The following is a 109,573-nucleotide window of genomic DNA, read 5'->3' on the forward strand; positions in this document are numbered from 1 at the left end:
TGTGGTCCCCCCCCCCCGGGCCGGCGCCCCGTCCACCTTGGGGGTGTTGGCCCCCCCCCCCCCCCCCCCCCCCCCCGCCGCATTCTCACCCGCGACCGATCCCTGATCGAAATCTGACCTCTGGAGACCCTAATGTACGAAGCGCTCAAGGCTCCCCCACCCGACAAGATCATCCAGCTCATCGCGCTGTTCGCCGAGGATCCGCGCACCGATAAGGTCGATCTCGGCGTTGGCGTCTACAAGGACCCGGACGGCAACACGCCGGTGATGCGCGCGGTGAAGATCGCCGAAAAGGCGCTCTGGGAGGAGCAATCCACCAAAAGCTATCTGAGCGTTCTCGGTGACAAGAGCTTCGTCAACGGCATGCGCGACCTGATTCTCGGTGACGCGGTCGATGCGGCTCGGATCGGTGGAGCGCAGACACCGGGCGGCACCGGGGCAATCCGTCAGCTCTGCGAGCTGATCCAGCGTGCTACGCCCGATGCAACTGTCTGGCATTCCGATCCGACCTGGCCGAACCATCCGCAGATCATCAATCATGTCGGTCTCACATCGAAGACCTTCCGCTACTATGACGCGGCCGCAGGCGCGGTGAGCTTCGAGGCGATGTGCGACGATCTGAAGGCCGCGGCCGCGGGCGATGTGGTGATCCTGCACGGTTGCTGCCACAATCCGACGGGTGCAAACCTGACTCTCGAACAGTGGGAGGCGATCACCGCGCAGTGCGAGGCGCAGGGGCTCATTCCGCTGATCGACATTGCCTATCAGGGCTTCGGCGACGGCCTCGAGGAAGATGCAGCCGGCGTGCGGCACATGGCGGCCAGCCTGCCCGAGGTGATGATCGGCGCAAGCTGCTCGAAGAACTTCGGCCTTTACCGCGACCGCGTCGGCGCTGCGCTGGTGATCGGCAAGGATGCCGAAGCCGGTAAGCTCGCGGAAGCCAACCTGGGCTCCCTCAACCGCCTGAACTTCTCCTTCCCGCCGGATCACGGGGCGAAGGTGGTTTCGATCATTCTCAATGACACCGAGTTGCGCACCGCGTGGAAAGCCGAGCTCGAGGAGATGCGCCTCAACATGCTGTCCCTGCGCAAGGGGCTGGCGGAAGCGCTGCGCCGGGAAGCCAATTCCGACCGCTTCGACTATATCGCGGTGCATCGTGGCATGTTCACCCAGCTTGGCGGCACGGTCGAGAAGGTTAAGGCACTGCGCGAGGATCACGGGATCTACATGGTCGGCACTGGCCGGATCAACATTGCGGGTCTGCCGGCGGATGGGCTCGACAAGCTTGCCAAGGCGATTGTCAGCGTCGGGATCTGAGTTTTCCCGGGAACGCTTCTGCTGGGTGCCCGGCGCCCGGCTCGTGGATGCCCGGGGAAACAGCTACGACGCGGGAGACAGCGCGGCAGGAGATCTTGCCGCGCTTTTCGCCGCCGCGGGGCGCGGTGACGAATTCTGTCTGACCCCGAATGGGCTCGAGATCCTCGCGCCCGCATCCTTGGGCACCCTGCCCTCCTTCCAGTGTGAAACATCCGGCACCAGCGGAACGCCCAAGCGGATCCGCCGGACGCAGGCCTCCTGGCTCGCGAGCATCGTAATTGATCGCGCGCGATTCGGGATCGGGCCGGGAAGTTCGGTCGGGGTTCTGGGTGGGCTCGAAAGCTCGCTGGCGCTCTACGGCGCCGTCGAGGCGCTCTGCCTTGGCGCTGATCTGCATGTCGTGGGCGGAATGCGCCCGGATCGCCAGCTTGCGCGGCTCGATGCGCAGCGCGTTTCGCTCCTCTGGGCCACTCCGACCCAAGTGCGTCAGCTTGCGGCATGCGGTCGGCCCTGCGCTTCCCTGCGCCATTTGCTCGTGGGGGGCGGGCGGTTCGACAGGGCGACGCGGGAGATGGCCTCGCAGCTTTTCCCCGGCGCGGAGATCACCGAGTTCTATGGCTCCGCGGAGACGAGCTTCATCACACTTACCAGTAAGGATACACCGGACGGATCGGTAGGACGCGCCTATGCCGGCGTGGTTCTGGAAATTCGCGGTGCGGACGGACAAGTGCAGGCAGCGGACAGTCCGGGGGAGATATGGGTGAGAAGTCCTTATCTCTTCACCGGCTACGCTCGGGGCGGCTCGGACCATACGAAACGTGACGGGCCGTGGCTCACAATTGGCGAGACTGGCGCGCTGGATGAGAGCGGACATCTCCGTATTGGCGCGCGGGCAGGACGAATGGTCACTGTGTCGGATCGCAACGTCTCGCTCGATGCAGTGGAAGAGGTACTGCTCGGGCTGGACGGCGTCGCGCAGGCCGGGGTTGTTGCCATGCCAGATCCGTTGCGCGGACAGATCCTCGCGGGCGTGCTTCAGTGCAGCGGGTGTGCGGACCCTGAAGTCATTCTGCGCCAGGCCCGTGCGGCATTGGGTGCAACAGTCGCGCCACGGCGCCTCGTAACAATCGACCACTGGCCTCAACTTGCGTCCGGAAAGACCGATTATGCTGCTCTGCGCGCCCGACTGGATGGCGACGGCAAGTGAGCAGCGCCTGGATCATCGCCGCCAGACGAACACCGGTGGCTCCGCGCGGTGGGGCGCTCTCGCGGCTGGCACTGCACGAGCTTGCCGCTGCCTCTGCCCGCGCCTGTCTCGAGGATGCGGGGATTGCAAGCGACAGTGTGGAGGAGTTGATCCTCGGCAACGGAATCGGGCCGGGTGGCAATCCGGCACGTGTGGCCGCGCTGGCCACGGGGCTGCCCGAGCGGGTGGGCGGACTGACACTCGACAGGCAGTGTTGCAGCGGTCTGGATGCGGTCGGGCTCGCGGCCATGCTGGTCGAAACCGGGCGGGCGGAAATCGTGCTCGCGGGCGGGGCGGAAAGCTATTCGCGACGTCCGCTGCGGCTCGCTACCGACCCTGACGGCGGCCCGCCGCGTCCCTACGATCAGGCGCCCTTTACCCCCTGGCCGGAGCGCGATCCGGACATGCACGAGGCTGCCGACGCGCTCGGACGCAAACTCGGGATCCCACGTGCCGAGCAGGACGCCTGGGCCGTGGAGAGCCACGCCAAAGCGCTGGACGCGCAAGCGCGTGCAGTGACTACAGGTCCTTATCGAGAGATTGCCCGCGTGTCCGGCACGGATCTGGAGCAGGATGCGTTTGCACGGCGGCTTACTCCCGCCCTCGCCCGGCGCGCCAAGCCGATTGCCGGGGAGATCACGTCAGCCAATGCGGCGGTGGCGGCAGATGGTGCGGCATTCTGCCTGGTCGTCTCGGAGCGGATCGCACGCAGCGCGCCCGGCCCTGCGATCCGGGTTGGGACATGGGCTTCTCTGGGTGGCGATCCGGACCTGCCCGGTCTGGCGCCTGTGTCGGCCATTCGCCATGTGCTCGAGAGAGAGGCCCTGCGACCGGAGACACTTTGCGCGGCGGAAATCATGGAGGCCTATGCTGTGCAGGCCATCGCATGCGTGAAGGGATCAGGAATCGACCCAGCCATTGTGAACCGCAGGGGAGGTGCGCTGGCTCGCGGTCACCCCGTGGGCGCGTCCGGGGCAATACTCGCGGTTCGGCTCTACCACGAGCTTTGCAAAAGGGGCGGCACAGGCATTGCCGCCATTGCTGCGGCGGGCGGGCTAGGCACCGCGCTCGCACTCATCAGGGATCGCTGAAGCCCGAGAAGGTCGCGAATTCATCGAGCGGCATCCGGCTCGTCCTGACGCTATTGGCGGGATGGTCCGGATCGGCATGGCCGAGCGCGATGCCGCAGACCACAATCTCTTCCTCCGGCAAATCCAAGTGATCGACCACCACGTCGGCATAATTCGCCAACGCGCCGATGCCGCAGGTCGACAGCCCCTCCTCTGCGGCCGCCGCCAGAAGCGCATGGATCGCCATGCCGAGATCCATGAAACAGCCCTTGCCCATCCCCTTCTCAATGGTGATGACGATGGCGACGGGCGCGTCGAAGAACTGGTAGTTGCGCTCGAATTGGCGCTTGCGGCTTGCGAGATCGCGCTTGTCGATCCCGAGCGCCGCATAGAGCGCATAGCCTGCCTCTCTCTGGCGGGCTTTCAGATGTGGCGGCATGGGCTTTGGAAAGTAGGAATACTCCGAAACCATGGGGCGGCCCGCATCGATGGCCCCCTGCAGCGCCGCCTTCAATCCGTCGAGCGGCGCCCCGGTGAGGACATGGAATTTGCCCGGTTGCAGGTTGGCGCCACTGGGCGCGGCACGCGCGGCGATCAGGATCCGCGCCACGGTTTCGCGCGGCACGGGCCGATCGAGATAGGCCCGGATCGAGCGACGCGCTGCAGCCATGGATCAGGCCCGCGAGAAGACAGCATCGGGGCGGGCGCGCAGGAGCGTGGCTGTGATGAACCCGGCAACGATTGCCTTGACAAGATCACCGGGAACAAAGGGCAGCGCGAGAAGAGAGGCTTCGCCGATGCTTTTCTGCAGGGTGACGGCCATGCCCACGATACCGCAGAGATGCATAACGCCGATCCCGCCGACAATGGCAGCGAGGCTCATTCCAAGAGTAAGGCCACGGGCGGGCAGCCGTTCGACGATAAGGCCGGTTGCAAGCGCCGCAAGCGGGAAGCCCACGAGGTAGCCCGCGGTGGGGCTCACGAAGACGCCGAGGCCACCGCGTCCGCCTGCCAGAAGCGGCAGGCCGAGGGCGACGAGGAACAGGAAGAGGCAAACCGCGAGAAAGCCGCGCCGCGCACCGAGTACCGTGCCGCAGAGCATCACACCCAGGCTTTGCGCAGTGATCGGCACACCGAAGGCGAGGTCGATCTTCGGAATGAGCCCAAGTGCGGCGATGAGTGCCGCGAAAAGTGCGATGAAGGAAAGATTGCGTTCCATGGCCCGGCCCCCGCGTTGCGTCTGATCCGCTTTTCATACGATTCCGCGCGCGGGCGCAACATGGGAGAAGTGCCTCGCGCCGGACATGCTTCGGCCAGCAACATACCGCGCGGCCCGGATTCTCAGCCAGACCCGCCCCGTGCCCGAAGCGCCTCGGAAACATGTTCGGCATCGTCGATGGCCAGAAGCGCGAAGGGTCCCACGATCCTCCAGCCGGGGCGCCGGGCGGATCGGGCGCGCCAGGCTTCCACGAGGCGCCCGCCCTTTTCGGCGAGGACCGGCGTGAACCGGATGACGAGGGCGACCGCCAGTCCCAGCCGGTGGGTCTCAAGTCCGAACCGCCGAAGCGGCCCGAGAAGCCGTTCCGTCACGGCGAGCATGTCGTCGAGCCGGGTGGTCATGGTCACGAGGTTCGCAAGGCCCACACAGGTCACCAGCCGGGCAGATATCTCGACACCCTGAGCGATTGCTCCGCTGACGATGTGCCATAGCATGACCACTGCAACGAAGATCCAGAGCGGACGCAGCATTCGCAAACCTTGGCGCAGGAATCGCGGGCCGGGAACGAGATAGAGAGCGAGCAGGCTGGCGCAGGCCGAGAGACTTGCAACGAGACTTCCGGCAAGTCCCAAGATCAGCGTGACCAAGCAAAGCACCAGCATCTTCGCGGACGCAGGCCAGCGCTGATAAATGGACGGAACGTCAGAGGTCAGTGAAATCATCGAGCCCTCCCAGCTGCGCCATCTCCCGGCGGTATTCGGGCAGCACGTCGCCCGGCATCCCGTCCGCGACCACGCGGCCCGCTTCGAGCCAGATGATACGGTCATACCCATCGAGCGCGGCAAGGTCGTGGGTCACGTGGAGAACGGATTGTTCGAGGCCGGCGAGATAGCGTGTCAGACGTTGGGTCGTCGGCGCATCGAGCCCGGCAAAGGGTTCGTCAAGAATGATGAGGCGCGGCTCCATGGCGGCGACCGAAAGCAGGCAGACGAGGTGACGTTGGCCCTGCGACAGCGTCTGGATCGGGCGCTCTGCCCATTCGGACCGCCCGAACCGCGCGAGAATTCGGGTCGCAGCAGCGCGCGCTTCCCGCCTGGACCGTCCCTGCTGCGCAAGCCCGAAGGCAATTTCCTCCTCGACGGTCGGGAAGATGATCTGATGATCCGGGTTCTGGAAAAGGATGCCCACCGTTCGAATTGCGGCGCGGCGATCCTGCGCCACGTCGACGCCTTCGACCCGGACCGCCCCGGAATCCGGTTGGATGAGACCGGCAGCGAGCCGCGAGAGCAGGGACTTCCCCGATCCGTTGCGCCCGATCAGCCCGACACGCGGCTCTGCAAGCTGTAGCGAAAAATCGGAGAAGATCTGTCGCTCGCCCTTCCTGAGCGAAACATTGTCGATGGAGAGCTGCGCCGCGCGGGTGGCGACGGGCTCCGAGGGCTGGTCCCGCATCTCAGAGTTGCCCCTCCACGGGCAGGAGTCGGGTGATCCCGGCAATTGCCTTCCGGCTTGCGCTGGCGCCGGGTTCGTCGCGGTAGGTTTCGGTCACGCCGTCATTGGCGTAAGTCCAGAGAATATCGCCTTCCGGATCAAGCGAGAGCTGGTAGGTATATTTCGGAAGATCCTCGTCGATCCCGCGCAAAAAGCCATTAGCGATGCTCCGGCTCGCTATGAAAAGGCCGAATTCGGTATTGAGCTTGACCGAGCGCGGGTCGAAATTGAACGACGTAACCACCGAGGGTGTATCGTCGATCACTGCCAGCTTGGTGTGCATCGTCAGACGCGCCTTGCTCTCGGGCGGGAGATCTCCCAGCGCCTGGGGTGCATCGGCACGGATTTCATAGAGTTCCACCCCTGCCGCCAGCAACCGCTTGCGATGGCGCATGTAGCCAGCATGAACATAAGGGTGGTTGGTCGCAGCCAGTGAATTGGTCACGATCCGTACCCGAACGCCATTGGCGGGCAGTCCGGACAGCAGGTCGGCACCCCAATCCTCCGGCACGAAATACGGCGTAAGTATAGTCACCTGGGTTTCGGCCCCGGCGATCTGGCCCATTAACGTTTCGGCCAGGGGCCGCGTCCCGTCCGCTACGGTCTCGCGCAATTTGACAGGCGTATCGGTCACGACCTGTGCGTAACCGGTTTGCAGCGGAACGCGCCCCGCTCTCACATCCGCCAGATAGGCCGAACCGACGGCACGTTCGTAGATCCCGGCGGCGGCCGTATCCGCCTGCGCCTGCAGACCGGCCTCGACGGCAACGACATCGATGGCAGGCTCCTCTCGGCGCAGCGCCTCGATCGGAACAGACCATTCGTCGGACCAGAACGTCTCGAAAGCGTCAGAAATCTCTTCGACCACCGGACCGACGACAAAGAGATCGAAATCCGCGAACTCGCTCTCCGTGTCGATCTGATAGTATTCGTCGGCAATGTTGCGCCCCCCGACGATGGCCAATCCATCGTCCACCACGAAGGCCTTGTTGTGCATCCTCCGGTTCACGCGCCCGAAATCGAGTGCGTAATTCACTACGGTCGGGCTGCGGCGGGACAGCGGATTGAAGAGCCGGACGTCGATCCCCGGATGGCTGGCGAGCAACGCAAGCTGCCGGTCATTCGCCTTGGTGAAGACGTCATCGAAAAGGAGCCGCACGGTGACGCCGCGGTCGGCGGCCTCCATCAGCGCGAGCGAGACGAGACTGCCGGCCTTGTCGGGCTTGATGAGAAAGGATTGCAGATCGATCCTGCCTTCCGCCCGTTCGATCATCGAGAGCCGCGCGCCCAGCGCGTCATTGCCATCCGTCAACGGTATGAACCCGGACTGGCCCTGCGGCAGGTCGATGGCCGCCTCGATCCGCGCAAGTGACCGCGAGGCAGCCATCGAGGATACTGGTTTCGCCTCGGGGCGCGGGGCATCGAAGGGCACGTAGGTGCAGGCGCACAGCGCAAGCGGCGGGAGGCAGATCCGAAGGAGACGCAGACAATCACTCATGGACGGGAGTGATACTGCCTTTTTACCTGACAGGCGAGTTGGAGTTTTGACCTGATCTCGGGGCCGGCCGATCAGACGCGTTCGCCCTGCTCGAGCTTTTGCATAAGTTGCGCCGCGCGGCCGCGGGTTGCCTCCCTGCTTTCGTCCTTCATCCGATCCCAGGTGCGATACATCTGGGCCATGCGTGGATTGCCCTCGAGTTTCTCACGGTTGCGGTCGAGAAAGTCCCAGTAGAGCGAATTAAACGGGCAGGCATTCTCCTCGGAGCGCTTCTTCACGTCATAGGCGCAGGTGCCGCAGTAATCCGACATGCGGTCGATATACTTGCCCGAGGAGGCATAGGGCTTCGAGCCGAGCAGGCCGCCATCGGCGAACTGGGTCATGCCGAGCGTGTTGGGCGCCTCGACCCATTCATAGGCATCAGCGTAGACCTCGAGATACCATTGATGGACCTGGACCGGCTCTGCGCCCATGATCAGCGCAAAATTGCCCGTGACCATCAGGCGCTGAATGTGATGGGCGTAGGCCTCCTCCATGGTCTGCGTCACGGCCTCTCGCAGGCAAGTCATGTCGGTTTCGGCATCCCAATAGAAGCCCGGCAGGTCGCGTGTGGCACCAAGGTGGTTGCGGGAGGTGTAGTCCGGACCTTCCATGTCGTAGATGCCACGCACGAATTCCCGCCAGCCGAGGATCTGTCGGATGTAACCCTCAACTGCATTGAGGGGAGCGTTTCCGTCGCGATATGCGTCTTCGGCCCGCTTGCAGAGATCGAGCGGATCTAGCAGTCCCGCGTTGAGATAGACCGAGAGCACCGAGTGATAAAGGAATCGCTCGCCCGTTAGCATCGCGTCCTGGTAGTCGCCGAAGGATGGCAGTGCTTCGCGCATGAATTTCGAGGCGGCGCGCTTGGCGGCGATGGCGTCAGTTGCGAACCAGAACGGGCGCAGATGACCAAGGTTGTCGGGAAATTCGCGTTCGACAAGGTCGAGCACCTCTTCGGTGATCGCGTCGGGTTCGTGCCGCATCGGGCTCGGCATGAAAAGATCCTGCTTGGCGGGCTTACGGTTCTCGGAATCGTAGTTCCACTTGCCGCCCTCGGGATCCTCCCCATCCATCAGGATACCCGTCTTGCGGCGCATCTCGCGATAGAAATACTCCATGCGGAGCGATTTGCGTCCCTCGGCCCACGCGTGGAACTCCTTGGTGCTGGCGATGAACCGGTCATCGGGCAGGATGTCAAATGCGAGGGGGCAAGCCTCCAAAGCCTGCCGCAGCCGCCATTCGCCGCATTCCGTTGCAAGGACACCATTCGCCTCGAACTCCGAATGGCGCCGCATCAGCTCGCCGCAGATCGATCTCGAAGTCTCCGGATCGTCATAGCGGGAATAGGCGACGCGCCAGCCGTCCGCTTCCAGATCCTGCGCAAAATGGCGCATGGCCGAGAATATGAAAGCAATCTTCTTCTTGTGGTGGCCCACGTAGCTTGCCTCGTCGCGCACCTCGGCCATGACGATGACGTCCCTGTCCTTGTCCGCAGCCCTCAATGCCGAGAGACCGGGCGAGAGCTGGTCGCCCAGCACGAGGACGAGCCTTGGCGCTACCACGAGACAACCTTTCCGTCCCAGGCAAAGAAGCCCCCGGTGTTTTCGGGTGTGAGGCCATCCATCACCGAGACAAGGTTGCCCGCGGCCTCCTCGGGCGTCACGGCCGGGTGGCGCCCCAGATAGGCCTGGGTCAGTTCGGATTTCACCGTTCCGGGGTGGAGCGCGACCACGATCGCCTCGGGCCATTTGCGGGCAATCTCGATGGAGGCAGTGCGAACGACCTGATTGAGTGCCGCCTTCGAGGCGCGGTAGCTGATCCAGCCACCCAGGCGATTGTCTCCGATCGACCCAACCCGCGCGGACAGGGTTGCGAAGACCGCCCGCCGATCGCGCGGCAAGAATGGATGAAGATGCTTGAGCAGGAGCGCCGGACCGATGGCATTCAGCGCGAATTGCGCCGCCATTGCCTGCGATTCGATCTGCGCAAGCGCCTTTTCGGGACCGTTTCCGTCGATCTCGAGCGCACCGGTCGCATCGAAGATTAGGTCGAACTCACCGCTCAACCTGCCGGCTGCCGCTGCAATGGAAGCCTCATCGGTAACATCCAGCCCGTCACCGGAACGCGAAAGCGACGTCACCTCCCAGCCGCCGGAGCGGAGGCATTCCGTGAGAGCCGAGCCGATGGCCCCCGTCGATCCGATAATGAGTGCGCGCATCTTGATCACTGTCCTCCGGGCTTCCCACCCTCAGATGGTGGTCCGAATTGCCACTTCGTCCAGTGTCTGCGCCGATCCGCGGATTGAGCGAGATTCATCCTGAATCGCAAAACAGACTCGCTTTTGTCCTCTGCCTTGCGGCATGTGGGGCCAAAGGCCAGGCGGTATTCTAGGAAGTCCCGCGTGGGCAAGCCGACCCGACACACTGTTTTTTGAGCAACGCATGCGGCAACAGACACGGATGGGCGATTTTCGCAGTTGCGAAAGACCTGTATACTAAGGTCAGGAGTAGTTCCCTGGTGGTGTTGGATTTCAAATTGTTTCGGCTTCTTCTCAGCACATGTATCATGGTGGGTGCAGCCGGCCTGGTGACGGTCGGACTGATGGCGGATACGCTGAACATCTGGCTGTTGAGCTTCATATACAGCTTCCGGATACACATCGGTGTGGTCGGCATCCTGTGCGGGATCGCCGCAATCATTGTCTATCGGCGCAATTACGTGGCCTATCTGATCGTCGCGGTTGGAATCGGCTCCACCGTGTTCGCCTGGTATGAAGCACGGGCCTTCTCGCCTTGGCCAAGCTTCGGGGCGAGTGCATCCACCACTCCGAACATGCGCGTCATGTCCTTCAACGTGCTCGGGGACAATCGGCAGGGGCCACGACTTGTCTCGATCATACGTGACATCGACCCTGATGTGGCGGTTATTCTGGAGGCCAACGCGCTGCTTCTGGAATTGCCTGAATTGTCACAGACATATCCCTACCGCGTGGGGTGCGGGGAGTTGGATCGGGGCTGCGATTCACTCATTCTGTCGAAATATCCCCTGGAGAACCGCAAGGCGCTTACGCTCAGCCGTTTGAGCCAGAAACGGCTCCTGATGGCGGATCTCGTCTACAAGGGCGTTCCGATCCGTATCACCAGCGCGCATCTGACAAAGCCTTATTACGATGACATCCAGCGCAGCGAGATCTGGGAGGTCATTCGCCACCTGAACCGATACGAGGGAAACCTCATTCTGACCGGCGACTTCAACGCTTCGCTCATGCAGCCTTCGATCCGCCGCATTCCCGAAATGCTCGACCTGCGCACTGGCCCCTTCGAACCGGCGAGCTGGCCGATCAAGGCAGGCCGCTGGGGGATCGCGATCGATCATATTCTTACCAGACCGGCGCTCGAAATCATCGCGACACATCGGATCGAGGAAAACGCGGGCTCCAACCACTACGGGCTCTATGCGGACATTCATGTGCCCGGCGTGGAGGCGGAAGCCGATGATGGTGTGGCGGCGGCAACGCAGTAAGCATCGCACGACGCTCATTTCTTGAAAGGTTCCACACCTTCGCGTAAATGATGCTGACCAATTGAACACGGTCAGGAGTGGTGGCAATGGCGGGATTGATGTCGGGCAAGCGCGGCCTGATCATGGGCGTGGCGAACGACAAGTCGATTGCCTGGGGCATTGCCAAGGCCTGTCACGAACAGGGCGCGGAACTCGCCTTCACCTATCAGGGCGAGGCACTTGGAAAGCGCGTTCAGCCGCTTGCTCAGTCGGTCGACTCCTCATTGGTGCTCCCGTGCGATGTGACAGATGACGCGTCGATGGATGCAGTCTTCGCCGAACTCTCCGAGAAATGGGGCAAGCTGGATTTCCTCGTCCATGCCATCGGCTTCTCGGACAAGTCGGAGCTGCGCGGCTCCTATACGGAAAACACAACGGCCGCGAATTTCGGCCGCACGATGCAGATCTCGGTCTATTCCTTCACCGCGGCCGTGCAGCGAGCGCTGCCGATGATGAACGACGGCGGTTCCTGCCTTACGCTTACCTATTACGGTGCGGAAAAGGTCATGCCGCATTACAACGTCATGGGCGTTGCCAAGGCCGCACTCGAGGTTTCGGTCAAATACATGGCGATGGATCTCGGGCCGCGGAACATCCGGGTGAACGCACTTTCCGCCGGGCCGATCAAGACCTTGGCTGCGTCCGGCATCGGCGATTTCCGCTACATCATGAAGTGGAACGAGCTGAACGCGCCCCTGCGGCGCAACGTGACGCAGGAGGACGTCGGCAAGTCCGCGCTCTATCTGCTCTCAGATCTTTCCTCGGGCGTGACGGGCGAAACGCATCACGTGGATGCCGGCTATCACGTCGTTGGCATGAAGGCTGAAGACGCACCCGATATCGATGTGGTTTCGGGACGCAAGGGCGCGTGAGCCCGGCGGCATGCCGAAATGCTGCCGAAACTCTCGGGAGAACGCGACCCCGAACCGGAGCCCAACACTCTCGTAAGGCTCGCGCGCGGATCTGATCCGGTCAAAAGCCGTGATCGCAACCGGAAGTCTGGTGGAGCGGAGGCGGAGCATCGCGATCGCGATGATCGCGCTCACGTTCCGCTCCTACGGATTTGGGCGGATCACATTCATCGCGCTCGACGGAATCCCCGGCTGAAGTATCGGCAGCTTTGCAACGCGGGAACTGGCCATCGGGCCTCCCGCATTCATTCAGCGGTCCGCCTGAGCTTCCGGGCATGTGGACGACTGCGGCTCATGACTGTATGGTCCGCCGCAGCCATATCAGAAGAAAAACTGCGCCATGAATGATCGTCTTCCCCATGAAAAGGGCTTCCACGTCTCTTGGGACCAGATTCACCGGGACAGCCGCGCGCTGGCCTGGCGGCTTGACAAGCGCGGACCGGATGACGGCGCTTGGCGCTCTATCGTCGCGATCACGCGTGGCGGCATGGCCCCCGCCATGATCGTTGCCCGCGAATTGGACATCCGCAAGGTCGATACGATCTCGGTGAAATCTTACGACTGGCAGGAACAGGCATCCGCTAAGGTTCTGAAATCACCCGACGCGGATGTCATGTCGGACGGGGGCAAGGGTGTCCTGATCATCGACGATCTCGTGGACACCGGAAAGACGCTCGAACTGGTTCGGCAACTCTATCCGAACGCCCATTTCGCGACAGTCTATGCCAAGCCGCAAGGCCGCGAGATGGTCGATACCTTCATCACGGAAGTCAGCCAGGACACGTGGATCTTCTTTCCGTGGGACATGGCGCTTCAATACGTGCGCCCGTATCGGGGCAACTGAACGCGCCGTTCCCGTCAAGGCCCGGCGTGAATGTTTCGGCTGCGGCTCGCCTGGCCTTGCCCCGCGCGTCCGCCATCCGTTGCAAGGCATCCTTGACCTCCGCGACGGACGCTTCGACCGGCAGAGCCCCGTTCACGGTGATCACCGGGCAATGCAGTTGATCAAGCCAGATGAGGTGGCGCTGCAGGCTTCGCAGCGACAGCCCACCGGTGTCATATTCCGCGGCCCAGCGAAGAAATGCCTCGGCACCGCGGGGGATTTTCCATGTGCCACGCTCTTCGCCAAGTCCATGGCGAAGCGCCTCGCGACGCCGCAGACGCCTCAACCGCAAGGTGGTCTCGGTGCGTACGAAGACGACGAGATCGAACCTGTCGGCAAGCCCGTTTCCCCAGCTTTCCAGAGCCCCGCTCAACACCCAGGTGGGTCGGGGCAGGAACATTTCTTCCATCAGCCTCAGCCTGTCCGGGATCGAACGTTTTTCCCGGAACGGCGGGTCAGTGGGTAGCCAGTAGTAATCGTCGGTGTCGTGGTGCGGGATGGAAAAGGTCTCGGCCAGAGCCTGGCCGAGGGTTGTGACTCCGGCACCTGCAGCACCCGTAAGATGAATCCGACATTGAGTCATAACGCAAATATACGGCGTATGATGCGGTTGCGAAAGACGGTTTGTGAAACTTTTGAGCCAGCGCTCACCTTTCCTTAACGTCTATCGGCATTGCCCGACAGGAAAGCCGGGCAAAAATCCCGCGCACCAGACCGCCAGGATGGCGGGAAGAACGCGACACCCGGCGTCGGGCTTGCCCTTGGTGTGGGAGGGAGCCAAATAGACCGTTGGGCCAAGCGAGGGAACGGACATGGGCGAGAACGCGGACAGAAGCGGCATCTTTGCGGGGGACGATCCCTTTGCGATTGCCAGGGCGTGGCTCGCCGAGGCGGAGAAGAGCGAGATCAATGATCCGAACGCCATGGCTCTGGCAACCGCCGACCCTGACGGCCTGCCGAATGTGCGCATGGTTCTGCTCAAGGAAATCGAGCCGTCGGCCTTTGTTTTCTATACGAATTACGAAAGCCGGAAGGCAGAGGAGATCGAGGCCAGCGGCAAGGCGGGCTTTGTGATCCATTGGAAAAGCCTGCGCCGCCAGATCCGCGCGCGCGGCCTCGTGGAACGGGAGGACGGCCCGAAAGCGGACGAATACTACCGCTCCCGCAGCCTCAAGAGCCGGCTCGGTGCCTGGGCCTCGCAACAGTCGCAGCCGCTTTCGTCGCGGGGCGCGTTGATGGCGGAAGTGGCGCGCATCACCGCTGCAAAGGGGCTGAATCCGGACCGCCCCCCCTTCTGGGGCGGGTATCGAATCACGCCGGTCGAAATCGAGTTCTGGGCGGACGGGGCACACAGGCTGCACGACCGGTTTCGGTGGACCCGCAGTGATGCTGCATCGCAATGGAATGTCGAACGTCTGAGCCCCTGAGGCCCCTCGGGCGCCTTGATCGGGACATGACGATCTGCCGCGAATCGGCCTCCCCGGACCGGCGCCGGGGGCGCGAATCCGGCATGTGACAATGATATGCATTCCATATGCATTTCATGCAGAAAAAAATCTGCCCCGCCCCGTTCTGTTGCCGCTTCGGCCTCTGGACCGCGCGCGTCAAAGCCCTAGCTGGTAACCCGACCGGCGGTTTGGATGGCAATGTCAGGCAGTTGTCGTCCCGCGTGCTTCGGCCTGGTTCCAGGCCGCGAGTGGGCGCCCCGGCGAAACGACAGTCCCCCATCACCGGCTTCGAGAGGCATCGTCAGATTTTTTTTGCTGCGATGCAGCAAAAACAGTTGAAATACGATCATGCGGGGTCAAGTTAGGGGCAGTCGACAACGATTAACCCAGTAAGGAGGAGCTACCCAATGGCTACCGAACAGAGCTTGAATACCTTCATCTCGAAGCTGCCTGAAAGCTTCCCGATCGACAAGGACGCAACCATGAACGCCTTCAAGTCCATGGCTGCCTTCAACGAGCGTTTTGCCGGTATCGCAATCGACACCGCAAGCCGCACCAACGAGATCACCGCGAACACCACGCAGGAAAGCCTTTCGCGCCTGCGCGAGCTGACCAAGGTGCATGATGACGCATCCGAATACGGCCAGGCATTCGTGAACTTCGTGCAGGGCCAGATGAACCTGACGCGCGACACTGCCGAAGCTTACGGCAAGGTTCTTGGCGATGTCCGCGAGCAGACCGCCGAGCTGCTTTCGCAGGCTGGCGAAACCGCGAAGGAAACCGCCGAAGCCGAAGTGAAGACCGCCGCGAAGAAGACAACGTCGCGTGCGAAATCCGCTGCCAAGGCGCCGGAAAAAGCCGTCGAGGCGGCTGAAGAGACCGCCGAGAAGGCTGAAGAGAAGGCCGAAGGCGAGAACGCCTGATTCAGGCAACAGAATGACGGCGCGATGCGTGTGTTTTGACGAGTTTGTGTGACGAGTAGCGTATTGGCGTAACGAGTAGCGTCGCAGCCCATGAGCGGCGGGTGTCGAAGGTGAAAAACCTTCCGCCCGCCGTTTTGCGTACAACGGTCGTCCAGATGCGCGGTCGCACAAAGATCAGAGTTTACATGGCGGCAACTTCCGCAACATACCCTTGAATGGATCAGAAGCCATTCCCGCCGGTGAGGTATCGCTTTGCAATGCAGATACGGACCTGCCACTCGCAAGGCATCAGTCGCGAGATCATGCGGAATAGCGGCCCTGTGCTTATCCGCGATGGCAGGTCAATCACTTGCCTCCCGATGCCTTGCTGACGATTTTGAAATAGCGCGAGCTTTCCATTCTTTCGATTTTCTTGCGTTGGAGAGCTTTGCGCTCGCCCTGCCCATCGGCATTCTAGAGAGCTACGAGTATGGGCGACAATTCAACGCGGTTCATGCTGCGGTTGGAAACAGCAAGAACCCGGATGCCATAGCCCTCGCATATCGATTCGGAGCTGGCCTGGATCACCGAGACGCGGACGGTCGCACCCCGTTGCATCACGCGATAGACGCGAACGCGGCTGACGCGACAGCGATCCTTTTGAATCTCGGAGCCAGCACGCTTGTCGAGAATGGGGCGAACCTTAACGCAGTCGAATTTTGCAAGATTGCTCTGAGCTACGTGCAGAAGCATGAAGCGTGTCACCTCGTCCTTGCACATGGGAGCAAATGAACGACCACCTCCAAGCGCGTCGTATGACTTGTTGCGAGAAGATTGCTCCTTTTGCCGTCACTGCCGCCCGTGGGAAAGGACATCCAATAGTGCGACTGTCTGGCCTTGGCACCCCAATCTCAGCGGCTCGCCCTCTAAGCCATTGGTGCTGGGAACCAATGGCACGGAACAAGCCGAAGGCGCCGTGCCTGCGACGGCCCGCCCGGACGGGCTGGCGCATCGTCGATGCAGGGGCAACAACCCGATCTAGGCAGTGTCGTCACCATAAACTGCGCCGAACAGGCGGTGTTGCGCCAACCCACGGCCCGCCGCTGGCACGGCCTCAAGAACGGCGACGTTCCGCGCCTCGTAGCCAACTGCCGCTATCGTCCCGTCTCGCCATTGGTGCTGATTGACCAGGGCACGGAACAAGCCGGAGGCGCCGTACCTGCGACGGCCCGACCGGACGGGCTGGGGCATCGTCGATGCGGGAGCAACGACCCGATCTAGGCAGTGTCGCCACCATAACCTGCGTCGAACAGGCGGTGTTGCGCCACCCCCCCGGTCCGCCGCTGGCACTGCCTCACGAGCAACAGACATGAAAAAGGGCGCGCCGCGGGGGCAGCGCGCCCGTCCCCAGGCTCGAAAGATCAGGCGGCGGAGGCCGTCTCTTCGAGGGTGGGATAATCGGTATAGCCCTTTTCGGTGCCACCATAGAAGGTGTCGCTGTCAGGCGTGTTCAGAGGTGTGTCCTGCCGGAGACGCTCGACGAGATCGGGGTTGGCGATGAAGGCTTTCCCGAAGGCCACGAGATCGGCCTTTCCGGTCTCGACCGCATCGATCGCCGCCTGCCGGTCGTAGCCGTTGTTGGCGATATAGCTGCCGTTGAAGCGCGCCCGCAGCGCCTCGAGGCCGCCTTCGGGCCATTCGCGCGGGCCGCCCGTCTGCCCCTCGACGAGATGGAGGAAGGCGAGACCGTAGGCATTGAGCTTGTCCACCGCGGCGGTGAAGGTTGCGACGGGATCGCTGTCGGTGATGCCGTTGGCGTTGGAGAACGGCGAAAGGCGCACGCCGACGCGGCCCGGCTCCCAGGTTTCGCTCACGGCCGCCACGACCTCATCGAGGAGACGGACGCGGTTTTCGACCGAACCGCCATAGGCGTCGGTGCGCTGGTTGGCCCCATCCTTGAGGAACTGGTCGATCAGGTAGCCATTGGCGGCGTGGATCTCGACGCCATCGAACCCGGCTGCGCGGGCATTGCGGGTCGCCTGACGATAGTCCTCGATCAGGCGCGGGATCTCGGAGGTTTCCAGAGCGCGCGGCTGGGAAACCGGCACGAAGCCGTTGCCGTCATAGGTGCGGCTCTCTGCGGTGATGGCAGTCGGGGCGACCGGCGCCTGGCCATTCGGCAGGAGCGATGTGTGCGAGATGCGGCCCACATGCCAGAGCTGGATGACGATCTTGCCGCCCCGTGCGTGGACCGCATCGGTGACGGCCTTCCATCCTTCGATCTGGGCCTCGCTGTGGATCCCCGGCGTCCAGGCATAGCCCTTGGCTTCCGGCGTGATCTGGCTGCCTTCGGTCACGATGAGGCCGGCGGAGGCGCGCTGGGCATAGTAGCGGGCGTGGATCTCGTAGGGCGCATCGTCTTCGGCGCGGGCCCGGTTGCGGGTGAGCGGCGCCATCACGATGCGGTTTGCCAGTTCGAGGCTGCCGAGGCTCGTGGGCGTGAAGAGGCGGGGAAGCGTCATGGAGGTCTCCTGTGTCGCATCTTGTTTCTGGATCGTTCAGTCCAGAAATAGGGGCGGTCAGGTGGACAGGGAAGAGGCCGGCCGGATTTTCTTTTGCATCCGGCCGTCTCGGAGCTCACTCCGCGAGGCTGGCGGCCTCGGTTTGGGCGGGCAGAAGCAGGGAGGTCGCCCGGTCGAGGCTCGCGCGGATCCGCTCCGGCGGGAGGCCCGACTTGCCGAGCGTCAGCGTGCCGATGGCGAGCGACACGAGCGCACGGGCGGTATCGGCCGAGGCGGCGGGATCGTCGGGCGAGAGTGCCCGGGCGAAGACCTCCTCCAGCGCTTCGAGGTGTTTGCGCCCCATCTCGGTCACGTCCGGATCGTGTGGGGCGAGTTCGGTGATGCAGTTCACCAGCATGCAGCCATTCGCGCTCTCCTTGGGGATCGCGATGGACTCGAGCATGACGGGCAGCGCCGCGCCGGGGGTTTCCTCCGAGAGTGCGCTGAGCCGTTCCTGTGCGGCGGTGGAATAGGCCTCGAGGGCGGCGAGAAGCACGCCGCGCTTCGATCCGAAGCAGGCGTAGAAGCTCGACCGGCTGATGCCCATGGCCTCGGTGAGATCGTCGAGCGAGGTCGCCTCGTAGCCCTGCCGCCAGAACACGTCGAGGGCGGCGGCGAGCGCCTCCTCCCGCACGAATCCCCGTGGGCGCCCCGGTCCGGGCTGCGATGTCTTCTCGGGCGGTGTGGCGATGCGTTTCATGGGTCTAAAATCGGAACATCCGGTCCGGAATTCAAGGTCTTCTACCACGAGTCCCGGAAGTGTGCCATTCCCCGGGCGTGGGGGCCGGAATTGAGCCGTGCCCCCCTTGCGCTGGTGCGGCGTTCCGTGTGGCCCCGCTGCCCTGAGCGGATTTCCGCCGACCGTGCTTGATACTCGGCATGGTCATGTTTCCGGCGGGAATTATCTACAAGTGTGCCGAAAATCTTCGGCGGCTAAACTTCTCAGAGAGGCGAAAATCGCTCGCAGTCGCAGCAATAGCCCTTACCGATTAATGTCTGTTGCGTTAATAGCAAGAATTGTTACGGTCAAAGAGGGTGGATGGCGCATTCGCCGCGCCGTGCGAGTGAGAAGTGTTTGGATTGCGCCAACCTATTTTTTCAGGTTGGCCCTGTGGAATGAAGTCCGGTGATGGTTGTCCGTGGCAAGGTAAAATGGTTCGATACGACGAAGGGTTACGGGTTTGTCGTCACGGGCGATGATGAGGGCGATATTCTGCTGCATGGCAACGTGCTCAGAGCCTATGGCTTCACATCCGTGGCGGAAGGCGCCGATATCGTTCTGCGGGTCCAGGTCACGGATCGGGGTCGGCAGGCGGTTGAAGTCGTCGAGGTCGTCCCGGACAAGGTTCGCACGGAAGCCCCCGAGGGCATCATTCCCGATCTGCCCGCCGGCGGGTCCGGGCCACTCGAACCCGCGCGGGTGAAGTGGTTCGACCGGGTGAAGGGCTTCGGGTTCGTCAACGTCTTCGCGAAGCCCGAGGACGTCTTTCTGCACATGGAGACGCTGCGGCAATACGGTTATGGCGAAGTCGTGGCCGGCGACGTTCTGGCCGTGCGGGTGACGCAGGGGCCGCGCGGGCCGATGGTCTACGAGGTGCGCAGCTGGGACTACGTCGCGCGGCTGAACGCGCCCGTTCATTCGGAATGAAACACCACATCTTCGCCGCGGGTGCGACGCTGCTCGCAGGCTGGCTGGCCGCCGGTGCGGGTCTAGCCGCAGAGTGCGCGCCGGGTCAGCTCGATCTGCGCGACGCCGATTCGGTGCTGCGGTTCCGGGTCGAGGTGGCCGATGATGCCGCAGAGCGCTCCCAGGGGTTGATGCACGTGGAGGAGATGCCGCGGATGGCGGGCATGCTCTTCGTCTATCCGGAGGCGCAGCCGGTTTCCTTCTGGATGCGTAACACGCTCATTTCGCTCGACATGCTGTTCTTCGACGAAACCGGCACGCTCGCGCATATCCACGAGAACGCGGTGCCGCTCGACGAAACGCCGATCCCCGGCGGCAGCGACATCCGCTACGTGCTGGAGATCAACGGCGGGCTGGCGGAGACCTTCGGGATCGAGGAGGGCGCGGAATTGCGCAGCCCCGCCATCGATCAGGAGCGCGCGGCCTGGCCTTGCGGATGAGAACCGCGAAAGATTGAGGCCGGAAGAACGCACGGGCTTCGCTTTCGCTCTTTTCATGGGCCGCACATCAGGATAATCGGAGGCCGTCGGGGCGTGGCGCAGCCTGGTAGCGCGACGGTTTTGGGTACCGTAGGTCGTGAGTTCGAATCTCGCCGCCCCGACCATCATCTGACATTGATACAGGTTTCATCGGGTATCGGGTCCGATTGACCGCAGGCGTCAGTCAGCGGAGGACGCATCGCGTATGGCCCGCATTGTCGGCGCGACTGCCACAAAGTGACGACGGATTACAGGGAATTCAGACAACATCTTCTGCAGCGCACAGGCCGTGCCGTTCGGCGAAGCAGATCGCCCGATAGACGAAGTGATTCATTCACGCTGTCTTTGCACCTCTAAGGGAGTTGCGAAGATCGCGCTCGTGAATCCCGAAACGTGTAAGGCTTTCTACGACAAACACAAAAATCAGCTAGATGCTCTGCAGTAAGGTTGAAGCCATCTTTACTCTTCCTGCGAGCCCCTTAATCTGCTGAGAGTTTATCATCTATTTTGCGTCCGGCACCCCAAACCGGATTACAACTGAGGGGTTCAAAATGTTTGGTTTTAAGCGAAAAGCCGTCACTCAACGGGTTATTGAAGCCGTGCGCCCAAACATCGCGGCTGCGCAGATGGTCGGCGGAATCGACCGCGCATTTTGGGATGACAGAGCCGTATTGGGCTACCTATTCGGCCAAATCCTCATCTTCATCAAAATTCAAGGCGGAAACCGGCTTTCAAACACGGAAACTGCTCAGATTCTCGCAGATACATTCACCGCTTTGTCGAATGCGAACGGCGAGAGAATTGCTACGGAAGTAGCAAGACTGAACCAAACTAACGAACCGGATTTCGAAGCCGCGAAAGAGCGTGGGATGGTCGTCGTCTCTTATACATTGGGCTTGCTCAAGAACGAACAGCACGAACCGCTCGTGCTTGAAGCAATGTACTCGATCGAAGACTCGGGGTCGGAACCCAGCCGGGAGAACGTCTCTGGCTATCTATTCCACATGTTCTGGACTGAGCGAACTGAACGGCTACGCGAAACTCAACTGTGACTGACAATGCCGAGCACCGTTTTGACGCTGGGAGATAACGGCACGGAACAAGCCGGAGGCGCCGTGCCTGCGCCGGCCCGACCGGACGGGCTGGCGCATCGTCGATGTAGGGCTTTCATGCGGATCCAGGCAGTATTGTCACCATAAACCGCGTCAAACAGGCGGCTTCGCGCCACCCCCCGGTCCGACGCCGGCCCGACCGCGCAAACGGCAGCGGTCAATGTGCGAGGATACAATCGTACGAGACAAGCCGGAGGCGCGACAAACCAAGGCGACGTGCCTTCGGCACGATGGGCTGGCGCATTGTCGATGCAGGGTTTTCATGCAGATCCAGGCGGTGTTGCCTATTCCTTCCCAGCGGTTGGCTCTGCCCCGAAGCCGAAAATCTCCGAGGCATATTTCGCCGTGATCCCGTGGACGAAGGCGGAGATCAGCACGGCGGTGATGGCCACCGCGAGAATGCCGTGAATCTCGCTGACGCCTTCGAAATCCATCGCCACGAAGACGGCGAAGAGTGCTGTGGCGAGCCCGCGCGGGCCGAACCAGCCATAGAACAGGCGTTCGTTTCGCGCCGTGGGCGTGCCGAGGAGCGAGATCCAGATCGCCGCGGGCCGCACGACGACGAGCGACACGATGACCACCATGAGCATCGCGGGCGTGAGATAGGCCAAGGCTTCGGGCACGAAGAGCGCACCGATGAAGAAGAAGCTGAGCATGGCGAGGAACTGGCCGTCGCCCTCAAGGAAATGGCGGGCGTGTTTCACCGAGCCGCCCGCGGCATTGGCGAAGGCGATGCCGGAGATGAAGACCGCGACGAAGGAATTGCCGCCCGCATGTTCGGCGGCGAAGAAGATGAAACCCACGAGGATGAGCGTGGCGACCTGACCGAGGCTCGTGTCCATCAGGTGGCGCTTCAGGACGTGGTTGCGCAGCTTTCCGATGGCAAAGCCGCCCAGCGCGCCGACCGCCGCCCCGATGCCGATCTGGCTTGCCACGAGCGATAGCAGCGTGCCGGTGCCGACCTCGACATCCGCCTCCCCGACCGAGAGGCTGGCGAAAAAGATGACGAAGGGCAGCGCGAGGCCGTCATTCAGCCCGCTTTCGGCGTTCATGGCGTCGCGATAGGTCTGGGGGATCTGGTCGTTGGACTGGATCGACTGGCCGAGGGCGGCATCGGTGGGGGCCAGAAGAGCCGCGAGCAGGAAGGCCTCCCAGAGCGGCCACTGGGGCAGGAAGAGCAGGTTCACGAGCGCGCCGAGGATGATGGCCACGGGCAGGCCGAGGAAGAGCATCCGCCGCGTGCGCTGGCCAATCATTTGTAGCGCTTCGCGGCGAAGCGTGGTGGCATCCGCGAAGAGCAGGAGGGCGAGCGTCACCTCCGCGAGATGATGGAAGGTGGTGGCGGCATCGAGGTCGAGGGCCGCGCCGCCGAGGCCGAAGACCACTCCGAGGCTCAGGAACACCATCGGCATGGTCAGCCCCAGTGCGCTGAACCGGGCGGAGAACATGCAGTAGAGCAGCATCGCGAGCGCGATATAGGCGAGATAATGTTCCATGTTTCCCCGGACTATCGAGTATCGTGATGCATGGGCGGCGCGGGCCCGCTGCCGCTCGAAAAAATGGTCTGACGATCGCTATGGTTTCACAGTAATGGGAAAGCCTGCCGGGGAAAAGCGGCCTCTCCGCTGCCCGTTTCGCGCGGGCCCCCTACCCTTCCCGCGCGGCGCGATACCAGGACACGATCGCGTCGCGCTCGGCCTGTTCCATGTAGGTGATGTTCGCAGGTGGCATGGCGTGGGTGACGCCGGCCTGGATGTAGACCTGCCTTGCGGCGGCGATGATGTCGTGTTCGGTTTCGAGCACCAGCCCGCGCGGTGGCCAGTAGATGCCCTCGTAGAACGGTTCGCGGGAATGGCACATGGAGCATCGGCCGAGCACGGCATCGCGCGCCGCCTCGAAGCCGGGCGCGGAAGCCATCTCGAGCTGGCTGTCGGAGAGCTCGACCTCATAGGCCGCGTCGATCTGCTCCTGGGTGTACATCGGCCGGGTCGAAAGCCACATCACCGCGATGAAGAGCAGGGCGGTGGCGATCCATGTCCAGCGCGGCTCGCCTTTTCGCGCGTGCATGGAGTTGAAGTAGTGGCGGATCGTGACGCCCATGAGGAAGACGAGCCCCGCGATCAGCCAGTTGTTGTCGTTGGCGAAGGCCAGCGGGTAGTGGTTCGACAGCATCAGGAAGATGACCGGCAGGGTCAGGTAGTTGTTGTGGGTCGAGCGCAGCTTGGCGATCTTGCCGTATTTCGGATCGGGGGTGCGGCCTGCCTTGAGGTCGGCCACCACGATGCGCTGGTTCGGCATGATGATGAAGAACACGTTCGCGGTCATGATCGTGGCGGTGAAGGCACCCAGGTGGAGCATCACCGCGCGGCCGGTGAAGACCTCGTTGTAGCCCCAGCCCATGGCGAGCAGCAGAACGAAGAGGAGCAGCATGAGCATCGTGGGCTGCTCGCCCAGCGCGCTCTTGCAGAGCCGGTCATAGACCAGCCAGCCGATGGTGAGCGAGGCCGCGGAAATCAGCATCGCGCCGATGACCGAGAGGTCGGCCTTGGCCGGGTCGATGAGGAAGAGTTCCGCCCCGGCCCAGTAGACCACCATCAGCAGCGCGGCCCCGGAGAGCCAGGTCGCATAGCTCTCCCATTTGAACCAGACGAGATGCTCCGGCATGGTTTCGGGCGCCACCAGGTATTTCTGGATGTGGTAGAAGCCGCCGCCATGGACCTGCCATTCCTCGCCATGTGCGCCGGGCGGCAGGTGCGGCGCTTTCTTCAGGCCGAGGTCGAGGGCGATGAAGTAGAAGGACGAGCCGATCCAGGCGATGGCTGTAATGACATGTGTCCAGCGGACGGCAAAGGCGATCCAATCCCAAATGATTGCGGCGTCGAGCATTTTCCCCTCGCGAAATGTGCGGCTGAAACGAGTATGGGGCGGCAGCGAAACCGCTGCCAAGCCCTTCCCCGCAGTGCAGCAGGCAACTGCCTGAAATTTCAGCTACCTCGGTAGGTCGAGAAACTGTATGGCGAGAGAAGCAGCGGAACGTGATAGTGCAGAGGCTCGGCCATGCCGAACCGGATCGGGATCACGTCGAGAAAGCGGGGGCTTTCGCCGGGGGCGCCGATTGCATCGAGATATGCGCCGGCCTGGAACACAAGTTCGTATTCGCCGGTCGCGAACTCGGCTTCGGGCAGGATCGGGCTGTCGGTGCGCCCATCGTCGTTGGTGGTCATTTCCTTCAAGAGCGTGCGCGTTTCGCCCTCGATGCGGTAGAGGCTCACCGCCATGCCTGCTGCCGGTGTTCCGCGCGCCGCGTCGAGCACGTGTGTGGTGAGATAGCCTGCCATGTCTGCCCCCTTGGTTGATGCTCCGGTGGTCCGAGCGTATTGCACCGCGAAAGGAAATGCGATCACATGTTTTCGGTGTGCGGCGTCGAGTGGAGTGGAGGCGAATATGAAGCGTTACGTCAGGGACATGCACGGTTACGGCTCCGATGCACCCGATCCGCGCTGGCCGGGGGGCGCGAAGATCGCGCTGCAATTCGTCATCAATTACGAGGAAGGCGGCGAGAATGCCGTGATGCACGGGGACGAGGCCTCGGAGGCGTTCCTCTCGGAAATCGTGGGTGCGGCCCCCTGGCCCGGCGAGCGGCACTGGAACATGGAATCGATCTACGAATACGGCGCGAGGGCCGGGTTCTGGCGGCTCTACCGGCTCTTCACCGGGGCGGATGTGCCGGTCACGGTCTATGGTGTGGCAAGCGCGCTGGCACGCTCGCCGGCGCAGGTTGCCGCGATGAAGGCCGCCGATTGGGAGATCGCGAGCCACGGGCTGAAATGGATCGAATACAAGGCCTTCGGCGAGGCGGATGAGCGCGCGCACATGCAGGAGGCCATCGCACTGCACGAGGCGGTGACGGGCGAACGGCCCAGGGGGTGGTATACCGGGCGCTGTTCGGCCAATACCGTGCGTCTCGCCGCCGAAGAGGGCGGCTTTGCCTATGTGGCCGACAGCTATGCCGACGACCTGCCCTACTGGTCGCGGTTCGGGGAGCGGGATCAGCTCATCGTGCCCTATACGCTCGATGCCAACGACATGCGGTTCGCCACGCCCCAGGGGTTCAACACCGGCGAGCAGTTCTACACCTATCTCAAGGACAGTTTCGACGCGCTCTATGCCGAGGGCGAGGCGGGGGCGGCGAAGATGCTCTCGATCGGCCTGCATTGCCGACTGGTGGGACGGCCCGGGCGGGCATTGGCGCTCAAGCGGTTCATCGACTACGCGAAGGGCTTCGAGGGAGTGTGGTTCGCGCGGCGCATCGACATTGCCGAGCACTGGGCCGCAGAGCACCCGCCGCAGCACTACGATCGGCCATCGGAAATGCCGCTGGAGGCTTTCGTGGCGGCTTACGGCAGCATCTACGAGCATTCGCCCTGGATCGCGGAGGGCACCTGGGCGCTGGAACTGGGGCCGGCCCATGACACGGCCCAAGGGCTTGCCTCCGCGATGGCGCGGGTGTTTCGCCTCTCGGGGCGCGACGCGCGGCTGGGCGTCCTGAAAGCGCACCCCGATCTCGCGGGCAAGCTGGCGGAAGCCAAGCGGCTGACGGCGGAATCCACCGCCGAGCAGGCCTCTGCGGGGCTGAATGCGCTCACGGATGAGGAAAAGGCCGCCTTCACGGCGCTCAACGATGCCTACATGGCGAAATTCGGCTTTCCCTTCATCATCGCGGTGCGCGACCACGACAAGGCGTCGATCCTCGAGGCATTCAAGCGCAGGGTCGAGCAGGATCCGGAGACGGAGTTCGCGGAGGCCTGCCGCCAGGTGGAGCGCATTGCCGAACATCGGCTGACGGCGCTGCTGCCGGGGTGAGCGCTCCCTTCTGGCTCGAGCGCCGGATCGAGGAGGGCGGGCGGCCATAAAGCTCGGCGAAGGCCGCATTGAACCGGCGCAGGCTGCCGAAACCGGAGGCGAAGGCGATCTCGGCGAGCGGCGCATCGCTGTCGCTCAGGAGACGCTTGGCCCGGTGAAGCCGTGCGGTGCGCGCGACCTGCGCAGGGCTTGCACCGAGGTGGCGGGCAAAGAGCCGCGACAGGTGGCGCGGGCCGAGACCGAGCCTTGCGGCCAGATCCGCGACCGAACCACCATCGAGCGCACCGGCCTCGATCAGCCGCAGCGCGCGGGAAACGGTCGAGCGCGTGCCGTTCCAAGCCGGCGAAAAAGGTGCGGTCTCGGGGCGACAGCGCAGGCAGGGGCGATACCCCGCCTTTTCCGCCGCGGCGGCGGAAGGAAAGAAACTCACATTGCGGGTGAGCGGCGCCTTCACCGGGCAGACCGGGCGGCAGTAGATCCCGGTGGTGCGCACCGCCATGAAGAAGAGGCCGTCATAGGCGGGATCGCGGCGCAGCCGGGCCTGGTTGCAGGTGTCGAAATCGAGCATGGGGAAAGACTAGCGCAAGCGAGCGCTGCGCGCGAGCGGGCCGGGATGATCGGGTCCGAAAATGGCGAGACGCCAGGCGCGCGGTCGTCTATGCCGGGCTCGGGAACACCGTTGAAAGGCCGGGCTGATGCGGATGACTTCGGGCGATTGGGGGCTGCTCATCCTCCTGTCCCTGCTCTGGGGCGGATCCTTCTTCTTCTCCGCCGTGGCGGTGCGGGACATTCCGCCGCTGACCATGGTGGTGCTTCGGACGGGGATCGCGGCCCTGGCGCTTGCCCCAATTGCGCTTTGGCGAGGGCCGGGTGCGCTTTCCCAAGGCCCGGTGCTGGCGGCTGTCGCGATCATGGGTTTTCTCAACAATTTCGTGCCCTTCAGCCTGATCTTCTGGGCCCAGACCCAGATCCCGAGCGGGCTGGCCTCGATCCTCAATGCGACGACACCGATCTTCTCGATCATCATCGCGCATTTCGCGCTGGCCGATGAACGCATGGCGCCCGGCAAGGCAGTCGGCATCCTGTTCGGCTTCCTCGGTGTGGTGGTGCTTTTCGGCCCGGCCGCGCTCGGGGGCGGTCTGGGTGCTGCGGCGCTCGGGATGCTCGCCTGTCTCGGCGCGGCGCTTTCCTACGGGTTTGCCAGTGCCTATGGGCGACGATTTCGCGAGATGGGACTGCGCGCGCCGCAAGTGGCTTTCGGGCAGCTTGCGGCAACCACGCTGTTGATGGCGCCCGTGGCTCTGCTGACGGACAGCCCGTTTGGCCTGCCAATGCCCGGCCCGCGCACCATTGGCGCGGTGCTGGCGCTGGGACTCTTATCGACCGCTGTGGCCTTTGTGGTCTATTTCCGGCTGCTGGCGCGGGCCGGTGCGGTCAATACGGTGCTCGTGACGCTTCTGGTGCCGGTAAGTGCCATCCTGCTTGGACGGGTCTTTCTCGACGAGGCGCTGGCGCCCCGCCATTTCGCAGGCATGGCGCTGATCGGGCTGGGTCTGCTGGCGATCGACGGGCGGGTCTTTCGGCTGCTGACGCGGCTCAAGCCGACTGCAGCAGGCCGATCGTCTGAATGAGGCGCTCGGCTTCGGTCGCGCACGGCGTCAGCTTCGAGGTGTCCTCGCCGGGATAGAAGCGCGCGCGCAGAGCCGTGGGCATCGGCTCCGGCTGGAAGATCGAGACCCGCGGCGCGATGCGAACCGTCTCTTCGGCCCAGCTTCGCACGAGTGCATCGGCGGCGGCCTTGGAGGCGCCATAGGCCCCGAAGAAGGGCTGGCCGGCCCGTGCGTCGCTCACATATACGAAATGACCGCCCGGGCGCACCGTCAGCAGCGGTTGCAGGAAGGTGACGAGCCGCTTGGTGCCCTTGAAGTTCACATCGACGGCGAGGTCGAAATCCTTCTCGCCGATATGCGGTGCGGGCGAGAGCGGCGGCGCATGGGCCGCGCAATGGATGGCGAGATCGATCGCACCCCAGCGTTCGTAGACAGAAAGGCAGAGCCGCTGGAGCCCGCCATCGTCGGTCATCGAGAGCGGCACCAGCGTCGGCGGTGGCCCGCCCGCCGCCTCGATCTCGTCGGCAAGTTCCTCGAGCCCGCCCACGGTACGCGCCATGGCGATCACATGCCAGCCCGCAGCCCCGAGTGCGCGGGACACGGCATAGCCCAGCCCCCGGCTCGCGCCGGTGACGAGAGCGATCTGCCGGTCGGTCTCGCTCACGCGGACACCTTGAGCTGGAAGCCGGAGGCGATCCGGTCGGCAGGTGTGACGGGATAGTCGCCGGAGAAGCAGGCGTCGCAGAACTGCGGACGCTTGTCATTTCGGCCCTTTTCCTTGCCGCAGGCGCGGTAGAGGCCGTCGAGGCTCACGAAGCGCAGGCTGTCGACGCCGAGATAGTCGCGGATCTGTTCCTCGGACATGGTCGCCGCGATCAGCTTCTCGCGCTCGGGCGTGTCGACCCCGTAGAAGCAGGGCCAGACCGTGGGCGGCGAGGCAATGCGGAAATGCACTTCTGCTGCGCCCGCGTCGAGCACCATCTCGCGGATCTTCATGCTGGTGGTGCCGCGTACGACGGAATCGTCGACAAGGACCACCTTCTTGCCCTCGATCACCGCGCGGTTGACGTTGAGCTTGAGGCGCACGCCCATGTTGCGGATCTGCTCCGTCGGCTCGATGAAGGTGCGGCCCATATACTGGTTGCGCACGATGCCCATCGCGTAGGGGATGCCGGATTCCTGGGAGTAGCCGATGGCGGCCGGCGTGCCGCTGTCGGGGATCGGACAGACGAGATCGGCCTCGACCGGAGCCTCGCGGGCCAGTTCCACGCCGATGCGCCGGCGGGTTTCATAGACTGACTGGCCGCCCACGATGCTGTCGGGACGCGAGAAATAGACATGCTCGAAGATGCAGAAACGCGATTTCTGCCGGCCGAAGGGAAAGACGCTCTCGACCCCGTCCTCGTTGCAGATCACCATTTCGCCCGGTTCGATCTCGCGGACGAACTCCGCGCCGACGATATCGAGCGCGCAGGTTTCCGAAGACAGGATCCAGCCCTCGCCGATCCGGCCCAGCATCAGCGGGCGCACCCCCAGCGGATCGCGCACGCCGATCAGCTTGGAGCGGGTCATGGCGACGATGGAGAAGGCGCCTTCGACCCGGCGCAGCGCATCCTTCATCCGCTCGGTGATGGAGCGCTGGATCGAGCGGGCCATCAGGTGGATGATGCATTCGGTGTCCGAGCTCGACTGGAAGATCGAGCCGCGGCCGATCAGTTCCTCGCGCAGCGCCATGGCATTGGTGAGGTTGCCGTTGTGCGCGATGGCGCAGCCGCCCATCTGGTATTCGGCGAAGAGCGGCTGGACGTCGCGGATCTGGGCGCCCTTCGACCCGGCGGTCGAGTAGCGGACATGCCCGATGCCGATGGTGCCCGGGAGTGTCTCCATCAGCTTGGCGGACGTGAAGTTGTCCCGCACGTAGCCGAAGCGGCGCGCGGAGTTGAACCCGGTCTCGGAGTCGTAGGTGACGATGCCGCCGGCCTCCTGGCCGCGGTGTTGCAGCGCATGGAGCCCCAGCGCTACGAAATTCGCTGCATCCTTGGCATTGACGACGCCGAAGACCCCGCATTCCTCGCGAAGCTTGTCATCGTCAAAGGGATTGGCACGAAAGGACATGTAGGATTCGCCTTTTTTGTGGCCTCGCCTCTCGTATAGTCGCGTCGGCCCGCCATGTCACGAGCCTGTCATGATGCCGGTTGCCGTTCAGGCGCCGGGCGCGTTGCAACTATCCGTGAGGGCGGTGAACTTGCTGGCGACCCATTGCGGCCCCTCCTCGGGGAGCATGGACGCGACACTTTCCTGTGCATTCGCGAGAATCTCGCGGGTGCGGCTGTTGTCGACCTGCGGCACGCCGCCATCGACGCCCATCACCGTATCGTAGACCACGAGCGCGATGATGACGATCAGAAGCCCGCGTGCGACCCCGAAGAGAAAGCCCAGGCCCTGGTCGACCGGGCCGAGCGTGGAATTCTGCACCAGCCCGGAGAGCAGCGGGGTGAAGAGCGAGACGATCACGAGCGCCACGGCAAAGACGGCGGCGAAGGCCGCGAGCATCGACAGTTCGCAGGTCGTGCCGATGATGTCTCTCAGGATCGGGATCTCGCGCACGAGCGGCTCGACGGCCGGGGCGAACACGAAGCCGCAGACCGCAGCCGCGACCCAGGCCACGATGGATAGAACCTCGCGCAAGAATCCGCGTGAATAGGCGAGCACGGCGGACAACACCACGACCACCAAAACCACACCATCAACGATTGTGAAACCGGTCATGCCCGTCCTGCCTATCGGTCGATCGCCCCGAACCCCTTCTCTATGAATGCGCCGAGATCCGCAACCATGTCGATCGCAAGAGAGTTACTGGCTGTGGCCTTCACGCCGCGGGGCACCGATGCTGCCGAAAAACCGAGCTTTTCGGCCTCCTTGAGCCGCGCCCCCGACTGGGCAGGCGGTCTGAGCTCGCCCGAAAGGCTCACTTCGCCGAAATAGACCGTCTCTCGCGGGAGCGGAATGTCCTGGCGCGCCGAGATCAGCGCGGCGGCCACGGCGAGATCGGCGGCCGGCTCGTTGACGCGCAGGCCACCCGCCACGTTGAGATAGACATCGCGGTCGGCGAACCCGATGCCGTAGCGTGATTCGAGCACGGCCAGCAGCATGGAGAGCCGCCCGCCGTCCCAGCCCACGACATTGCGCCGGGCCGAGCCGGGCGCCGAGGGGGCGACGAGTGCCTGGATCTCGGCCAGAAGCGGGCGGGTGCCACCGATGCCCGCGAAGACGGCCGAGCCGGAGACCGGTGCGCCGCGCTCGGACAGGAAGAGGGCCGAAGGGTTGGCGACCTCGGAGAGGCCCTGCCCCGTCATCTCGAAGACGCCGATTTCGTCCGCCGGACCGAAGCGGTTCTTGACCGCGCGCAGGATGCGGAACTGGTGGCCGCGCTCGCCCTCGAAATAGAGCACGGTGTCGACCATGTGCTCCACGACGCGGGGGCCGGCGATCTGGCCTTCCTTCGTGACGTGGCCCACGAGGATCACCGCCACGCCGCGGCGCTTGGCGAAGGTGGTCAGCTCATGGGCGGCGGCGCGGACCTGGCTCACCGCACCCGGCGCGCTTTCGACATTGTCGGCCCACATGGTCTGGATCGAATCGATGATGGCAAGCTGCGGGCGCTCGGCCTCCAGCGTGGTGAGAATGTCACGCAGGTTGGTTTCGGCCGCGAGCTTGAGGGGTGCGTCCTTCAGCCCGAGCCGGGCGGCGCGCATCCGGATCTGGGCGGCGGCCTCCTCGCCCGAGACATAGATCGCCGTCTGGCCCGAGCGCGCAAACGCGGCCGCGGCTTGCAGGAGCAGGGTGGATTTGCCGATGCCGGGATCGCCGCCGACGAGAATGGCGGAGGCGGGTACGATGCCGCCGCCGAGCACACGGTCGAGTTCGCCGAGGCCGCTGGTGTGTCGCGGCAGTTCGGCATCCTCCACCGAGAGGTCTGAAAGCTCGACCTTGCGACCACGCGAAGCCCCGAGGCTGCGTTTCTCCGGGCCGGAAGCGGAAAGGCCCGCGTCCTCGGTGATGGAGTTCCACGCGCCACAGGCATCGCAGCGGCCCGACCATTTGGCATGGGTCGCTCCGCATTCGGAACAGACGAAACTCGCGCGGCGGCTCATGGGGGATCGCTCCAGCTGAGGCGTGGGCGCACAGATGTAGGGTGCGGCGGCGTTCAGGCGCAAGGGCCATCGACCTATGGGGCGCGCCCTGATGCGTGACACCCGCGTGAGTGCGAATTGTCACGGACGCGGAACGGCAGGGATGCAGACTGGCTTCGACGCTTCAGACGCCTGTCAGAATTGATGTTTTCAGATCACCAAAGGTTTGCCCCATGCCGACGACCTACCGCTTCTTTGGAACATCCGCCGACGAGACGATCAGCTGGGATCCCTGGACCCCGATGTCCCCCAGTGTTTCGGCATGGAAATGGGAAGCCAGCGGCGGACATTACCGGCTCGACTATGACTTCGGCAGCGGCACATTCAAACCGGTCTGGGTTCCGCTGGAGGTCGATGTGTCTCCATACTCGGGTCGGCCTACTTCCAGAACGGATTACATCTTCGCGCGCGGGGGCGATGATATCATTGATGGCGGCGGTGGCAGCGACGTCATCTACGGGCAAGGTGGCGACGACACGATCGTCAGCCGAAAGGGAGACCGCATCAACCCCGGCAGCGGCGACAATACGGTTCGCGTCATCGGCGGAGAATACACCGAATTCGGCACGGCGAATGGCCGCACGATGATTTTTTCGGACCCCTCTGACTATCTGGATTTTCGGGAGGTGAACGCCGACCTGTTCATCGTTGCATACGATCAGGACATTCTGGATGAATTTCATGGGGGCGAGGCCGGACTCTATCATCCCCAGATGACCCACGCGATCTTCGGCGGCTTCGATACCCTGACGACCGGGTCCGGCGATGACGTGATCTACGGCGACAGGGGCTACAAGGCGTATCGCACCGGCGACGGCGACGACACGCTCTATCTGGCGGGCGGGGTAGAATCCGTGGTCGATATGGGGGCCGGGAACGATACCGTCTCCGCTCGTGGAGATGAACGCTTCCTCCTCGAGGGGGACGAAAGCCGCGGTGCGGCGTCATACGATAACCTGAACGTCAACCTTGGGACGGGCGACGACACCTATTTCGGCTCGGACGGCACCGATCTATTCATCTTCGGCTTCGAAGGGAACGATCTCCTGTTCGGCGGCGCGGGTGGTGACAACCTCTTTGGCGATCAGAACAATGACCGGCTTTTCGGCGAGGATGACGATGATCAGCTTGAAGGCGGCGCTGGTCGCGATGTTCTGGTGGGAGGGAATGGCCAGGATCTACTGCACGGGAATGCCGGGCGGGACACGTTCCTTTTTGACTACGCCCGCGAGTCGAGACCGGGCGCAGACCAGCACGACAAGATCGTTGCCGGGTCAGGTGGTCTGATAGTCGGCACCGACTATGGCATCGCCTTCGACAATCCGGGCGCGGCGGCGGGCGACGTGATCGACGTCTCGCGGATCGACGCGAACTGGACCGGCGCGGGCGATACCAGCGACCAGGCGTTCACCTTCGGCGGTCGGGGCGTGGGCCATATCTGGACGGTCGAGGACGGCAGCGGCAACACGCTCGTGCGCGCCGAGAACAACAGCGAAAGAGGCGTCGATTTCGAGATCCTGATCGAGGATGGCGAGGAGGTGGCCGCGAGCGACTACAGCGCGGCGGACTTCATCCTGTGACCGCGCAGCCGGTCCGTGCGACCTTCCTATCGCGTCAGAGACCGGACCCGAGCGAAAGCTGGGGGTGGCGGTTCATGTCCTTGTAGAGCAGGTAGCGGAAGGTGGCCGGGCCGCTGGCGTAGCACCCCTGGGGGCAGAAGGCGCGGAGCCACATGAAATCGCCCGCCTCGACCTCGACCCATTCGTCGTTGAGCCGGTAGACGCCCTTGCCTTCCAGCACATAGAGCCCGTGTTCCATCACATGGGTTTCGAGGAACGGGATCACCGCGCCCGGCTCCATGTTGACGATGGTGACGTGCATGTCGTGGCGCATGTCCGACCAGTGGACGAAGCGCGTGGTGGACCATTTGCCGTCCGTGTCCGGCATGACCTCGGGTTCGACATCGTTGTCGTTGGAGACGATGACTTCGGGCAGGTCGATGCCTTCGGCTGCCTCGTAGCGCTTGCGGATCCAGTGGAAGCGCGCGGGCACCTGGCCGTGGACGCGCAGCGCCCAGGAACAACCTGGCGGCAGGAACACGTAGCCGCCGGGAACGATGCGGTGCTTCTTGCCCTCGATGGTGAGATCGAGCTCGCCCTCCATGAGGAACAGCACGCCTTCCGCGCTCGCTTCGGGTTCGGGCGTGTCGCTGCCGCCGCCCGGCTGCACCTCCATGAGATACTGCGAAAAGGTCTCGGCAAAGCCCGAGAGGGGCCGTGCGAGCACCCAGGCCAGCGTCTGGTTCCAATGCGGCAGGCGGCTCGCGGTGATGTAGCTGAGCACGCCCTTGGGAATGACGGCATGGGTGTCGCGGAACACGGCGCGGCCCGAAAGAAGCTGGGACTGGGGCGGCAGCCCGCCGACCGTGGGGAAATACTTGTGCCTGGGCATGGTCCCGCTTTCCTGGAGTGATCTTTGACCCGAACGGCTTAGACCAGCCGGACCCGTGAGTTCAACCTTGTGCCCGGCCTGGCGCGCGCGGCGCCCCGACTGCTCACGAACCGGCAACGCGTTCGTGATCCGGGGCGCTGATCCGCAGGCACGAGCGGGGCGTAAGTCATTGCAAGGTCAGGAAAGCTGGTTAACGACCGGTGAATCTGGCCCTGCGTGACAAACGCCGAAACAGGGAGGAACCCATGGCGAATATAGTCGAGACGGTTGTCGAGGTCAGTGGTGCCAGTGGCTATGACGACAATGGAAATGACTTCGATCTGCTGCGCGACGCGGTGCTGACGGCGGGCCTCGCGGAAGCGCTGAGCGACCCGGCTGCGGAGTTGACGGTCTTTGCCCCCAATGATGCGGCCTTCGTGGGACTAGCCCAGACGCTCGGCTATGAGGGCTCGGACGAAGCCGGGTCGCTCGGCCATATCGTCGATGCGCTGACGCTACTCGGCGGTGGCGATCCGATCCCGCTCTTGCAGCAGGTGCTGACCTACCACGTAGTGGATGGCGCGTTCTTCAAGGACGACGTGGTGGCGCTGGGCGACGGTGCTGCGATCGGAACGTTGCAGGGCGGCGAGGTGACGCTGGACCTGAGCGTTCCGGGGCTGATCGATCTCGATCCCGGCCTCGACGACCCGGCGCTGATCGGCTTCGACGTGGACGCGGACAACGGCGTAATCCATGTGCTGGACGGCGTGCTCCTGCCCGTGGCGGTGAGCGCGATCCTCTCCCAGCCCGACACGGACTTCCTGATCGGAGATGGGGACGGTGACTACTACCGCACGGGCAAGGGGGCCGATTTTGTCGACGGGAACGGCGGCCACGATCTCATCTTTGCCGGGTCCGGCAAGGATGTCGCGATCGGGGGCAGCGGCAACGACGGCATTTCCGGCGGACGCGGGAAGGACATCCTGCTCGGCGAAAGCGGGCATGACACGATCTATGGCGGTCGTGGCGACGACATGATCGAGGGCGGAACCGGAAACGACTGGATGGCCGGTGGCCGGGGCAGCGACACCTTCGTTCTGGAGGCAGGTAGCGGGCACGACACGATCGTCGGCTTCCAGGAGGGCCGCGACAAGATCGACCTGTCGGGTTACGAGGGCATCGAGAGCTTCGACGACATCGATATCAGCGGGCGTTGGTTCGGCACCAAGGTCGAGTTGGGCGACAGCGACCGGCTCTGCCTCGTGGCGGTGCGCAGCCACGATCTCGACGAGGGCGATTTCCTCTTCGCCTGATCTTTCGGGCAGATATTCCGGGCGGTCGCGGTCTGCGGTCGCCCAACAAAGCGGCAGACCATGCGTCTCGGCGAGCTGCATCGTTTTTAATATGCATGTAAAATGTTCAATTTCCACAAAACTGCACTTTCTGTGCAGGAAGACGGGAATCACCTATCAGATGGCAGGAAACGCGCCTATCACTTGCCGCGTCTCTTGGCATACTAGTCTCGAACCGAAACGCACGGTTCCAGACCTGGATCAGACGCATGGCTCCAATTACGGAACATACCGCCATCAGAACCGTTTCCTCTCCAACGGGGTTCGGTGGTGTGTCGCCGGCCATGGGCCCACCAGATCCGAGACCGTGCCGGAGGCTTCGCGGCAACTCCGGAGCGACCACGATGGCAATCCCCCCTCACCATCGTGGCCTGCTCCGGAGAACGACATGGTCGGGGCCGGATTGTGAAGGCAGGGCGTCGGACAAGTGGCTCCTGAACGCCAAAGGTTCAGGAATTTGAGGCTAGGCGAAAGGCGCAGGAGCGTTTGATGCATCCCAGACTTGTTGTGTCGAACCGCGACCCGTTGGTCGCGACCGCAAGAAAGGTGGAAATCCCGCCCGAGGAACAGGCCGCGATCAGCGAGACCATTCTGTCGGTTACCGCAGGGGTCGATTCCCGTGACTTCGATCGCGTACTCAGCGCCTTCGCCGATACCGTCATCATGGATCGCACCAGCTTCCCCGGAGGCATGGTCGTGACCTTGAGTGCCGAAGACATCGTGGCGCATTTCAGAAGCTTCATGCCCGGTTTCGACCTGACGGAACATCTGGTGGTCAATCACGAGGTGGTCAGCATCAATCCCCTACGGGCACATGTGCTGGCCGAGTTCGCAGCGATCCATCGCATTGGTGACAAGTGCTGGGCGCTGGGCGGCCACAACGAATTCGTCCTTATCCGGTCCGGCACGCGCTGGCTGATCGCTTTCATGAAAATCGTGATCCAGTGGGAAGCCGGGGACCGCGATCTTGCGCAGACCGCACGTGCGCGCGTGGCGGAGGCCAGAGAGGCGGACTGAACCCGGCGGGAACTGCCGCACACGGCCCCCTATTCAGGTCGGTATTCCGCAGGTGTCGCACCGAACTTGCGGCGGAAATGCATGGCGAAACGGCTCATGTCCTGGTAGCCGACCCGCCAGGCCACCTCCGAGACGGAAAAGCGGGTCGTGCGCAAGAGCAGCGCCGCCATGTCAAGCCGCGTCGCGATGATATACTGCAGCGGCGACATTCCGACGACCTTCCGAAACGATCGCGCGAAATGGGACGGGCTCATGGCCGCCAGATCGGCCATCACGGTCATGGAGAGGTCGGTGGCAAGATTGTCGTGGATGTATTCGAGGACCCGGCGCAGGCGCCTGTCCTCCATGCCGAGATGCAGTGGAGGCAGCGGCATGATGGTCTGGACGATCTGCGCGGCGAGCGCATTCTGCATGGTTTCCCGGTAGATCCGCTCCCGCGCGGCGCCAGCGGTATCACTCAGGGCGAGGCTCAATTGCAGAACGAGCGGGTCCAGATCTCCAATGATTGCATCGAAAGCGACATCGGTGGGGCATCCGAAATCCTCCAGAATGCGCCGATCGACGGTCACGAACACCACTTCCAGCGAGGCGTCGTAGGAGCAGATCCCGTCGCTTCCCGCCGGAAGCAGCCAGCCCTGGTTGCGCATCAGCGGTACATGGGCTGTCGCGGATGACGCATGCGAAAAATGATGCGTGGGCTGGTCGTTGCGGAAGATGCCGAGGGAGAGGGACGGAAGCGCGTAGAAGCCTCCGCCCGGAGGTAGGACACCAGCGTTTGAATGAACCTGTGCCATGGCTCGATCATACGCCTTCCGAGCAGGCTTTCAACTCAAACGAGATGGCTGTCTGCGGGAAAGCGCCATCTCGGCTCGGGTGATCGCGGACAGTGACGGAAGGCTCGCACCTAGCCGCTGACGCTCTTCAGCACCTTGGCGAAAAGCTCCGCCTTGGCGTGGTAGAGATCGGGCATGTCGAGCTTGGCCTTGATCTTGTCGCGGGCGGCCTTGCGACGGGAGGCACTGCCCGAAGCATCCTTCAGGGTTTCGATGATCCGTTCAGCCAGGTGGCCGGGCTTGCGCAGATCCACCAGCCGAGCGTTCTTCTCCGAGGCGTATTCGGTCACTGGCGCCGTGTCGGAAACCACCATGGCGCAGCCGATGCTCATGGATTCGAGCATCGACCAGGAGAGCACGAAGGGCACGGTGAGGTAGACGTGGGCATCCGAACGACGCAGGAGCCTGCGGTATTCGCCGTAGGGGAGACGCCCGGTGAAACGGACCCGCGAGCGGTCGACGCCTGCGTCCGTTAGGGCCTTCTCCTTCCAGTCGGTCTCGCGCTGGCGTGTGCTGCCGTAGGCCACGCGGTTCTCGCCCGCGATCACGGCCACGGCCTTCGGGTCCGCCTCGAAGACCGCCGGCAGGGCGGCGACGAATTGCGGGAAGCAGCGGTGCGGCTCCATGCCACGGGTGGCGTAGGTCACCACATGGGCATCTTCGGCGACCAGCCCGTCGAGGGTCGAGCGGCGCTCCTCCGCATCCGGGCAGAGATAGGCGGTGTCGATCCCGTCATGCATGACCGACAGCGCGGACCGAAAGACCGGCGGGAACTGCCGCGCCTGGAACTCGGTGGGGCAGATCGCGGCGCTTGCAGCCGAGAGATCCATGGCGATCGGCGCGTTTCTCGATTGCTCGACGATGGCCCCCTCGACATTGGAGGGCGGCTTTTCTCCATTCAGTTCAGCGAGATAGACCACATCGCTTCCCGGGTAGCGGTACCACCATTCACAATAGGCGATGAAGCGGGCCTGGGGAAAGATCTGCTTTGAGAACATCCCCGCGCCCCAGCCGGTATGGGCCACCACGAGGTCCGGGCGGTAGCCCTCCTTGCGTTCCGCGAGGGCGGCGCGGGCGAAGGCCTGGGCGTTGATGACCGCCTTTTCCATCGGTTGGGCGTAGGGGTGGGTCTCTTTCGCGGGTTCGCGATGGGGGGCGTAGTTGAAGATCCGGATGCCATCGGCGGAGACATCCTTGGCGGCGGTGGCGAAGGACACCTCCCAGCCGAGGCCCGAAAGCCACTGGCCGAAGCGGCCGAACTGGGCAGGGAAATTGTCGTGAATGAAGAGAACGCGAGGGGTTCTTGCCATGTTTTCAGCCACTTGACCCACCATATGCCGGGATCGCAAGACCCGCCCGCGGGGCCGTTCTTCGCGCTCTGCTCATGATCACTCCGGATTACGTTCCAAGCCTCGGGCGCAGGCTAGAGCAATCGCATCGAGATGCAAACGCCCAGGGAACAATCCGCCTCAAACGGCCAGAACCGCCCGAAAACCGCGTATGGAATCGATATGGTTTCGATATGGAAACGGTATGGCAACCGAAAGACTCAGGTTTCGTCCTCCGCGCTGCCTGACCCGTCGTTGCCATCGTCTCCATCGGCATCCGTGCGCTCGTGACGATCGACGGTCTGGCGGGTGACGACGCCGTTGCGGTCGCTCCCGGCCGGTTGGGCCGGCGGCGCGCCTGCTCCCGCGAGGCTCACATGCGCGGGCGGCGGGGCGCCCTCCTTGGCCTCCCCGAACCAGAGCGTGAGATGGGGGAAGGGGATCTCGATCCCGGCAGCGTCGAAGCGCTTCTTCACCCGCTCGGAATAGGCCCGGCCCACGCCCCACTGTTCGCCCGCGCGGGTCTTGAGGCGGGCGCGCAGGATCACGGCGCTGTCGGCCAGTTCCTGCACCCCGAACCACTCGATGTCGCCGAGGAGCTTGGTGGACCATTCCGGGTCCTTCTGCATGTCGGCGAAGGCCTCGAGCATCTCCTCGCGGGCGGCGTCGATATCCTCGCGATAGGCAACACCGATATCGGCCACGTGGAAGCCGTAGCCCATCATGTGGTTGGAGACGAGATCGACGGAGGAGAAGGGAATGACGTGGAACACGCCGGACACGTCGCGGAGGCTCACGGAGCGGATCGTCAGCTTTTCGACCACGCCGGTCTTGCCGCCCGCCTCGATCACGTCGCCCACGTTGATCGCGTTCTCGAACTGGATGAAGACGCCGGTGATGATGTCCTGAACCAGTTTCTGCGAGCCGAAACCGATGGCGAGCCCGACGACACCGGCGGAGGCCAGGAGCGGCGCGATGCTGACGCCGATCTCGGCCAGCGAGGTGATGAGCACGAAGAGCAGGATGGCGATCAGCGAGGCGTTGCGCAGAAGCGCGAGTAGCGTCTGTTCGCGCGCCGAGGGCTCGCGCGCATGATGGGGTGTCAGCCGGTAGTCGATCCAGCCGGTGATGGCGAACCAGGCGACGAGGCCGAGGAAGCCGATCAGCATCAGGCTGGTGACGGTGCCGAGAATGTCGATCCCGAAACGGGTTTCGATCCAGTCCCAGAGCGCGATCACGCCCACGGTCTGAAGCACGAAGGCTGTCCAGATCACGATGACGGTCCAGCGCAGGAGCCGCATCAGCACCGGCATGAAGGCGTTGATCCGCGTCTCGAGCGCCGGGAAGGCGGCACGGGCATTGGGCGGGAGCCGGAGGCCCTCCTCCCCGACCTTTCGCAGGTAGCGGATCACGGCCATGCCCAGCGCAAGCGCGACGGCGATCTGCAAGGACGACACGAGCACCGGCACCCCATGCCCGCCTTCCGTCAGGGCCTGATGGGCCAAGAACGCGAGATAGGCAAAGACGGCGAGGTGCCAGTAGGGCACCACCACCGAGAGCGCGAGCAGGCCGACATCCTCCTCGCTCTCCGCAACGCGCTTCTGCACGTGCTGGATGGGCGTTTCGCGATGAACGAGGACGAGGGTGGCGACATGGGCCAGGACGGCGAGGTTGATGAGCATGACGACGGCCTGGCCGAGAATGGGCCGGGTCACCTCCCCGATGACGGTGGCGGCAAAGACCTCGCTGAAGGTGAGAAAGGCGATGACCACGGAGGCGTGGAAGGTCCAGGAGCGCGCGGTCGAATCCTCGAACGGGACGAGGCGCATGTGGGGCGAAGCCGGGCTGAAGAAGGCACGCAGGCCGATGATGAGAAACGAGACGACGATGAAGGCGGCCAAAAAGCTCGTTCTGAGCAGGGTTTCCGCTTCGCTGTCCGGGCGCAGGGCGCTCGCCAGCACGAAGGACACGATCCCGGCGAAGATCATGGCCACAAGGTCGATGGCGGCACCAACGAGGCCGATCAGCAGCTTGCGGATCGGGCCCACCTCCTTCGACCTTTCGCCAAGCCAGCGCAGGAACGGGCGGACCGCGAGGCGCGTGAGCCATGCCAGCCCGATGCCCGCCCCGGCGAGCAGAGCGAGGCTTGGGAGCAGCGCGGCGATGGCGGATAGATCCTCGGCGTCGGCTGCGGCAAGGGCCCGGAACCGGGCGCCCGCAACCGAGAGGTCCGAGGTGAAGGAGCGGAGGCCCGAGGTCGTGCGCTCCTCGAACCACTGGATCAGGCGGTTGCCGATGGAATCCTGGGCCGGTCGGGCCTCATCCTCTGTGGCGCCCTCCTCCTCGGTCGCGGTGTCCTCGGCTGTGCCATCTTCCGCGGGGGCGTCCTGGGCCGCGGTGTCCTCCTCCGAGGGCTCGGAGGCTTGCTCCGTTTCGTTCGAGGGCTGCGGCTCCTCCGCGTTCTCCGGCGGCGGGTCTTGCGGCTCGGTGCCGGAATCGGCGGGCTCCCGGGTCGTTTCCTGTGTCTCGCCAGAGGTCTCGGCCGGCTCCTCCGATGCCTGACCCTGCGAGCGGGATGTGCCGGTGGCGGTGGCTGCGCCCTCACGCAGGGTCTCGATCAGTTCGCCACCGATGGATTCGGCCTGTTCCGCCGCGCCGGTTTCGCCCGTGTTCGTATTCTGCTGGGCATGGGAGGGTTGCGACCCTATCAGGAGACAGGCCAGTGCAAGCACGAAGACGGCGCCGCGCGCGCCTCGCCAGTTCAATCTCTTCATGTCGCGCCGATGATTGTTTCTCCCTTGGGCCGATCTTGGCCGGAAGGCGGCGAAACGTCCACAGAAACCGGCATTTGGCCGGTTGACCCGTGGCGCGATCGGTGCCCCCCTGCGAGGAAGGGAAAACACAATTGTGCCTGTCGCATATCGATGCCCCGAAGAGCACCGACATACGACAGGACCGGTTTCCGCGTTCAATTGTTGACCTGAAGCCCTGAACGTTCCAAACAGAGAATGTTGACAGTCTTGGAACATCAGTTTCCAGGTCGGATCAGATCATCGGATACGTGGCCAAACGTATTCGATGATCTTGATCGCAATGAGCACAAGCTCAGCTGCGATCTCGAACAGGCTGAAGTCTGGTGGTCCTTGAGACATGATCTCTTCCTTTTGTGAAAGCGCTCAGCGCCAATCGCTGTGCCACTACCAGTAGAGGATTACCGCAGGGGATACGCAATATGAAGATCAAATATCTCCACACAATGGTGCGCGTCACCGATATCGAGGAATCGAAGAAGTTCTACTGCGATCTTCTCGGCCTGCCGCTCAAACCGGTTTCTTTACAGGCTTAGTCGGATTGCAGGCCCTCAAGGCGTCTGCGTTCCTCTTCCGAGAGCGGCGCGGCGGGGCTGACGGGCGCGGAGTTCGCGCGGGAGCGGATGAAGGCCACGGCGATGGCCCCGCCAAACAGCAGGAAGAGCGGCCCCGAGAGCCAGAGCAGCGCGTTCGAGGCCGAGAAGGGCGGGCGCATCAGGACATATTCGCCGTAGCGGTCGACGACGAAATCGATGGCTTCGGCATCGCTGTCTCCCTCGACGAGGCGTTCGCGCACAAGAAGCCGCAGGTCACGGGCGATCTCGGCATTGGATTCGTCGATGGATTCGCTCTGGCAGACGACGCAGCGCAGTTCGGCGGTGATGGCGCGGGCGCGGGCCTCCATCTCGGGATCGTCGAGCACCTCGTCGGGCTGGATCGCCTGGGCCATAAGCGGCGCGAGGGTGAGGCAGAGGGCGAGGATCAGGCGACGCATGGGCTTACTCCGCTGGCATCGCAGCCGCCGGCGGACGGGCGGCCCGCTTGGGCGCGCCGACCCGGTAGCGGCGATCGGTGAGGCTGACCACGCCGCCGATCGACATCAGCAGCGCCCCGCCCCAGATCCAGTTGGCGAAGGGTTTCACGTAGGTTCTGAGCGCCCAGCCGCCGCCCTCCTGCGCGTCGCCCAGCGCCACGTAGACATCGCGGGTGACGCTGCGGTCGATGCCGGCTTCGGTCGTGGGCATCCGCTGGACGGGGTAGACGCGCTTTTCGGGGGTGACGGTCGCGATCACGTTGCCCCCGTCGAGGATGGAGACATGGGCGCGCTGGAACTCGTAGTTCGGTCCCTGCCCCTGCTCGATCCGCTCGAGCCGCAGGGTATGGCCCGCGACCTCGAACGTGTCGCCCGGATTGGCGACGCGGATGTCTTCCTGCGCCCAGGCGGTGATGCAGGCGATGCCGAAGATCGTGACGCCGAGGCCGGAGTGGGCCAGCGCCTTGCCCCATTCGGCGCGGGGGAAGTTCCCCAGCCGGCGCAGGGTTTCGGAGGCCGGCGCCTTGCCGAGCTTCGCGCGGGAGAGGAGGTCCATGGCAGCGCCGCCCACGAGCCAGACGGCCAGCGTGATGCCGATGGGCGCCAGGATCGAGCCGCCGGTCTGGAGCGCCCAGACGAGCGCGCCGAGGGCGATGGAGAGCGCGAGCACGCCCCAGAGCGGCTGCATGGCCTTGCCGAGCGCGCCGCGCTTCCAGGGCAGGATGGCGAAGGGCGGCAGGATCACCGCGAGGGCCACCATGAAGGGGGTGAAGGCAAGGTCGAAGAAGGGTGCGCCAACCGAGACCTTGCGGCCGAAGAAGAGCTCCGCACCCAGCGGCCAGATGGTGCCGAAGAACACCACGAAGGTCGCGACCACCAGCAGGAGGTTGTTGAAGACGAGCCCGCTTTCGCGGCTGGTGGCGGAGAAGACCGAGTTCGAGCGCAGCATGGGTGCGCGCCAGGCGTAGAGCGTGAGCGAGCCGCCGATGAAGGCCGCGAGGATCCAGAGCAGGAAGACGCCGCGTTCGGGGTCGTTGGCGAAGGCGTGGACGGAGGTGAGCACGCCCGAGCGGACGATGAAGGCGCCGATGAGCGAGAAGGAGAAGGCGAGGATGGCGAGGAGGATCGTCCAGCTCTTCAGCGTGTCGCGCTTCTCGACCACGATCGCCGAGTGCAGGAGCGCGCAGGAGATGAGCCAGGGCATGAAGCTCACGTTCTCCACCGGATCCCAGAACCACCAGCCGCCCCAGCCGAGCTCGTAGTAGGCCCAGACCGAGCCGAGCGCGATGCCGAGCGTGAGGAAGACCCAGGCGAGCAGTGTCCAGGGCCGCACCCAGCGTGCCCAGGCGGCATCGACCCGGCCCTCGATCAGGGCCGCGATGGCGAAGGAATAGGCCATCGAGAGGCCGACGTAGCCGAGGTAGAGAAACGGTGGATGGAAGGCGAGGCCCGGGTCCTGCAGGAGCGGGTTGAGGTCGTTGCCGTCGAGCGGCGGGTTCGGGAGCCGCAGGAAGGGATTCGACGTGAGCAGGATGAAGGCGAAGAAGGCCACTGCAATCGAGGCCTGCACGGCGAGCACGCGGGCCTTGAGCCCGTCGGGGAGGTTCTTGCCCCACCAGGCGACCATGGCACCGAAGAGCGTCAGGATCAGCATCCAGAGCATCATCGAGCCCTCGTGATTCCCCCAGACGCCGGTGATCTTGTAGAGCAGCGGCTTGTGGGAATGGGAATTCGCGGCCGCCAGCCTGAGCGAGAAGTCGGAGACGACGAAGGCATAGGTGAGCGCGAGGAATGCCGCGAGGGTCAGCGCGAACTGCACGCTGGCGGCCGGCACCGCCACCCGCATCCAGTCCGACCAGCCACGGTCTGCGCCGATCATCGGCACGATCATCTGCACGACGGCGACGAGGAAGGCGAGGATCAGGGCGATGTGCCCAAGTTCGACGATCATGCGCGGGCTCCGATGCTGGCAGCCCGGGCTTTATGCTCAAGATTTCCCGCGGGATCAAATCAACTAAGGTGGAAGACCCTGCGTGTTGCGGAAGAGATCAGGCGTCCATAAAGAACGCCTCGGGCGTCTTCATCGCGGGAAGCGCGCGCATGGCTGCGATCCAGCCCGACATCACCGGGGTCGGTTCGACGCCGGCCTTCTCGAGCCACTGGACATAGCCCCAGATGGCGCAATCGCCGATGCCGGGGCCAAGCCCGTGGAAGAACGGCCCGGCCCCGAGGAGTTGTGCGAACCGGGCGCAATCGACATCGTAGCGCCCCTTGAGCCACTCCACCGCCCGCGCAAGTGGCTCCGTCTCCGGCACGCGGCGCGGCTCATCCTGCGTGCGGCGCGATTCAATAAGCTGCGGCAGGCACATTCCGATGCGGTTTGCCTCCCACATCAGCAGCTCGCGCCCGCGGCGCAGACCCCCCGCCGTCTCCCCGCCCAAGCAGGCAAAGCGGCTGGCGATCTCCATGAGGATCGCGCCGGACTGGAAGAAGGGTTCGCCGTCGATCAAGAGAAGCGGCACCTCCGCAAGCGGGCTCGCGGCCAGGAATTCCGCCGGGCGGCTTTCCGGGGCGGCCCAGATGTCCACCAGCACGGTGCGGTGATCGACCCCGGCCAGAGACAGCGCGAGGGCGACCTTGCAGGCATGGCCGGACTCGGGGTGACCGTAGAGAAGGATGTCTGTCATGGGACCGCCGGAAGAGGGGAGACGCCCGAAGACTGCCAAATGTGCCGGGCCGGGTAAAGCGGCCCCTGCCCCGGTCCCGGCCCTGTTCCGCCATGCGCCCTCCGCATCCCAGCCCTACCGAAACGGAAATTGTGCAGGTGCAGCATTCGCCTATGTATGGAGCAACGCAGATATTCAGATGGAAGGATGCACCACATGAGCATCGCCTCTTTCGAACACGGCACCCGCACCACCTCGCTGAAACCGGCTGTCTTCGCCAAGATCGACGCATGGCTCGATGGCTTTCGCCGGGACCGGGCCGAAGCGCGCCGCCGTCGCGAGATCTATGCCCGCGTGTGCCGCGAATTGTCGCTTCTTTCCGATTCCGACCTCGCCGATCTCAAGCTGTTTCGCAGCGACATCCCGCGGATTGCCCGCGAAGAAGCCTATGGCGGCGTGAAGGCCTGAGGCACCTCAGGGCTGCCTTGCGCCTGACCTCACGCGCCATTCCTCCACGGCGGCATTGAATTCCGGGTCGGATGCCCGGACTTCCACGGCGGGTTCGCTGCCGGTGCTGCCGAACGAGGCGTTTTGGAAAACCGATCCCAGGAGCGGGGTCGGCTCGGCGCCGTCACTGGAACGCGTGACCGAGAGCGTCTTGGTGATGGCCTGTGTCTTCGAGGGCCGTGCCTTCTGCTGGGTGCGGAAATGGTGCAGTTCGCGCGCACCAAAGTAGAACGAGACGATCGCCCCGAGCAGCCACCAGAGCTGGTCCGGGATGAGATTGAGGCCCGTCATCCGTTCGGAAAAGCCCTGCGGATCGGCCATTGCATAGACGAACAGCAGAAGCGTGCCGATGGCCAGCATGGGCCGGGGCAGACGGTTGAGGCCCTCGACGAAGCGGTCGAAGGGCCCCAGCGGCGGCCGTGAATACTCGGCCTTGTACTGATCGAGCGTGCCCTTGATCCGCTCGAGATCGGCCTGGTCCTGCTCGGCGGCGTTCCCGACAAACACCTCAGCCACACCACCCACGGCCCCCCCGATCTGCTCTGCGGTGCGGCCCAGGCCGACGACGCGTCCTATCAGTCCCATGCTGCTGTCCTCTCGTCATGCTGTTCGCGGGTGAAATGGAAGCGGGGCGCGATGAACTCCTCGGCCCGCACGATCCAGCCGCCCTTGCCACCGTCCCGCCTGCGGGCATATTTCCGGCTGGCCGGACGGCGGTCCGCAAGCTTGTAGTAGTAGTTGCGGCGGGCGATGCCGTAGGCGTCCACAAGATGGTCCGGTGCGGCTGCCATGGCCTTTTCGACCGCTGCGGCGGTCTTGGGGCCGATCTGGCCGTCAGCGGTCAGGGACTGGCCGAAATATCCGGTGAGCCCCTGCAGGATGCGCACGGCATTGGCGCCCGCATTGACCTGCATGTCAAAGACGCTCGCCTGGAGCGGATCGGGCAGTTCGCTGATCCGGGGGCCGTGGAAGTAGTGGTTCACGTAGATCTCGATCGCCTGTTCGAGGCTGAGGGCCTTCACGTCGGCGGTCGTCACCCGGCCGTCGCCGGTGAGGTCGATGCCGAGGGAACGCATGGTGTGGATGGTGACACCGAAGTTGGTCGCCCCACCCGGGTCGTCGGGGTCGTTCACATACCCCCCTTCGCGGCGCACGATCTCTGCCGCGATCTCGTTTACGGAATGCATTTCGCCAATCCCTGACCTTCATGGAAATGGCGCGACTTTGACACGATTGAACTAAAATGCGGTTTATCGCCGTGGGATGCCACAGCGCGCGCCTCTTCGGCGCGGCCATTCCGATCGAGGGGCTTCTGGCCTAGCTTTCGGGCTGGGGGTTCACCCCGCCGCCGTGGCGCAGGAGGCCGCGCTCCTCGAGCGCGTCAGCGACCTCCTTGGGCATGTAGCTTTCGTCGTGCTTGGCGAGAACTTCGCTGGCCACGAACACGCCGTTCTCGAGGCTGCCGGTGGCGATCACCCCCTGCCCCTCGCGGAAGAGATCCGGCAGGATGCCCTCGAAGGTCACGTCCGTCTCGGCGCCGCCGTCGGTTACGGTGAACTTCACGGCGTGGGCCTCGTCCCCGCGGGTGAGCGAGCCTTCCTCGACCAGTCCGCCGATGCGGAAGCGCTCGCCGGGCTTTGGCGGGTCCAGGGCGATGTCCGAGGGGCTGCGGAAGAACTCGATGCCGTCTCGCATGCCGTATCCCACGAGCCCGGTCGCGGCCACGAGCATCACCGCTCCCAGTCCGACAAGCTGCATCCTGCGCTTCTTCTTCAGCCCCATGCCCATGGCGTGTCTTCCCGTTCCCTTTTCGGCCTAGCTGCCGTCCGGCTGCATCCGGTTGAGCGCCGCGTTGAACTCGGCTCCGAATATGATCACCATCCCGGTGATGTAGAAGAACATCAGCGTGATGATGACCCCGGCCAGTGTACCATACGTCACCGCATAGCTCGGTGCATATGAGAGATAGGTCGAAAATGCGGTCGCGGCGATGATCCAGAGCAAGGCGGTGAGAATCACGCCCGGCCAGAGCCGGATGGAGCGCGACAGTCTCCGGCCCGGCAGGAACCGGTGCATGCCCCAGGCGAAGCTGACGAAGACGGCGAGTCCGAAGGCATAGGTGAGATAGCCGGTGATGCCGGGCACCTGCACGTGCAGAAGTTCTGTCGCCAGCCGGATCAGCAGTGGCGAGAGCAGGATCGTGAAGCCGAGCAGTGCCGCCACGATGGCGCCCACCATGACGAAGCCGATGGCCCTGATCCGGTTGAGGAAGAACGGATCGGGCCGGACGAGGTAGGCGCGGTCGAAGGCCATGCGGATTGAATCGACCGCATTGGAGGCGACATAGATCGCGAAGAGCACCGAGATCGTGAGGACCGAGTTGCTGCGGCCCTGGAGCACCTCGCCCACCACCGGCTCCAGCGTGCGGGCCATGTGCTCGGGGGCGATCTCGAAGAGCGCCTCGATCACCGCGTCCGTGTTGTCGGGGCCGACGATGAGGCCGGTAAGCGCGGTGGCGAAGATCAGGAACGGGAAGATCGACAGCAGGCAGGAGAAGGCGACGAAGCCAGCCATCGCAGCTCCGTCATTGCGGTTGAAACGCCTGATCGCATCCCAGAGCACGAGGAAGAAGCGCCTGGCCTTCAGGAATGCGTGCCGCGCCCTCATGGGAAGAGCGGCGGCGCCATCAGCCCCATGGTTTCGGGCAGGTCGAGCAGGAGGTTGGCATTCTGCACGGCCTGGCCCGAGGCGCCCTTCATCAGGTTGTCGAGTGTCGAGAAGACCATGCACCAGCCCGGGCGGCGATCCGCCACCACACCGATGTGGACCATGTTCGAGCCGCGCACGTGCCGCGTGGCCGGGGCTTCGCCGATCGGGAGCACATCGATGAAGGGCTCGTCGGCATAGCTCTCCCAGAGCGCGGCGTGGACGTCGCCCGCATCGCCACGCACGTAGATCGTGGCGAGGATGCCTCGGTTCTGCGGCAGGAGGTGCGGCACGAAGGTCACGGCCACATCGCGGCCCGCCGCCTTGCTCAGTTCCTGGTCGAACTCCGCCAGATGACGGTGCTTGGCGACGTTGTAGGGGTGGAAGCCCTCGGAGACCTCGGTGTGGAGCGTGCCTTCCTTGGGCGAGCGGCCTGCGCCGGAGACGCCCGTGGCGAGGTTGATGATGATGTTCTCGGGGTCGATCACGCCCGCCTTCAGGAGCGGCAGGGTGCCGTAGAGGCCGGTCGCGGAGTTGCAGCCCGTGCCGGCGACCAGCCGCGCGGCGCGGATCTCGTCACGGTAGAATTCGGTGAGGCCGTAGACCGCCTCGGCCTGCAGGTCGAGCGCGAGGTGCTCGTGGCCATACCATTTGGCGTAGACCGCCGGATCGCGCAGCCGGAAATCCGCCGACAGGTCGACAACCTTCAGCGAGCGCGGCAGCTTGGAGATCACCTCCTGCGTGGTGGCGTGCGGGAGGGCGCAGAAGGCCAGGTCGATGCCGCCGAAATCAACCTCGCCGATGGTGGTCAGCGTCGGCAGGTCGAGGCTGCGCAGATGCGGGAAGACATTGCCCATCTCCTGCCCGGCCTTTCGGTCGGCAGTCAGCGCGCGGATTTCCATGTGTGGATGGGTCGAGATCAGACGGATCAGTTCGGCGCCCGTGTAGCCGCTCGCCCCGAGAATCGCGATCTGATAGTCCTTGGCCATGCCATTCACCCATTCTGTGTTCAGGCCGGTGATTTAGAGCAAGCCGGGGGGGCGTTCAATCGCCGTGGCGGATTCACGCGCCTACCGATAGGCGGCCTTGTGCAGATCGGTCACAAATTGACCCTGCATGCCCTCATAGGCCGTGTTGGTGAGCGCAATGCAGGTCATCTCCGCCATCGGATCGATGAACCAGTCGTGCCCGTAGACCCCGCCCCACGCCAGCGTTCCGGGATTGTGGGGCTTCTCGGCGGCATCCGGGTCCAGCACGATGGACCATCCGTAGCCGAATCCGGTTCCGGGGCCGAGTGTCTTGGGGTCGAGCGGCGCATGGTTCGCCATCATGGCAGCAACGGTCTCGCGCGAGAGAATCGGCGCGCCGCCCGTGCGGATGGCCTCGAGAAAGGCCATGATATCGGGTGCAGTGCCAGCCATTCCGGCGCCGCCCGAGGGGAAGGACGCCGGGTCGAAGATCCGCGCGGGAGCGAAGCGCACGGCGCCTTCCAGAAGCGGCAGCACCTCATTGTCGCCCATGGGCCGGGGCTGCGGCTCCGCATCGACATAGGGTGTGGCGAGCCGCTCGCGATCCCGGACCTCGAATGCGGTGTCGGCCATGCCGAGCGGGCCGGTGACATGGCGCGCGACCGCTTGCGGAAAGCTCTCGCCCGTGGCCGCCGCGATCACGGCCCCGAGGACGTCGAGCCCGACGGAATAGCGCCAGCGCGTGCCGGGCGGAAAGGCGAGCGGAGCCCGCGCGATTCGCGCAAGATTTTCCGCCATCGAGAGGCCCGGCTGGTCGAGCCCGTCCGAGATGCCTTCGGCGTCGTAGCTACCGCCGCGCTTGAGAAAACGGTACTGCAGCCCGGACTTGTGGGTCAGGAGCTGTTCGAGGGTGATCTCCGGCTCCGTTCCGTCGGGAAGCCGGGGCCGGAACTCCGGGAGCCAGCGCGTCACCGGGTCGGCCAGCGAGACCACGCCCAACTCGACGAGGCGCATGATCGTGGCGGAGGTGATCGGCTTGGTGATGGAGGCGAGGCGGAATATGGTATCCTCGCGCATCGGCGTGCGCGCCTCACGATCCGCGAAGCCCGCGGCACGCCGGTAGATCATCTCGCCACCGCGCATGACCATGACCACCGCACCGACGATGCGATCCTCATCGAGCGCACTGTCGATGGCGGCATCCAGGGCATGATTCAAAATTGCACGCTGACTCATCACAACGAACTCCGTATAATCACAATAACCACTCCAGAATATCTGACGGACCATGAAATTCAAGAGCGATCGATGTGATAAATCAGGGACCGCAGGAAAACGTCGCGGCCGGCCGCCGGCCTTCAATCGTGAGGAGGTTCTGGAAAAGGCCGCACGGCTCTTCTGGAGTCGGGGCTATGAGGGAACCTCGATTGCCGATCTGACCCGCGCCATGGGCATCACGCCGCAGAGCCTCTACGCGGCCTTCCATTCCAAGGCCGATCTCTACCGCGAGGCCCTCAAATGGTATGGATCTACCCAAGGCACGCTCAGCGCGGATGCGTTGGATGCCCCTGATGTCCTCGAGACACTTGCGGCGTGGCTCGACAGTCAGGCGAGTGCGTTCGCGGAGGCGGAAACACCTCCTGGCTGCATGATCTCGACGGCGGTCCTGGGATGCGCCGAGGAGAACGACCCGATTGCCCGACAGGTCTCGTACCTGCGCACAGCGACCATCACCAGAATCCGCGACAGGCTGGAGCGCGCTAGATCCGAAGGCGAACTCGCAGCCGGCACCGACACGACAGCGATCGCCCGGTTCGTGGGCGCCATCATACAAGGCATGTCGGTTCAAGCGCGCGACGGGGCGACGCATTCCGATCTTGCAGCCGTTGCGCGCCTTGCCTCGATCGAAATCAGACGGCATCGCGCGGCACGGACGCACCGCTGATCGAGGAAAGACCATGCTCCTCGGGGGCCGCCCATCTGTCGGGCACCGCCTTGAAGCTCACCGCCGCACCGGTGAAAAGCTCCGCGCGTGCGCCGACCGCGGCCGGATCTCCCGTCGTCAGGTAGCGAATTTCGCCCGTACCTCCGCCGAACCGGTCATGTCGCACGAGATAGCTCGCGAGGCTTTCGGCGACCAGATCGGGCTGCGACACCAGCGTCGTTGTCGCGGGAAGGGCCGTGCGGAAGGCATCCTCGACGAGGGGATAGTGGGTGCAACCCAGAACGGCGCTCTGCGGCGCTGGCAGGCGGTCCAGAAGGCTCTGAACGTGGTCCGTGGCGATGAGCCGCGCCAGCGCCATGTTGCCGTCCTCGATCGCCTCCACCAACCCTGTGCAGGCTTGCGGCTCCACGTGCACATCGCGCGCCCGGAAGCGCAGCTCGCGCGGAAAGGCGCCCGAGGCAACGGTTGCCTGCGTGGCGAAGAGCGCCACGTCGCGAAGACCGGTATGGGTGGGCGGCGAATTGTCGCCCCAGTCGCGGCGGGTGAGGTGTTCGATTACCGGCACGAAGACGCCGAGCACCCGATGCGCGGACGGATCGAGCCAGTTCACCTGAAGATCGTGAAGCGCGACGGCGGACGCGGTGTTGCAGGCGAGAATCACGAGCGCGCAGCCGTGGCGGAAAAGCGTTTCAACGCCTGAGATTGTGAGATCGTAGATTTCCTGCGGCGTGCGCGGCCCATAGGGCGCATGGGCGGTATCGCCGAGATAGAGGAAATCCTGATGGGGAAGTTGTCGCCGAACCGCCTCAAGCACGGTAAGCCCGCCCAATCCGCTGTCGAAAATTCCGATCGGCATGGGCTCCGGTCTCTGCCAGGTTGCTGAGAGGAGGTGGCACGCCCTAGGGGAATCGAACCCCTCTTTCCAGAATGAAAATCTGGCGTCCTAACCGATAGACGAAGGGCGCGTGACGGGGGGCTATGTATCGCCGGGTGCGGGGGTGCGCAAGACCGAATTTCGAGAAATCTGCACAAACGTGAAGATTTTTTAAACTGGTCGGCGGCGCTTCGGGAATGGTCCGCTCAGGCCGCGCTTTCGGCACCCGCAATACGACAAGACCAACGCTTCACCGACCATGCGGGATGCGATTCCGTCCATTCGGCAAGCTGGACCGGTGCCAGCCGCATGCAGGCGCCATGAGACATGTCGAGGTAGAGAAGGCTTCTTTCCTCGCACGCCGGAGCACTGCCTGCCAGACAGGCGAGAAACACCAGTTCCATCATCGCGTCGCCTCCTGAAAGCCGCCGGCCGATCCGCGACCATAGCAGTTCGATGCCGGCCACAGATCCGACACCTTCGGGTAGGTTCCCGCCCATTGCCTGGCCTGCGGGAGCGGCATCGCACCCGACCAAACGAAAAGACCCGGTCGAACCGACCGGGTCTCTGGGATTGTCTCTGCCGATGGAAGCGGCAGCCTGCCTTGGCGGCCTCAGGCCTCGTCGGCCACGGCCACTTCGGAGGTCACGTCCTTCTTGGTCGCGTCCTCGTCGAGCGCTTCGATTTCCTTCTCGAGCTCTTCCTTCGTGACCGGCTTTTCGGTCACGGTGGTCAGTTCGAGAATGTAGTCGACGACCTTCTCCTCGAAGAGCGGTGCGCTGACCTGCTGAAGGGCCTGCGGGTTGCTCCGGATGAACTCGAAGAACTCGCGCTCCTGGCCGGGATACTTGCGGGCTTCCGCGAAGACGGCCTGCTGCACTTCCTGGTCACCGACCTCGATGTCGTTCTTCTTGCCGAGATCGGCAAGCAGAAGGCCAAGGCGGACCCGGCGCGTGGCGAGCGCGTTGTGCTCTTCGGTCGGCTCGATTTCAGGGTGATCATGGCCCTGATGGTCCGGATTTTCCTCGTGCCAGAGCTGATGCGCGATCTGCTTGGCCTCGGTTTCCACCAGCGACGGCGGAAGTTCGAAATCGACCTTCTCGTCGAGCGCGTCCATCAGGCGGCGCTTGACCACCGTGCGGCTGGCCTGACCGTATTCCGCCTTGAGGCGCTCGGTGATCTGCTCCTTGAGCGCAGCCAGATCGTCGGCCCCGAAGCGGGTCGCGAGTTCGTCGTTGATCTCGGCGGTCTGGGCGGCCTTCACATCCTTGATCGTGCAGGCGAAGACGGCTTCCTTGCCCGCGAGATGCTCGGCACCGTATTCATCGGGGAACTTGACGGTGACGTCCTTCTTCTCGCCGGCGGTGACGCCCACGAGCTGATCCTCGAAGCCGGGGATGAAGTTGCCCGAGCCCAGCACCAGCGGGAAATCCTCGGCGGCACCGCCCTCGAACTCCTCGCCGTCGATGGAGCCCACGAAGTCGAGCACGACCTGGTCGTCGGTCTCGGCGGCTGCGCCCTCACCCTTCGATTCGTAGCTCTTGGCGTTCTCCGCGAGATTCTCGAGCGCGCTCTGGATGTCGCTTTCCTCGGGAGTCACGACCGGGCGCTCCAGCGTGATCTCGGAGAAGGCGATCTCCGGCACGTCGGGCAGCGCCTCGTAGGTCATGGTGACCTCGATGTCGTCGCCTTCCTTCCAGTTGTCCTGCGTCATCTTGACGTCGGGCTGGAGCGCGGGGCGGTCGCCGGTCTCGTCGAAATGCTGCTTCATCGCGGCATCGATCGATTCCTGCATCGCTTCGCCCAGCACGGACTGGCCGAACATCTTCTTCATCAGGGCCGCGGGCGCCTTGCCCTTGCGGAAGCCCTTCATCTGGAAATCCTTGCGGGCCTCTTCCAGCTTCTCCGTCACTTTCGCTTCGAGCTCGGCAGCCGGAACGGTGATGGCATAGCCCCGCTTCAAGCCTTCGTTCAGGGTCTGAGTGACCTGCATTTACGTCTTTCCTCGTCGTCGCCGTATCTTCATCTGGTGCGGGCGGAGGGACTTGAACCCCCACGCCTTGCGGCGCCAGAACCTAAATCTGGTGCGTCTACCAATTCCGCCACGCCCGCGGCCATGGGTCACGGGAAGCCCGCGAACCAAATCGAGGCCGCTCTCTACCAGACGGCGTCAAGGCGCGCGAGCGAAAAATGCAGGCCCTCGCACCGGGGAGCCACTTGCTTTTCCGCCTAATATTTGCCCAACATGCTTACTGCATGAGCAACTTGTGTCGAATCTTCCGCCCGGACAAAGGCCGCTACCGCAGGGCACATTGAACTTGGTGGCGCATGTTGCTTTGTCGTGACGCATTCAATCGAACACTCGCCCAAATACGGTCAGGGGGCCCGTCGGCATGAAGAAAATCGAAGCCATCATCAAGCCATTCAAGCTCGATGAGGTGAAGGAGGCCCTGCAAGAAGTCGGCATACAGGGCCTGAGCGTCGTTGAAGCGAAGGGGTTCGGACGGCAGAAGGGCCACACCGAACTCTACCGTGGTGCGGAATACGTTGTCGACTTCCTCCCCAAGGTCAAAATCGAGGTCGTCCTCCCGGATGAACTCGTCGAGACGGCCATCGAGGCCATCGTCTCGGCCGCGAAGACCGGCAAGATCGGTGACGGAAAGATCTTCGTCTACCCGGTCGAACAGGCCATTCGCATCCGGACAGGAGAAGAGGGCGCCGACGCGCTCTGATTCCTGCCCGACTTGCCCCGGCGGCGCCCTTTCGGGGGCGCTGACAGGGCAATACTGCAATCACAAAAACGTCTAACCAGATCGAGGAAGTCAGATGAGCGACATCACCTCTGTAATGAAGAGCCTCAAGGACGACGAGATTCCCTACGTCGACCTGCGGTTCACGGATCCCAAGGGCAAGGTTCAGCACGTCACGGTCATGTCCGATCTCGTCGATGAGGAATTCATCGAGGAAGGCTTCATGTTCGACGGCTCCTCCATCGCCGGATGGAAGTCCATCGACCAGTCCGACATGAAACTGATGCCGGACCCCTCCTCGGCCTATGTCGACCCCTTCTTCGCCGAGAAGACGCTCTGCCTGCACTGCTCGGTCGTCGAGCCCGACACCGGCGAGCCCTACAGCCGTGACCCCCGCGGCACCGCGGAAAAGGCCGAAGCCTACCTGAAGTCCTCCGGCGTCGGTGACGTGAGCTACTTCGGTCCCGAAGCCGAGTTCTTCCTCTTCGACAACGTTCAGGTCTCCAACGACATGAACAAGGTCGGGTTCGAGATCGACGCGATGGACGCGTCCTGGAACACCGGCACCGAATACGAGATGGGCAACATGGGTCACCGCCCGGGCGTCAAGGGCGGCTACTTCCCGCTCCCGCCGGTCGATGCCGCCCAGGACATCCGCGCCGAGATGCTCTCGACCATGAAGCGCATGGGCCTCAAGGTCGACAAGCACCACCACGAGGTTGCCTCGCCGCAGCACGAGCTCGGGCTGATCTTCGGCACGCTCACCGAGCAGGCCGACAACATCCTGAAGTACAAGTATGTCGTGCAGAACGTCGCCCATGCCTATGGCAAGACCGCGACCTTCATGCCGAAGCCCTACTACGGCGACAACGGCTCGGGCATGCACGTCAACATGTCGATCTGGAAGGACAACAAGCCGCTCTTCGCCGGCGACAAGTATGCCGACCTTTCCGACGAAGCACTCTACTTCATCGGCGGCCTGCTGAAGCACGCGAAGACGCTGAACGCCTTCACCAACCCGACCACCAACAGCTACAAGCGCCTGATCCCGGGCTTCGAGGCACCGGTGCTGCGCGCCTACTCCGCGTCGAACCGCTCGGGCTGCGTGCGTATTCCGTGGACGGAAAGCCCGAAGGCAAAGCGCGTCGAGGCCCGTTTCCCCGATCCCTGCGCGAACCCCTACCTCGCCTTCGCAGCCCTGCTGATGGCCGGTATCGACGGCATCCTGAACAAGATCGATCCGGGCGAAGCTTCGGACAAGGATCTCTACGATCTGCCGCCTGAAGAACTGGCCTCGATCCCGACGGTCTGCGGCTCGCTTCGCGAAGCACTCGAGACCCTCGAGAAGGATCACGAGTTCCTGCTCGCCGGCGATGTGTTCACCAAGGACCAGATCGAAGGCTACATGGCGCTCAAGTGGCAGGACGTCTACATGTTCGAGCACACGCCGCACCCGGTCGAGTATCTGATGTACTACTCGCTCTGAGGCTTCGGCACTCGGAACGGAAAAGGCGGGTCAATCGACCCGCCTTTTTTCATTCATCGAACCCTTTTAGCGGGCCACGACAGCATCAGGCGGATTTCGTCCCTGCCCCATCGCGCGCCGCGGCCCGGGCCTCGACGGCCACCCAATCCCGATCCTGAAGCACTTCGCGGATCGAGGCCGATGCCATCGGGCGGCCGAAGTAGTAGCCTTGCACCTCCCGGCACCCCTGGCGCTTGAGGATATCGGCCTGGGCCCGCGTTTCGACCCCTTCCGCATTCGAGATCATGCCGAGCGAGCTGCCGAGATTGATAACGGCCTGGATGATGCTTTCCGCGTCGGCGCTGTCTTCCAGCCCGCTCACGAAGGACCGGTCGATCTTGATCTTGTCGAATGCAAAGCGACGCAGGTAGCTCAGGCTGGAATAGCCGGTGCCGAAATCGTCCATGGCGACCCGAACGCCCAGCTCCTGGATCTTCGTGAGGATGGCGACGGTTTCGTCGGTCTTCTGCAACAACACCCCTTCGGTGATCTCGATTTCGAGCTGACCCGGTTCGATACCGGTTTCCTTCAGCGCGAGGCGGATCGTTTCGGCGAGGTTTCCGTGGCGGAACTGTACCGGCGAGACATTGACGGCAAATTTCAGGCCCGGCCAGGCGCGCGCCTCACGGCAGGCCTCGCGGATCACCCATTCTCCGATAGGAAGAATCAGGCCGGTTTCCTCAGCCAGCGCAATGAACTCGTCCGGCGCGACAAGACCTTCGGTCGGATCGTTCCAGCGCAGAAGTGCCTCGACGCCGATGATCTCCTCGGATGTCAGGTCGATCTGCGGCTGGTAGTGCAGCTCGAACTCGCCCTCGGCCAACGCCCGACGCAGGCCTTTCTCCAGAGCCTTGCGTGCCCGGAGCTGCGAATTCATTTCCTCCTCGAAGAACTGGAACGCGCCGCGCCCGGCCTTCTTTACTTCGTAGAGCGCGAGATCGGCTTCCTGAAGCAGCCGCGTTCCCGTCACCGTCACGCCCGTCTCGGTCAGGGCGATGCCGACGCTCGCGCCGATCACGGCCTCATGCCCATGCAGTTCGAAGGGGGCCTCCAGCGCCTCGATCAGGCGGCCGGCGAGCCGGGCGCTTCCATTCGGCTGATCCGCATGCTTCTGGATGATGGCGAATTCGTCGCCCCCAAGGCGCGCGAGGATATCGCTGCTGCGCAGAATGCCCTTCATCCGCTCCGTTGTCTGCCGGAGAAGTTCATCCCCCGCTGCATGCCCCAGAACGTCGTTCACCTCCTTGAAGTGATCGAGATCGATGCAGAGAACCGCAAGCGGCTCACCCGTCCGGATCGAACCCTGGATTGCGTTCTCGAGCGATTCGTTCAGCAGGAAGCGGTTGGGCAAGCCGGTCAGAGGATCGTGGCTTGCAAGGAAGGCCGCGCGGTCGATCACCCGGCGCAGCAGGCCGATCGGCAGCATCCGGAGCAGAAAGAAGGCAACAAGCCCTGCGACAGATGTTCCCGCGAGAATCAGGAGGCTCCGTGTCAGCAGCCCGCGGAGGCTTTCATGCGCTTCGAGGCTGCCGGCCACATGACCGGCATCGTAGAGCGGCGCGCTTGAGGTTATGATCGGCCAGGGAAGGTCCGATGCGCCCACCTCCGTCACGAACTCGGCGTCCTTGTCCAGGACGCGCATCAGGTGCATCTCGGAGACCCCCGCGAGAATATCGTCGATGCGCCGGGTCTCGAATTGCCACAGCATTGGATTGCGACCGACGATCTGGGAGATCAATTGCGCATTGAGCGTCGCCTTGGCCTCGAGGCTTCCCCGCTCGTATTGGGCCCCGAAATGGAAGTGCAGAGCCGGCGGAAGGATTGCCGTTGCGAGCGCAAGGACCATGGCCACGGCCGTGGTGATCCGGACGACCCCCGGGTCGATATCTGAGTTTCGATCTTCCGAGAACCATCCGAACATGGCTTACTCCGCGGGAACGTGGTCGTACTGCTCGAGAAGCGCGCGCCCTTCGTCGGAGAAGACGAAGGCGGCAAATTCCCTGGCGAGCGGTTTGGTGTTGGGGGCCGTCACGAGATAGAGGCTCTTGCTGAGGCGCTCCGGCGTATCGTCGACCGGGGCCTTCGCGGAACTCACGAGGCGCAGCACCTTGAGCTGGCGGTTCTCGGTCGCGATCTGTCCGGTTGCCACGAGACCGATCGAGCCTTCGAGGCTTTCGAGCGTCTCGGCATTTTCCTGATCATTGGTCGCGGAGAGGAGGCCGTCCCGCTCGAGGGCTGTATCGACGGCACGTGCCATCTGCTCGGACATGGCGCGCAGGATCTTCGTATCGGTCTCCCCGGCCTGACGCAGGACCAGCCGGATCGGCGTCCCGTCGGGCCAGTCGGTCATCTCGCCGGTATAGATCGCCTCGAGTTCGTCGGGCGTCACCGCATCCGCGGCCGTGCCGAGCGAGGTCACCACCGCGAGGCCGGTCATCGCGTAGACCTGCGCCGTGGCCCCTTTCTCGCGTTCCGCATCCTTCAGCGGCCGGGATGCCACGCCGAGATCGATGGCATTGGCCAGCACAGCCTTCACGCCGCCACTGCTGCCAAGGCTCGGCAGAACCGTGACCTCGACATCGGGGTGGTGTTTCTCGAAGGCCTCGCCCAGGACCGTCATGCTGCCGAGCGCGACGCCCGTCCCGCCGATGCGCAGGGTTTCGGCCGAGACCGCACCCGCGGCCAGAAATGCGATGGCTGACATGGCCAGGGTCATGGGCTTCATGCGGGCGTAGAGACTCATCCGATCATTCCTCCGAATCGACATTTTCGGGGAGAATGACGTGAAAACCTTACGATTGCCGAAAATGGGCCTGAACGCGGTCAAACGGTTTTCAAACAGGGTTAAATCCCGTTAATCGATGCGTCCGATCCGGATGCCCCAGCCGCCCAGCGCAGCCTTGTGCAATCGCAGGATGCCCGTATCGTGACGCTTGTGCATTGCGGGAGGGTGCGATGCGATCAGCAAGGAGTATGGGTAAATGAAACTTGGCATTGTCGGCGCAGGCATGGTCGGAAGTTCGGCCGCCTTCGCTTCGGTCATGCGCGGTGTGGCGCGGGAAGTGGTTCTCGTGGATCTTGCCCGCAGCCTTGCTGTCGCGCAGGCCGAGGATATCGCGCATGCCATTCCCTTCGCCACGGCCTCTTCCGTGCAAGCCGGTGACTATGCCGATCTGGCCGGGGCTTCGGTGGTCATCATTGCCGCAGGTGTCGGGCAGAAGCCGGGCGAATCCCGGCTCCAGCTGCTGAGCCGCAACGCCGAGGTCTTCCGCGTGGTGATCGGCGAGGTTCTGGCGGCGGCCCCGGATGCGATCCTGCTGATTGCATCCAATCCGGTCGACATCATGACCCATGTGGCCACGCAGCTTTCCGGTCTGCCTCCGGAGCGGGTGATCGGTTCCGGGACGATCCTCGATTCGGCGCGGTTCCGTTCGCTTCTGGGTCGTCATCTGAGCATCGCGCCGCAATCCATCCATGCCTACGTGCTCGGGGAGCATGGCGACAGCGAGGTGCTTTGCTGGTCCGGTGCCCGCGTGGGGGCGTTGCCGCTGGCGGATTTCGCGGCTCATGTGTCAGCGCCCATCACCCAATCCGTTCGCGAGGAGATCGATGCCGGGGTGCGCCGGGCCGCCTATCGCATCATCGAGGGCAAGGGCGCGACCTATTTCGGGATAGGCGCGGGCCTCGCGCGGATCGTGGCCGCCATCCGGCAGAACGAGCGGGCTGTCTTCTCCCTCTCCATGCTGGCGGAAGATGTAGAAGGGTTAGGGCCGGTCGCCATCTCCGTGCCTCGGATCCTTGGTGCCAAGGGCATCGAGGGCAACCTGATGCCGCACATGAACGACGAAGAAGCCTCGGCGCTCAGGGCCAGCGCGGAGATGCTCAAGGCCACGGCCGACGCGTTGGAACTCTAGGCCCCCTGCCCCGTCAGTCCCACGGTAATATTTGAGGTTGTGCTCAACCCCACATTTTGCGCGCAGCGATCATGCGAATGTCTGCTCACTGAAGAGTTAGTCAGAGAGATCAGGCGCTCCAGTGGCGCGCAAGACATTGGGAGTGGGCATTGACAGATCAAAGCAGGATTTCCGGCGGCACGCATGTTGGCGACGTGCAGGAACCGAATGGGGACCTGATCGCCAAGGGAAAGCCGGACCCGCTCGGCGATACGGTGCACGCGATTTACGTGCAGACCTCGCAATTCACGATCTATACCGCACGCCTCAGCGATGAGGAGTTCTGCCGGCTGCGTTACTGCCTGTCTTCGTCCTGTCCGCAGGAGTGTAAGAAGCTGCGCGAAAGGCTCGGCACCATAATCGGTCCGATCGCCATGATAACCTCCACACTCTGCGGTTCCCGGCCACGGCTGCCCTGGCCGGCCTACCGCAGAAAGCACTTCGAGGCGCGGGCCGATCGCTGCGCCGAACTGATGGCCAAGGCCAAGCAACTCGCCTTCGAGGGGAAGGTGGAACAGGCGGAAGAGCTGCTGGAGGGGCTGCTGCACGAGGTCCAGACCGGTCGGGACAGCAAGAACCGGATGCGCTACATTCTGGCCAATCTGACCGCCTTGCTCGCCTTCATGTTTGCCTGGGCGGTCCTGCCTGCGACGGAAGGCGTGGGCCTTTTCAAACCCATACTGACGGGCAAACTCGTAACGGCAACGCCCACCGTGAGCTATCAGGACGTGCTACTTCTCGGAGCGATCGGGGCCTTCTTCGCGGTGTCCATCGGGGTGAAGAAGGTGAAGGTGCAGCATTCGGTGACGATCACGGAAATGATCTATACCGGGACGGTCCGGATCATGATCGGCGTGATTGCGGCCCTGGTCATGATCCTGCTGATGCTGGGCGACTTCCTCCCCGTTTCATCGGAAAAGATGACTTGGGCGATGTATCTCTTCGGTTTCATGGCGGGGTTCAGCGAAATGCTGATCCCCGACGCATTGAAAGATAAATCGCCGAAACTGGGCAGCCCGAAGCAACCCGACATGCTGCCGGATTGAGTTCCAGCTTGACGGAATATGATAGCTGACTTAAGTCAGCTATCATGATGCCCAACGCCATAACCCGATTCCGCCGCTTCAGCCGCGCCGTCACTTCCGAGGTCGGCGCGCTCGACGTTTCCTTCCTCGGACGAGGACGCCCACTCGGCTCCGCACGGGTACTGAACGCTGCCGGGCATGGAATGACCGATGTTGCCAGCATCCGCACCTATCTCGGGCTGGATACCGGGTTGATGAGCCGTCTGCTGCGGGGACTGGAGCAGGAGGGCCTGATCGAGACCGTCCCTCATCCCGATGACGCGCGCCGCCGCCTCGTTCATCTGACGGAGAAAGGCCAGGCCGAATTCGAGGCGTATGAGCGGCTTTCGGACGCGCAGGCCGAAGAGGTTCTGGCCCGCGCCCCCGACCCCGAAGCACTGCTGGCGGCAATGGACCTCGTGGCATCGACATTCGGACGCGACCGTATCAATCTCCAGGAGATGAACCCGAGATGCGATGCAGCCCTCCAGTGCCTCGCGGAATACTACGCGGAACTGAACCGGCGCTTCGACGGCGGATTCGACGTCTCGCTTTCCCGCGATCCGGAGGCTGCGGACATGATCCGGCCCCGCGGTGCCTTTCTCGTCGCCATGTCTGACGGGGTGCCGATGGGGTGCGTCGGGTTGAAGGGCTGGGGTGGCGACTGGGCAGAGATAAAGCGGCTCTGGGTTGCACGTTCGGCGCGCGGCCTCGGGCTCGCGAAACGGCTCATGACTGCTGCCGAGGATGCTGCGCGCGAACTCGCGATAGCCACGCTCCGGCTCGACACCAACAGCGCCCTGCCGGAAGCCGAGGCGCTCTATCGTCGCCTCGGCTGGTCCGAGATTGCGCGCTTCAACGATGACCCCTATCCGGACCTCTTCTTCGAAAAGCGCCTCTGACACCCTCTCGCAGCGCCCGCGCAGCGGGGTGGGCGGGTGGGCGCGCGTGGGCGCTGCGACCTATCCCTTCAGGATTTCGTCGACAAAGACCGGAAGGGTTTCGCTTGCCGGCCCGTAGAACTTCCGATCGAAGACATACGCGTTGTCGGATGGCTCCAAGTTGATCTCGCAGGTCTCCATTCCGAAACTCCTGGCAAGCTCGACATAGCCTGCTGCCGGGTAGACCGAGCCGGACGTGCCGACGGCAACGAACATCTCGGAGGCTTCGAGCGCGGCCTCGATTTCCTCCATGCCGTAGGGCATCTCGCCGAACCAGACCACGTCCGGTCGCAGCGAATTGTCGCGCCCGCAGGAAGGACAGGCGTCGAGGATCGACAGTTCTGTCTCGCATCGCGCTCGCGCTCCGCAGCGGGAACAGAGCGATTTCAGCAACTCACCATGCATGTGGTGCACGTGCCGGCTGCCCGCACGCTCATGCAGATCGTCGATATTCTGGGTGCAGAGAAAGACCCCTCCGCCCTGATCGGCCAAGCCCTTTTCCAGCCGGGCCAGCGCATGATGCGCGGCATTGGGTGCGGCTCCAAGCAGGTTGCGGCGGCGCAGGTTGTAGAAGTCGTGCACGGCAAGCGGATTGGCCGCAAAGGCCTCGGGTGTGGCGAGTTTCATCGGATCGAATTTCGACCAGATCCCGCCCTTGTCGCGAAACGTGCCGAGCCCGCTCTCGGCCGAGATCCCTGCTCCGGTCAGCACGAAGACGTGCATGTTTCTTCTCTCCCGCCGCTTTGCCCGATGAAGCCTGCGGCTCCCTGCGCCGTCAACCCCGCCACAAGTCGATCGGACAGGATCGTGGCCATTGAGATGCGTGCGAAATTGGGCTCTGCTCGCAGAAGGAAATGGGGGAGGAAAAACATGGCAAAGCTGGATACAACCGGCGGCGTGACGGGCGACACGCTTTTCGAACTGCGATACGCGCGAAGCCGGGACGATCTCTGGGGTATGCTGGATCGGCTCTACGGGACGCATCCGGGCTATCCTGCCTTCCGAAAGGCGCTCGACCGGGCGCTGAAGGTCGCATGGCGCGAGCGGGCCGACGACCTGAAGCTCCTGGACCTCAGGCGAGACCTCGAACCCGACTGGTTCCAGCGGCCAGACATGACCGGTTATTCCTTCTACATCGACCGCTTTGCCGGCGATCTCGAAGGGGTGGTGGAAAGGCTCGACTACCTGAAGGATCTCGGCGTCACCTACGTGCATTTCATGCCTTGCCTGAAGCCGCGCCCCGGTGACAGCGACGGCGGCTACTCGGTGATGGATTACCGCGCCATCAACCCGGCCTTCGGCACGATGGAAGACTTCGAAGCCGCGACCGCGGCCTGCCGGATGCGGGGCATCAGCGTCTGTGTCGATCTGGTCATCAACCATACCGCGAAGGAACACACCTGGGCTAAGAAGGCGCGCAAGGGCGACCCGACATACCTCGACTACTACCTGACCTTCCCCGATGACACGCTGCCGATGCAGTACGAGGAGACGCTGCTCGAGGTCTTTCCGGACAACGCGCCAGGCAATTTCACCTACTACGAAGATATGGGGCGCTGGGTCTGGACCACGTTCAACGAGCACCAGTGGGACCTGAACTGGGCCAATCCGCAGATCTTTCTCGAGATGACGAAGGTCATGCTTTTCCTTGCGAACCGGGGCGTGGAGATCCTCCGGCTCGATGCGGTCGCTTTCATCTGGAAGCGGATGGGGACGCGCTGTCAGTCGGAACCCGAATGCCACATGCTTCTGCAGGCGCTTCGGGCGGCCTGCCGCATCGTGGCGCCGTCGGTGATCCATCTCGAGGAAGCGATCGTGAGCCCCGAGGAGATGCTGCCCTATCTCGGGCGGGGCGAGCATGACGGCAAGGAAGGCAACCTCGCCTACCACAACTCGCTCATGGTGCAGTTCTGGTCGGCGCTGGCCGCGCGCGACACGCAGCTCATGACCCATGTGCTCGGCACGCATTTTCCGCCTGCCCTGACCAACGCGACCTACGCGACCTACCTGCGCTGTCACGACGATATCGGCTGGGCGGTGACGGATGCGGATGCCTCCGCGGTGGGCCTCAACGGGCCGATGCACCGCGCATTCCTGTCCGATTTCTACGAGGGCGACTTTGCCGGCTCCTTCGCGAAGGGCGAGCTATTCCAGGTCAACCCCGAGACCGGCGACAAGCGCATCAGCGGTTCCTGCGCGTCGCTCTGCGGGTTGGAGAAGGCGATCATGGCCGGAGATTCCGCCGGCGTCGACCGTGCCATCGACCGCATCCTCATGGGGCATGCGCTGATCGCGAGCTATGGAGGTGTGCCGCTGGTCTACATGGGTGACGAAATCGCGCTGCTCAACGACTACAGCTATCACGATGTGGCCGATCTCGCCCATGACAGCCGCTGGCTGCACCGGCCCCGGATGGACTGGGAGAGGGTGAGCGCTGCACAGGCGGATCGCGGCTCGCCCGAGGGCCGCGTTCTGTCCGGATTGCGAGAGATCTTCGCGCGCCGCGCCGCCTGCCTCGAACTGCACGCCCGCCATCCGACCGAGATCCTGCATACGGGGAACGCGCAACTCTTCGCCTTTGCCCGGCGCGCTCCTACCGGGGCGATGGTCTGCGTGTTCAACTTCGCCGAGACATGGACCTCGATCCCCGAGAACTGGGCAATGCAGCAAGGCGCGACACGGCGCCATGACGCACTGTCGGATGCCCCTGCCGGCGATGGGCACGGAGCCATTCCGCTACCGCCCTATGCACGGCTCTGGCTGAGATGATGGCCTGATTGTTTCAGGACAGTAATGGAAATCCTGCTGGTTTCACATTGTCGACACCTCTCGCGCTGTTCAGAAAAAATCCCGACCGAACCGGGATAGAAAGCGCGACGGAGTCAGGGAGCATTGGAGAACCAGAAATGCATCGGATAGCGTTAATCACGGCCGCACTCGGCCTCGCTGCTTGTAGCACGAGCAATCCCTACCAGGGCGGAACCTACGTGGATCCCCAAACCGCGCGGAACGTCAACTGTGGCGCCGGGGTGATTGGCGGGGCCGTCGTGGGAGGGATCCTGGGAAACCAGATCGGCGGGGGCAAGGGTCAGGACATCGCGACCGCCGCCGGAGCCACGGTCGGCGGGCTGCTTGGCGCTTCGCGGCAGGAATGTCAGCAGCAGCAGACCTACAATCATCCCGCCTACAACCAGCCGGCTTATAACGGCTATCAACGGACTTCGAATCCGGTGATCGTTGGCTACGACCAGTACGGTCGTCCGGTCTATCGCTGAGCGGCTCGACCCCGGGTTTCAAAACCACATGTCCGCCACGCGACGCCCGTCGCGTGGCAGGTCATCGAAGCTGTCGAGCCCATCGAAATGGTCTATTTCAAGCCGGGAAACCGCTTCCGGCTCATCCGCCATGCGGATGTTGACGGCCATCATGCCCTCGTCTTCCGGGTTGCCTCCAACGATCCTGTAGAAGGCCAGGCAGCCGCATGTGGGGCAGAAGTGATATTCGATCACGGGTCCGCGCGTGTATGCGTTGCTGAGGCCTGTTGTGGTGATCTGTTCGCCTGCCTTGCCATAGATCCAGAGTGCGCCATAGCGACGACAGATCGTGCAGTTGCAGGCGGTAGCCGACCCCGGATTGCCTTCGAATTTCCAGGTCACGCTTCCGCAGTGGCAGGATCCCGTGAGCATCGCGCTTTCCCTCTCGATTCCCCACCATTTTTTTAGGTCAGGATCGCGAGTCGGCAAAGACCTCGCGCACCCAATCGAGAAAGGCACGCAGCCGCAAGGGCGGATGGCGGTTCTGCGGGTAGAGGGCCGTGAGCGGCATGGGCGACGGCGGGAGGTCTGCGAGCACCTCCACGAGACGGCCGGCCTAGAGAGCATCGCCAAAGCGGTAACGCGGGGCCTGGATCAGGCCGTAGCCGAGGCCTGTCTAGATACTGACGAGATGGTCGGAGCGGGCAGCGGCCTGATGCTGTTCCATGGCGACGCGCCCGAAACCTGCCCAAACGAGGCGCGCCGCACCAGGATCCCCGCCCCGGTGCGGCGCTTGAGCCGCTGCCCTGTTCAAATGGTGTAATCGGTCAAACGCGTGTTCGAAAAATGGTTTGGTAACTTGAAGGTCGTGGGCAGCGACAAACTTGTGCCCGTGGCCGAGGCTTAGCGGCCGGGGCGCTCGCAGATCTGGCGGGCGCAGTTGCGACCGGTAAGCGTCTGCTCCTCGGCGGCGGGTTCCGCGTAGGTGGTGGCGTCGGTTGCCGTGATTCTAGCCTCTGCCACGAGGTTGGAGGCCGGTTTGACGGTCCGTGTCCGCTCGCCTGCATCACGGGCCGAGGCGATGGTGCTCATGCCGGCGGCAGTGATGAGAAGCGCGGTGAAGAATGCGGTCTTGAAGATGCGTGTCATGTCTATTGTCCCTTGAAACAGTCTCTGATCTCTCCGCCCCATCCGGCACTTGCTACTCGCTATACTCGTGTTCTTGCCGGGGGTTCGTGTCGTGAGGAGAAATTGCCTCAAGTGGGCGTGACGCTCTGTGAGGTTTCGCACGAGCCGGAAAAAAACGCGTTTGCCCTCCGATTTTCCTGTAAGCTCCCGGCAAGAAGAACGAGGGGCGCACCGTTCGGTCGCGTCGAGGACATGCGGGAGGCGCGGAAGGGCGAATGCAACTGAACGATGAGGAAATGGCGCATTTCATGGGCGTCGCGCGCGAGCGCTCGGTCGGGGCGGGAACCGAGCTTGTCGCGGCCCAGGATACGACCGACGAGGTCTTCGTGATCCTCGAGGGCATGGCGCGGGTCGCGGTGCATTCCGAAGACGGACGGATGATCGATTTCGCCGATGCAGGCCCCGGCGAACTGGTGGGTTTCATCGCGGCGCTCGACGGAGGCCCGCGGACGGCGAGCGTGATTGCGAAGGGACCGATGCGGATCGCCGTGTGCAACCGGCGCAGCTTCCTTCAGCTTCTCGATCAGCGCAGCTTTGCGGATGCGGTCATGAAGAGCCTCGTGAAGCAGATGCGCGGGCTGTCAGAGCGGGTGATCGAGTTCAGCACGCTTCTCGTGCGCGAACGGCTCCTGCGCGAGTTGTTGCGCCGGGCGCAGGCCGAGGATCAGGAAGCGACGGACGAGGGCGAGTCCGTGCGGCTGAGGCCGGCGCCGACGCATTTCGATCTGGCCGCACGGATCAGCACCCACCGCGAGGCGGTGTCGCGCGAAATGAGCGGGCTTTCGAAACGGGGTATCGTGAAGCGCGAAAAGGGCGATCTGGTGGTAGACACCGGCGCCTTGGAAGACGAACTCGACAGCCGGGATCTTTAGGGCTGCACCGGCTCAGAGGTCCGCTTCGGCAAAGACCTCCGCAACCCAATCGAGGAAGACACGCAGCCGAAGGGCCGTCTGCCGGTTCTGCGCATAGAGCGCGCTGAGCGGCAGAGGGTCCGGAGGAAAATCGGCCAGCACCTCGACGAGCCGACCTGCGCGGAGGTCTTCGGCGAAGCGGTAGCGCGGCGCCTGGATCAGGCCGTAGCCGAGGCAGGCGAGTTCCGCGACCGTCTCGGCCTCGTTGGCGGTGACGCGCGCGGGCAGCCGGATTTCATGCAGGCGCGCCCCCTCGCGAAACTCGAGCGGCACCACCTCGCCGGTGCGCGAAGAGACGAAGCCGACCATCCCGTGGCCGTCCAGATCGCCGGGGTGGCGCGGGGTGCCGTGGCGCGCGAGATAGGCGGGGCTTGCGCAGGTGATTTCCGGGATCATGGCAAGCCGTCGCGCAATCAGGCCGCTGTCCTCGAGCGTTCCGGCCCGGATCACGCAATCCACCCCTTCGCGAACCAGGTCGACCAGCCGGTCGCCCTGGCCCAGATGCAGGTCGATCCGCGGGTAGCGCGCGGTGAATTCGGGCAGGCGTGGCAGGAGGAAGCGCCGCGTCAGCACCCCATGAGCGTCGATGCGCAGAAGCCCATGGGGTTCCGCCGTGCTCAGGTCGGCCTCGGCCCGTTCAAGCGCCGCGAGGATATCGAGGCAGTTCCGGTAGTAGACCTCGCCATCGAGGGTCGGTGTGACGTGGCGCGTGGTCCGGTCCAGCAGCCGGGTGCCGAGCCGCGCCTCCAGCTGCTTAATCGCTTCCGTCGCGGTGGAACGCGCAAGCCCGAGATCACGCGCGGCCGCCGAGAAGCTGCGACGCTCGACGACCCGGATGAAGAGCTGCATACGGTCGAGCCGGTCCATCACCTTGTTCGCTAATGCCGAATTGTGAAGTCATAATTGATCGCATTGTTTTCGACATTCATGCAACCGATTTTGCATGGGCAAGGGAATCGAAGCAAAGGGAAGCCTCATGACACGAACAGCGATCATCACCGGCGCATCGCGCGGGATCGGCGCGGAAATCGCGGAAACACTGGCGCAGGACGGCTTCGCCGTCGTGGTCAACTATGCGCGCGGCAAGGATGCGGCAGATGCGGTTGTCTCGAAGATCGAGGCTGCGGGAGGACGAGCCATCGCAGTCCAGGCGGATCTCAGCGCGCCGGAGGGTGTGCGCCAGCTGTTCGACACGGCCGAACAGGAACTCGGCGGCGTGGACGTTCTGGTGAACAATGCAGGCGTCATGGCGCTTTCTCCGGTGGCCAAGACCACGGATGAGGCCTTCGAGGCGCATCTCTCGCTCAATGTCGGCGGGGTGTTCCGGGGCATGCGCGAGGCGGCCAACCGGCTGCGCGAAGGTGGTCGGATCATCAGCTTTTCCTCCAGTGTCGTCGGGCTCTACCAGCCCGGTTACGGCGTCTATGCCGCGACGAAAGCCGCAGTGGAGGCACTGACCCATGTGCTCGCCAAGGAGGTCGCGGCAAAAGGCATCACCGCCAACTGCGTGGCGCCCGGGCCGGTCGCGACGGAGCTCTTCCTGACCGGCAAGAGCGAGGACCTTGTGGCAGGTATCGCGAAGATGAACCCGTTCGGTCGCCTCGGCGAACCGGAGGACATCGCGCGCGTGGTCTCGTTCCTGGCGAGCCCGGAAAGCGGCTGGATCAATGGCCAGACGATCCGCGCCAACGGCGGCATGGTCTGACACGGAGAAGCAAAATGCCTTTCGTGAACATCAAGATCCCCGAAGCCGCGTTGAGCACTCCCCAGAAGGAAGAAGTCATTCATCGGGTCACGGACATGCTCGCCGAGTATTTCACCGAGGCCGCGCGGCCCCATACCATGGTTCTCATCGAGGAGGTGAAGGACGGCGGTTATGGCCGGGCCGACGCGGTCTATGTCACGCCGGCCCCTTTCCGCGCACGGGATTAGGCAAACCGCGCCCGGCCGGACGGGCGCTGCTCCTTGCCTTCCTGTTTGCCAAGCTCGCCAAACAAGATATAGCATCGCCCAATTCGCCCGCCTCTAGAGGTGGCGGGCCTTTGGAAAAGAGGTGCTCCATGGCCCAACCCCACGATCTCTTTGGCGATGATCCCGACTCCAAGGGATATGATGCGTCCGCCATCGAGGTGCTCGAGGGGCTGGAGCCGGTCCGCAAACGCCCCGGCATGTATATCGGCGGCACCGATGAGCGGGCACTTCACCATCTGGTTGCAGAAGTGCTCGACAACTCGATGGACGAAGCGGTGGCGGGTCACGCCAACCGGATCGAAGTGGAGCTTCACGGTGATTTTTCGGTAACCGTGCGCGACAACGGGCGCGGCATTCCGGTCGATCCGCATCCGCGCTTTCCCGACCGCTCGGCGCTGGAGGTGATCCTCTGCACGCTGCACGCGGGTGGCAAGTTCTCCGGCAAGGCCTACCAGACTTCCGGGGGTCTGCACGGCGTCGGCATCTCGGTGGTGAACGCCCTTTCGGATTTCGTTGCCGTCGAGGTTGCGCGTTCGAAGAAGCTCTACCGCCAGGAATTTTCGCGCGGGCTTCCGCAGGCCCCGCTCACGGAAGTGGGCCCGACCCAGAACCGGCGCGGCACGAGCGTGACCTTCCATCCGGACGCTCAGATCTTCGGGGCGGACGCCCGGTTCAAGCCCGCGCGGCTGATGAAGATGGTGCGCTCGAAGGCCTATCTCTTCTCGGGCGTCGAGATCCGCTGGAAATGCGATCCGGCCTGCATTGGCCCCAAGGACGACACGCCGGAAGCCGCGACCTTCCACTTTCCCGGAGGACTGGCGGATTACCTGGGCGAGCGGCTCGAAGGCGCGCAGTGCTATTCGGACGCTCCCTTTGCCGGAAAGGTCGAGTTTGCAGAGCGCTACGGGTCCGGGGCGATTGGCTCGGTGGAATGGGCGATCAACTGGACCCCGCAGCGCGATGCCTTCGTCTCGTCCTACTGCAACACGGTCCCGACGCCTGAGGGCGGCACCCACGAACAAGGCTTCTGGGCGGCACTCCTGAAGGGCATTCGGGCCTATGGCGAACTGGTGAACAACCGCAAGGCCGCGCAGATCACCCGCGACGACCTGATGGCGGGCGGCTCGGCCATGATCTCGGTCTTCATCGCGGAACCCGAATTCGTCGGTCAGACCAAGGACCGGCTGGCAACCCAGGAGGCTGCGCGGCTGGTGGAAGGGGCCGTGCGCGACCGGTTCGACAACTGGCTGGCTGCCGACACGAAGACCGCGGGCGCGATCCTCGACTACCTTGTCCTGAAGGCCGAGGAACGGGCACGGCGCCGGGCGGAGAAAGAAACCCAGCGCAAAACGGCGGTGAAGAAGCTGCGCCTGCCGGGCAAGCTCGCGGATTGCTCAGGCGCGACCAAGGGCGGCTCCGAGCTTTTCCTCGTCGAGGGCGACAGCGCGGGGGGGTCGGCGAAACAGGCGCGAAACCGGAAAACGCAGGCCGTTCTGCCGCTTCGGGGCAAGATCCTGAACGTGCTGGGGGCGGCCTCGTCGAAGATGATGGCGAACCAGGAGCTGAGCGATCTTTGCCAGGCGATGGGGGTCCAGACCGGCTCGCGCTTCAACCTCGCGGACCTGCGCTACGAGCGGATCATCATCATGACGGACGCCGATGTGGACGGGGCGCATATCGCCTCGCTGCTCATGACGTTCTTCTTCACGCAGATGCGGCCACTCATAGATCACGGGCATCTGTTCCTCGCGGCACCGCCGCTCTACCGTCTGACGCAGGGCGCGAAATCCGTTTATGTTCAGACAGATGCAGAGAAAGACGCGCTGCTGGAGAAGGGCCTTGGCGGGCGGGGCAAGATCGAGGTCTCCCGTTTCAAGGGCCTGGGCGAGATGATGCCCGCGCAGCTCAAGGAGACCACCATGAGCCCGGACAGTCGGACCCTCATCCGGGTGACGGTGACGCTGCCGGACGACGAGGATGGCGAGGACGACACGGCCGGGCTGGTGGAACGGCTGATGGGCAAGAAGCCCGAAATGCGCTTCCAGTATATTCAGGAAAACGCGCAATTCGCGGAGGATCTGGACGTCTGATTTCGCAGGCTCCGGGCAGGAAATCGGTATATGCAAACAATATGCATTCCATGCATATTTCATGCATATGATTTTGTGGCCACGCCCCGGGCACTGAAATCGGGTCAACGTTCAATTTGGCACATTTCCGTGCCGTGCCGAACGCCGCAGTGCGGCCCCGGTGCTCTTGCGCAAGCCCCGCCCCTTGGGCCAAGCGCGATTGCGCCCACCTTCGGGGCGCGCGCGATCGGCGGGCAGTGGTCCTTCAGGTCGTCTCGCGCGTGGTCTGGGCGGACATCTGGCTCAACATCAGATCGCAGACCCTGCGGAAATAAGCATCGTTGAGCTCGCGCTCCGTGAAGTCGCGCCGGTGGGACGAGGCCTTGATACGCGCGACCATGGCATCGGTGATGGCCCGGGGATCGGGATTTCCCCGCGCGAAGATGGCCGGGTCGGACAGGGCTTCCGGGGCGACCTGCCAGAAGATCGCCTTGGCATCATCGATGGCGTAGCCGGGATGGGTCATGGCCTCGGCCTCTTCGGCGACTTTCGCCATCTGGCGGGCGAGCGGGTTGAGGCCACGCTCGCGCAGGAGGCCCCTGAGCGCGGCGTCATCCCGGGCGAGGGCGAGGAGGGCTTCTCTCTTGTGGAAGGTGGCAGGGTCGCCGGCGAGTGCGCGCGCGGCGAGCAGGAGGCGCGCGACTTTCAGGAATGACGTGATCTCGAATGCGGCCAAACCAATGCCCTCCGACGGGACAAAGGTCCGTGGAAGAGTGATTTGTGTCAAGGCTGGGGGCACGGTGCGCAGCACCGGATCGCGCACGCCCCGCCCCCACGGGCGGGCGCGACTGCGCTCACCTTCGGACCGTGCGAGATCGCCGGGCGGAAGTCCTTCAGATCGTCCGGGGCGCGGGCCACGCCTTTGGTGCCCACCTTCGGGGTGAGTGCGCTGCTTCGTCCAAGGCCCGACCGACCCGACATGACAATCAAAGTTAATGCGCAGTGAAACTGCGTGAAATTCATTGACCCGCGGCAATAGTATTTGATTAACGTTTGTTAACACGAAATAGTGTGCAAGGCGGATCGGGGGATCCGGTGGTTTTCGCAAATTTCTTGCGTCGGGTGGGGACAGTTCAGAATGGCTACTATTGATCTCGAGGGCGGCGTTGCGCCGGAAGGCACGTCCAGTTCCAGCAATTATCTCGTCTGGACCTTCGATGTTTCGGGCGCGCAAACCAGCGATGTCCGGATCTACTACCGGTTCCTGACCGACACCGCCTATGTGGGCACGGATACTTCCGCCGCCTACGACAGCTATGTCACCATCGACACCGACGAGACCTCGGAAAGCGTGCGCCTGCGGGTGACGGCGGATGCGCTTGCGGAGCACGACGAGGCGGTGGTGCTCGAGGCCTACAGCGTCTCGGCGGGGAACAACTTCATCTATTCCGGGCCGGTGATGCGCTCGGTCGGCTGGATCCTCGACGATGACGGGGTGAACGAGAAGCGCGCGCTGCATGTCTCGCGCCCCATCGTGGCGGAAGGCGACAATGGCCGCACCGATGCGGTCTTCGAGCTTTCGCTCTCCCGCCCCGCGGATGGCAACATCACGGTGGATTACGAGACGGTGGACGGCTCGGCCATCGCCGGCGAGGACTACATCGCGAAGAGCGGCTCGGTGACGTTTCTCGACGGCGAGGATACCGCGACGGTCACGGTCAGGATCAAGGGCGACACCGATATCGAGCCGGTGGAGGGCTTCACCCTGGCGGTGGATGCGCCCGAGGATATCGTGGATGTCTCCATCGGCGAGGCGGAAATCCTCGACGATGACGCGGCGGCCGATGCGGGCATGCCCTCGGTGCATGTGAGCGGGTCGGCGCGGCCCGAGGGCACCGGGTCGAGCGCCAACTACGCGAATTGGGCGATCACGCTGAGCGAGGCGGCGACGGGCACGGTGCGGGTCTACTACCGGACCTTCTCCGACACCGCCCTCGACGGCTATTATTATGCCGGCGCGGACGTGCAGCACGTGGATTCCTACGTGACCTTCGATCCGGGCGAGACCAGCCAGACCGTGCGTGCGCGCATCAACGCCGACGCGCTGACCGAGACCGACGAGGCGGTGACGCTGGAGGTCTACAACGTGAGCGGCGGGCCGAAGCTTGCCAATGATGTGCCCTATCTCTCGGCGACGAGCTGGATCCTCGACGACGACGGCATCACCGACAAGCTGGCGATGGTGGTCCGGAGCCCGACGGTGAACGAGGGGCACAAGGGCGAGCGCAACGCGGAGTTCGAGTTCGAGCTGTCCCGGCCCGCGACGGAGACGATGACCGTCGACTACAAGACGGTGGACGGATCGGCCAAGGCGGGTGTCGATTACGAGAAGACCAAGGGCAGCGTGACCTTCGTGGAGGGCCAGACCAAGGCCTCGGTTGCGGTGAAGATCCTCGGCGACAAGGATTTCGAGGCGAGCGAGCATTTCTCGCTCTCGATCGATGCGCCCTCGGAGATTGCCTCGATTTCCAACCACATCGCCACGATCCTCGACGACGATGCCGCCGCGGATGACGGGATGCCGACGGTTTCGGTCGATGGTTCGCACAGCCCCGAGGGCACGTCCTCGCAGTATCTCTACTGGACGATCAGCCTTTCGGAGCCGCCGACCGGCCCGGTGGACGTGGAATACCGCTTCCTTTCGCGCGAGGGGATCATCGGTTCGGACACCTATACCTCCTCCTACAGCGGCACGGCGCGGTTCCAGGCGGGCGAGACCTCGAAGATCGTCTCGCTGCGGCTGATCGACGACACGGTTTCGGAGACCGACGAGACGATCACGCTCGAGGCGTTCAACGTCACGGGCGGGGCGAAGCTGGAGAACGGCGCGCCTGTCCTGCGGGCCGACAGCTGGATCATGGACGACGACGGGACGACCAACAAGCTGGCACTTGCGGTTTCCGAGCCGACGGTGACCGAGACCGGGCTCGATGACCGGCACATCTCCGTCAATGTCTCGCTGTCGCGGGCGGCCACCAGCACGTTCTCGGTGGATTACCGAACGGTCGACGGCACGGCGAAGTCCGGCAAGGACTACGTCAAGAAGAAGGGCACGCTTACCTTCGAGGAGGGGCAGCGCGAGGCCTCCTTCAGCCTCAAGGTTCTGGGCGACGCGAAGCTGGAGACGCCGGAGACCTTCCGGATCGCGATCGATGCGCCGGGTGCCGTGGCCGATGTGCAGTCGGGCACGGTGACGATCCATGACGGTTCGATCACCGGCTCGACGGAGGATGACAGCCTGTCGGGCACGAAGGGGTCGGACGCGATCTTCGGGGACGATGGCAACGATCGCATCACCGGGCTGGCGGGCGACGATGCGCTGGCGGGGGGCAACGGGAAGGACGAGATCCTCGGCGGCGACGGGAATGACGAGATCCTCGGCGACAAGGGCAAGGACACCCTGAAGGGCAACAACGGCAACGACAAGATCTTCGGTGGCAAGAGCAACGACAAGATCTCCGGGGGCAAGGGCAAGGACACGATCAAGGGCGGCGCTGGCGACGACAAGATCGAGGGCGGACAGGGCCGCGACAAGCTGCAGGGCGATGACGGGTCCGACATTTTCATCTTCAAGTCCGCCGAAGAGGCCGGCAACAAGGACAACCGCGACCTGATCACCGATTTCAAGCGCGGCAAGGACATCGTGGATCTCAGCAAGATCGACGCCAACGAGCGCAAGTCCGGCGATCAGAAGTTCGACTTCATCGGCAAGGACAGCTTCTCGGGCGACAAGGGCGAGCTGCGGATGAAGAACGGTGTGCTCTCGGGCGATATCGACGGCGACAAGACGGCCGATTTCCAGATCGAACTCGACGGAATCCTCAACCTCTCGAAGGACGATCTGATCCTCTGAGGCTGCAGGATCGGGGCGGGCCGGGGGACCGGCCTGGCCCTTCCCCGTTCTGCCGCGCGTTAGGCATGTGATGCGACAACGGGTTGCGGGCTTGCCAGTTTTACCGAATTTCAAACTGTTTGTAGCATCTCTGCGGCGTATTTCCGTGTAGTAAGAGGTTACAGCATGTCGGATCAGGCTCTTGGGGGCGCGCAAGGTGGCCGACATGTGGGTTGGGTCTTTTCGGTGCACGGATCGCGGGCCCGTGTGGCCCTGCCCGAGCCCACGGTCGGCGCCGAGGACCAGAGCCAGAGGGCGACGGTGGGCAAGCTTCTCGCCATCCGGGGCCGGGGCGTGACCCTCATCGGCATGATCACGGAAGTCAGCGTCGATCCCGAGACGGAACGGGGCGGCGCGAAGGCCCATGCCCTGGCGCAGCTCGACCTGATGGGGGAGATCCTGACATCCGAAGGTGCATCGCGTTTCCGGCGTGGCGTGCGCGACTATCCGGCCATCGGCGATCCGGTGGAGATGATCGGACACGAGGAGCTGAACCTCATCTTCGCCACCGGCGGGCAGCGGTCGATCCGGATCGGGCAGATCACCGAGGCGGAATCGACACCGGCCTATGTGGACGTGGACCAGATGCTTTCGAAGCATTTCGCCATCGTGGGCTCCACCGGCGTCGGCAAGTCGAGCGCGACCACGAAGATTCTCAACGAGATGACCGAGAGCCGCAAGGATCTGCGGGTGCTGATGCTTGACGTGCACAACGAGTATACACAGGCTTTCGGGGCGCGCGCCACGGCCATCGGGGCGCAGAACCTGCACCTGCCCTACTGGCTGTTCAATTTCGAGGAGATCACGGATGTGATCTATGGCGGCAAGCCGGCCGCACCCGAGGAGGTCGAGATCCTGCAGGAGCTCATTCCGGTGGCGAAGGGGCTCTATGCCAGCCAATCCTCCGCGGAAGGTCCGACCATCGAGAAACGCCGGCCGCGACACAACGGTTTCACCGCCGACACGCCCTCGCCCTACCAGATCGGCGACCTGATCCAGCTCATTGACGAGCGGATGGGCAAGCTGGAGAACCGCTCCTCGCGGATGAACCACAACCGGCTGATGATGCGGGTGGACGCCATCCGCAACGATCCGCGCCACCAGTTCATGTTCAAGAACGCGATTGCCGGCGGCGACACGATGGCGCAGGTGATCGGCCAGCTTTTCGGGCTGGAGACGGCCGAACGACAGATCACCGTGCTGCAGCTTGCGAGCCTGCCCGACGAGGTGGTGGATGCCGTGGTCTGCGTGGTGTCGCGGCTGGCCTTCGATTTCGCGCTGTGGTCCGACGGGGCGCTGCCGCTGCTGCTCATCTGCGAGGAGGCACATCGCTATGCCTCCTCCGACCATCACTCGGGCTTCGCCCCGGCGCGGCGGGCGCTCAAGCGCATTGCCCGCGAGGGACGGAAATACGGCGTGCATCTCGGGCTGGTCTCCCAGCGCCCTGCGGAAATCGATCCGACAATCGTTTCCCAGTGCGGCACGTTCTTCGTGATGCGGATGACGAACGACAACGACCAGGCGCTCTTGCGCTCGGCGGTCTCGGAAGCGGCGGCGAACCTGCTGTCCTTCGTGCCCTCGCTCGGAGAGCGCGAGGTGGTTGCGATGGGCGAGGGCCTGCCGCTGCCGACGCGCTTCATCGTGGACACGGTTCCGCAGGAGGGACTGCCGTGCAGCGACATGGGCTCGCGCGGCGAGAAGCAGGCGCCGGGCTCCTACCAGGAGATCGTGCAGACGGCGATTCAGCGCTGGCGCAACGCGACAACGAGCGACGTGCGCCGGGACAGGGATCTGGCGGGAAGGCCGCCGGTGGCGCGCCGCCGGGTGGAGGCCCCGCAGCAGAACACGCTCGCCATGGGGCTGCGGTCGCTTTCGGATGGCGGCGCGGCGGGGGTCTCTTCCGGGACGTCGCCTCTGGAGGGGGGAACCGGCGGGAACGGGTATGTTCCGCTTCGGCGCTGAGGGGTGAAACGCAATGACGCAGGAATCGGCAGCCCCCTCATGGGATGACGGCGGCGCGGGCTCGGGGCCATCGCTGCACGAAATTCTTGCGGCGGCGCCTCTCGGGCTCGAGTTGCGCGCGCCCGACGGGACCGTGCGCAGGCTTTCCGGCCCGGCGCCCGAAGAGGCCGATCTGTCCCAGTCAAGCGACACCGGCACGCCGCGCTATCGTCGCGAGCACCTGAGCGTTCCGATCGGGGGAGAGGACTACGAGCTGTCCTTCCACGTGGATCGCAGGATCGATGCGGACCGCGAGGAGGAACTTATCCGCCGGGTCTATTTCGACGAGCTGACCGGCCTGCCGAAGCGCGTGCTGATGGAGGAAAGCGTCGCGACGCTGATCCGCAGCGATCCCGGCCCCTTTGCGCTGGCCTTTCTCGATCTCGACGGCTTCAAGAACATCAACGACTATTACGGCCACAATGTGGGCGATCAGCTGCTGACCGCGCTGTCACGGCGCATACAGGGGATGCTGCGGCCGACGGATGTGCTGGGGCGGTTGAGCGGGGATGAATTTCTGCTGCTGCTGACACCGGTGAGCGGGCGCGACGAACTGGCGCTCGACCTTGACTGGCTTTCGGAGCGGCTGAAGGAGCCGTTGATCGTCGACGGGTTCGAGATCTTCCCCTCGGCTTCCATCGGGGTCTGCACCTATCCCGACGATGGGATGACCTATGACCAGCTCAGGACCAACGCGGACCGGGCGATGTATGCCAGCAAGGCGACGGCCAAGGGCACGGTCTGTTTCTACAACCCCTCCATCGAGCACGCTGCGGCGGAGCGCAACCGGCAGGAACAACGGCTGCGGCTGATGATCCGGGACCGGCGTGTGACCTGCGCCTATCAGCCGAAGGTGAACTTCCGCACCGGGGCGATCACCGGCGTGGAGGTGCTCATGCGCTGGTACGACGAGGACGGTGCGATGCACGGTCCAGGAGACTTCCTGATGCTGGCCGCCGAGCTGGGGCTGCTCGATGCGATCACCCATCACATTCTCGAACGGACGATTGCCTCCATCGACCAGATCAACGAGGCCTTCGGCCGCGACAGTTCGATCAGCATCAATGTTGCGGCCTGTCAGGCCGGGGATTTCGAATTCATGCAGGGGCTCGTGAACGCGCTGGAGGCCTCGGGTTTCGCGGATCGGTTCATGCTGGAACTGACCGAAGAGGCTTTCCTGCCGTCAACGAGCTTCCAGGCGCATATCCTGCCGCTGATCCGCTCGGTGGGCGCGCGGGTTTCCATCGACGATTTCGGCGTGGGCTATTCTTCGCTCTCGTCGCTTGCGGCGATCACGGCGGACGAAGTGAAGGTGGATCGGTCCTTCATCACCAATGTCCATTCTCGACCGCGGAGCCAGAGCATCCTTCGCGCCATCGAGGCGCTTGCGACATCGCTCGGCATGAACATCATCGTGGAGGGGGTCGAGAAGATCGAGGAGCTGGCCTATCTCAAGGCCGAAACCGGGATCGACTGCGCGCAGGGGTTTTGTTTCTCGCGGCCGCTCTTCCTGAGCGACCCGGACATTCCGGGCCAGGAGTGCCAGACGCGGCTGAGCGCGCCGACGCGCGGGTCCGAGCCCCTGCCCCGCGCGATTTCCTCCGCGCGCTGATCCGGGGATCAGACTGGCAGGACGATTGTCTCTGCCGGGAGAACGAGGGTCGAGACTTCTGCCGCCGGTTCTTCGTCGGCTCCGGGCTCTTTCGTGAAGAAGCTGATCAGGAACACGAGACCGAGGATTGCGATGGCAATGACGGCCACCATGCCCGCGAGCGGAACGGCGTGGCGTTTCTTCTGCTTTTCAAGATCGGTGTCGGGTGCGGACATGGGAGCCTCCATCCTCGGGGTTGCAGTATCTTTGCCCTAACGATTTGTGGCCCGACGGGCCGGGAGCGAGCCGCGGGCGGCTGACATTATCGTGATGCGCGGCCGGTCGCCGGAGCGGTCAGCTCTCCTGTCGGTCGGGCAGATCGTCATGGCTGGTCGAGGCCATCTCGTCGAGTTCGGCCTCGGTCATCGAGTCGTACATGTCGCGGGATGCGCCCTGAAGATCGGACGGATCGGTCTCGCCACGCTTGGCGGAGAGGGCAGCACCTGCGGCCTGCTGCTGGGCCTTGGACTGGGCTTTCATCGGCATTCCTCCGGTCTTGTCCGTGGGGGTTCCACCGGATTGAGGGTAGGGCGGAGGGCGCGGTCGGCAACGTCAGCCACGAGGCGGTGGCCGGAGAAATCCGTTGGCGATGATCCGTGTGACGTCCCGGATTTCCTCGTCTGGCACGTCCAGCCGGCCGGTCAGCAGCCGTTCCCAGGCGAAGGCGGAGACGATTTCGGCGGCCAGTTCCGGATTGGCGCGGGGGGCGGAGGGCTGTCGCGCGGCGGCCTCGGCAAAGAGCGTGGCAAGGTCGCGGCGGCGGTTGAGCAGGTAGTTGGCCAGGGCCTCCGAGGTTTCCTCGTCGGTCTGGGCTTCGGCGATGATCATGCGGAAGATCTGGCCCATGGGCCCTTCCCGCCAGCGCTTGAGCAGTTCGCGCAGGAAGATGTGAAGCTCCTCGGCCAGATCGCCGGTGCGCTCGAACCGGGGCAGGCCCTTCTGGCGGTGATAGACGTCGAGGAGGAGGATCATCCGTGTGGGCCACCAGCGGTAGATCGTGGGCTTGCCCGCCCGCGCACGCCGCGCCACGGCCTCTATGGAAAACCCCGACGGCCCGGATTCCGCGAGAATGGCCTCCGCGGCTTCGAGGATGGCCTCCGCACTCGCCGGGTTGCGCCGCGCACCGATGGACCGGCGTGGCCCCTCCTGCTCCTCTTCCGTCATGTTCGCCTCGGTCTTTCGTTGTGACAGTGGGGGTTCATAACACGGCACTTGACGGAACGATACGGTCCGTTTTATATAATGAAACGTTCCGTTTTGATAGAGGGTGTTCTCATGTCAGCATCTCCGCCCGCCGTTTCCCGCATCCGGTTTGCCCTGCTTGTCGGTCTGGGTGTCTATCCGCTTGTCACGGGGCTCCTTTACGTGATCGTGCCGCTCACCCTGGAGTGGGCAATCTGGCAGCGGACCTTCGTGCTGGTGCCGCTGGTGGTTGTGAGCATGGTCTGGGGGGTGATCCCGCGGATTCACCGCCATTTCAGCGGCTTCATCCTGCGGTGAGGGTGCGGCGCTAGCGGTTGGCCGCCGGGCGCCAGCCTGCGGCTTCGGCTTCGGCCTCGTCGCAGAACCAGGCCTCGCCATTGGCCTCGTTGATCTTGGTGCGGCTGTAATACTTCGACCAGGGCGTGTGGTAGATCCGCTCGCCCTTGCCGTTGATGTTGCCCTTGATCGGGCAGCCGGTGCGCGGCGCGGAGGCGGCGGCGCGTTGCCAGCGATCGGCGCGAAAGGCCCAGGCGGTCTGGGTTTCGGCCTGCCAGATGCCGAGGCCAGCGGCACGGGCGCGCGCTTCTTCGGGGGCGTAATCATCGCTGTATTCGCGGTAGGCCCATGCAAGCCCCTCGGAGACGAGCGCCCGGCCGATATCCACCCCGGCGGCCTCGCAGGTCGCGATGATCCGGCCGTAGGGGTCACGCTCACGGCCCGTGCAGACCACCCGTCCCTGCCCTGCAAGCTCCCGGAATCGCTCGAGTGCCCGTGCGCCGCAGGGCCATGTGCCGCCGCCCTCATGGGTGCAGGTCTGTGACAGTTCGGGGGCATCGACACCGTGGAGGCGGATGCGGACCATGCCGATGTCGAAGGTGTCCGCATCGAGGGCTTCGGGCGTGCCGGTGATCTCGGCGTGGGCGGAATGGGGAATGGCAAGGGGCGCGGCAAGAGTGGCGCAGAGCAAGAGGGCCGCGAGGCGCATCTGCCGCCGGAAAATTCGGGTCAAGTCGTTTACCATGTGGTGAGTTGTGCTGGCGTTTTCGCCAACATATGGTTAACCGAACCTGCGTAGCAATCGTCTCGGGACCACTATCCCGCTTTATCAACCGCCGGCCGGCGGAGGCCCTGACTGATGCGAATGACCCGTTCGACCACCTTTCTCGCGGCACTCGGCCTTGTCGGGTTTCTCTCTGGCGCTGCACCTGCACAGGATGTCGAGCCGGTGGTGGAGGGAGCGACAGACATTCCCGTCGAGGAATGGACCGCGATGGTGATGGGCAAGACGCTCGTCTACCGCATCGAGGGTCAGCTCTGGGCGCACGAGCATTACTATCCCGGTACCAACTACGTGTCCCTTCAGCTTTACGACGGGAGTTGCATGAACGGCACCTGGGATTACTCCGAGCCGTTCTACTGCTTTCACTGGGATGTGGAAGGCACGGCCTGTTTCCGGCACGCGCGCATGGGCAACGATATCCTGATCCTCGAAGCGGGATCGGGCGACGATGTGCCTCTCATCCAGGAAATGACGGCGGTGACGGACATCCCGCTTCAGTGCCAGCCGCCGATCAGCTGAAATCCCGGCCGCCCGCGCCAATTTCCGCCGGTTTCTTCACGCCGATCTTCCGGGTCGTTTCATTCTGCATCAAGCAGAGCGATGTGGCACCCCCGATGATTTCACAGATCAATTCCCTTACTACTTACCGGTATGTTGCAAGTATAAAGTATGAAATTCAGATTGCATTAAGCTGAAACCATTTGGAAACTACGTTTATTTGACAAACCTGGATATACACCGCTGGAAATTCAAAACACACCAGCGAGGAAACCTGCATGGCACTTATCATCGGAGATATCGATACCGATCTTCTTGCGACGGACATCAAGGGATTCCTTTCCGAATCCATGCCGGGCTCGCTGGATTCCGTGACGGGCGATCTGGAAGATTGGGTCGATGCCAACGAAGAGCGCCTGGAGGACTGGCTCGACGCCCTGATGGAGCGCCTTGGTGATTGGGTCGACCAGGTTTCGGACGAACTTTCCGATGCGAAGGCGGATGCTCTGGGCGATTGGCTCGATACGCTCGAGGAGGATCTCGAGGAGTTCATCGAAACCGGTCTCGAAGCCTATGACAACATGCTCGAAGGTTCAGGGGACGATGACGAGATCCGCTCGGGCGACGGTGATGATGAAGCGGAAGGCCGCGGCGGTGCGGATCTGATCTTCGGGGGCCAGGGGAACGACCTGCTGAAGGGGGGAAGCGGTGCCGACAAGCTGATCGGCGGCGCGGACCTCGACATGCTGAAGGGCGGTTCGGGCAAGGATACGCTGAAGGGCGGGTCGGGCGATGACGACCTGATCGGCGGCGCCGGCAAGGATATTCTCAAGGGCGGCTCGGGCGCGGACAGCTTCATCTTCCGTGACGCAGATGAGTCCCGCAACGGGCGGAAGGCCGACAAGGTGGTCTTCCAGCGGGAAGACGGCGATGAACTGGATCTGAGCGAGATCGACGCCGACGAGACCGAGGCCGGCGATCAGGAATTCGAATGGATCGGCCGGGAGGATTTCTCCGAGACGGAAGGCGAGCTTCGCATCAAGGACGGCGTGATCAAGGGCGATATCGACGGTGACGGCAGTGCCGATTTCTCGATCAAGATTGTCGGCTCGATCTTCGAAAGCGACATCCTTATGTGATGCGCGCGCCCTGCCCGCGCAGGTGCATCGCGACGGGCAGGGAGTTACGCCAAAGAAAAAGCGCGGACGGGTTCGTCCGCGCTCGACTGTTTCTGGCGGTATGAGCGTCCGGGACGGGGACGCCCGAATGCAGGATCAGTCGTCCCGGTGGACGCGTTCCTTGCGCTCGTGCCGCTCCTGCGCTTCGAGGCTCAGCGTCGCGATCGGGCGGGCTTCGAGGCGCTTGAGCGAGATCGGCTCACCGGTATCCTCGCAATAGCCGTAGGAGCCGTCCTCGATGCGGCGCAGCGCGGCGTCGATCTTCGAGACGACCTTGCGCTGACGATCGCGGGTGCGGAGTTCGAGCGCCCGGTCGGTCTCCTCGCTGGCGCGATCCGCGATGTCGGGGATGTTGCGGGTGCCTTCCTGCATGTGCTCGATCGTGCCCCGGCTCTCCTCGAGGATCGAGTTTTTCCATGTCAGCAGCTTCTGACGGAAATACTCGAGCTGTCGCGGGTTCATGAAGGGCTCGTCTTCACTTGGCTTATAATCGATTTCGAAAGACGTCTCGGCCTTCATCGGACTAACCTCAACTTCAAGGACTCCGGAGCCTTCAGGAACAGACATGCGCCCATCTGAAAGGCACCACCATATGTTGCGCACCCGATACCGGGTTTGCTCGGCAATGTCACGCGAAGAATACCCCCCCGCAGGCGGAAAAAACAGGGCGCTGCGATAACTTGGCTAACGAAGCGAACGACCCGCACCGGTTGCACGCCCGGGGGGATCCGTTGCATGCAAGCCGCGGAATGCTGCCCACAGCGGCACTTGCGCAACATCGCGCCTTGCACGAGACAGGGACGCTGCTAGCTTGCATCGCTATCATGAACACAGAGGCAGACGGGCGATGAAATTTCAGGGTTCGGACGAGTATGTAGCCACGGCGGACCTCACGGTGGCGGTCAACGCGGCCATCACGCTCGAGCGCCCCCTGCTGGTGAAGGGGGAGCCCGGAACGGGCAAGACCGAGCTTGCCCGGCAGATTGCCTCCGGCCTCGACCTGCCGCTGATGGAGTGGAACATCAAGTCCACCACCAAGGCGACACAGGGTCTCTACGAATACGATGCGGTGAGCCGCCTGCGCGACAGCCAGCTTGGCGAAGAGCGCGTGCATGACGTGCGGAACTATATTCGCCCCGGGCCGTTGTGGAATGCATTCGCATCCAAGGGGAAGGTGGTTCTGCTCATCGACGAAATCGACAAGGCCGATATCGAATTCCCCAACGATCTCCTGCAGGAGCTCGACCGGATGGAATTCCATGTCTACGAAACGGGCGAGACGATCCGGGCTGAGGCACGGCCCATCGTGATCATCACCTCGAACAACGAGAAGGAACTGCCAGACGCCTTCCTGCGCCGGTGTTTCTTCCACTACATCCGGTTCCCCGATGCGGAAACCCTGGCGAAGATCGTGGAGGTGCACTACCCAGGCATCAAGCCGCATCTCGTGCGCACCGCACTGACGCAGTTCTTCGAGATCCGCGAGACGCCGGGGCTGAAGAAGAAGCCCTCGACCTCGGAGGTTCTTGACTGGCTCAAGCTCATCCTCTCCGAGGATCTCCAGCCGGAGGATCTGCGGCGCGAGGCGAACCACTCGCTGCCGAAGCTTCACGGCGCCCTTCTGAAGAACGAACAGGATGTCCACCTGTTCGAACGTCTCGCTTTCATGGCGCGACGGGACAATCGATGATGCGGGGTTCGTTCGCAGAATCACATGACAATACGAGAATTTGCATGTATGCTGCACTGCAACATGCTTTTGAGGTAGGCCGAAGATATGATAGGACCGTACTATTCCATGGAGGCCGCGAATTCCTGGATGAAGCTCGCCCTCCACTACACACAGATGAACATGGCCGCGGCGGAAGTGATCGCACGGCGCACGGTTCAGATCAGCCAGGGGGCCATGACAGGACCGGAAGCCGTTGGAATGGTTCTGGAAAAAGCCACTGCTTTCGCGGCAGCGAGCGAGGGCGCGGCCGTGGCTGCGGCTCGTGGAGCCGACCCTGTGGGCATCGCGGCGGCCGCGCTGAGCCCGATCCGCGCCAAGACCCGCTCGAACGCCATGCGGCTTCGCCGCTGATCCGAAGGCCTTCGCGAAGTGGAGCAGCCGCATGATCTCGGTGCGCCCACTCGCACGTGCGGATGAGGCCGTCTGGCGCGGTCTATGGCGGGATTACCTGGCCTTTTACGAGACGGAACTGCCCGAAACCGTCTACAGGACGAGTTTCGCCCGGCTTACCGACCCCGAGATCGGGGACTACCACGGGTTGATTGCCGAGGCGGATGGCCAGCCGGCCGGGCTCGCTCACTACATCTTTCATCGTCATGGCTGGCAGATCGAGGATGCCTGCTATCTCCAGGATCTCTATGTCGCACCGCAGCATCGCGGACAGGGCGGGGGTCGCGCGCTGATCGAGGCGGTTTACGCCGCAGCGGATGCGGCCGGACGGCCGAATGTCTACTGGCTGACCCAGGATTTCAACGCCGAGGCACGGCAACTTTATGACCGCGTGGGCACCCTCACCCCCTTCATCAAATACAAGCGACCGGGAAAATGAGAGCGCCGATCCGCCTTTCGGGACTGGCGGGGCTGACGATGCTGGCAGCCTGCACCCTGCCGGAAAGCGACCGGACGACGATCTCGACGATCCGGTTCGGCGACACCTCGCGGCCCATCGGCGTGGCGCGCTCGAACGCCGATCTGGCCGAGGATTTCCTCGACATCACCTTTGGGCTCGAGAACGGCGAGACGCTCGACGGGCTCTTGCGCTACGAAGGCCCGGTGCGGGTCTACATGGGGCCGAACTCCCTTGCGGGCTATCGCCGCGATCTCGATGCCCTGCTCGCGCGGCTGCGTCGGGAGGCCGGGATCGACATCCGCGAAACGGATGACGCGGATGCCGCCGAGATCGTGATAGAGGCGGTTCCGACCGATCAGATCGCGCGGTTCTTTCCCGATGCGGCCTGTTTCATCGTGCCTGGTGTGGAGAACTGGAACGGGTTCCTGCGCCAGCGGGATTCCCAGCGGACTCGCTGGTCCGAACAGGAAACGCTCACCCATGCGGTGATCTTTCTGCCGCAAGACTCGCTGCCGCAGGATGTACGGGACTGTCTCAACGAGGAAATCACCCAGGCGCTCGGGCCGGCCAACGATCTCTACCGGCTGCCGGATTCGATCTGGAACGACGACAACTTTCACGGCGCCGCGACCTCCTTCGACATGCTGATCCTGCGCACGCTCTACCAGCCGGAGTTCTCCAGCGGCATGAGCCGGGACGAGGCGCAGGCGCAGGTGGTCCCCGTGCTCAACCGGATCAATCCGAAGGGGCGCAATCTGCCGCGCGAGCCGCGCGCGCCGGAATCCGTCGCGTGGTCCAGCGCCATCGAGACGGCCCTTTCGCGCAGGGCGGGCCGAGCGGAACGGATGCGGGGGGCAATCTCGGCCTCGCAGATCGCGATCGAGATGGACCCGACCGACCACAGGCTCGGCGTGTCGCTCCTGACGCTGGGCCGGCTCAACCTTCGCCAGAACCCGGTGGCCGCGGCGCAGTATTTCTCCGATGCCTACATGTCGTTCGCGCGCCAGCTCGGGCTGGAGGACGTGCGCACGGCCCAGGCGGGTGTCCATCTCGCGGCAATGGCCATTGCGACCGAACAGTATGACATCGCGGCCGATCTCGCCGACCGGCATGTACCGGCGGCAATCGAGGCGCAGAATGCGATCCTCGTGGCGGGGCTTCTCTCCATGAAGGCGGACGCACTGAGCGGAATGGGAGAGGAAGAGGCCGCACGGGAGACACGGGTCGACAGCCTGCGCTGGGCGCGATACGGCTTCGGCGACGACAGCGGAGATCTGGCGCGCGAGCAGGCGTTGCTTGCAGCCCTCGCCGCGCCCGACATGGAGTGAGACCGTGCTGATCCTGATAGCCTTCATCCTTGGCGCATTCTTCGGCTGGCGCAGGGCGAAGCGGCGCGGCGGCGACCGGTTCGACGGGCTTCAATACGCGGCCGTTCACGCAATCCTCTTCGCGCTGCTGACCATGGCTGCTATCGTGGTGCTTCAGCGGCTGGGGGTGATCTGAACCCATGTTCACCGGGTTCTTTGCAGATCTGCGTGCAGCGAAGGTGCCGGTTTCCCTGCGGGAGTATCTCACCTTCCTCGAGGCGCTGCGGGCGGATCTGGTGCTCTATGACGCGGAGGGATTCTACTATCTGGCGCGCGCGGCGCTGGTGAAGGACGAGCGCCATCTTGACCGGTTCGACCGAGTGTTCGCGGCCGTGTTCGGCGGGCTGGAGGATCTGACACTGGAGGAGGTCCTCGAGAGCGTCGATCTGCCGAAGGAATGGCTGAGAAAGCTTGCCGAGAAGCATCTCACCGCGTCCGAGCGTGCCGAGATCGAGGCGCTGGGCGGGTTCGACAAGCTGATGCAGACCCTGGCGGAGCGGCTGAAGGAGCAGCAGGGCAGGCATCAGGGCGGCAACAAGTGGATCGGCACCGCGGGCACCTCGCCTTTCGGTGCCTTTGGCTACAACCCCGAGGGCGTGCGGATCGGGCAGGACGAGAGCCGCCACCAGCGCGCGGTGAAGGTCTGGGACAAGCGCGAGTTCCGCAACCTCGACGATTCGGTCGAGCTCGGCACGCGCAACATCAAGGTGGCCCTTCGACGGTTGCGGAAATGGGCGCGCGACGGGGCCCATGACGAGTTGGATCTCGGCGGGACGATCCGCGCGACGGCGGAGCAGGGCTGGCTTGACGTGAAGACCCGCCCCGAGCGGCGCAACGCGGTGAAGGTGCTGCTGTTTCTCGATGTGGGCGGCTCGATGGACCCGCATATCCGGGTGGTGGAAGAACTGTTTTCCGCCGCGCGGATGGAGTTCAAGCATCTTGAATACTTCTACTTCCACAACTGCATCTACGAGGGACTGTGGAAGGACAACCGCCGACGGTGGACCGAGCAGATCCCGACCCTCGACGTGCTCCATACCTTCGGGCCGGACTACCGCGTGATCTTCGTGGGCGATGCGGCGATGTCGCCCTACGAGATCGCCTATCCGGGCGGGGCGAACGAGCACTGGAACGAGGAGAGCGGCGAGACCTGGCTCCGACGGGTGCTCGACACCTGGCCCCATGCAATCTGGATCAATCCGCTGACCGAGGCGGCCTGGGGCTATACCCATTCGGTTTCGATGATCTCGCAGATCTTCGGTGGACGCATGTATCCCATGACGCTCTCGGGGCTTGAGGATGGCATCAAGGCGCTGGCGCGATGATGGTGGCGATCAAGAGGCTGTGGCGGCAGAACCGCCTGCTCCTGATGGCCTTCGTGCTGGCCTGTGCGCTCACGGTCTTCTTCGGCGGGCGCATGGTGCTCAATGCGATCTACTGGGGCGATCCGATGCACCGCGACCAGCCGATCGCGGGTTGGATGACGCCACGCTACATCGCCCATTCCTGGCACGTGCCCCCCGAGGTGGTGCTGGACGCGCTCGAGATCGAACCCAAGCGCACCAAGGCAAAGCCGCCGACGCTGGCCTCGATCGCGGAGAAGCGGGGTGAACCGCTGCCCGAGCTCGAACGGCGCATCGAGGAGGCGATCGCCGGATTTCGGGAGCGCAAGCCGTGACAGATCTGCTCTTCAGCCTCGTGGCGAGCTACGGGCTGGTCGTGGTTCTGCTTTCGGCCTATTTCTCCTGCCTCGCGCTGCCGGTGCCCACGGCCTTCGTGATGCTGGCGGCGGGCGCGTTCTCGGCCTCGGGCGACATGGTGTTCTGGCAGACGCTGCTTGCGGCCTTCGGGGGTGCGGTGTGCGGCGATCAGACCGGGTTCCGCATCGGGCGCTATGGCGGTGTGCGCGTGATGGCGTTTCTCAACCGCGATCCGACGCGGGCAAAACTCGTCGCGCGGGCACATCGGGTGGTCGACCGCTGGGGCGGTGTGGGGGTTTTCTTCTCGACCTGGCTGTTTGCGCCGCTCGGGCCCTGGGTCAATCTTGCCGCCGGTGCAGCCGGTCTGAGCTGGCTGCGCTTCACCCTCTGGGACGTGGCGGGCGAGGCGATCTGGATCACCTTCTACCTGAGCCTCGGGTATCTCTTCTCGGATCGGATCACCGAGTTGGCGGACATTCTGAGCAACTCCGTCGGGCTGCTGCTGGCCGGGCTGGCGGCCGTGGTGTCGGGCTATCTCCTGCGCAACCGTCTGCGTCGGATCAGTGCCACGCGCGCGAGCCGCGCACTTGCGGAAGAAGAGGTTCGGGAAGCCGGCTAACCCTTATGGCGAAAAGCCCTGTGCCGCGCGCGACGCGCTTGGCATGATGGGCAGGCAATTGCCAATGCGGGATAGACAGCATGGACCGGCCCCACGCCAGCCCTGAACGGAACACCTCTGCCGCGACCGGCCCGGCGCGGGGGCTGGCCGCGCTGTTCGGCATGACAGACACGGTCTGGGAGCGGCACGCGAATCCCTGGAGCGGATGGAGCCGGGTGCCGATCCTGCCGCTGATGACGGCGGCGATCTGGTGGCGCGACGCGCTTGACGGGCTGTTCTGGCCGGCCATCGCGGCTCTCGTGGTCTGGACCTGGATCAACCCGCGGGTCTTCCCACCGCCGACCACGACGGCGAACTGGATGTCGAAGGCTGTCATGGGCGAGCGGGTCTGGCTCAATCGAAAGCGGGTTCCGGTGCCGCGGCATTACCACCGCGCCCTCCCCATCATCATGGGATTCTCGCTGGCCGGGTTGCCGCTGATCGGGCTGGGCCTCCTGTTCGAGGACGCCTGGCCGCTGCTGCTGGGTCTGGTGCTGAGCCTGCTCGGGAAGTTCTGGTTTCTCGACCGGATGGTCTGGCTCTATGATGACATGAGCCGCACGCACCCCATATATGCTTCATGGATGCGCTGATCTCTCTATCCGGCCCGAACGCATGGTCTATCTGACGCCAATCCTGATGGCGGCGCTCTACGGGCTCGTCATGTATCAGTTTTCCGCATGGCGCACGGCGCGGATGCTGGATGCGCAGTCGCGCGCCTTGCAGGACCCGCAACTCGAACCGGTGTTCGGCAAACTCGCCCGCGCCCTCGATCTGCCGCAGCTCAAGGTGCGGATTTTCGAGATCGAGACGGTGAACGGGCTCGCCGCGCCGGACGGGCGGATCTTCCTCACCCGCGGGTTCTACAACCGGTTCCGGCAGGGCGAAGTGAGTGCGGAGGAGATCGCGAGCGTCGTGGCCCATGAGCTCGGCCATGTGGCCTTGGGCCATTCACGGCGCAGGATGGTGGATTTCACAGGGCAGAACGCGATCCGGGTCGGGCTTTCGATGGTTCTCGGGCGGCTCATTCCCGGACTGGGCGTGCTGCTTGCCAACCTGCTGGCCTCCATGCTCGGCGCGCATCTCTCGCGTTCGGACGAATACGAGGCCGATGCCTATGCGGCCGCGCTCATGACGAAGGCCGGGATAGGGACAGCGCCGCAGACCCGGCTGCTGGGCAAGCTCGAGCGGCTATCCGGGCTGGGCGGGCGGCCACCGGCCTGGATTGCGAGCCACCCGAAGTCCGAAGACCGGATCTCTGCCATCGAGCGGCTGGATGCGGGCTGGCGGGCGCGTTAGGGCTGGCGACAACGGTTCAAACTGAAACAGTTTGAACAAAGGATTTCATTCCAAGTCTTGATTTGGCCAGAATCCCTTTTTCATTCGGTGTTTCCGCCTGACACGGTTCCGGTCTAGTCGCTCTCAACGCGTTCTGGATCGAAAGGCAAATCTGCCAGTTCGCGTTGCGACATTGCCTGAAGTGCGGGGTGTGAGAGCGGGTCGCGGCGCCAGCTTTGCCCCGATATCGGTTCGGGCGTGTGCCTCACCAACCTCACGAACCATTTGAGAAGCGGATTTTCCATTCCGGCAGCATGTGACGTTCCTGCTCACCCGAAAATTGAAATCATGAACGGCTGAGTTTAGAAAAACTATATGCGTCACCTGAACAGGATTCCCCTTTCCGGGCTTCGAGCCATTGAGGCCGCGGGCCGGGCGGGCACACTTGCGCGCGCAGCGGAAGAACTGGGCGTCACCTCCGGCGCCCTAAGCCAGCGGATTTCAAAGGCAGAGGCCTTGCTGGGGCGCAAGCTCTTCCTGCGCACGCCTGCCGGGCTGGTGCCGACGGAGCTTTGCGCCAATGTGTTGCCGCGGCTTACGCGGGCCATGTTGGAACTGGACGCCATTGTTGAGGACATCGATGCGACGCGGCCCTGCTCGCTCGTGGTCTCGGTCGCGCCGATCTTCGCCAGCCGTTGGCTCATTTGGCGAATCCGGCGCTTCAACGAACTCTGGCCGGGCATTTCGGTGCGTATCGAACCGGGCGTGCCTTTGGTCGATCTCGACACGTCGGACGTGGATGTCGGCATTCGCGTGGGCCGTGCCCCCGGCAAGGGCGTCGAGGCGGTGAAGCTTCTCGACCAGCGCATCTTCCCGGTCTGCACGCCCGAACTGGCGGGCACGATCCGCACGGAAGAGGATCTATTTGAGCTGCCGGTGATCCGTGAGAACGAAGAGCTTTATGGCTGGGAGGAGTGGCTTGCGCCCCTTGGCAGACGCCCGACCGATCTGCCGGGCGGGCCGACCTATCGCGATGCCTCGCTCTGCCTCGATGCCGCGATGACCGGACAGGGCCTGTTCATGGCCTGGGAAACGCTCGCGTGCGATGCGCTGGAGCGCGGTCGTCTGGCGGCGCCTTTCGCGCGGCGGGAAAGCACCGGAGCGGCCTACTGGTTCGTGACCGGGTCGAAGGCCCGGCGCAACCCGAGCGTGATGCGGTTTCGCCAATGGTTGCAGCAGGAAATGGCCTGTTCGGTGGTGAACTGGCGCAGGGACGCCACGAACTGACCCGGAAGGAGGGGTTCGGAACAGACGGCCCGCGCGATAGGCTTGGGGAAAACCGGGGTCTATCCACCATGCTCAAGCTTCTCGTTGCCCTTGCCGCGCTGGGTCTTGCCGGGACCGCGACAGCAGACACCCTGGCAGTGATGCCGGTGATGTTTCTCGACACGTCGGGCGAGGACGAGGACCAGTCGGCGGCTCATGCGGCGCGACTCGCGGCCATGGGCGACGCGCTCGTGAGGGATCTTGCGGCGGATTACGACGCCGTGGTGCTGATCCCGGAGGGTGACCTTCAAGCCCGTTGCCCCGGCGAGGCACCGGACTGTCTGGTCGGGTTGGCCCGCGCCGCCGAGGCCGACGTGGCGCTCTTTGCCGCCGTGCTCAAGACCTCCACGCTCATCATGCGGATGTATGTGAACGTCGTCGATGTAGCCCAGGGGCAGGTCATCACGCAGCGCGAGCTGAACTTTCGCGGTGATACCGACGAGAGCTGGCAGCGGGCGGAACAGTTTCTCGTCAGGAACCTCCGGGAGCGTTGATCGACCCTGCGGCAAAGCGATCACGCGAGAGGGTGTTGGCTTCCAGTGCGTCGAGCCGGGCGAACACCTGCTCCGGATCGCCGCCTGCGGCACGGCGTGCCCGCGCCCAGGCCCGGCGCGCGGAGCGGGGGCTCCAGGGCAGGGCCGCCGTATGGAGCCAGCGCCGCAGTTCGGCGGGCAGCGCGTCGAATTCGGCCATGGCATCGCCCTCGCGACGCCGCCGGGGCAGGCGGGTCGCGGCGTTACGCGGCATGGGAGCGCCCCCAGGCCGGGAACGGATCGGGCAGATCGGACCAGACCTCGGGCTCGAAAGCGCCCGATTGCGCCACGAGGCAGGCATCGAGCCGCGCCGAGATCGCCTCGCGGTCAAGATCGGCCCCGATGAACACGAGTTCTTGCCGGCGATCTCCGAAGGGCTCCTGCCACTGGGCCGTCATCCGCGAGACCATGTCCGGGTCATCGGGCCAGTAGTCCCGCGGCACGGCCGCCCACCAGCGCCCCAGCGGGCTCACCGAACTGACGGCGCCCGCGAGGCTGAACTCGGCTACCCACTCGGGCCGCGTGGCAATCCAGAAATGGCCCTTGGCGCGGATCACGCCGGGGAGAGGACCGTTGAGAACGGCCTGAAGTGCGGCCGGGTGGAAAGGCCGCCTGGCCCGGTAGACGAAGGAGGAAATGCCGTATTCCTCGGTTTCCGGCACGTGATCCTGAAAACCGTAGAGTTCCTTGAACCAGAGTGGGTGGGTGTGGGCACTGTCGAAGTCGAAGCGGCCGGTGTCGAGGATGCTTTCGGTGCGGACGCGGGCATGGTCCGTCTCGATCAGCAGCGCGTCGGGATTGAGGCTGCGGATGATGCGGCGGGCCACGGCGAGATCCTGGATCCAGGCCTCGCTGACCTTGTTGAGCACGATCACGTCGGCGAACTCGATCTGATCGACCAGCAGGTTGACGATGGTGCGCTCGTCTTCCTCACCGAGGCTTTCGCCGCGCTGGGACAGGAAATCGTGGCTGGAATAATCCTTGAGCAGATTCACGGCGTCGACGACCGTGACCATGGTGTCGAGCCGGGCGATGTCCGAGAGGCTGCGGCCCTCCTCGTCCCGGAACTCGAAGCTCGCGGCGACGGGCAGCGGTTCGGAGATGCCGGTCGATTCGATCAGCAGGCAGTCGAAGCGATTCTCGTCGGCGAGGCGGCGAACCTCGGTCAGAAGATCCTCGCGCAGGGTGCAGCAGATGCAGCCATTGGTCATCTCGACCAGCGTTTCCTCGGCGCGGGACAGCTCGGCCCCGCCGGCGCGCACGAGATCGGCGTCGATGTTCACGTCCGACATGTCGTTGACGATCACGGCAACGCGGCGGCCTTCTCGGTTGTTGAGGATGTGGTTGAGAAGCGTGGTCTTTCCGGCACCGAGGAAACCGGAAAGAACGGTAACGGGGAGGCGCGGATCGCCGGGCTGGGTCATGGGGAAGCCTTGGAAATGCCAGGATTCATGTATTGTTATAATATAACATTGCGGATCACAACCCGACAATTACCCCCAATTGCGGTGGACCGCCCCAGCGGCTACAGATTCGGGCATGTTCCAGCCCGCGATCTTTGACGAGGGGCCGTTTGCGCCCTGCCCCGCCGCGTTCAACATGGCCGCGCATACCTTCGCGCCGTCAGCAAACGCGCCTGACCGCGTGGCACTGGAGGTTCTGGCACGCCCCGGGGAAGTGGCCGAACGCTGGACCCATGGCGATTTGCGCGAGGCGGTCCTGCGCACGGGTGGCGGATTGCTGGAGCGCGGGATCGGGCGGGGCGACCGGGTGCTGATACGGATCGGCAATTCCTCGGACTTTCCCATCGTCTTCTTCGCCGCCAATGCCATCGGCGCGGTGCCGGTGCCCACATCCGCGCTGCTGACGGCCCATGAAATCGCGGGGATCATTGCGGATCTGGACCCCGCCCTGATCTGTCTCGGCGCGGGGCTCGATCTGCCCGAGACGCAAGTGCCGGTGGCCGGAGCGGATGAACTGCGGAGCTGGCGGGACGCGGAGCCGGCGGATTTCGCAGATACCCGCGCCGACGATCCGGCTTTCATGGTCTACACTTCCGGAACCGGGGGGCGCGCCAAGGGCGTGGTTCACGCCCAGCGCGCGGCATGGGCCCGGCGGATGATGTGGGACGGCTGGTATGGGCTGACACCCGAAGATCGGGTGCTTCATGCGGGAGCCTTCAACTGGACCTACACGCTCGGGGCGGGGCTGACCGACCCTTGGGCACGAGGTGCCGCCGCACTCATCTATACCGGGCCGCGGGACCGGCATGTCTGGCCTGCGTTGGCCGAGGCTCATGGTGCGACGCTTTTTGCCGCAGCGCCCGGCGTCTACCGGCAGATGCTTGGCGATGATGCGGCGCTGGCGCGCGGCTTCGAGGGGCTGCGCCACGGATTGAGCGCCGGAGAGGCGCTGCCGAAACAGGTGGCGACGGCGTGGTCGGGCGCCACAGGCAAACCGATCTACGAGGCGTTGGGCATGTCCGAGGTCTCGACCTACATCTCCTTTTCGCCCGACCGGCCTCCTGCGGAGGGGCGCGCAGGCTATCCCCAGGTGGGCCGACGTATTGCGATCCTGGGCGAGCGGAACGATGTGCCGGTGTTTTGCGGCGAGGATGGATTTCTGGCTGTCTCGCGGCGCGATCCGGGGCTGATGCTGGGCTACTGGCGGCGACCGGAGGAAACTGACGCCGCGTTCCGGGGCGAGTGGTTTCTCACCGGTGACCGGGCGCGGATGGATGCGGACGGGGCGATTACCTATCTCGGGCGCAGCGACGACGTGATGAACGCGGGCGGCTACCGGGTGAGCCCGGCGGAGGTGGAACATGCGCTTCTGCATCATCCCGGCGTATCGGAAGTGGCGGTGGTCGAAATCCCGGTGAGGGAGGGTGTTTCCGTGGTGGCGGCGCATTATGTTCCCAGAAATGCGCCGGTTCCGGAGGCGGACCTGGCAGCGCATTGCGCGCGGGAACTGGCGCGCTACAAGTGCCCCCGAATCTTCCGGGCCGTCGAAACCCTGCCGCGCAGTGCAAACGGCAAGATCCTGCGCCGAAAGATCAGAGAGATGGAGACCAGCGAATGACACGCCTAGAGATCATTTCCGATCCGATCTGCCCCTGGTGCTTCATCGGGGTGTCCAACCTGATGCGGGCGCTCGAAGCGCGACCAGATCATCCCTTCGTGCTGCAGTGGCGACCCTTCTTCCTCAATCCCGAGATGCCCCGCGAAGGCATGGATCGCCGGGAATACCTGGAGACGAAATTCGGCGGCAAGGAAGGCGCGGCGCGAGCCTATGCCCCGGTGGTCGAGGCGGCCGAAAACGCTGGTTTGCCGATCGATTTTGCCGGGATCAAACGCACGCCGAACACGCTTGATGCCCACCGGGTGATCCACTGGGCCGAGGCGGAAGGCGTGCAGACCCGCGTGGCGATGGCGCTCTTTCGGGCCTATTTCGAGAAGGGCGAGGATATTTCGGATCCCGAGACCCTGGCGCGGATCGCAGGGGCGTCGGGCTGCAACGCGGAGGTGATCGCCACGCTTCTCCAGGGGGATGCCGACCGGGAAGAGATCGCGGAAGCCGGGGCCGAGGCCGCGCGGATGGGCGTGACCGGCGTGCCGACCTTCATTCTGGGCGGGCGCTATGTGGTGACGGGCTGCCAGGCACCTGACATGTGGATGAAGGTGACGGACGAGCTTGCGGCCGCCGCCGCGCAGATGGAGGCGGGCGCGGGGTGAGCAAAATGGTCTTCCGCTTGTCATTGAACGCGCAAAAACTACGAAGAGAAGATACCCTAGCGCACACTAAATTTCAGTCTGGCTGAGCTTCTCTAAATAGCATTGCACCATGAGTAAGGACAAAATCCTCAAGATCTTCACACCCGTCCGCCAGGATAATCTTTTCAATATCTTCCGGCTTTGAATCCGGACGAAGTCCGCAAGGAAGGTTAGCGAGCAACTGAGCCTTATCGACCAACGGCTGCCCAAAAGAGAACCCAGCGCTCACCATCAGCGCGAGTATTCCGGTCCCGACAATCCGTAGAAACACATCCATCCCTCTAGAACGTAACTGTGAAGTAGGGGCCAATCTCCAATCTTTTGTAATCGTGCTTCTTTAGGTTTGAGTCTGCCCCCTGAAGTCCGACATTGAACCCTATTGTAGCATGATCAGTTACCGGAACGTAGTAGGAAGCATCAAAACGCCCGGCTAAGTCCACGCGCCCCTTTTTGTCGTAAACTTGGTAGGAAAGATTTCCACCCAACAACACGACGCCGGATCCAACTGGACGGAAGTATACAAAGGAAGGGCGCAAATCACTACGCTCCAAGTTCGGCTGATCAACGGTATTCCTACGACCTACAGAGAAGTCCGCAACCAATATGGAACGGTCCTTCAAGATGAACGTTTTCTGGACAAAAGCTCGAGTTGGAAAAGCTACTCTAGCAAAGTTGAAGAGACTAGGTCTGTATCGTGCAAACATGAATTGGTTCACGCCAAATTGGTAAGAACCAGCACGGCGCGACACTGCCAGCGTTGCAGTGATGGTATCCTGATCATTTTGTTGGCGCCGGCTAGCTAATCCAAGCGAAGCGGAATAATTCCATCGGTCCAGCGCGGTGCCGTTCGATACGAGCACCAAATCATTCTCGTAGTAGGCCCCGTCGCCACTGCGTAATATGGGGGAAAACGTATTGCTGACATAGGTATCACTCCTTGCAACCGGGGAACAGGCAAAGAGCAGCAGAAACGCGGCGAAGACTTTGGATCCGGTGGGAGACAGGAAACCCGCAACTAGTTTCACATCAGCAAGCCTTTTCCGTATTAAATAGATTTCGCGCCTTTTCCGTCGCTAGGTTTTGTACGACGAGCGCAGGGTTGGACCCTTCCGCCAGGTCTTCCAGTTTGGCCCTAGCTTGAGCGGAAAGGATCGTCGCTTTAAGATGATTGCGATCGATATTCCTTGCCATTTGCGCATAACATACGGCGTTCTCGACCAAGTTCAGCATGGTTGAATCTTCCGGTTCCACATGATTTTCATTCAATATGTCAACATAACTTAAATACACTATTCCGAGGCTCATAATAGCTTCAAAGTTATTAGAGTCATCTCGAATTAAACCCTCCAACTCACTTATAGCCGCTTTTTTGTCTTCTATCCTCTTTGCAAGCGCTCTCATTTCGTCTTTACTTCTCTCGTCCAATGCAACTGCACGATTATAGCGAGCGGCTACGAAGCCGTCGGTTTCTGCAATCGCTTCTTCATAATTTTTTAAAGCAGTTGGAATGTTTCCTGCTCGGAAGTGGATAAGTCCAATTAGGTTGTATGCCCATTCCTCATCACCCTCGGCCCTATCGAGAATGCTCTCTGCTATAGCCAGCGCCCGCGTATCATTTTCAAGTTCCTTCCAAGCGAATATCGCCGCAGTATACGGATGCACAGCCTCAACAATTTCTAGCGCTCCAAAATGTATATAGCTATCTTTTATTTTTAAATGTTTAGATGGCACATTAATGATCGCAGTTTCACGACCATCTATACGCAATCTCAAATGTGATCTTTGAGGAGTGCAATCATCCGTCCTGCCTATTTGATTAATGGCTACGGTTGGGTCCAGAAAGCCTCGGTTGCATACGATATCGCCGCGGATTGTGATATCGGATGTCGAGAAAAAATCACTGGCGAAATACACAAGCGTCTGAAGCGAAATCCCAGCGCCTGGCAGGATGACATCAAACTCGTCTTTCTGAGTAGTGAAAGAACTTAAATGTGTCGCCTGATCTTCTTTGATAGTTCTAGATCTTCGAAAGATTTCGTTTATACTATCCTTCAGCCTCTCCGTCGTCACTGTCGAACTATAACCGAAAGCTTCCCAATCAGCCGGGACACTAACCATTTCTATACTTACCGTTTTCGTAGACATTTCCTTTATAAAGACTACTAAAAAAATAATAAAAAGGATAATTACAAATATACTTGCCAATGAGCTCGCTATTAGCGTCAATATATTCCTGGCTGACCTCAAGAAAGACTTATCGCGCCCTCGCCTCCTTTTAGCCATTTCCTCACCTAAAAAACATCATTCCCTGTGCAATCACAATGAAGCAAGTATCAAAACAAGCCATTGGTAGGGTAATCCAATCAACGCAGCCTAACACATTCACAAAGAAACACATATGAAATATGCTCTTAATGCGATAGCAGAAAGGGAGCTAGGTTCTTATACGGCTATAGGGTAGTGAGTCTGGGGGAGCTACTTTATGGCAACCAGCAAAGTTCACCCTCATATATCGAACATGAGAGCATCCGACGGATCATTCGGACTAGCCCCGGCGCTGGTTCATGATCTCGAGAAGCTTTGACGTGATCCCCGGCTCGGAAAGCGCGTGGCCCGCGGTGGGGATCATGTGCAGACGGGAGTTGGGCCAGGCCTGGTGCAACCGGTAGGCGGTGTGCGGCGGGCAGACCATGTCGTATCGGCCCTGGACGATATGTCCCGGAATATGCGCGATCCGATGCATGTCCCTGTGGATCTGGCCATCGACCTCGAGGAACCCCCGGTTGATGAAATAGTGATTCTCCAGCCGCGAGAAGGCCCGGGCATACTGGCCTCCCGGAGCACCGCGGGAAATGCCCGGATCGAGCACGGCAAGCGCGCTTTCCCAGCCGGCCCAAGCGCGGGCGAACCGGATCTGCTCGGCCTCGTCAGCGCCGAAGAGGCGCTTGTGATAGGCCGAAACGAGATCCCCACGTTCCTCGGACGGGACCATTTGCGAGAAGGTGCGCCACTGGTCGGGCCAGAACTGCCCTGCCCCGCCGGCATAGAACCAGTCGAGTTCGCCCTGCGTCATGGTGAAGACACCGCGCAGCACCAGCGCCTCAACCCTGTCGGGATGAGCCTGTGCGTAGATCAGTGCGAGGCAAGCCCCCCAGGAGCCGCCGAAGACCGTCCAGCGCTCAATGCCCAGTTCGACGCGGATGCGCTCGATATCGGCGACAAGATCCCAGGTGGTGTTGTTCTCGACGGAGGCGAGCGGGCCGGAGCGACCGCAGCCGCGCTGGTCGAAGAGCACACTTCGGTAGTGCTGCGGGTCGAAGAATCGCCGCATTCCAGGCGAGCAGCCACCGCCAGGCCCCCCGTGCAGAACCAGCACGGGCACCCCCTCCGGTGCACCGCATTGCTCCACATAGACCCGGTGGCCTCCGGGCATGTCCAGCATCTGTTGCCGGAAAGGCTCGATCGGAGGGTAGAGGCCGTTGCGCGGCGCTTCGGCGCTGTTGCGCGTGTTTTCCTTCATTCGCGGACTATGTATCCCTTCAAGGCGCTACACAATCGCAGAACGGACACATGATGGCAATGCAGAGCCAGACCTCCATCGACACGCAGGAAGTCGCAAAATTCGAGGCAATGGCAAGCGAATGGTGGGATCCAAACGGCAAGTTCCGCCCGCTTCACATGCTCAATCCGTGCAGGCTCGGCTATATCACGGACCAGATCTCGGCGGAGTTCAGCCGTGACCTCAAGGCGCGCACGCCCTTCGAGGGATTGAGGCTGCTCGATATCGGTTGCGGCGGCGGTCTGCTTGCAGAGCCGATGGCGCGGCGCGGCGCCGAGGTCGTGGGCGCGGATGCAGCCGAGCGCAACATCCCGGTGGCGCAGATCCATGCCGAACAATCCGGGCTCGACATCGACTACCGTCACACCACGGCGGAGGCGCTTGCGGATGCGGGCGAGCAGTTCGACGTGGTGCTGAATATGGAGGTGGTCGAGCATGTGGCGGATCCGCAATCTTATCTCGACACCTGCGCGGCCCTTCTCAAACCCGGCGGGCTGATGATCTGCTCGACGCTCAACCGCAACCCGAAGAGTTACGTGATGGCGATCATCGGCGCAGAACACGTGATGCGCTGGTTGCCGAAGGGCACCCATGACTGGCGCAAGTTCATCACGCCGGACGAGCTCTTCGAGATGCTGGGCAAGGGGGGGCTCGACCCCGTGGACCGCAAGGGAATGGTGTTCAACCCGATCTCCTGGAGCTGGTCCCTGTCGGATCGGGATCTGTCCGTGAACTACGTGACGGCCAGCGTGAAACCGGGCGATCGGGCCGAATCCTAACGGATATTCATGTTGAAGTTGCTGCAATTGGTGCCGCCCCAAGCCGGGGCGTTTAAATGTTTCGGTTACATTTGGGAGTAGATTGGGCCCCGGTGGATCAGGAGAATGATCATGATAGGTGGGCTGTATAATACGACTTCGTTGCTGATTGAACCGACGCGCGCGTTGGGTGAATTCCTGCGCACGACGGAGGGAAGTTCCATGCCGGTATCTTCCCAGCGGTCGATCGACGGTGTCATGAACTCGGTGAAGGGGCTGGATGCGGTACCCGAGCCGGAAAGGCTTCCGACGGGGATAACGACCTTCATTCCCGTCGTCGTGAAGATGCGTGAAACAAAGGCTGCAGAAGCTGCAGAGGCCGACCGCGCGAAGGAAGCGATCGAGACTGTCGCCGCGCCGTCCGCGGACAAGAGCGAGCCCCAGACCGTCGGCGGTGCCGACAACACGGTGGCGCCCGAGGCCGTTGCGGCACCCGCGGCGGATGCTCCGGTAGCCGAGACCGGCGAGACGATCGGCGTCTACATGACGTCTTCCGATTCGGCCGAGCCGGAAGCGACGCTCGACACGTTCATCTAGGGGGCCGTACCGCGGCCGCCAATTTATTGCGCATTCTCTGGGCTCAGCGCGGGGGGACGGGCGAATCCGCCCCCGTCTCACCGCCGAAGCTCAGGCGAATCGCGCGCAGGATCGGAAGGGCGGCACGCAACTCGTCATCGCGGACGCCAGCCACCAGTTCGTCGAGGACCGGGGCGATATTGGTGACCGCCCGGTCACGCGCGGCCTGGCCGGCGGGACTGAGGCTGACCCATTTGCGGCGCGCATCGTCCCAGTCGGGGCGCACGTGCACGTATCCGGCATCATCGAGCTTGCGGATCGTGTTGGTCATCGCGCCCTTTGTCACATGGAAGACGCGCGCGAGCTGGGCCGGTGTCTTCTCACCGCCGAGCCGTGAGAAGTGATTGAGCACCATGAAGTGCGAAAGCTCCATGCCCTTCGGCATGGCACGGCTGATCCTGATCCGCGCCAACTGCTCGATCATGACGATCTCGCTGAACAGCGCGACGACGAACGGATCCCCCTTTTGCCTGTCCATCAGGCCGACTCCGGGCCACAATAGCGCCTGTCGTGGGTGAGCGCGGGGATCTGCCTGCGCGCCCGTGCAACGGCCTCCGGATCGAGATCGACCAGCGTGACGCTGTTCGCGTCTTCTCCCGCGTCGGCCATCACTTCGCCCCAGGGAGAGACGGCAAGCGAATGCCCAAAGGTCGCGCGCGCCCGCCCGCGTGACGCAGCATGGGTGCCGGTCTGGGCGGGAGCGAGCACGTAGGCGCCGGTTTCGATGGCGCGCGCCCTCATCAGCACATGCCAATGCGCCTTGCCCGTCGGCACGGTGAACGCCGCAGGAATGGTGAGGATCTCGGCGCCGGCCTTTGCCAGATCCCGGTAGAGATGGGGAAAGCGCAGGTCGTAGCAGACCGACAGTCCGAGCCGCATGTCGCCCGCAGCCGTCAGCACGGCCTGCTCTCCGGGCCGGAAGGCCGCCGATTCGCGGTAGGATTCGCCCTCACCCACCTCGACGTCGAACATGTGGATCTTGTCGTATCGCGCGGAGATCCCGCCATCCGGGCCGATCAGCAGCGACCGGTTGACGAAGCGCGGCTCGTCCGGCTCATCGGCCTTAAGGCAGAGGCTGCCGATCAGGAGCCAGATGCCGAGCTCGTCGGCGACAGCACGCAGCCGCGCGAGCGTCGCATCCTCGGCCTCGGGACGCAGTCGCTCCTTCTGAAGCGTGCGCGAGAAGGTCACGATATTGGTGCATTCGGGCGTTGCGATCAGCGTCGCCCCGCCCGCCGCGGCCTCACGCGCAAGAGATTCGGTGACGGGCAAATTCTCCGCCGGGTCGTCGCTCGAACAAAGTTGCAGGAGCGCCGCGCGCATCGGATCAGGCCGCGAGAAGCGGGTCGAGCTTGCCCCTTTGATCCAGCGCACTCAGATCATCGAAGCCGCCGACATGATGCTCGCCGACGAAGATCTGCGGGACTGTCCGTCCGCCATTGGCGCGCGAGATCATCTCCTGGGTGCGCGCGCGATCCCCGGCGATGTCGATTTCGGTAAATTTGACACCCTTGCGGGCCAGAAGACGCTTTGCAGCATGACAGAAGCCGCAGGTCGGCTTGGTGTAGATCGTCACCGGTTTCATTCAATTATCCCCATGGTTACGTCCGTTATAGGTCGCCCCTTTCCTCGAATGCAACGCGACAAAGGGCCAGAACGTTCACCCTTGTGGCACCGGCGGCCAGCAATGCCTCGGTGCAGGTGCCGAGTGTCGCTCCGCTGGTCAGCACGTCGTCGAGCACCAGAACGGAGCGTCCCGAAACGCGCGTCATGTGGCGCGGGTTGACCGAGATTGCGCCCGACTGGTTGGCAGCCCGCTGTTCGCGGTTCATGCGCTTCTGGGCGATGGTGGCGCGCTTGCGCTCGAGCAGATCGGGGACTGCGGGAAGGCCGGTCTCGCGCGAGAGCGCACGGGCAAGCTCCGCCGACTGGTTGTAGCGCCGCTTGAGCAACCGGCGCCAGTGCAGCGGGACGGCGGCGATAAGGTCGGAGTCGGCGATCACCCGGCGACCGGCACCGGCCATCCAGCGCGCGAGCGGGCGGGCCATGTCGAGCCGGTCGGAATGCTTGAAACCGAGGACCATGCGCCGAGCCGCACCGCGATAGACGAGGGCAGCGGCGCCCCGCTCCCAGGGGGGAGGATGGCGCAGGCAGCTTTCGCAGAGATCGCCCTCCCCAGCCTCGCCCACCAGTGGCACGCCGCATTTGCAGCAGGTGGCGCCGGCGATGAAATGGGTCTCGCGCCAGCACTCGGCACAGAGCCCGTGCGAGGCATCGGTGAATTCCATGCAGGCGAGGCAGCGCGGGGGATAGATCGTGTCGAGCGCCATGCGGCCGAGCTGAACGAGCCGTGTCTTGCCCCCGTCGAGGAACGTGGTAACGGTTGCGCCCATGGCACTCCCTCCGCGCCTTTTTGATACCGAACTGCTGGCCCGGCGACGCGCGCGCGCGCGGACCCTCGGCGGGGCCGATTTCCTTCAAGAGGCGGCCGCCGACGAGATCTCAGAAAGGCTGCTAGAGGTTAACAGGACGTTTCGGCAGGCCGCGCTGATCGGTCCGCGGCCCGACATCTGGGAGCCGATACTCTCGCCCCGGATGGCAGGGGATCTGACGGCGGTGGCCGACGACGAGACGCTGGCGCTGGCGCCTGGCGGTTTCGACCTGGTGGTTCATGCGCTTTGCCTGCATTGGGCAAACGACCCGGTCGGGCAGATGGTTCAGGCGCGACGTGCGCTCCGCCCCGACGGGCTGTTTCTCGGTGTGATGTTCGGTGGCGCGACGCTCAATGAACTGCGCAGTGCGCTCGCCCAAGCCGAAACGGAGATGACCGGAGGGCTCAGCCCCCGCGTGGCGCCCATGGGCGAGATCCGCGACCTGGGCGGGCTGCTGCAACGCGCGGGGCTTGCCCTGCCGGTGGCTGACAGCCTCAAGCTCGATACGAGCTACGAAAGCGCGGTCCACTTGATGCGCGACCTGCGCGCCATGGGTGAGACGAACGTGATGGCTGAGCGGATGCGCCGGCCCCTTCCCCGCACCCTGCTGGCGCGGGCCTGTGCGATCTATGCCGAGCAGTTCGGGAGAGAGGACGGGCGCATCGGAGCCACCTTCGAACTGGTGTTCCTGACCGGATGGGCGCCTGCGGAAAATCAGCCGCAGCCGCTGCGACCTGGCTCGGCCAAGGCGAGCCTCGCCGATGCACTCGATTTCGGCCGCAAGTCCACCCCACCCGACACGGGCGACCCCGGCACTTGAAGCGCCGCGTGGTACGTTTATGTCCATGACAGCCGGTCGGGGCGCGCGGCCCCGCGCAAGAGAGGTTCCTCCGATGAAAGACACTCCCAGCCCGCAGGTCGCCTCGCTCGAGCACGCGCCCGCCGACCACCCGAAGCTGCCGAAGCCGCGGATCGGCGTGATCCTGTCCAACCTCGGCACACCGGATGCGACGGACTACTGGTCCATGCGGCGTTATCTCAATGAATTCCTCTCCGACCGGCGGGTCATCGACTACTCGCCCTTTTTCTGGCAGCCGCTCCTGCAACTGGTGATCCTGACAAAACGCCCGTTCAGTTCCGGGGAGGCCTATCGCGGGATCTGGAACAACGAGGCGGACGAGAGCCCGCTTCTGACCACGACACGGGAGCAGGCCAAGGCGGTGGGCGAGCGCATGGAAGCGCGGTTCGGCGGCGAGGTGATCGTCGATTTCGCCATGCGCTACGGCAATCCCTCGACGAAATCGGTTATCGAAAAGCTGCGCGATCAGGGGTGCGAGCGGATCGTCTTCTTCCCGCTCTACCCGCAATATTCGGCCACGACGACGGCAACGGCCAATGACGAGGCGTTCCGGGCGCTGATGAAGCTGAAATGGCAGCCCGCCATCCGGACGGTTCCCTCCTACCACGATCATCCGCTCTACATCGCCGCTCTCGCGGCCTCGGTCGAGCAGGCCTATGCCGGGCTCGAACAGCGGCCCGACGTGCTGGTGACAAGCTATCACGGCATGCCGCTGCGCTATCTGACCGAGGGCGACCCCTATCACTGCCAATGCCAGAAGACGACGCGCCTTCTGCGCGAGCGGCTCGGCTTCAGTGGCGAGGAGGTGGTGACGACCTTCCAGTCCCGCTTTGGTAACGAGGAGTGGTTGCAGCCCTACACCGTGGAAGAAGTGGCGCGTCTCGCTGAAGCCGGAAAGCGCCGCATCGCCATCATGGCCCCGGCCTTTTCTTCGGACTGCGTCGAAACGCTTGAGGAAATCAACGAGGAAATCAAGGAAAGCTTCGTCGAAGCCGGCGGCGAGGAGTTCACCTACATTCCGTGTCTCAACGCGGTTCCGGACCATATCGACATGATCATGGCAATCCTCGAGAGAGAACTTGCGGGTTGGGTCAAGTAACCGGAAGAACAGATTTTTTGGGCGTCCCACTGTTCAATGGACAAAAAAGGCCGGATCACGATGGTGATCCGACCTTAGAAACCAAAGCGAGATTACGAAACCTTCGGGTTAACCTGCTGATTAATCGAAGGTTTCAGGTAACGATGCCGAAGGGGCCCATGTTGGTGGGACGCTTCACCTCGGCGTAATTTCGTTGCTGAACTCGGGCAGCCTTACCGATCGGACGACCACGGTATACCGTATCTCCATCGCGGACGATGACATCGCCATTCTTGAGAGCCTCAACAAACTCGCCATGAACTGATACGCAACTGGACAACTGGATCGTCTGATACATCTTTTTTCTCCACCCTATGGTTCGCTCTTTTCGTGGAACCAACCATATCGTTTCGTCACGGACGTGTCACTTACTAATCAGTATGAATTAAAATTTTCGAAATTTTTCAGAGCAAATCGCGCAACATTGACAAAAGTGGCAGATCGGCGGGAGGCATGGGATAAGACGCAAGGTCTTGAACTCTCACCCATTTCAACCTCTGCCCCTCGTTCCCTTGCGGGATTCCCTTCCATTTCCGACATACGTAAACTGGCATGAGAAGGTGGAACGTCTCGTAGCCATGTGAAGCAAATGTGAGGGGGGCGAGGCAGCTTTCCCAGGTATCGATTCGCAGTTCTTCATGGAGTTCGCGAATCAAGGCGGCCTCGGGCGTTTCGCCTGATTCGATCTTGCCGCCGGGGAATTCCCAGAGCCCGGCCATTGCCTTGCCCTCGGGCCTTTGCGCGAGAAGGATGCGGCCATCGCTGTCGATCAGGGCGACAGCGGCAACCAGCACCAGCTTCATGAACGGTAGTCCGCGTTGATCTCGATGTACCCGTGGGTCAGATCGCAGGTCCAGACGGTGGCCGAGCCGGTTCCAATGCCGAGATCGACCGCGATACGGATCTCCTGGCCCTTCATGTAGGCCGCCGCGTCCGCCTCGACATAGTCGGGCGAGACCCAGCCCTGTTCGGCCACGAGAATGTCCCCGAACCGGATCGAGAGCCGATCCCTGTCAGCCTCCGCTCCGGACTTGCCGACGGCCATGACGACGCGGCCCCAGTTCGGATCCTCTCCGGCGATGGCGGTCTTGACCAGCGGTGAGTTGGCAATCGACATGCCGACCTTGTGGGCATCCTCATCCGATGCCGCACCGCTGACGCCGACTTCCACGAACTTGGTCGCGCCTTCGCCGTCGCGCACGACCTGGTGGGCCAGTTCGCGCATGACAGACTCGAGTCCGAGCCGGAAGGCCGATAGCCGCGGGTCGGAGACGGAGACGATCGGCTCCATTTCGGCCTTTCCTGTCGCCGCGACCAGCAGGGTGTCGGATGTGGAGGTGTCACCATCGACGGTGATTGCATTGAAAGTCGTTCGGGTCAGCTCAGAAAGCGTGTCCTGGAGAAGTTGCGGCGATATGGCGGCATCCGTGAAGATGAAGACCAGCATGGTTGCCATGTCGGGGGCAATCATGCCCGACCCCTTGGCAAATCCCGAAATCGTGACGGGCACGCCGTCGAGCTCGACATTCGCCCCGGCCCCCTTCGGGAAGGTGTCGGTCGTCATGATGGCGCGCGCGGCAGGTTCGAGCGCATCGGCCTCGAGCGATGCCTCAAGCTGCCCGAGCACGGCCGTGATGCGCTCGGCAGGCAGGGGCTCTCCGATCACACCGGTGGAGGCCACGAAGACGTGATGAATCGGTACACTCAAGGCGCGCGCCGCCTCGGATGTGGTCACGTCCACGGCGCTTTGCCCCGCCTTGCCGGTGAAGGCATTGGCATTGCCCGAATTGACGACGATTGCATAGCCGCCCTCTTCCGCGCCCTGCGTTTGAAGCCGGTGGAGGACCTGTTCGCACCAGAGTACCGGTGCGGCGCGGGTTGCGGATCGGGTGAAGGCGCCCGCGATCGAGGCGCCCCCGCAGATTTCCGCCAGCATGACATCTGTTCGACCCTTGTAGCGCACCCCCGCCTGGGCAGACGCGAAACGCACGCCCGATACAGGTGACAGGTCGGGAAACCCGCCGGCCGGCGCCAGCGGGGATACGGGGAGGGACGATTTCGCCATCGACGTCTTTACCGCTTACTCGGTGGTTTCAAAAATGCTGGAGTCGCTGATGGCCGCGGGTGGTACATCCGCCCCGGTCTCGACGATGTCAGCCGACTCGCGCATCTCCGCAATCGCGTCCTGGACCTGCTCCTGGCGAAGCTGATCCTCGATCTGGGGACGCACTTCCTCAAGGCTTGGAGCGGCGGATTCGCGGGTCTCGTTGACCAGGATCAGGTGATAGCCGAACTGCGTCTCGACAGGACCGACCACCTCGCCGGGGGTTGCTTCCGTCACGGCCGCCTCGAACTCGGGCACCATGCGGCCAAGGCCGAACCAGCCGAGTTCGCCGCCATTCTGGGCAGAGCCGTCCAGCGAATTTTCCTGGGCGAGCTGCGCGAAATCGGCACCTTCGTCCAGTTCGGCCTTCAGTTCGTTCGCCTTTTCCTCGCTGTCCACGAGGATGTGGGAGGCGTTGAACTCGGGCTCCGGCTCAAAATCGGCATACATCTCGTCATAGGCGGACTGAACGGCGCCTTCCTCGAGAGGCTCGGAGATGATGTCGGTGATGGCGTAGGTGGCCAGCGCGCCGCGGCGCTCGTTCTCCAGGAGGATCACCACTTCCTCGGGGTCTTCGTCCGGGGAGCCGGAAGCCGACTGCGCGAGAAGCGTCTGGTCGATCAGCTGCTCCAGCAGGCCCGGAAAGAGTGCGTCGTCAGGCACCTGCTGATACTGCTGGGGAAGCCGGCTGCGCAGGACGACCAGGTTGCCGAGGGTGATATCGGTTCCGTTCACCGTTGCGAGAACGGTGGAGGCATCGTAATCGGCCCCTTGCGCTGCTTCGTCCTGCGCCAAAAGCGGGGACGAGGCCAGCACGCCGGTAAGGGCCGTTGCGATCAGGAGGGTGCGCATGAAATTCTCCGCGTCGTGTGCGCCGCGTCAATCGGGCGCACTTGGGTAGACTGGCGGGCCTGGAACGGACCGCGCCGCTCGAAATTGCAGTGACAACTCCGCCTGTGGCGACGTTGACAGGCGCGGCCCCGCCGCTTACATCCCAGACCGGCTCGAAGAGGGGTTTCGTGCGCCTGGCGCAGACTTAGACCGATCGGCGCCGGTGAACAAGCGCCCACGTCATGACATTTCGGTGGGCGCGGAGAAGCGCCGGAAGTGCGAAAAACCGCACCGCCGAGTAAGATATT

The 109,573-nt window shown here is 63.6% G+C and carries 115 protein-coding genes, 3 tRNA genes and 1 pseudogene; 57 read left to right on the forward strand and 62 right to left on the reverse strand.

All coding sequences use genetic code 11. The features are described from left to right. Positions 1-132: 132 nt before the first annotated feature. From ACP15W_RS08675 to ACP15W_RS08685, 3 genes are read left to right on the forward strand one after another with little or no spacing between them, the layout of a single operon-like run. Positions 133-1,317, forward strand: a complete 1,185-nt coding sequence (locus ACP15W_RS08675; protein ID WP_424932479.1) for an aromatic amino acid transaminase — start codon at positions 133-135, stop codon at positions 1,315-1,317. A gap of 25 nt (positions 1,318-1,342) precedes the next feature. Continuing rightward, a complete protein-coding gene (locus tag ACP15W_RS08680) occupies positions 1,343-2,524 on the forward strand; it encodes an AMP-binding protein (RefSeq protein ID WP_424932480.1) in 1,182 nt (393 codons plus the stop codon). Then, positions 2,521-3,654 (forward strand): acetyl-CoA C-acyltransferase, encoded by a 1,134-nt coding sequence (locus tag ACP15W_RS08685; protein ID WP_424932481.1) that lies wholly within the window; start codon positions 2,521-2,523, stop codon positions 3,652-3,654. The genes ACP15W_RS08680 and ACP15W_RS08685 overlap by 4 nt, the downstream gene beginning before the upstream one ends. Here ACP15W_RS08685 and ACP15W_RS08690 read toward each other — a convergent pair. The 7 genes from ACP15W_RS08690 to ACP15W_RS08720 form a co-directional block, all read right to left on the reverse strand. Next, the gene (locus tag ACP15W_RS08690; protein WP_424932482.1) at positions 3,641-4,303 is read right to left on the reverse strand and encodes a nitroreductase; all 663 of its coding nucleotides are present in this window, start codon (positions 4,301-4,303) and stop codon (positions 3,641-3,643) included. The two genes, ACP15W_RS08685 and ACP15W_RS08690, sit on opposite strands and share 14 nt — an antisense overlap. Positions 4,304-4,306: 3 nt before the next feature. After that, a complete protein-coding gene (locus ACP15W_RS08695; RefSeq protein WP_424932483.1) occupies positions 4,307-4,852 on the reverse strand; it encodes a biotin transporter BioY in 546 nt (181 codons plus the stop codon). Positions 4,853-4,974: 122 nt separating this feature from the next. Continuing rightward, positions 4,975-5,574, reverse strand: coding sequence for an energy-coupling factor transporter transmembrane component T family protein (locus ACP15W_RS08700; RefSeq protein ID WP_424932484.1), 600 nt, complete (start codon positions 5,572-5,574; stop codon positions 4,975-4,977). Further along, positions 5,555-6,304, reverse strand: coding sequence for an energy-coupling factor ABC transporter ATP-binding protein (locus ACP15W_RS08705; protein ID WP_424932485.1), 750 nt, complete (start codon positions 6,302-6,304; stop codon positions 5,555-5,557). The genes ACP15W_RS08700 and ACP15W_RS08705 overlap by 20 nt, the downstream gene beginning before the upstream one ends. Position 6,305: 1 nt before the next feature. Next, positions 6,306-7,841 carry a phospholipase D-like domain-containing protein gene (locus ACP15W_RS08710; protein ID WP_424932486.1) on the reverse strand — a complete coding sequence of 512 codons (1,536 nt, stop codon included), beginning with the start codon at positions 7,839-7,841 and terminating at the stop codon, positions 6,306-6,308. A 71-nt stretch (positions 7,842-7,912) separates the two neighbouring features. Beyond that, complete coding sequence (locus ACP15W_RS08715) at positions 7,913-9,445, reverse strand: cryptochrome/photolyase family protein (RefSeq protein WP_424932487.1); 1,533 nt, start codon at positions 9,443-9,445, stop codon at positions 7,913-7,915. After that, complete coding sequence (locus ACP15W_RS08720) at positions 9,439-10,101, reverse strand: SDR family NAD(P)-dependent oxidoreductase (RefSeq protein WP_424932488.1); 663 nt, start codon at positions 10,099-10,101, stop codon at positions 9,439-9,441. Before ACP15W_RS08720 ends, ACP15W_RS08715 begins: the two co-directional genes overlap by 7 nt. 347 nt (positions 10,102-10,448) lie before the next feature. On the opposite strand from ACP15W_RS08720, the gene ACP15W_RS08725 reads away from it, so the two are divergent. The 4 genes from ACP15W_RS08725 (at position 10,449) to gpt (ending at position 13,199) form a co-directional block, all read left to right on the forward strand. Then, on the forward strand, positions 10,449-11,405 hold the full coding sequence (locus ACP15W_RS08725; RefSeq protein WP_424932489.1) for an endonuclease/exonuclease/phosphatase family protein: 957 nt from the start codon (positions 10,449-10,451) through the stop codon (positions 11,403-11,405). 86 nt (positions 11,406-11,491) lie between these two features. Continuing rightward, complete coding sequence (gene fabI / locus ACP15W_RS08730; RefSeq protein ID WP_424932490.1) at positions 11,492-12,316, forward strand: enoyl-ACP reductase FabI; 825 nt, start codon at positions 11,492-11,494, stop codon at positions 12,314-12,316. Positions 12,317-12,425: 109 nt separating this feature from the next. Next, positions 12,426-12,551 (forward strand): hypothetical protein, encoded by a 126-nt coding sequence (locus tag ACP15W_RS08735; protein WP_424932491.1) that lies wholly within the window; start codon positions 12,426-12,428, stop codon positions 12,549-12,551. Between the two features lie 144 nt (positions 12,552-12,695). Beyond that, positions 12,696-13,199 carry a xanthine phosphoribosyltransferase gene (gene gpt / locus ACP15W_RS08740; protein WP_424932492.1) on the forward strand — a complete coding sequence of 168 codons (504 nt, stop codon included), beginning with the start codon at positions 12,696-12,698 and terminating at the stop codon, positions 13,197-13,199. On the opposite strand, the gene ACP15W_RS08745 is transcribed toward gpt, so the two are convergent. Beyond that, on the reverse strand, positions 13,126-13,821 hold the full coding sequence (locus ACP15W_RS08745; RefSeq protein WP_424932493.1) for an adenylate kinase: 696 nt from the start codon (positions 13,819-13,821) through the stop codon (positions 13,126-13,128). The genes gpt and ACP15W_RS08745 overlap by 74 nt on opposite strands. A gap of 229 nt (positions 13,822-14,050) precedes the next feature. Here ACP15W_RS08745 and pdxH point away from each other — a divergent pair, with 229 nt between their 5' ends. Both pdxH and ACP15W_RS08755 read left to right on the forward strand, forming a co-directional pair. Then, entirely contained in the window at positions 14,051-14,665 is a 615-nt protein-coding gene (gene pdxH, locus ACP15W_RS08750; protein WP_424932494.1) for a pyridoxamine 5'-phosphate oxidase, read from the forward strand. Between the two features lie 428 nt (positions 14,666-15,093). Beyond that, on the forward strand, positions 15,094-15,609 hold the full coding sequence (locus tag ACP15W_RS08755; protein WP_424932495.1) for a hypothetical protein: 516 nt from the start codon (positions 15,094-15,096) through the stop codon (positions 15,607-15,609). Between the two features lie 453 nt (positions 15,610-16,062). On the opposite strand, the gene ACP15W_RS08760 is transcribed toward ACP15W_RS08755, so the two are convergent. The 3 genes from ACP15W_RS08760 to ACP15W_RS08770 form a co-directional block, all read right to left on the reverse strand. Beyond that, positions 16,063-16,341 carry a hypothetical protein gene (locus ACP15W_RS08760; RefSeq protein ID WP_424932496.1) on the reverse strand — a complete coding sequence of 93 codons (279 nt, stop codon included), beginning with the start codon at positions 16,339-16,341 and terminating at the stop codon, positions 16,063-16,065. A gap of 668 nt (positions 16,342-17,009) precedes the next feature. Continuing rightward, positions 17,010-18,110 carry an alkene reductase gene (locus ACP15W_RS08765; protein ID WP_424932497.1) on the reverse strand — a complete coding sequence of 367 codons (1,101 nt, stop codon included), beginning with the start codon at positions 18,108-18,110 and terminating at the stop codon, positions 17,010-17,012. A 115-nt stretch (positions 18,111-18,225) separates the two neighbouring features. Beyond that, the gene (locus ACP15W_RS08770) at positions 18,226-18,849 is read right to left on the reverse strand and encodes a TetR/AcrR family transcriptional regulator (RefSeq protein WP_424932498.1); all 624 of its coding nucleotides are present in this window, start codon (positions 18,847-18,849) and stop codon (positions 18,226-18,228) included. A gap of 429 nt (positions 18,850-19,278) precedes the next feature. Between ACP15W_RS08770 and ACP15W_RS08775 the strand changes: the two genes are divergently transcribed. The 4 genes from ACP15W_RS08775 (at position 19,279) to ACP15W_RS08790 (ending at position 21,367) form a co-directional block, all read left to right on the forward strand. Then, positions 19,279-19,797 (forward strand): cold-shock protein, encoded by a 519-nt coding sequence (locus ACP15W_RS08775; protein WP_424932868.1) that lies wholly within the window; start codon positions 19,279-19,281, stop codon positions 19,795-19,797. Then, positions 19,794-20,276, forward strand: coding sequence for a DUF192 domain-containing protein (locus ACP15W_RS08780; RefSeq protein ID WP_424932499.1), 483 nt, complete (start codon positions 19,794-19,796; stop codon positions 20,274-20,276). Before ACP15W_RS08775 ends, ACP15W_RS08780 begins: the two co-directional genes overlap by 4 nt. 87 nt (positions 20,277-20,363) lie before the next feature. Beyond that, positions 20,364-20,440, forward strand: a tRNA-Pro gene (locus tag ACP15W_RS08785). Positions 20,441-20,866: 426 nt separating this feature from the next. Further along, on the forward strand, positions 20,867-21,367 hold the full coding sequence (locus ACP15W_RS08790; protein WP_424932500.1) for a hypothetical protein: 501 nt from the start codon (positions 20,867-20,869) through the stop codon (positions 21,365-21,367). Positions 21,368-21,711: 344 nt separating this feature from the next. Here the strand turns inward: ACP15W_RS08790 and ACP15W_RS08795 are convergent, their stop codons facing one another. The 3 genes from ACP15W_RS08795 to uraH form a co-directional block, all read right to left on the reverse strand. Then, the gene (locus ACP15W_RS08795; protein ID WP_424932501.1) at positions 21,712-22,923 is read right to left on the reverse strand and encodes a cation:proton antiporter; all 1,212 of its coding nucleotides are present in this window, start codon (positions 22,921-22,923) and stop codon (positions 21,712-21,714) included. A gap of 151 nt (positions 22,924-23,074) precedes the next feature. Beyond that, positions 23,075-24,313, reverse strand: coding sequence for a urate hydroxylase PuuD (locus ACP15W_RS08800; protein ID WP_424932502.1), 1,239 nt, complete (start codon positions 24,311-24,313; stop codon positions 23,075-23,077). Positions 24,314-24,411: 98 nt separating this feature from the next. Continuing rightward, positions 24,412-24,765 carry a hydroxyisourate hydrolase gene (gene uraH / locus ACP15W_RS08805; RefSeq protein WP_424932503.1) on the reverse strand — a complete coding sequence of 118 codons (354 nt, stop codon included), beginning with the start codon at positions 24,763-24,765 and terminating at the stop codon, positions 24,412-24,414. Positions 24,766-24,871: 106 nt separating this feature from the next. On the opposite strand from uraH, the gene puuE reads away from it, so the two are divergent. After that, positions 24,872-26,290, forward strand: a complete 1,419-nt coding sequence (puuE, locus tag ACP15W_RS08810) for an allantoinase PuuE (RefSeq protein ID WP_424932504.1) — start codon at positions 24,872-24,874, stop codon at positions 26,288-26,290. Here puuE and ACP15W_RS08815 read toward each other — a convergent pair. Next, positions 26,187-26,858 (reverse strand): bifunctional transcriptional activator/DNA repair enzyme AdaA, encoded by a 672-nt coding sequence (locus ACP15W_RS08815; protein ID WP_424932505.1) that lies wholly within the window; start codon positions 26,856-26,858, stop codon positions 26,187-26,189. The two genes, puuE and ACP15W_RS08815, sit on opposite strands and share 104 nt — an antisense overlap. 127 nt (positions 26,859-26,985) lie before the next feature. Here ACP15W_RS08815 and ACP15W_RS08820 point away from each other — a divergent pair, with 127 nt between their 5' ends. After that, positions 26,986-27,921 (forward strand): DMT family transporter, encoded by a 936-nt coding sequence (locus ACP15W_RS08820; protein WP_424932506.1) that lies wholly within the window; start codon positions 26,986-26,988, stop codon positions 27,919-27,921. On the opposite strand, the gene ACP15W_RS08825 is transcribed toward ACP15W_RS08820, so the two are convergent. From ACP15W_RS08825 to radA, 4 genes are all read right to left on the reverse strand, one after another. After that, positions 27,887-28,564, reverse strand: a complete 678-nt coding sequence (locus ACP15W_RS08825; protein ID WP_424932507.1) for an SDR family NAD(P)-dependent oxidoreductase — start codon at positions 28,562-28,564, stop codon at positions 27,887-27,889. The genes ACP15W_RS08820 and ACP15W_RS08825 overlap by 35 nt on opposite strands. Beyond that, positions 28,561-30,015 (reverse strand): amidophosphoribosyltransferase, encoded by a 1,455-nt coding sequence (purF, locus tag ACP15W_RS08830; RefSeq protein WP_424932508.1) that lies wholly within the window; start codon positions 30,013-30,015, stop codon positions 28,561-28,563. The genes ACP15W_RS08825 and purF overlap by 4 nt, the downstream gene beginning before the upstream one ends. An 87-nt stretch (positions 30,016-30,102) precedes the next feature. After that, positions 30,103-30,669: a CvpA family protein gene (locus ACP15W_RS08835; RefSeq protein ID WP_424932509.1), complete on the reverse strand. Its 567-nt coding sequence runs from the start codon at positions 30,667-30,669 to the stop codon at positions 30,103-30,105. Between the two features lie 11 nt (positions 30,670-30,680). After that, a complete protein-coding gene (radA, locus tag ACP15W_RS08840) occupies positions 30,681-32,054 on the reverse strand; it encodes a DNA repair protein RadA (protein WP_424932510.1) in 1,374 nt (457 codons plus the stop codon). 212 nt (positions 32,055-32,266) lie between these two features. Between radA and ACP15W_RS08845 the strand changes: the two genes are divergently transcribed. Next, positions 32,267-33,673 (forward strand): calcium-binding protein, encoded by a 1,407-nt coding sequence (locus ACP15W_RS08845; protein ID WP_424932511.1) that lies wholly within the window; start codon positions 32,267-32,269, stop codon positions 33,671-33,673. Between the two features lie 34 nt (positions 33,674-33,707). Here the strand turns inward: ACP15W_RS08845 and ACP15W_RS08850 are convergent, their stop codons facing one another. Continuing rightward, on the reverse strand, positions 33,708-34,544 hold the full coding sequence (locus tag ACP15W_RS08850) for a bifunctional allantoicase/(S)-ureidoglycine aminohydrolase (RefSeq protein WP_424932512.1): 837 nt from the start codon (positions 34,542-34,544) through the stop codon (positions 33,708-33,710). 245 nt (positions 34,545-34,789) lie between these two features. Between ACP15W_RS08850 and ACP15W_RS08855 the strand changes: the two genes are divergently transcribed. Continuing rightward, the gene (locus ACP15W_RS08855) at positions 34,790-35,836 is read left to right on the forward strand and encodes a fasciclin domain-containing protein (RefSeq protein ID WP_424932513.1); all 1,047 of its coding nucleotides are present in this window, start codon (positions 34,790-34,792) and stop codon (positions 35,834-35,836) included. Between the two features lie 528 nt (positions 35,837-36,364). Then, positions 36,365-36,892, forward strand: a complete 528-nt coding sequence (locus ACP15W_RS08860) for a nuclear transport factor 2 family protein (protein WP_424932514.1) — start codon at positions 36,365-36,367, stop codon at positions 36,890-36,892. Positions 36,893-36,921: 29 nt separating this feature from the next. Here the strand turns inward: ACP15W_RS08860 and ACP15W_RS08865 are convergent, their stop codons facing one another. The 3 genes from ACP15W_RS08865 to ACP15W_RS08875 form a co-directional block, all read right to left on the reverse strand. Continuing rightward, a complete protein-coding gene (locus ACP15W_RS08865) occupies positions 36,922-37,686 on the reverse strand; it encodes a helix-turn-helix domain-containing protein (protein WP_424932515.1) in 765 nt (254 codons plus the stop codon). A gap of 110 nt (positions 37,687-37,796) precedes the next feature. Further along, the gene (locus ACP15W_RS08870; protein ID WP_424932516.1) at positions 37,797-39,035 is read right to left on the reverse strand and encodes a glycosyltransferase; all 1,239 of its coding nucleotides are present in this window, start codon (positions 39,033-39,035) and stop codon (positions 37,797-37,799) included. Between the two features lie 239 nt (positions 39,036-39,274). After that, positions 39,275-41,827: a mechanosensitive ion channel domain-containing protein gene (locus tag ACP15W_RS08875; RefSeq protein ID WP_424932517.1), complete on the reverse strand. Its 2,553-nt coding sequence runs from the start codon at positions 41,825-41,827 to the stop codon at positions 39,275-39,277. 458 nt (positions 41,828-42,285) lie between these two features. On the opposite strand from ACP15W_RS08875, the gene ACP15W_RS08880 reads away from it, so the two are divergent. Further along, positions 42,286-42,399: a VOC family protein gene (locus ACP15W_RS08880; protein WP_424932518.1), complete on the forward strand. Its 114-nt coding sequence runs from the start codon at positions 42,286-42,288 to the stop codon at positions 42,397-42,399. On the opposite strand, the gene ACP15W_RS08885 is transcribed toward ACP15W_RS08880, so the two are convergent. The 3 genes from ACP15W_RS08885 to ACP15W_RS08895 form a co-directional block, all read right to left on the reverse strand. After that, positions 42,396-42,857 carry a cytochrome c-type biogenesis protein gene (locus tag ACP15W_RS08885; protein WP_424932519.1) on the reverse strand — a complete coding sequence of 154 codons (462 nt, stop codon included), beginning with the start codon at positions 42,855-42,857 and terminating at the stop codon, positions 42,396-42,398. The two genes, ACP15W_RS08880 and ACP15W_RS08885, sit on opposite strands and share 4 nt — an antisense overlap. A 4-nt stretch (positions 42,858-42,861) precedes the next feature. Continuing rightward, positions 42,862-44,847, reverse strand: coding sequence for a heme lyase CcmF/NrfE family subunit (locus ACP15W_RS08890; RefSeq protein ID WP_424932520.1), 1,986 nt, complete (start codon positions 44,845-44,847; stop codon positions 42,862-42,864). A 97-nt stretch (positions 44,848-44,944) separates the two neighbouring features. Continuing rightward, positions 44,945-45,583, reverse strand: coding sequence for a glutathione S-transferase family protein (locus tag ACP15W_RS08895; protein WP_424932521.1), 639 nt, complete (start codon positions 45,581-45,583; stop codon positions 44,945-44,947). Between the two features lie 195 nt (positions 45,584-45,778). Between ACP15W_RS08895 and ACP15W_RS08900 the strand changes: the two genes are divergently transcribed. After that, positions 45,779-46,030, forward strand: a complete 252-nt coding sequence (locus ACP15W_RS08900) for a DUF1127 domain-containing protein (RefSeq protein ID WP_424932522.1) — start codon at positions 45,779-45,781, stop codon at positions 46,028-46,030. A gap of 6 nt (positions 46,031-46,036) precedes the next feature. On the opposite strand, the gene ACP15W_RS08905 is transcribed toward ACP15W_RS08900, so the two are convergent. From ACP15W_RS08905 to ACP15W_RS08930, 6 genes are all read right to left on the reverse strand, one after another. Then, complete coding sequence (locus ACP15W_RS08905) at positions 46,037-46,654, reverse strand: holin family protein (protein WP_424932523.1); 618 nt, start codon at positions 46,652-46,654, stop codon at positions 46,037-46,039. Beyond that, a complete protein-coding gene (locus tag ACP15W_RS08910; protein WP_424932524.1) occupies positions 46,645-47,256 on the reverse strand; it encodes a holin-associated N-acetylmuramidase in 612 nt (203 codons plus the stop codon). Before ACP15W_RS08910 ends, ACP15W_RS08905 begins: the two co-directional genes overlap by 10 nt. 130 nt (positions 47,257-47,386) lie before the next feature. Further along, positions 47,387-47,857, reverse strand: a complete 471-nt coding sequence (gene ccmE / locus ACP15W_RS08915; protein ID WP_424932525.1) for a cytochrome c maturation protein CcmE — start codon at positions 47,855-47,857, stop codon at positions 47,387-47,389. A gap of 27 nt (positions 47,858-47,884) precedes the next feature. Next, complete coding sequence (locus ACP15W_RS08920; protein WP_424932526.1) at positions 47,885-48,736, reverse strand: YihY/virulence factor BrkB family protein; 852 nt, start codon at positions 48,734-48,736, stop codon at positions 47,885-47,887. After that, positions 48,733-49,764 (reverse strand): N-acetyl-gamma-glutamyl-phosphate reductase, encoded by a 1,032-nt coding sequence (argC, locus tag ACP15W_RS08925; protein WP_424932528.1) that lies wholly within the window; start codon positions 49,762-49,764, stop codon positions 48,733-48,735. Before argC ends, ACP15W_RS08920 begins: the two co-directional genes overlap by 4 nt. Positions 49,765-49,845: 81 nt before the next feature. Next, positions 49,846-50,979, reverse strand: coding sequence for a serine hydrolase domain-containing protein (locus tag ACP15W_RS08930; protein WP_424932529.1), 1,134 nt, complete (start codon positions 50,977-50,979; stop codon positions 49,846-49,848). A gap of 52 nt (positions 50,980-51,031) precedes the next feature. Here ACP15W_RS08930 and ACP15W_RS08935 point away from each other — a divergent pair, with 52 nt between their 5' ends. Next, complete coding sequence (locus ACP15W_RS08935; protein WP_424932530.1) at positions 51,032-51,688, forward strand: TetR/AcrR family transcriptional regulator; 657 nt, start codon at positions 51,032-51,034, stop codon at positions 51,686-51,688. Between the two features lie 43 nt (positions 51,689-51,731). On the opposite strand, the pseudogene murI reads toward ACP15W_RS08935, so the two are convergent. The 5 genes and pseudogenes from murI to ACP15W_RS08960 all read right to left on the reverse strand — a co-directional run. Beyond that, positions 51,732-52,544, reverse strand: a pseudogene (murI, locus tag ACP15W_RS08940) (glutamate racemase); the annotation flags it as partial. A gap of 34 nt (positions 52,545-52,578) precedes the next feature. Beyond that, positions 52,579-52,653, reverse strand: a tRNA-Glu gene (locus ACP15W_RS08945). A 115-nt stretch (positions 52,654-52,768) separates the two neighbouring features. Continuing rightward, complete coding sequence (locus ACP15W_RS08950; protein ID WP_424932531.1) at positions 52,769-53,062, reverse strand: hypothetical protein; 294 nt, start codon at positions 53,060-53,062, stop codon at positions 52,769-52,771. A 113-nt stretch (positions 53,063-53,175) separates the two neighbouring features. Further along, the gene (gene tig, locus ACP15W_RS08955; protein WP_424932532.1) at positions 53,176-54,555 is read right to left on the reverse strand and encodes a trigger factor; all 1,380 of its coding nucleotides are present in this window, start codon (positions 54,553-54,555) and stop codon (positions 53,176-53,178) included. A gap of 34 nt (positions 54,556-54,589) precedes the next feature. Next, positions 54,590-54,674: transfer RNA gene (locus tag ACP15W_RS08960), tRNA-Leu, on the reverse strand. Positions 54,675-54,955: 281 nt separating this feature from the next. Here ACP15W_RS08960 and ACP15W_RS08965 point away from each other — a divergent pair. Both ACP15W_RS08965 and glnA read left to right on the forward strand, forming a co-directional pair. Next, on the forward strand, positions 54,956-55,294 hold the full coding sequence (locus ACP15W_RS08965) for a P-II family nitrogen regulator (protein WP_424932533.1): 339 nt from the start codon (positions 54,956-54,958) through the stop codon (positions 55,292-55,294). A 94-nt stretch (positions 55,295-55,388) separates the two neighbouring features. Then, positions 55,389-56,798 carry a type I glutamate--ammonia ligase gene (gene glnA / locus ACP15W_RS08970; RefSeq protein WP_424932534.1) on the forward strand — a complete coding sequence of 470 codons (1,410 nt, stop codon included), beginning with the start codon at positions 55,389-55,391 and terminating at the stop codon, positions 56,796-56,798. An 85-nt stretch (positions 56,799-56,883) separates the two neighbouring features. Here glnA and ACP15W_RS08975 read toward each other — a convergent pair whose 3' ends face one another. Together ACP15W_RS08975 and ACP15W_RS08980 are read right to left on the reverse strand one after the other, a co-directional pair. Beyond that, on the reverse strand, positions 56,884-58,758 hold the full coding sequence (locus ACP15W_RS08975) for a putative bifunctional diguanylate cyclase/phosphodiesterase (protein ID WP_424932535.1): 1,875 nt from the start codon (positions 58,756-58,758) through the stop codon (positions 56,884-56,886). A gap of 3 nt (positions 58,759-58,761) precedes the next feature. After that, positions 58,762-59,580 (reverse strand): PstS family phosphate ABC transporter substrate-binding protein, encoded by an 819-nt coding sequence (locus ACP15W_RS08980; protein WP_424932536.1) that lies wholly within the window; start codon positions 59,578-59,580, stop codon positions 58,762-58,764. A gap of 238 nt (positions 59,581-59,818) precedes the next feature. Between ACP15W_RS08980 and ACP15W_RS08985 the strand changes: the two genes are divergently transcribed. The 3 genes from ACP15W_RS08985 (at position 59,819) to ACP15W_RS08995 (ending at position 62,756) form a co-directional block, all read left to right on the forward strand. Then, positions 59,819-60,751 carry an L-lactate dehydrogenase gene (locus ACP15W_RS08985; RefSeq protein ID WP_424932538.1) on the forward strand — a complete coding sequence of 311 codons (933 nt, stop codon included), beginning with the start codon at positions 59,819-59,821 and terminating at the stop codon, positions 60,749-60,751. Between the two features lie 149 nt (positions 60,752-60,900). Next, positions 60,901-61,836, forward strand: a complete 936-nt coding sequence (locus tag ACP15W_RS08990) for a hypothetical protein (protein ID WP_424932539.1) — start codon at positions 60,901-60,903, stop codon at positions 61,834-61,836. A 44-nt stretch (positions 61,837-61,880) separates the two neighbouring features. Beyond that, positions 61,881-62,756: a bifunctional helix-turn-helix transcriptional regulator/GNAT family N-acetyltransferase gene (locus ACP15W_RS08995; RefSeq protein ID WP_424932540.1), complete on the forward strand. Its 876-nt coding sequence runs from the start codon at positions 61,881-61,883 to the stop codon at positions 62,754-62,756. A gap of 60 nt (positions 62,757-62,816) precedes the next feature. Here the strand turns inward: ACP15W_RS08995 and ACP15W_RS09000 are convergent, their stop codons facing one another. After that, a complete protein-coding gene (locus tag ACP15W_RS09000; protein ID WP_424932541.1) occupies positions 62,817-63,518 on the reverse strand; it encodes an NAD-dependent deacylase in 702 nt (233 codons plus the stop codon). 147 nt (positions 63,519-63,665) lie between these two features. Between ACP15W_RS09000 and ACP15W_RS09005 the strand changes: the two genes are divergently transcribed. Together ACP15W_RS09005 and ACP15W_RS09010 are read left to right on the forward strand one after the other, a co-directional pair. Next, positions 63,666-65,564, forward strand: a complete 1,899-nt coding sequence (locus tag ACP15W_RS09005) for an alpha-amylase family protein (RefSeq protein ID WP_424932542.1) — start codon at positions 63,666-63,668, stop codon at positions 65,562-65,564. A 137-nt stretch (positions 65,565-65,701) separates the two neighbouring features. Then, positions 65,702-66,070 (forward strand): glycine zipper 2TM domain-containing protein, encoded by a 369-nt coding sequence (locus ACP15W_RS09010; RefSeq protein ID WP_424932543.1) that lies wholly within the window; start codon positions 65,702-65,704, stop codon positions 66,068-66,070. Between the two features lie 18 nt (positions 66,071-66,088). On the opposite strand, the gene ACP15W_RS09015 is transcribed toward ACP15W_RS09010, so the two are convergent. Next, positions 66,089-66,481 carry a GFA family protein gene (locus ACP15W_RS09015; protein ID WP_424932544.1) on the reverse strand — a complete coding sequence of 131 codons (393 nt, stop codon included), beginning with the start codon at positions 66,479-66,481 and terminating at the stop codon, positions 66,089-66,091. Here ACP15W_RS09015 and ACP15W_RS09020 point away from each other — a divergent pair. Continuing rightward, a complete protein-coding gene (locus ACP15W_RS09020; protein ID WP_424932545.1) occupies positions 66,474-66,872 on the forward strand; it encodes a hypothetical protein in 399 nt (132 codons plus the stop codon). The two genes, ACP15W_RS09015 and ACP15W_RS09020, sit on opposite strands and share 8 nt — an antisense overlap. Positions 66,873-66,952: 80 nt before the next feature. Here the strand turns inward: ACP15W_RS09020 and ACP15W_RS09025 are convergent, their stop codons facing one another. Then, positions 66,953-67,198: a hypothetical protein gene (locus ACP15W_RS09025; RefSeq protein WP_424932546.1), complete on the reverse strand. Its 246-nt coding sequence runs from the start codon at positions 67,196-67,198 to the stop codon at positions 66,953-66,955. 254 nt (positions 67,199-67,452) lie between these two features. On the opposite strand from ACP15W_RS09025, the gene ACP15W_RS09030 reads away from it, so the two are divergent. Further along, a complete protein-coding gene (locus ACP15W_RS09030) occupies positions 67,453-68,109 on the forward strand; it encodes a Crp/Fnr family transcriptional regulator (RefSeq protein WP_424932547.1) in 657 nt (218 codons plus the stop codon). A gap of 12 nt (positions 68,110-68,121) precedes the next feature. On the opposite strand, the gene ACP15W_RS09035 is transcribed toward ACP15W_RS09030, so the two are convergent. Further along, positions 68,122-69,015 (reverse strand): LysR family transcriptional regulator, encoded by an 894-nt coding sequence (locus ACP15W_RS09035; RefSeq protein ID WP_424932548.1) that lies wholly within the window; start codon positions 69,013-69,015, stop codon positions 68,122-68,124. A 109-nt stretch (positions 69,016-69,124) separates the two neighbouring features. Here ACP15W_RS09035 and ACP15W_RS09040 point away from each other — a divergent pair, with 109 nt between their 5' ends. From ACP15W_RS09040 to parE, 3 genes are all read left to right on the forward strand, one after another. After that, on the forward strand, positions 69,125-69,853 hold the full coding sequence (locus ACP15W_RS09040; RefSeq protein WP_424932549.1) for an SDR family oxidoreductase: 729 nt from the start codon (positions 69,125-69,127) through the stop codon (positions 69,851-69,853). Between the two features lie 14 nt (positions 69,854-69,867). After that, positions 69,868-70,080 (forward strand): tautomerase family protein, encoded by a 213-nt coding sequence (locus ACP15W_RS09045; protein WP_424932550.1) that lies wholly within the window; start codon positions 69,868-69,870, stop codon positions 70,078-70,080. A 128-nt stretch (positions 70,081-70,208) separates the two neighbouring features. Then, positions 70,209-72,209, forward strand: a complete 2,001-nt coding sequence (gene parE / locus ACP15W_RS09050; protein ID WP_424932551.1) for a DNA topoisomerase IV subunit B — start codon at positions 70,209-70,211, stop codon at positions 72,207-72,209. 244 nt (positions 72,210-72,453) lie between these two features. Here parE and ACP15W_RS09055 read toward each other — a convergent pair whose 3' ends face one another. Beyond that, on the reverse strand, positions 72,454-72,924 hold the full coding sequence (locus ACP15W_RS09055; RefSeq protein ID WP_424932552.1) for a hypothetical protein: 471 nt from the start codon (positions 72,922-72,924) through the stop codon (positions 72,454-72,456). Between the two features lie 402 nt (positions 72,925-73,326). On the opposite strand from ACP15W_RS09055, the gene ACP15W_RS09060 reads away from it, so the two are divergent. The 3 genes from ACP15W_RS09060 (at position 73,327) to ACP15W_RS09070 (ending at position 79,753) form a co-directional block, all read left to right on the forward strand. Then, positions 73,327-76,101 carry a Calx-beta domain-containing protein gene (locus tag ACP15W_RS09060; protein ID WP_424932553.1) on the forward strand — a complete coding sequence of 925 codons (2,775 nt, stop codon included), beginning with the start codon at positions 73,327-73,329 and terminating at the stop codon, positions 76,099-76,101. 165 nt (positions 76,102-76,266) lie between these two features. After that, positions 76,267-78,102, forward strand: a complete 1,836-nt coding sequence (locus ACP15W_RS09065; protein ID WP_424932554.1) for an ATP-binding protein — start codon at positions 76,267-76,269, stop codon at positions 78,100-78,102. 13 nt (positions 78,103-78,115) lie between these two features. Next, positions 78,116-79,753 carry a putative bifunctional diguanylate cyclase/phosphodiesterase gene (locus ACP15W_RS09070; protein WP_424932555.1) on the forward strand — a complete coding sequence of 546 codons (1,638 nt, stop codon included), beginning with the start codon at positions 78,116-78,118 and terminating at the stop codon, positions 79,751-79,753. 8 nt (positions 79,754-79,761) lie between these two features. Here ACP15W_RS09070 and ACP15W_RS09075 read toward each other — a convergent pair whose 3' ends face one another. The 3 genes from ACP15W_RS09075 to ACP15W_RS09085 form a co-directional block, all read right to left on the reverse strand. Further along, on the reverse strand, positions 79,762-79,968 hold the full coding sequence (locus ACP15W_RS09075; RefSeq protein WP_424932556.1) for a hypothetical protein: 207 nt from the start codon (positions 79,966-79,968) through the stop codon (positions 79,762-79,764). 118 nt (positions 79,969-80,086) lie between these two features. Then, positions 80,087-80,272, reverse strand: coding sequence for a DUF3008 family protein (locus ACP15W_RS09080; RefSeq protein WP_424932557.1), 186 nt, complete (start codon positions 80,270-80,272; stop codon positions 80,087-80,089). 72 nt (positions 80,273-80,344) lie between these two features. Next, complete coding sequence (locus ACP15W_RS09085; RefSeq protein WP_424932558.1) at positions 80,345-80,956, reverse strand: TetR-like C-terminal domain-containing protein; 612 nt, start codon at positions 80,954-80,956, stop codon at positions 80,345-80,347. A gap of 111 nt (positions 80,957-81,067) precedes the next feature. Here ACP15W_RS09085 and ACP15W_RS09090 point away from each other — a divergent pair, with 111 nt between their 5' ends. After that, positions 81,068-81,292 carry a hypothetical protein gene (locus tag ACP15W_RS09090; RefSeq protein ID WP_424932559.1) on the forward strand — a complete coding sequence of 75 codons (225 nt, stop codon included), beginning with the start codon at positions 81,068-81,070 and terminating at the stop codon, positions 81,290-81,292. Positions 81,293-81,302: 10 nt separating this feature from the next. On the opposite strand, the gene ACP15W_RS09095 is transcribed toward ACP15W_RS09090, so the two are convergent. Continuing rightward, positions 81,303-82,004 carry a thermonuclease family protein gene (locus ACP15W_RS09095; protein WP_424932560.1) on the reverse strand — a complete coding sequence of 234 codons (702 nt, stop codon included), beginning with the start codon at positions 82,002-82,004 and terminating at the stop codon, positions 81,303-81,305. A 126-nt stretch (positions 82,005-82,130) separates the two neighbouring features. On the opposite strand from ACP15W_RS09095, the gene ACP15W_RS09100 reads away from it, so the two are divergent. Together ACP15W_RS09100 and ACP15W_RS09105 are read left to right on the forward strand one after the other, a co-directional pair. Then, positions 82,131-82,574 (forward strand): hypothetical protein, encoded by a 444-nt coding sequence (locus ACP15W_RS09100; protein WP_424932561.1) that lies wholly within the window; start codon positions 82,131-82,133, stop codon positions 82,572-82,574. A 257-nt stretch (positions 82,575-82,831) separates the two neighbouring features. Next, on the forward strand, positions 82,832-83,692 hold the full coding sequence (locus ACP15W_RS09105; RefSeq protein ID WP_424932562.1) for a calcium-binding protein: 861 nt from the start codon (positions 82,832-82,834) through the stop codon (positions 83,690-83,692). Positions 83,693-83,827: 135 nt separating this feature from the next. Here the strand turns inward: ACP15W_RS09105 and dksA are convergent, their stop codons facing one another. Next, a complete protein-coding gene (gene dksA, locus ACP15W_RS09110) occupies positions 83,828-84,250 on the reverse strand; it encodes an RNA polymerase-binding protein DksA (protein ID WP_424932869.1) in 423 nt (140 codons plus the stop codon). Between the two features lie 328 nt (positions 84,251-84,578). Here dksA and ACP15W_RS09115 point away from each other — a divergent pair, with 328 nt between their 5' ends. The 12 genes from ACP15W_RS09115 to ACP15W_RS09170 all read left to right on the forward strand — a co-directional run bounded on the left by ACP15W_RS09115 (position 84,579) and on the right by ACP15W_RS09170 (position 93,136). Beyond that, positions 84,579-85,421, forward strand: a complete 843-nt coding sequence (locus ACP15W_RS09115; RefSeq protein ID WP_424932563.1) for an AAA family ATPase — start codon at positions 84,579-84,581, stop codon at positions 85,419-85,421. An 87-nt stretch (positions 85,422-85,508) separates the two neighbouring features. Next, a complete protein-coding gene (locus ACP15W_RS09120) occupies positions 85,509-85,814 on the forward strand; it encodes a hypothetical protein (RefSeq protein WP_424932564.1) in 306 nt (101 codons plus the stop codon). A 31-nt stretch (positions 85,815-85,845) separates the two neighbouring features. Further along, positions 85,846-86,292 (forward strand): N-acetyltransferase family protein, encoded by a 447-nt coding sequence (locus ACP15W_RS09125; RefSeq protein ID WP_424932565.1) that lies wholly within the window; start codon positions 85,846-85,848, stop codon positions 86,290-86,292. Continuing rightward, positions 86,289-87,641: a DUF2927 domain-containing protein gene (locus ACP15W_RS09130; RefSeq protein ID WP_424932566.1), complete on the forward strand. Its 1,353-nt coding sequence runs from the start codon at positions 86,289-86,291 to the stop codon at positions 87,639-87,641. Before ACP15W_RS09125 ends, ACP15W_RS09130 begins: the two co-directional genes overlap by 4 nt. Positions 87,642-87,645: 4 nt before the next feature. After that, positions 87,646-87,816: an apolipoprotein acyltransferase gene (locus tag ACP15W_RS09135; RefSeq protein ID WP_424932567.1), complete on the forward strand. Its 171-nt coding sequence runs from the start codon at positions 87,646-87,648 to the stop codon at positions 87,814-87,816. 4 nt (positions 87,817-87,820) lie between these two features. Continuing rightward, on the forward strand, positions 87,821-89,005 hold the full coding sequence (locus ACP15W_RS09140) for a vWA domain-containing protein (RefSeq protein ID WP_424932568.1): 1,185 nt from the start codon (positions 87,821-87,823) through the stop codon (positions 89,003-89,005). Continuing rightward, positions 89,002-89,358, forward strand: a complete 357-nt coding sequence (locus ACP15W_RS09145) for a hypothetical protein (protein ID WP_424932569.1) — start codon at positions 89,002-89,004, stop codon at positions 89,356-89,358. Before ACP15W_RS09140 ends, ACP15W_RS09145 begins: the two co-directional genes overlap by 4 nt. Next, a complete protein-coding gene (locus ACP15W_RS09150; RefSeq protein WP_424932570.1) occupies positions 89,355-89,999 on the forward strand; it encodes a DedA family protein in 645 nt (214 codons plus the stop codon). Before ACP15W_RS09145 ends, ACP15W_RS09150 begins: the two co-directional genes overlap by 4 nt. An 80-nt stretch (positions 90,000-90,079) precedes the next feature. After that, positions 90,080-90,631, forward strand: coding sequence for a DUF6653 family protein (locus ACP15W_RS09155; protein WP_424932571.1), 552 nt, complete (start codon positions 90,080-90,082; stop codon positions 90,629-90,631). Between the two features lie 22 nt (positions 90,632-90,653). Further along, entirely contained in the window at positions 90,654-91,337 is a 684-nt protein-coding gene (locus ACP15W_RS09160; RefSeq protein WP_424932572.1) for a M48 family metalloprotease, read from the forward strand. 354 nt (positions 91,338-91,691) lie between these two features. Beyond that, positions 91,692-92,603, forward strand: coding sequence for a LysR substrate-binding domain-containing protein (locus ACP15W_RS09165; protein WP_424932573.1), 912 nt, complete (start codon positions 91,692-91,694; stop codon positions 92,601-92,603). A gap of 68 nt (positions 92,604-92,671) precedes the next feature. After that, complete coding sequence (locus ACP15W_RS09170; RefSeq protein WP_424932574.1) at positions 92,672-93,136, forward strand: DUF2380 domain-containing protein; 465 nt, start codon at positions 92,672-92,674, stop codon at positions 93,134-93,136. Here ACP15W_RS09170 and ACP15W_RS09175 read toward each other — a convergent pair. Both ACP15W_RS09175 and zigA read right to left on the reverse strand, forming a co-directional pair. After that, positions 93,114-93,389 (reverse strand): DUF6525 family protein, encoded by a 276-nt coding sequence (locus ACP15W_RS09175; RefSeq protein WP_424932575.1) that lies wholly within the window; start codon positions 93,387-93,389, stop codon positions 93,114-93,116. The genes ACP15W_RS09170 and ACP15W_RS09175 overlap by 23 nt on opposite strands. Beyond that, a complete protein-coding gene (gene zigA, locus ACP15W_RS09180) occupies positions 93,379-94,599 on the reverse strand; it encodes a zinc metallochaperone GTPase ZigA (protein WP_424932576.1) in 1,221 nt (406 codons plus the stop codon). The genes ACP15W_RS09175 and zigA overlap by 11 nt, the downstream gene beginning before the upstream one ends. A 115-nt stretch (positions 94,600-94,714) precedes the next feature. Between zigA and ACP15W_RS09185 the strand changes: the two genes are divergently transcribed. Together ACP15W_RS09185 and ACP15W_RS09190 are read left to right on the forward strand one after the other, a co-directional pair. Beyond that, positions 94,715-96,256, forward strand: coding sequence for an acyl-CoA synthetase (locus ACP15W_RS09185; protein ID WP_424932577.1), 1,542 nt, complete (start codon positions 94,715-94,717; stop codon positions 96,254-96,256). Continuing rightward, the gene (locus tag ACP15W_RS09190) at positions 96,253-96,909 is read left to right on the forward strand and encodes a DsbA family oxidoreductase (RefSeq protein WP_424932578.1); all 657 of its coding nucleotides are present in this window, start codon (positions 96,253-96,255) and stop codon (positions 96,907-96,909) included. Before ACP15W_RS09185 ends, ACP15W_RS09190 begins: the two co-directional genes overlap by 4 nt. 320 nt (positions 96,910-97,229) lie before the next feature. Here ACP15W_RS09190 and ACP15W_RS09195 read toward each other — a convergent pair whose 3' ends face one another. The 3 genes from ACP15W_RS09195 to pip all read right to left on the reverse strand — a co-directional run bounded on the left by ACP15W_RS09195 (position 97,230) and on the right by pip (position 100,468). Further along, complete coding sequence (locus ACP15W_RS09195) at positions 97,230-97,973, reverse strand: hypothetical protein (protein ID WP_424932579.1); 744 nt, start codon at positions 97,971-97,973, stop codon at positions 97,230-97,232. Position 97,974: 1 nt separating this feature from the next. Continuing rightward, positions 97,975-99,153 (reverse strand): tetratricopeptide repeat protein, encoded by a 1,179-nt coding sequence (locus ACP15W_RS09200; protein WP_424932580.1) that lies wholly within the window; start codon positions 99,151-99,153, stop codon positions 97,975-97,977. Positions 99,154-99,493: 340 nt separating this feature from the next. Then, positions 99,494-100,468, reverse strand: coding sequence for a prolyl aminopeptidase (pip, locus tag ACP15W_RS09205; protein WP_424932581.1), 975 nt, complete (start codon positions 100,466-100,468; stop codon positions 99,494-99,496). A 59-nt stretch (positions 100,469-100,527) separates the two neighbouring features. Here pip and ubiG point away from each other — a divergent pair, with 59 nt between their 5' ends. Continuing rightward, complete coding sequence (gene ubiG, locus ACP15W_RS09210; protein WP_424932870.1) at positions 100,528-101,286, forward strand: bifunctional 2-polyprenyl-6-hydroxyphenol methylase/3-demethylubiquinol 3-O-methyltransferase UbiG; 759 nt, start codon at positions 100,528-100,530, stop codon at positions 101,284-101,286. 201 nt (positions 101,287-101,487) lie between these two features. Next, positions 101,488-101,862, forward strand: a complete 375-nt coding sequence (locus ACP15W_RS09215; protein ID WP_424932582.1) for a hypothetical protein — start codon at positions 101,488-101,490, stop codon at positions 101,860-101,862. Positions 101,863-101,905: 43 nt separating this feature from the next. On the opposite strand, the gene ACP15W_RS09220 is transcribed toward ACP15W_RS09215, so the two are convergent. The 4 genes from ACP15W_RS09220 to ACP15W_RS09235 are packed head-to-tail and all read right to left on the reverse strand — an operon-like array spanning position 101,906 to position 104,294. Next, entirely contained in the window at positions 101,906-102,379 is a 474-nt protein-coding gene (locus tag ACP15W_RS09220) for a MarR family winged helix-turn-helix transcriptional regulator (protein WP_424932583.1), read from the reverse strand. Continuing rightward, positions 102,379-103,224 (reverse strand): carbon-nitrogen hydrolase family protein, encoded by an 846-nt coding sequence (locus ACP15W_RS09225; protein ID WP_424932871.1) that lies wholly within the window; start codon positions 103,222-103,224, stop codon positions 102,379-102,381. Before ACP15W_RS09225 ends, ACP15W_RS09220 begins: the two co-directional genes overlap by 1 nt. Positions 103,225-103,228: 4 nt before the next feature. Continuing rightward, the gene (gene grxC / locus ACP15W_RS09230; RefSeq protein WP_424932584.1) at positions 103,229-103,486 is read right to left on the reverse strand and encodes a glutaredoxin 3; all 258 of its coding nucleotides are present in this window, start codon (positions 103,484-103,486) and stop codon (positions 103,229-103,231) included. A gap of 25 nt (positions 103,487-103,511) precedes the next feature. Further along, positions 103,512-104,294: a ComF family protein gene (locus ACP15W_RS09235; RefSeq protein WP_424932585.1), complete on the reverse strand. Its 783-nt coding sequence runs from the start codon at positions 104,292-104,294 to the stop codon at positions 103,512-103,514. On the opposite strand from ACP15W_RS09235, the gene ACP15W_RS09240 reads away from it, so the two are divergent. Next, on the forward strand, positions 104,293-105,153 hold the full coding sequence (locus tag ACP15W_RS09240) for a methyltransferase domain-containing protein (RefSeq protein WP_424932586.1): 861 nt from the start codon (positions 104,293-104,295) through the stop codon (positions 105,151-105,153). The two genes, ACP15W_RS09235 and ACP15W_RS09240, sit on opposite strands and share 2 nt — an antisense overlap. Before the next feature lie 73 nt (positions 105,154-105,226). Continuing rightward, positions 105,227-106,291: a ferrochelatase gene (gene hemH / locus ACP15W_RS09245; RefSeq protein ID WP_424932587.1), complete on the forward strand. Its 1,065-nt coding sequence runs from the start codon at positions 105,227-105,229 to the stop codon at positions 106,289-106,291. A gap of 133 nt (positions 106,292-106,424) precedes the next feature. On the opposite strand, the gene ACP15W_RS09250 is transcribed toward hemH, so the two are convergent. From ACP15W_RS09250 to ACP15W_RS09265, 4 genes are all read right to left on the reverse strand, one after another. Continuing rightward, positions 106,425-106,628: a hypothetical protein gene (locus tag ACP15W_RS09250; protein WP_424932877.1), complete on the reverse strand. Its 204-nt coding sequence runs from the start codon at positions 106,626-106,628 to the stop codon at positions 106,425-106,427. 106 nt (positions 106,629-106,734) lie between these two features. Then, positions 106,735-107,133 carry an 8-oxo-dGTP diphosphatase MutT gene (gene mutT / locus ACP15W_RS09255; protein WP_424932588.1) on the reverse strand — a complete coding sequence of 133 codons (399 nt, stop codon included), beginning with the start codon at positions 107,131-107,133 and terminating at the stop codon, positions 106,735-106,737. Next, positions 107,130-108,395 (reverse strand): bifunctional glutamate N-acetyltransferase/amino-acid acetyltransferase ArgJ, encoded by a 1,266-nt coding sequence (gene argJ / locus ACP15W_RS09260; RefSeq protein ID WP_424932589.1) that lies wholly within the window; start codon positions 108,393-108,395, stop codon positions 107,130-107,132. The genes mutT and argJ overlap by 4 nt, the downstream gene beginning before the upstream one ends. A 15-nt stretch (positions 108,396-108,410) precedes the next feature. Beyond that, the gene (locus ACP15W_RS09265; protein ID WP_424932590.1) at positions 108,411-109,286 is read right to left on the reverse strand and encodes a foldase protein PrsA; all 876 of its coding nucleotides are present in this window, start codon (positions 109,284-109,286) and stop codon (positions 108,411-108,413) included. Positions 109,287-109,573 lie beyond the last annotated feature (287 nt).

The sequence above is a fragment of the Amaricoccus macauensis genome (assembly GCF_049800915.1).
Lineage (GTDB): Bacteria > Pseudomonadota > Alphaproteobacteria > Rhodobacterales > Rhodobacteraceae > Amaricoccus > Amaricoccus macauensis_A.

Excerpts from the sequence above, each read along its gene's own strand:
- ACP15W_RS08820 (WP_424932506.1), top strand. The coding sequence starts at position 26,986 with ATGCGGATGACTTCGGGCGATTGGGGGCTGCTCATCCTCCTGTCCCTG.
- ACP15W_RS09120 (WP_424932564.1), top strand. The coding sequence starts at position 85,509 with ATGATAGGACCGTACTATTCCATGGAGGCCGCGAATTCCTGGATGAAG.
- ACP15W_RS08760 (WP_424932496.1), bottom strand. The coding sequence starts at position 16,341 with ATGCTTCTGCACGTAGCTCAGAGCAATCTTGCAAAATTCGACTGCGTT.
- gpt (WP_424932492.1), top strand. The coding sequence starts at position 12,696 with ATGAATGATCGTCTTCCCCATGAAAAGGGCTTCCACGTCTCTTGGGAC.
- dksA (WP_424932869.1), bottom strand. The coding sequence starts at position 84,250 with ATGAAGGCCGAGACGTCTTTCGAAATCGATTATAAGCCAAGTGAAGAC.
- ACP15W_RS09165 (WP_424932573.1), top strand. The coding sequence starts at position 91,692 with ATGCGTCACCTGAACAGGATTCCCCTTTCCGGGCTTCGAGCCATTGAG.
- purF (WP_424932508.1), bottom strand. The coding sequence starts at position 30,015 with ATGTCCTTTCGTGCCAATCCCTTTGACGATGACAAGCTTCGCGAGGAA.
- ACP15W_RS09265 (WP_424932590.1), bottom strand. The coding sequence starts at position 109,286 with ATGCGCACCCTCCTGATCGCAACGGCCCTTACCGGCGTGCTGGCCTCG.
- ACP15W_RS08920 (WP_424932526.1), bottom strand. The coding sequence starts at position 48,736 with ATGAGGGCGCGGCACGCATTCCTGAAGGCCAGGCGCTTCTTCCTCGTG.
- ACP15W_RS08705 (WP_424932485.1), bottom strand. The coding sequence starts at position 6,304 with ATGCGGGACCAGCCCTCGGAGCCCGTCGCCACCCGCGCGGCGCAGCTC.
- ACP15W_RS08800 (WP_424932502.1), bottom strand. The coding sequence starts at position 24,313 with ATGCTCGACGCCGCAATCATTTGGGATTGGATCGCCTTTGCCGTCCGC.
- ACP15W_RS09075 (WP_424932556.1), bottom strand. The coding sequence starts at position 79,968 with ATGTCCGCACCCGACACCGATCTTGAAAAGCAGAAGAAACGCCACGCC.
- ACP15W_RS08855 (WP_424932513.1), top strand. The coding sequence starts at position 34,790 with ATGGCGAATATAGTCGAGACGGTTGTCGAGGTCAGTGGTGCCAGTGGC.
- ccmE (WP_424932525.1), bottom strand. The coding sequence starts at position 47,857 with ATGGGCATGGGGCTGAAGAAGAAGCGCAGGATGCAGCTTGTCGGACTG.
- argC (WP_424932528.1), bottom strand. The coding sequence starts at position 49,764 with ATGGCCAAGGACTATCAGATCGCGATTCTCGGGGCGAGCGGCTACACG.
- ACP15W_RS08870 (WP_424932516.1), bottom strand. The coding sequence starts at position 39,035 with ATGGCAAGAACCCCTCGCGTTCTCTTCATTCACGACAATTTCCCTGCC.
- ACP15W_RS09015 (WP_424932544.1), bottom strand. The coding sequence starts at position 66,481 with ATGCTCACGGGATCCTGCCACTGCGGAAGCGTGACCTGGAAATTCGAA.
- ACP15W_RS08835 (WP_424932509.1), bottom strand. The coding sequence starts at position 30,669 with ATGACCGGTTTCACAATCGTTGATGGTGTGGTTTTGGTGGTCGTGGTG.
- ACP15W_RS09220 (WP_424932583.1), bottom strand. The coding sequence starts at position 102,379 with ATGGACAGGCAAAAGGGGGATCCGTTCGTCGTCGCGCTGTTCAGCGAG.
- ACP15W_RS08885 (WP_424932519.1), bottom strand. The coding sequence starts at position 42,857 with ATGCGTCGCCTGATCCTCGCCCTCTGCCTCACCCTCGCGCCGCTTATG.
- ACP15W_RS08905 (WP_424932523.1), bottom strand. The coding sequence starts at position 46,654 with ATGGGACTGATAGGACGCGTCGTCGGCCTGGGCCGCACCGCAGAGCAG.
- ACP15W_RS09115 (WP_424932563.1), top strand. The coding sequence starts at position 84,579 with ATGAAATTTCAGGGTTCGGACGAGTATGTAGCCACGGCGGACCTCACG.
- ACP15W_RS08710 (WP_424932486.1), bottom strand. The coding sequence starts at position 7,841 with ATGAGTGATTGTCTGCGTCTCCTTCGGATCTGCCTCCCGCCGCTTGCG.
- uraH (WP_424932503.1), bottom strand. The coding sequence starts at position 24,765 with ATGGCAGGCTATCTCACCACACACGTGCTCGACGCGGCGCGCGGAACA.
- ACP15W_RS08935 (WP_424932530.1), top strand. The coding sequence starts at position 51,032 with ATGAAATTCAAGAGCGATCGATGTGATAAATCAGGGACCGCAGGAAAA.
- ACP15W_RS09145 (WP_424932569.1), top strand. The coding sequence starts at position 89,002 with ATGATGGTGGCGATCAAGAGGCTGTGGCGGCAGAACCGCCTGCTCCTG.
- ACP15W_RS08720 (WP_424932488.1), bottom strand. The coding sequence starts at position 10,101 with ATGCGCGCACTCATTATCGGATCGACGGGGGCCATCGGCTCGGCTCTC.
- ACP15W_RS09190 (WP_424932578.1), top strand. The coding sequence starts at position 96,253 with ATGACACGCCTAGAGATCATTTCCGATCCGATCTGCCCCTGGTGCTTC.
- ACP15W_RS09240 (WP_424932586.1), top strand. The coding sequence starts at position 104,293 with ATGGCACTCCCTCCGCGCCTTTTTGATACCGAACTGCTGGCCCGGCGA.
- ACP15W_RS09155 (WP_424932571.1), top strand. The coding sequence starts at position 90,080 with ATGGACCGGCCCCACGCCAGCCCTGAACGGAACACCTCTGCCGCGACC.
- ACP15W_RS08875 (WP_424932517.1), bottom strand. The coding sequence starts at position 41,827 with ATGAAGAGATTGAACTGGCGAGGCGCGCGCGGCGCCGTCTTCGTGCTT.
- ACP15W_RS08770 (WP_424932498.1), bottom strand. The coding sequence starts at position 18,849 with ATGAAACGCATCGCCACACCGCCCGAGAAGACATCGCAGCCCGGACCG.
- ACP15W_RS09250 (WP_424932877.1), bottom strand. The coding sequence starts at position 106,628 with ATGTATCAGACGATCCAGTTGTCCAGTTGCGTATCAGTTCATGGCGAG.
- pdxH (WP_424932494.1), top strand. The coding sequence starts at position 14,051 with ATGGGCGAGAACGCGGACAGAAGCGGCATCTTTGCGGGGGACGATCCC.
- ACP15W_RS08790 (WP_424932500.1), top strand. The coding sequence starts at position 20,867 with ATGTTTGGTTTTAAGCGAAAAGCCGTCACTCAACGGGTTATTGAAGCC.
- puuE (WP_424932504.1), top strand. The coding sequence starts at position 24,872 with ATGAAGCGTTACGTCAGGGACATGCACGGTTACGGCTCCGATGCACCC.
- ACP15W_RS09065 (WP_424932554.1), top strand. The coding sequence starts at position 76,267 with ATGTCGGATCAGGCTCTTGGGGGCGCGCAAGGTGGCCGACATGTGGGT.
- argJ (WP_424932589.1), bottom strand. The coding sequence starts at position 108,395 with ATGGCGAAATCGTCCCTCCCCGTATCCCCGCTGGCGCCGGCCGGCGGG.
- ACP15W_RS08860 (WP_424932514.1), top strand. The coding sequence starts at position 36,365 with ATGCATCCCAGACTTGTTGTGTCGAACCGCGACCCGTTGGTCGCGACC.
- ACP15W_RS09060 (WP_424932553.1), top strand. The coding sequence starts at position 73,327 with ATGGCTACTATTGATCTCGAGGGCGGCGTTGCGCCGGAAGGCACGTCC.
- ACP15W_RS08890 (WP_424932520.1), bottom strand. The coding sequence starts at position 44,847 with ATGATCGTCGAACTTGGGCACATCGCCCTGATCCTCGCCTTCCTCGTC.
- ACP15W_RS09225 (WP_424932871.1), bottom strand. The coding sequence starts at position 103,224 with ATGCGCGCGGCGCTCCTGCAACTTTGTTCGAGCGACGACCCGGCGGAG.
- ACP15W_RS09235 (WP_424932585.1), bottom strand. The coding sequence starts at position 104,294 with ATGGGCGCAACCGTTACCACGTTCCTCGACGGGGGCAAGACACGGCTC.
- ACP15W_RS08700 (WP_424932484.1), bottom strand. The coding sequence starts at position 5,574 with ATGATTTCACTGACCTCTGACGTTCCGTCCATTTATCAGCGCTGGCCT.
- ACP15W_RS09040 (WP_424932549.1), top strand. The coding sequence starts at position 69,125 with ATGACACGAACAGCGATCATCACCGGCGCATCGCGCGGGATCGGCGCG.
- ACP15W_RS09005 (WP_424932542.1), top strand. The coding sequence starts at position 63,666 with ATGGCAAAGCTGGATACAACCGGCGGCGTGACGGGCGACACGCTTTTC.
- ACP15W_RS08690 (WP_424932482.1), bottom strand. The coding sequence starts at position 4,303 with ATGGCTGCAGCGCGTCGCTCGATCCGGGCCTATCTCGATCGGCCCGTG.
- ACP15W_RS09170 (WP_424932574.1), top strand. The coding sequence starts at position 92,672 with ATGCTCAAGCTTCTCGTTGCCCTTGCCGCGCTGGGTCTTGCCGGGACC.
- tig (WP_424932532.1), bottom strand. The coding sequence starts at position 54,555 with ATGCAGGTCACTCAGACCCTGAACGAAGGCTTGAAGCGGGGCTATGCC.
- parE (WP_424932551.1), top strand. The coding sequence starts at position 70,209 with ATGGCCCAACCCCACGATCTCTTTGGCGATGATCCCGACTCCAAGGGA.
- ACP15W_RS08930 (WP_424932529.1), bottom strand. The coding sequence starts at position 50,979 with ATGAGTCAGCGTGCAATTTTGAATCATGCCCTGGATGCCGCCATCGAC.
- ACP15W_RS09085 (WP_424932558.1), bottom strand. The coding sequence starts at position 80,956 with ATGACGGAAGAGGAGCAGGAGGGGCCACGCCGGTCCATCGGTGCGCGG.
- ACP15W_RS09080 (WP_424932557.1), bottom strand. The coding sequence starts at position 80,272 with ATGAAAGCCCAGTCCAAGGCCCAGCAGCAGGCCGCAGGTGCTGCCCTC.
- ACP15W_RS08695 (WP_424932483.1), bottom strand. The coding sequence starts at position 4,852 with ATGGAACGCAATCTTTCCTTCATCGCACTTTTCGCGGCACTCATCGCC.
- ACP15W_RS08880 (WP_424932518.1), top strand. The coding sequence starts at position 42,286 with ATGAAGATCAAATATCTCCACACAATGGTGCGCGTCACCGATATCGAG.
- ACP15W_RS08780 (WP_424932499.1), top strand. The coding sequence starts at position 19,794 with ATGAAACACCACATCTTCGCCGCGGGTGCGACGCTGCTCGCAGGCTGG.
- ACP15W_RS08795 (WP_424932501.1), bottom strand. The coding sequence starts at position 22,923 with ATGGAACATTATCTCGCCTATATCGCGCTCGCGATGCTGCTCTACTGC.
- ACP15W_RS08950 (WP_424932531.1), bottom strand. The coding sequence starts at position 53,062 with ATGGGCGGGAACCTACCCGAAGGTGTCGGATCTGTGGCCGGCATCGAA.
- ACP15W_RS09000 (WP_424932541.1), bottom strand. The coding sequence starts at position 63,518 with ATGCACGTCTTCGTGCTGACCGGAGCAGGGATCTCGGCCGAGAGCGGG.
- glnA (WP_424932534.1), top strand. The coding sequence starts at position 55,389 with ATGAGCGACATCACCTCTGTAATGAAGAGCCTCAAGGACGACGAGATT.
- ACP15W_RS08745 (WP_424932493.1), bottom strand. The coding sequence starts at position 13,821 with ATGACTCAATGTCGGATTCATCTTACGGGTGCTGCAGGTGCCGGAGTC.
- ACP15W_RS08975 (WP_424932535.1), bottom strand. The coding sequence starts at position 58,758 with ATGTTCGGATGGTTCTCGGAAGATCGAAACTCAGATATCGACCCGGGG.
- ACP15W_RS08775 (WP_424932868.1), top strand. The coding sequence starts at position 19,279 with ATGGTTGTCCGTGGCAAGGTAAAATGGTTCGATACGACGAAGGGTTAC.
- fabI (WP_424932490.1), top strand. The coding sequence starts at position 11,492 with ATGGCGGGATTGATGTCGGGCAAGCGCGGCCTGATCATGGGCGTGGCG.
- ACP15W_RS08900 (WP_424932522.1), top strand. The coding sequence starts at position 45,779 with ATGAGCATCGCCTCTTTCGAACACGGCACCCGCACCACCTCGCTGAAA.
- ACP15W_RS09140 (WP_424932568.1), top strand. The coding sequence starts at position 87,821 with ATGTTCACCGGGTTCTTTGCAGATCTGCGTGCAGCGAAGGTGCCGGTT.
- ACP15W_RS09025 (WP_424932546.1), bottom strand. The coding sequence starts at position 67,198 with ATGACACGCATCTTCAAGACCGCATTCTTCACCGCGCTTCTCATCACT.
- ACP15W_RS09090 (WP_424932559.1), top strand. The coding sequence starts at position 81,068 with ATGTCAGCATCTCCGCCCGCCGTTTCCCGCATCCGGTTTGCCCTGCTT.
- ACP15W_RS09070 (WP_424932555.1), top strand. The coding sequence starts at position 78,116 with ATGACGCAGGAATCGGCAGCCCCCTCATGGGATGACGGCGGCGCGGGC.
- ACP15W_RS09175 (WP_424932575.1), bottom strand. The coding sequence starts at position 93,389 with ATGCCGCGTAACGCCGCGACCCGCCTGCCCCGGCGGCGTCGCGAGGGC.
- ACP15W_RS08845 (WP_424932511.1), top strand. The coding sequence starts at position 32,267 with ATGCCGACGACCTACCGCTTCTTTGGAACATCCGCCGACGAGACGATC.
- ACP15W_RS08985 (WP_424932538.1), top strand. The coding sequence starts at position 59,819 with ATGAAACTTGGCATTGTCGGCGCAGGCATGGTCGGAAGTTCGGCCGCC.
- ACP15W_RS08675 (WP_424932479.1), top strand. The coding sequence starts at position 133 with ATGTACGAAGCGCTCAAGGCTCCCCCACCCGACAAGATCATCCAGCTC.
- ACP15W_RS08865 (WP_424932515.1), bottom strand. The coding sequence starts at position 37,686 with ATGGCACAGGTTCATTCAAACGCTGGTGTCCTACCTCCGGGCGGAGGC.
- ACP15W_RS09125 (WP_424932565.1), top strand. The coding sequence starts at position 85,846 with ATGATCTCGGTGCGCCCACTCGCACGTGCGGATGAGGCCGTCTGGCGC.
- ACP15W_RS08765 (WP_424932497.1), bottom strand. The coding sequence starts at position 18,110 with ATGACGCTTCCCCGCCTCTTCACGCCCACGAGCCTCGGCAGCCTCGAA.
- ACP15W_RS08910 (WP_424932524.1), bottom strand. The coding sequence starts at position 47,256 with ATGCATTCCGTAAACGAGATCGCGGCAGAGATCGTGCGCCGCGAAGGG.
- zigA (WP_424932576.1), bottom strand. The coding sequence starts at position 94,599 with ATGACCCAGCCCGGCGATCCGCGCCTCCCCGTTACCGTTCTTTCCGGT.
- ACP15W_RS08850 (WP_424932512.1), bottom strand. The coding sequence starts at position 34,544 with ATGCCCAGGCACAAGTATTTCCCCACGGTCGGCGGGCTGCCGCCCCAG.
- grxC (WP_424932584.1), bottom strand. The coding sequence starts at position 103,486 with ATGAAACCGGTGACGATCTACACCAAGCCGACCTGCGGCTTCTGTCAT.
- radA (WP_424932510.1), bottom strand. The coding sequence starts at position 32,054 with ATGAGCCGCCGCGCGAGTTTCGTCTGTTCCGAATGCGGAGCGACCCAT.
- pip (WP_424932581.1), bottom strand. The coding sequence starts at position 100,468 with ATGAAGGAAAACACGCGCAACAGCGCCGAAGCGCCGCGCAACGGCCTC.
- ACP15W_RS08725 (WP_424932489.1), top strand. The coding sequence starts at position 10,449 with ATGGTGGGTGCAGCCGGCCTGGTGACGGTCGGACTGATGGCGGATACG.
- ACP15W_RS08895 (WP_424932521.1), bottom strand. The coding sequence starts at position 45,583 with ATGACAGACATCCTTCTCTACGGTCACCCCGAGTCCGGCCATGCCTGC.
- ACP15W_RS08965 (WP_424932533.1), top strand. The coding sequence starts at position 54,956 with ATGAAGAAAATCGAAGCCATCATCAAGCCATTCAAGCTCGATGAGGTG.
- ACP15W_RS08755 (WP_424932495.1), top strand. The coding sequence starts at position 15,094 with ATGGCTACCGAACAGAGCTTGAATACCTTCATCTCGAAGCTGCCTGAA.
- ACP15W_RS09035 (WP_424932548.1), bottom strand. The coding sequence starts at position 69,015 with ATGGACCGGCTCGACCGTATGCAGCTCTTCATCCGGGTCGTCGAGCGT.
- ACP15W_RS08980 (WP_424932536.1), bottom strand. The coding sequence starts at position 59,580 with ATGAGTCTCTACGCCCGCATGAAGCCCATGACCCTGGCCATGTCAGCC.
- ACP15W_RS09010 (WP_424932543.1), top strand. The coding sequence starts at position 65,702 with ATGCATCGGATAGCGTTAATCACGGCCGCACTCGGCCTCGCTGCTTGT.
- ACP15W_RS08995 (WP_424932540.1), top strand. The coding sequence starts at position 61,881 with ATGATGCCCAACGCCATAACCCGATTCCGCCGCTTCAGCCGCGCCGTC.
- ACP15W_RS09130 (WP_424932566.1), top strand. The coding sequence starts at position 86,289 with ATGAGAGCGCCGATCCGCCTTTCGGGACTGGCGGGGCTGACGATGCTG.
- hemH (WP_424932587.1), top strand. The coding sequence starts at position 105,227 with ATGAAAGACACTCCCAGCCCGCAGGTCGCCTCGCTCGAGCACGCGCCC.
- mutT (WP_424932588.1), bottom strand. The coding sequence starts at position 107,133 with ATGAAGCTGGTGCTGGTTGCCGCTGTCGCCCTGATCGACAGCGATGGC.
- ubiG (WP_424932870.1), top strand. The coding sequence starts at position 100,528 with ATGCAGAGCCAGACCTCCATCGACACGCAGGAAGTCGCAAAATTCGAG.
- ACP15W_RS09100 (WP_424932561.1), top strand. The coding sequence starts at position 82,131 with ATGCGAATGACCCGTTCGACCACCTTTCTCGCGGCACTCGGCCTTGTC.
- ACP15W_RS08815 (WP_424932505.1), bottom strand. The coding sequence starts at position 26,858 with ATGCTCGATTTCGACACCTGCAACCAGGCCCGGCTGCGCCGCGATCCC.
- ACP15W_RS09185 (WP_424932577.1), top strand. The coding sequence starts at position 94,715 with ATGTTCCAGCCCGCGATCTTTGACGAGGGGCCGTTTGCGCCCTGCCCC.
- ACP15W_RS09105 (WP_424932562.1), top strand. The coding sequence starts at position 82,832 with ATGGCACTTATCATCGGAGATATCGATACCGATCTTCTTGCGACGGAC.
- ACP15W_RS09045 (WP_424932550.1), top strand. The coding sequence starts at position 69,868 with ATGCCTTTCGTGAACATCAAGATCCCCGAAGCCGCGTTGAGCACTCCC.
- ACP15W_RS09160 (WP_424932572.1), top strand. The coding sequence starts at position 90,654 with ATGGTCTATCTGACGCCAATCCTGATGGCGGCGCTCTACGGGCTCGTC.
- ACP15W_RS09030 (WP_424932547.1), top strand. The coding sequence starts at position 67,453 with ATGCAACTGAACGATGAGGAAATGGCGCATTTCATGGGCGTCGCGCGC.
- ACP15W_RS09215 (WP_424932582.1), top strand. The coding sequence starts at position 101,488 with ATGCCGGTATCTTCCCAGCGGTCGATCGACGGTGTCATGAACTCGGTG.